At 72.9% G+C, this 86,345-nt stretch carries 83 protein-coding genes, 2 tRNA genes, 1 other RNA gene and 3 pseudogenes (1 of these 89 cut by a window edge); 38 read left to right on the top strand and 51 right to left on the bottom strand.

Annotated elements, in window-relative coordinates:
- A pseudogene (locus tag ACWEMJ_RS05905) lies at positions 1-94 on the bottom strand (DNA-binding response regulator); the annotation flags it as partial.
- Between the two features lie 32 nt (positions 95-126).
- Between ACWEMJ_RS05905 and ACWEMJ_RS05900 the strand changes: the two are divergent.
- On the top strand, positions 127-645 hold the full coding sequence (locus ACWEMJ_RS05900) for an isochorismatase family protein (protein ID WP_452135718.1): 519 nt from the start codon (positions 127-129) through the stop codon (positions 643-645).
- 167 nt (positions 646-812) lie between these two features.
- Here ACWEMJ_RS05900 and ACWEMJ_RS05895 read toward each other — a convergent pair whose 3' ends face one another.
- The gene (locus tag ACWEMJ_RS05895; RefSeq protein ID WP_452135717.1) at positions 813-1,067 is read right to left on the bottom strand and encodes an LPXTG cell wall anchor domain-containing protein; all 255 of its coding nucleotides are present in this window, start codon (positions 1,065-1,067) and stop codon (positions 813-815) included.
- 42 nt (positions 1,068-1,109) lie between these two features.
- Between ACWEMJ_RS05895 and ACWEMJ_RS05890 the strand changes: the two genes are divergently transcribed.
- Entirely contained in the window at positions 1,110-3,185 is a 2,076-nt protein-coding gene (locus ACWEMJ_RS05890; RefSeq protein WP_452135716.1) for a solute carrier family 23 protein, read from the top strand.
- 87 nt (positions 3,186-3,272) lie between these two features.
- Here the strand turns inward: ACWEMJ_RS05890 and ACWEMJ_RS05885 are convergent, their stop codons facing one another.
- Positions 3,273-3,794 (bottom strand): hypothetical protein, encoded by a 522-nt coding sequence (locus tag ACWEMJ_RS05885; protein WP_452135715.1) that lies wholly within the window; start codon positions 3,792-3,794, stop codon positions 3,273-3,275.
- 309 nt (positions 3,795-4,103) lie between these two features.
- Here ACWEMJ_RS05885 and acs point away from each other — a divergent pair, with 309 nt between their 5' ends.
- From acs to ACWEMJ_RS05865, 4 genes are all read left to right on the top strand, one after another.
- Complete coding sequence (acs, locus tag ACWEMJ_RS05880) at positions 4,104-6,059, top strand: acetate--CoA ligase (RefSeq protein ID WP_452135714.1); 1,956 nt, start codon at positions 4,104-4,106, stop codon at positions 6,057-6,059.
- 229 nt (positions 6,060-6,288) lie between these two features.
- A complete protein-coding gene (gene nhaA / locus ACWEMJ_RS05875; RefSeq protein ID WP_452135713.1) occupies positions 6,289-7,578 on the top strand; it encodes a Na+/H+ antiporter NhaA in 1,290 nt (429 codons plus the stop codon).
- Between the two features lie 142 nt (positions 7,579-7,720).
- Positions 7,721-8,197 (top strand): phage holin family protein, encoded by a 477-nt coding sequence (locus tag ACWEMJ_RS05870; RefSeq protein ID WP_452135712.1) that lies wholly within the window; start codon positions 7,721-7,723, stop codon positions 8,195-8,197.
- Positions 8,198-8,275: 78 nt separating this feature from the next.
- Complete coding sequence (locus ACWEMJ_RS05865; RefSeq protein WP_452135711.1) at positions 8,276-9,244, top strand: alpha/beta fold hydrolase; 969 nt, start codon at positions 8,276-8,278, stop codon at positions 9,242-9,244.
- 369 nt (positions 9,245-9,613) lie between these two features.
- Here the strand turns inward: ACWEMJ_RS05865 and ACWEMJ_RS05860 are convergent, their stop codons facing one another.
- A complete protein-coding gene (locus ACWEMJ_RS05860; protein WP_452135710.1) occupies positions 9,614-10,315 on the bottom strand; it encodes a metal-dependent hydrolase in 702 nt (233 codons plus the stop codon).
- A 122-nt stretch (positions 10,316-10,437) separates the two neighbouring features.
- On the bottom strand, positions 10,438-11,622 hold the full coding sequence (locus ACWEMJ_RS05855) for a MarP family serine protease (RefSeq protein ID WP_452135709.1): 1,185 nt from the start codon (positions 11,620-11,622) through the stop codon (positions 10,438-10,440).
- A 145-nt stretch (positions 11,623-11,767) separates the two neighbouring features.
- Between ACWEMJ_RS05855 and ACWEMJ_RS05850 the strand changes: the two genes are divergently transcribed.
- Positions 11,768-12,574 (top strand): DUF4389 domain-containing protein, encoded by an 807-nt coding sequence (locus ACWEMJ_RS05850; RefSeq protein ID WP_452135708.1) that lies wholly within the window; start codon positions 11,768-11,770, stop codon positions 12,572-12,574.
- A 4-nt stretch (positions 12,575-12,578) separates the two neighbouring features.
- Here ACWEMJ_RS05850 and ACWEMJ_RS05845 read toward each other — a convergent pair whose 3' ends face one another.
- The 4 genes from ACWEMJ_RS05845 to ACWEMJ_RS05830 form a co-directional block, all read right to left on the bottom strand.
- Positions 12,579-13,274, bottom strand: a complete 696-nt coding sequence (locus tag ACWEMJ_RS05845) for an NUDIX hydrolase (RefSeq protein ID WP_452135707.1) — start codon at positions 13,272-13,274, stop codon at positions 12,579-12,581.
- Positions 13,271-14,146, bottom strand: a complete 876-nt coding sequence (nth, locus tag ACWEMJ_RS05840; RefSeq protein ID WP_452135706.1) for an endonuclease III — start codon at positions 14,144-14,146, stop codon at positions 13,271-13,273. The genes ACWEMJ_RS05845 and nth overlap by 4 nt, the downstream gene beginning before the upstream one ends.
- A gap of 112 nt (positions 14,147-14,258) precedes the next feature.
- Positions 14,259-15,686, bottom strand: coding sequence for an MFS transporter (locus tag ACWEMJ_RS05835; protein WP_452135705.1), 1,428 nt, complete (start codon positions 15,684-15,686; stop codon positions 14,259-14,261).
- Between the two features lie 89 nt (positions 15,687-15,775).
- On the bottom strand, positions 15,776-16,759 hold the full coding sequence (locus tag ACWEMJ_RS05830; RefSeq protein ID WP_452135704.1) for a hypothetical protein: 984 nt from the start codon (positions 16,757-16,759) through the stop codon (positions 15,776-15,778).
- A gap of 650 nt (positions 16,760-17,409) precedes the next feature.
- On the opposite strand from ACWEMJ_RS05830, the gene ACWEMJ_RS05825 reads away from it, so the two are divergent.
- The 3 genes from ACWEMJ_RS05825 to ACWEMJ_RS05815 all read left to right on the top strand — a co-directional run bounded on the left by ACWEMJ_RS05825 (position 17,410) and on the right by ACWEMJ_RS05815 (position 20,583).
- Complete coding sequence (locus ACWEMJ_RS05825) at positions 17,410-17,682, top strand: heavy-metal-associated domain-containing protein (RefSeq protein WP_452135703.1); 273 nt, start codon at positions 17,410-17,412, stop codon at positions 17,680-17,682.
- A gap of 58 nt (positions 17,683-17,740) precedes the next feature.
- Positions 17,741-19,993 carry a heavy metal translocating P-type ATPase gene (locus tag ACWEMJ_RS05820; RefSeq protein ID WP_452135702.1) on the top strand — a complete coding sequence of 751 codons (2,253 nt, stop codon included), beginning with the start codon at positions 17,741-17,743 and terminating at the stop codon, positions 19,991-19,993.
- Positions 19,994-20,139: 146 nt separating this feature from the next.
- A complete protein-coding gene (locus tag ACWEMJ_RS05815) occupies positions 20,140-20,583 on the top strand; it encodes an iron chaperone (RefSeq protein WP_452135701.1) in 444 nt (147 codons plus the stop codon).
- A gap of 13 nt (positions 20,584-20,596) precedes the next feature.
- On the opposite strand, the gene ACWEMJ_RS05810 is transcribed toward ACWEMJ_RS05815, so the two are convergent.
- The gene (locus ACWEMJ_RS05810; RefSeq protein ID WP_452135700.1) at positions 20,597-21,499 is read right to left on the bottom strand and encodes a hypothetical protein; all 903 of its coding nucleotides are present in this window, start codon (positions 21,497-21,499) and stop codon (positions 20,597-20,599) included.
- 146 nt (positions 21,500-21,645) lie between these two features.
- On the opposite strand from ACWEMJ_RS05810, the gene ACWEMJ_RS05805 reads away from it, so the two are divergent.
- The 3 genes from ACWEMJ_RS05805 (at position 21,646) to serS (ending at position 24,050) form a co-directional block, all read left to right on the top strand.
- Complete coding sequence (locus tag ACWEMJ_RS05805) at positions 21,646-21,849, top strand: DUF4287 domain-containing protein (RefSeq protein ID WP_452135699.1); 204 nt, start codon at positions 21,646-21,648, stop codon at positions 21,847-21,849.
- Positions 21,850-21,872: 23 nt separating this feature from the next.
- Entirely contained in the window at positions 21,873-22,667 is a 795-nt protein-coding gene (locus tag ACWEMJ_RS05800; protein ID WP_452135698.1) for an alpha/beta fold hydrolase, read from the top strand.
- An 87-nt stretch (positions 22,668-22,754) separates the two neighbouring features.
- A complete protein-coding gene (gene serS, locus ACWEMJ_RS05795) occupies positions 22,755-24,050 on the top strand; it encodes a serine--tRNA ligase (protein WP_452135697.1) in 1,296 nt (431 codons plus the stop codon).
- 66 nt (positions 24,051-24,116) lie between these two features.
- On the opposite strand, the gene ACWEMJ_RS05790 is transcribed toward serS, so the two are convergent.
- Positions 24,117-25,205: a sensor histidine kinase gene (locus ACWEMJ_RS05790; RefSeq protein WP_452135696.1), complete on the bottom strand. Its 1,089-nt coding sequence runs from the start codon at positions 25,203-25,205 to the stop codon at positions 24,117-24,119.
- Complete coding sequence (locus tag ACWEMJ_RS05785; protein WP_452135695.1) at positions 25,202-25,861, bottom strand: response regulator; 660 nt, start codon at positions 25,859-25,861, stop codon at positions 25,202-25,204. Before ACWEMJ_RS05785 ends, ACWEMJ_RS05790 begins: the two co-directional genes overlap by 4 nt.
- 69 nt (positions 25,862-25,930) lie before the next feature.
- Here ACWEMJ_RS05785 and ACWEMJ_RS05780 point away from each other — a divergent pair, with 69 nt between their 5' ends.
- Together ACWEMJ_RS05780 and ACWEMJ_RS05775 are read left to right on the top strand one after the other, a co-directional pair.
- Positions 25,931-27,253 (top strand): diacylglycerol/lipid kinase family protein, encoded by a 1,323-nt coding sequence (locus tag ACWEMJ_RS05780; RefSeq protein WP_452135694.1) that lies wholly within the window; start codon positions 25,931-25,933, stop codon positions 27,251-27,253.
- Positions 27,250-27,837 (top strand): phosphatase PAP2 family protein, encoded by a 588-nt coding sequence (locus ACWEMJ_RS05775; RefSeq protein ID WP_452135693.1) that lies wholly within the window; start codon positions 27,250-27,252, stop codon positions 27,835-27,837. The genes ACWEMJ_RS05780 and ACWEMJ_RS05775 overlap by 4 nt, the downstream gene beginning before the upstream one ends.
- Here the strand turns inward: ACWEMJ_RS05775 and ACWEMJ_RS05770 are convergent.
- The 9 genes from ACWEMJ_RS05770 to ACWEMJ_RS05730 all read right to left on the bottom strand — a co-directional run bounded on the left by ACWEMJ_RS05770 (position 27,825) and on the right by ACWEMJ_RS05730 (position 37,950).
- On the bottom strand, positions 27,825-28,499 hold the full coding sequence (locus ACWEMJ_RS05770; RefSeq protein WP_452135692.1) for a response regulator: 675 nt from the start codon (positions 28,497-28,499) through the stop codon (positions 27,825-27,827). The two genes, ACWEMJ_RS05775 and ACWEMJ_RS05770, sit on opposite strands and share 13 nt — an antisense overlap.
- Positions 28,496-31,111: an ATP-binding protein gene (locus ACWEMJ_RS05765; RefSeq protein ID WP_452135691.1), complete on the bottom strand. Its 2,616-nt coding sequence runs from the start codon at positions 31,109-31,111 to the stop codon at positions 28,496-28,498. Before ACWEMJ_RS05765 ends, ACWEMJ_RS05770 begins: the two co-directional genes overlap by 4 nt.
- A gap of 98 nt (positions 31,112-31,209) precedes the next feature.
- Positions 31,210-31,827 carry a K(+)-transporting ATPase subunit C gene (kdpC, locus tag ACWEMJ_RS05760; RefSeq protein ID WP_452135690.1) on the bottom strand — a complete coding sequence of 206 codons (618 nt, stop codon included), beginning with the start codon at positions 31,825-31,827 and terminating at the stop codon, positions 31,210-31,212.
- A gap of 19 nt (positions 31,828-31,846) precedes the next feature.
- A complete protein-coding gene (gene kdpB, locus ACWEMJ_RS05755; RefSeq protein ID WP_452135689.1) occupies positions 31,847-33,946 on the bottom strand; it encodes a potassium-transporting ATPase subunit KdpB in 2,100 nt (699 codons plus the stop codon).
- The gene (gene kdpA, locus ACWEMJ_RS05750; RefSeq protein ID WP_452135688.1) at positions 33,946-35,607 is read right to left on the bottom strand and encodes a potassium-transporting ATPase subunit KdpA; all 1,662 of its coding nucleotides are present in this window, start codon (positions 35,605-35,607) and stop codon (positions 33,946-33,948) included. The genes kdpB and kdpA overlap by 1 nt, the downstream gene beginning before the upstream one ends.
- Before the next feature lies 1 nt (position 35,608).
- Positions 35,609-35,698 (bottom strand): K(+)-transporting ATPase subunit F, encoded by a 90-nt coding sequence (gene kdpF / locus ACWEMJ_RS05745; protein ID WP_043915087.1) that lies wholly within the window; start codon positions 35,696-35,698, stop codon positions 35,609-35,611.
- A 438-nt stretch (positions 35,699-36,136) separates the two neighbouring features.
- Entirely contained in the window at positions 36,137-36,979 is an 843-nt protein-coding gene (locus tag ACWEMJ_RS05740) for an NAD-dependent protein deacetylase (RefSeq protein ID WP_452135687.1), read from the bottom strand.
- Between the two features lie 112 nt (positions 36,980-37,091).
- Positions 37,092-37,418, bottom strand: a complete 327-nt coding sequence (locus tag ACWEMJ_RS05735; protein WP_452135686.1) for a hypothetical protein — start codon at positions 37,416-37,418, stop codon at positions 37,092-37,094.
- Entirely contained in the window at positions 37,411-37,950 is a 540-nt protein-coding gene (locus ACWEMJ_RS05730; RefSeq protein ID WP_452135685.1) for a universal stress protein, read from the bottom strand. Before ACWEMJ_RS05730 ends, ACWEMJ_RS05735 begins: the two co-directional genes overlap by 8 nt.
- 767 nt (positions 37,951-38,717) lie before the next feature.
- Here ACWEMJ_RS05730 and ACWEMJ_RS05725 point away from each other — a divergent pair.
- A complete protein-coding gene (locus tag ACWEMJ_RS05725) occupies positions 38,718-39,908 on the top strand; it encodes an amidohydrolase (protein WP_452135684.1) in 1,191 nt (396 codons plus the stop codon).
- A 54-nt stretch (positions 39,909-39,962) separates the two neighbouring features.
- Here the strand turns inward: ACWEMJ_RS05725 and ACWEMJ_RS05720 are convergent, their stop codons facing one another.
- Positions 39,963-41,429 (bottom strand): APC family permease, encoded by a 1,467-nt coding sequence (locus tag ACWEMJ_RS05720; protein ID WP_452135683.1) that lies wholly within the window; start codon positions 41,427-41,429, stop codon positions 39,963-39,965.
- 52 nt (positions 41,430-41,481) lie between these two features.
- The gene (locus tag ACWEMJ_RS05715) at positions 41,482-42,696 is read right to left on the bottom strand and encodes an amidohydrolase family protein (RefSeq protein ID WP_452135682.1); all 1,215 of its coding nucleotides are present in this window, start codon (positions 42,694-42,696) and stop codon (positions 41,482-41,484) included.
- Between the two features lie 178 nt (positions 42,697-42,874).
- On the opposite strand from ACWEMJ_RS05715, the gene ACWEMJ_RS05710 reads away from it, so the two are divergent.
- Positions 42,875-43,531: a GntR family transcriptional regulator gene (locus ACWEMJ_RS05710; RefSeq protein WP_452135681.1), complete on the top strand. Its 657-nt coding sequence runs from the start codon at positions 42,875-42,877 to the stop codon at positions 43,529-43,531.
- A 181-nt stretch (positions 43,532-43,712) separates the two neighbouring features.
- A complete protein-coding gene (locus ACWEMJ_RS05705; RefSeq protein ID WP_014136744.1) occupies positions 43,713-44,387 on the top strand; it encodes a Crp/Fnr family transcriptional regulator in 675 nt (224 codons plus the stop codon).
- Between the two features lie 213 nt (positions 44,388-44,600).
- Here the strand turns inward: ACWEMJ_RS05705 and ACWEMJ_RS05700 are convergent, their stop codons facing one another.
- The 5 genes from ACWEMJ_RS05700 to ACWEMJ_RS05680 form a co-directional block, all read right to left on the bottom strand.
- Entirely contained in the window at positions 44,601-45,422 is an 822-nt protein-coding gene (locus tag ACWEMJ_RS05700; protein ID WP_452135680.1) for an MBL fold metallo-hydrolase, read from the bottom strand.
- Positions 45,419-45,613, bottom strand: coding sequence for a hypothetical protein (locus ACWEMJ_RS05695; protein ID WP_452135679.1), 195 nt, complete (start codon positions 45,611-45,613; stop codon positions 45,419-45,421). The genes ACWEMJ_RS05700 and ACWEMJ_RS05695 overlap by 4 nt, the downstream gene beginning before the upstream one ends.
- Positions 45,614-45,708: 95 nt before the next feature.
- Positions 45,709-46,551 (bottom strand): NUDIX hydrolase, encoded by an 843-nt coding sequence (locus tag ACWEMJ_RS05690; protein ID WP_452135678.1) that lies wholly within the window; start codon positions 46,549-46,551, stop codon positions 45,709-45,711.
- A gap of 97 nt (positions 46,552-46,648) precedes the next feature.
- On the bottom strand, positions 46,649-47,113 hold the full coding sequence (locus ACWEMJ_RS05685) for a RidA family protein (RefSeq protein WP_452135677.1): 465 nt from the start codon (positions 47,111-47,113) through the stop codon (positions 46,649-46,651).
- Between the two features lie 2 nt (positions 47,114-47,115).
- Entirely contained in the window at positions 47,116-47,271 is a 156-nt protein-coding gene (locus ACWEMJ_RS05680; protein ID WP_014136749.1) for a DUF4177 domain-containing protein, read from the bottom strand.
- Between the two features lie 278 nt (positions 47,272-47,549).
- Between ACWEMJ_RS05680 and ACWEMJ_RS05675 the strand changes: the two genes are divergently transcribed.
- Both ACWEMJ_RS05675 and ACWEMJ_RS05670 read left to right on the top strand, forming a co-directional pair.
- A complete protein-coding gene (locus ACWEMJ_RS05675) occupies positions 47,550-48,560 on the top strand; it encodes an ArsA-related P-loop ATPase (protein WP_452135723.1) in 1,011 nt (336 codons plus the stop codon).
- Positions 48,557-49,702 (top strand): ArsA family ATPase, encoded by a 1,146-nt coding sequence (locus tag ACWEMJ_RS05670; protein ID WP_452135676.1) that lies wholly within the window; start codon positions 48,557-48,559, stop codon positions 49,700-49,702. Before ACWEMJ_RS05675 ends, ACWEMJ_RS05670 begins: the two co-directional genes overlap by 4 nt.
- A 37-nt stretch (positions 49,703-49,739) precedes the next feature.
- Here ACWEMJ_RS05670 and ACWEMJ_RS05665 read toward each other — a convergent pair whose 3' ends face one another.
- A complete protein-coding gene (locus ACWEMJ_RS05665; RefSeq protein ID WP_035864045.1) occupies positions 49,740-50,063 on the bottom strand; it encodes a WhiB family transcriptional regulator in 324 nt (107 codons plus the stop codon).
- Between the two features lie 400 nt (positions 50,064-50,463).
- Here ACWEMJ_RS05665 and ACWEMJ_RS05660 point away from each other — a divergent pair, with 400 nt between their 5' ends.
- Positions 50,464-52,716 (top strand): transglycosylase domain-containing protein, encoded by a 2,253-nt coding sequence (locus tag ACWEMJ_RS05660; protein WP_452135675.1) that lies wholly within the window; start codon positions 50,464-50,466, stop codon positions 52,714-52,716.
- Between the two features lie 76 nt (positions 52,717-52,792).
- Here ACWEMJ_RS05660 and ACWEMJ_RS05655 read toward each other — a convergent pair whose 3' ends face one another.
- On the bottom strand, positions 52,793-53,248 hold the full coding sequence (locus ACWEMJ_RS05655) for a GatB/YqeY domain-containing protein (protein ID WP_452135674.1): 456 nt from the start codon (positions 53,246-53,248) through the stop codon (positions 52,793-52,795).
- A gap of 164 nt (positions 53,249-53,412) precedes the next feature.
- Between ACWEMJ_RS05655 and ACWEMJ_RS05650 the strand changes: the two genes are divergently transcribed.
- Both ACWEMJ_RS05650 and ACWEMJ_RS05645 read left to right on the top strand, forming a co-directional pair.
- Positions 53,413-54,357, top strand: a complete 945-nt coding sequence (locus ACWEMJ_RS05650) for a metallophosphoesterase (RefSeq protein WP_452135673.1) — start codon at positions 53,413-53,415, stop codon at positions 54,355-54,357.
- A gap of 88 nt (positions 54,358-54,445) precedes the next feature.
- Positions 54,446-54,519: transfer RNA gene (locus ACWEMJ_RS05645), tRNA-Pro, on the top strand.
- Positions 54,520-54,639: 120 nt separating this feature from the next.
- Here ACWEMJ_RS05645 and ACWEMJ_RS05640 read toward each other — a convergent pair.
- Positions 54,640-55,971: a hypothetical protein gene (locus ACWEMJ_RS05640; protein ID WP_452135672.1), complete on the bottom strand. Its 1,332-nt coding sequence runs from the start codon at positions 55,969-55,971 to the stop codon at positions 54,640-54,642.
- Positions 55,972-56,130: 159 nt separating this feature from the next.
- On the opposite strand from ACWEMJ_RS05640, the gene ACWEMJ_RS05635 reads away from it, so the two are divergent.
- Positions 56,131-57,063 carry a YDG/SRA domain-containing protein gene (locus ACWEMJ_RS05635; RefSeq protein ID WP_452135671.1) on the top strand — a complete coding sequence of 311 codons (933 nt, stop codon included), beginning with the start codon at positions 56,131-56,133 and terminating at the stop codon, positions 57,061-57,063.
- Between the two features lie 164 nt (positions 57,064-57,227).
- Entirely contained in the window at positions 57,228-58,343 is a 1,116-nt protein-coding gene (locus tag ACWEMJ_RS05630; protein ID WP_452135670.1) for a M24 family metallopeptidase, read from the top strand.
- A gap of 18 nt (positions 58,344-58,361) precedes the next feature.
- Here the strand turns inward: ACWEMJ_RS05630 and ACWEMJ_RS05625 are convergent, their stop codons facing one another.
- A complete protein-coding gene (locus ACWEMJ_RS05625; protein WP_452135669.1) occupies positions 58,362-59,234 on the bottom strand; it encodes a LysR family transcriptional regulator in 873 nt (290 codons plus the stop codon).
- 98 nt (positions 59,235-59,332) lie between these two features.
- Here ACWEMJ_RS05625 and ACWEMJ_RS05620 point away from each other — a divergent pair, with 98 nt between their 5' ends.
- Positions 59,333-59,701, top strand: a complete 369-nt coding sequence (locus ACWEMJ_RS05620) for a YybH family protein (protein ID WP_452135668.1) — start codon at positions 59,333-59,335, stop codon at positions 59,699-59,701.
- 4 nt (positions 59,702-59,705) lie between these two features.
- Here ACWEMJ_RS05620 and ACWEMJ_RS05615 read toward each other — a convergent pair whose 3' ends face one another.
- The gene (locus ACWEMJ_RS05615; protein WP_452135667.1) at positions 59,706-60,233 is read right to left on the bottom strand and encodes a GNAT family N-acetyltransferase; all 528 of its coding nucleotides are present in this window, start codon (positions 60,231-60,233) and stop codon (positions 59,706-59,708) included.
- Between the two features lie 67 nt (positions 60,234-60,300).
- Between ACWEMJ_RS05615 and ACWEMJ_RS05610 the strand changes: the two genes are divergently transcribed.
- Complete coding sequence (locus ACWEMJ_RS05610) at positions 60,301-61,083, top strand: SURF1 family protein (protein ID WP_452135666.1); 783 nt, start codon at positions 60,301-60,303, stop codon at positions 61,081-61,083.
- Positions 61,084-61,098: 15 nt separating this feature from the next.
- On the opposite strand, the gene ACWEMJ_RS05605 is transcribed toward ACWEMJ_RS05610, so the two are convergent.
- Both ACWEMJ_RS05605 and ACWEMJ_RS05600 read right to left on the bottom strand, forming a co-directional pair.
- Positions 61,099-61,665 (bottom strand): hypothetical protein, encoded by a 567-nt coding sequence (locus ACWEMJ_RS05605; protein ID WP_452135665.1) that lies wholly within the window; start codon positions 61,663-61,665, stop codon positions 61,099-61,101.
- Between the two features lie 31 nt (positions 61,666-61,696).
- Entirely contained in the window at positions 61,697-63,520 is a 1,824-nt protein-coding gene (locus ACWEMJ_RS05600; RefSeq protein ID WP_452135664.1) for a prolyl oligopeptidase family serine peptidase, read from the bottom strand.
- A gap of 139 nt (positions 63,521-63,659) precedes the next feature.
- On the opposite strand from ACWEMJ_RS05600, the gene ACWEMJ_RS05595 reads away from it, so the two are divergent.
- On the top strand, positions 63,660-64,256 hold the full coding sequence (locus ACWEMJ_RS05595; RefSeq protein ID WP_452135663.1) for a DUF6197 family protein: 597 nt from the start codon (positions 63,660-63,662) through the stop codon (positions 64,254-64,256).
- Between the two features lie 31 nt (positions 64,257-64,287).
- On the opposite strand, the gene ACWEMJ_RS05590 is transcribed toward ACWEMJ_RS05595, so the two are convergent.
- The 8 genes from ACWEMJ_RS05590 to ffs all read right to left on the bottom strand — a co-directional run bounded on the left by ACWEMJ_RS05590 (position 64,288) and on the right by ffs (position 72,005).
- Complete coding sequence (locus tag ACWEMJ_RS05590) at positions 64,288-65,331, bottom strand: hypothetical protein (protein ID WP_452135662.1); 1,044 nt, start codon at positions 65,329-65,331, stop codon at positions 64,288-64,290.
- Complete coding sequence (locus ACWEMJ_RS05585) at positions 65,324-65,851, bottom strand: SigE family RNA polymerase sigma factor (protein WP_452135722.1); 528 nt, start codon at positions 65,849-65,851, stop codon at positions 65,324-65,326. The genes ACWEMJ_RS05590 and ACWEMJ_RS05585 overlap by 8 nt, the downstream gene beginning before the upstream one ends.
- 257 nt (positions 65,852-66,108) lie before the next feature.
- The gene (locus ACWEMJ_RS05580; protein ID WP_452135661.1) at positions 66,109-67,389 is read right to left on the bottom strand and encodes an aspartate kinase; all 1,281 of its coding nucleotides are present in this window, start codon (positions 67,387-67,389) and stop codon (positions 66,109-66,111) included.
- 238 nt (positions 67,390-67,627) lie between these two features.
- Positions 67,628-68,344 (bottom strand): DUF5063 domain-containing protein, encoded by a 717-nt coding sequence (locus tag ACWEMJ_RS05575; RefSeq protein WP_452135660.1) that lies wholly within the window; start codon positions 68,342-68,344, stop codon positions 67,628-67,630.
- Positions 68,337-68,936, bottom strand: a complete 600-nt coding sequence (recR, locus tag ACWEMJ_RS05570) for a recombination mediator RecR (RefSeq protein ID WP_402509930.1) — start codon at positions 68,934-68,936, stop codon at positions 68,337-68,339. Before recR ends, ACWEMJ_RS05575 begins: the two co-directional genes overlap by 8 nt.
- A gap of 187 nt (positions 68,937-69,123) precedes the next feature.
- Entirely contained in the window at positions 69,124-69,438 is a 315-nt protein-coding gene (locus ACWEMJ_RS05565) for a YbaB/EbfC family nucleoid-associated protein (RefSeq protein ID WP_452135721.1), read from the bottom strand.
- 184 nt (positions 69,439-69,622) lie between these two features.
- The gene (locus tag ACWEMJ_RS05560) at positions 69,623-71,845 is read right to left on the bottom strand and encodes a DNA polymerase III subunit gamma and tau (protein WP_452135659.1); all 2,223 of its coding nucleotides are present in this window, start codon (positions 71,843-71,845) and stop codon (positions 69,623-69,625) included.
- 63 nt (positions 71,846-71,908) lie between these two features.
- An RNA gene (gene ffs / locus ACWEMJ_RS05555) (signal recognition particle sRNA small type) lies at positions 71,909-72,005 on the bottom strand.
- Positions 72,006-72,134: 129 nt separating this feature from the next.
- Between ffs and ACWEMJ_RS05550 the strand changes: the two genes are divergently transcribed.
- From ACWEMJ_RS05550 to ACWEMJ_RS05520, 7 genes are all read left to right on the top strand, one after another.
- Positions 72,135-72,219 (top strand) — tRNA-Ser (locus ACWEMJ_RS05550).
- 299 nt (positions 72,220-72,518) lie between these two features.
- On the top strand, positions 72,519-73,214 hold the full coding sequence (locus ACWEMJ_RS05545; RefSeq protein WP_452135658.1) for a transposase: 696 nt from the start codon (positions 72,519-72,521) through the stop codon (positions 73,212-73,214).
- Between the two features lie 249 nt (positions 73,215-73,463).
- Positions 73,464-75,014 (top strand): hypothetical protein, encoded by a 1,551-nt coding sequence (locus ACWEMJ_RS05540; RefSeq protein WP_452135657.1) that lies wholly within the window; start codon positions 73,464-73,466, stop codon positions 75,012-75,014.
- Positions 75,015-75,168: 154 nt separating this feature from the next.
- Entirely contained in the window at positions 75,169-75,447 is a 279-nt protein-coding gene (locus tag ACWEMJ_RS05535) for a type II toxin-antitoxin system Phd/YefM family antitoxin (protein ID WP_452135656.1), read from the top strand.
- Complete coding sequence (locus tag ACWEMJ_RS05530; protein WP_452135655.1) at positions 75,444-75,710, top strand: Txe/YoeB family addiction module toxin; 267 nt, start codon at positions 75,444-75,446, stop codon at positions 75,708-75,710. The genes ACWEMJ_RS05535 and ACWEMJ_RS05530 overlap by 4 nt, the downstream gene beginning before the upstream one ends.
- Positions 75,682-76,077: a ribbon-helix-helix domain-containing protein gene (locus ACWEMJ_RS05525; RefSeq protein ID WP_452135654.1), complete on the top strand. Its 396-nt coding sequence runs from the start codon at positions 75,682-75,684 to the stop codon at positions 76,075-76,077. The genes ACWEMJ_RS05530 and ACWEMJ_RS05525 overlap by 29 nt, the downstream gene beginning before the upstream one ends.
- A 160-nt stretch (positions 76,078-76,237) precedes the next feature.
- Positions 76,238-76,624, top strand: a complete 387-nt coding sequence (locus tag ACWEMJ_RS05520; protein ID WP_452135653.1) for a hypothetical protein — start codon at positions 76,238-76,240, stop codon at positions 76,622-76,624.
- Between the two features lie 70 nt (positions 76,625-76,694).
- Here ACWEMJ_RS05520 and ACWEMJ_RS05515 read toward each other — a convergent pair whose 3' ends face one another.
- From ACWEMJ_RS05515 to ACWEMJ_RS05495, 5 genes and pseudogenes are all read right to left on the bottom strand, one after another.
- On the bottom strand, positions 76,695-77,387 hold the full coding sequence (locus ACWEMJ_RS05515; protein ID WP_452135652.1) for a hypothetical protein: 693 nt from the start codon (positions 77,385-77,387) through the stop codon (positions 76,695-76,697).
- A gap of 253 nt (positions 77,388-77,640) precedes the next feature.
- Positions 77,641-78,873 carry a serine hydrolase domain-containing protein gene (locus ACWEMJ_RS05510; protein WP_452135651.1) on the bottom strand — a complete coding sequence of 411 codons (1,233 nt, stop codon included), beginning with the start codon at positions 78,871-78,873 and terminating at the stop codon, positions 77,641-77,643.
- 2 nt (positions 78,874-78,875) lie between these two features.
- Positions 78,876-79,649, bottom strand: a pseudogene (locus tag ACWEMJ_RS05505) (sensor histidine kinase); the annotation flags it as partial.
- A complete protein-coding gene (locus ACWEMJ_RS05500; protein WP_452135650.1) occupies positions 79,642-80,337 on the bottom strand; it encodes a response regulator transcription factor in 696 nt (231 codons plus the stop codon). The gene ACWEMJ_RS05500 and the pseudogene ACWEMJ_RS05505, both read right to left, overlap by 8 nt.
- A gap of 64 nt (positions 80,338-80,401) precedes the next feature.
- Positions 80,402-81,178, bottom strand: a complete 777-nt coding sequence (locus tag ACWEMJ_RS05495; protein ID WP_452135649.1) for an SDR family oxidoreductase — start codon at positions 81,176-81,178, stop codon at positions 80,402-80,404.
- A 179-nt stretch (positions 81,179-81,357) separates the two neighbouring features.
- Here ACWEMJ_RS05495 and ACWEMJ_RS05490 point away from each other — a divergent pair, with 179 nt between their 5' ends.
- Entirely contained in the window at positions 81,358-82,221 is an 864-nt protein-coding gene (locus ACWEMJ_RS05490; RefSeq protein WP_452135648.1) for a helix-turn-helix domain-containing protein, read from the top strand.
- A 187-nt stretch (positions 82,222-82,408) separates the two neighbouring features.
- Here ACWEMJ_RS05490 and ACWEMJ_RS05485 read toward each other — a convergent pair.
- Both ACWEMJ_RS05485 and ACWEMJ_RS05480 read right to left on the bottom strand, forming a co-directional pair.
- A pseudogene (locus ACWEMJ_RS05485) lies at positions 82,409-82,661 on the bottom strand (type II toxin-antitoxin system prevent-host-death family antitoxin).
- Between the two features lie 125 nt (positions 82,662-82,786).
- Entirely contained in the window at positions 82,787-83,251 is a 465-nt protein-coding gene (locus ACWEMJ_RS05480) for an SRPBCC family protein (RefSeq protein ID WP_452135647.1), read from the bottom strand.
- 405 nt (positions 83,252-83,656) lie between these two features.
- Here ACWEMJ_RS05480 and ACWEMJ_RS05475 point away from each other — a divergent pair, with 405 nt between their 5' ends.
- Complete coding sequence (locus tag ACWEMJ_RS05475; protein ID WP_452135646.1) at positions 83,657-84,730, top strand: hypothetical protein; 1,074 nt, start codon at positions 83,657-83,659, stop codon at positions 84,728-84,730.
- A 37-nt stretch (positions 84,731-84,767) separates the two neighbouring features.
- On the opposite strand, the gene ACWEMJ_RS05470 is transcribed toward ACWEMJ_RS05475, so the two are convergent.
- On the bottom strand, positions 84,768-85,673 hold the full coding sequence (locus ACWEMJ_RS05470; protein ID WP_452135645.1) for an AraC family transcriptional regulator: 906 nt from the start codon (positions 85,671-85,673) through the stop codon (positions 84,768-84,770).
- A gap of 101 nt (positions 85,674-85,774) precedes the next feature.
- Here ACWEMJ_RS05470 and ACWEMJ_RS05465 point away from each other — a divergent pair, with 101 nt between their 5' ends.
- Positions 85,775-86,345 carry the 5' portion of an MBL fold metallo-hydrolase gene (locus tag ACWEMJ_RS05465; protein WP_452135644.1) on the top strand. It continues 341 nt past the right edge of the window, so the window shows 571 of its 912 coding nt (coding positions 1-571); the start codon lies at positions 85,775-85,777; its stop codon lies beyond the right edge, outside the window.

The raw sequence follows: 86,345 nt of genomic DNA, 5'->3' as shown, positions 1-86,345 counted from the left end.
CGAAGGTGGTGACCACGACCACCTGCAGCGGGTCCGGGACACCCGGCCCGGCCAGGGCGCGGGTGACGTCGATGCCGTCCAGGCCGGGCATCCGGTCAACTGGCCGTCACTCGCTAGAGTCACCCCGTGACTGCTCAAGGACAACTCGCCCTCGTACTCGTCGACCTCCAGACCCGGATCGTCGATCTGGACCTCAGGCCCCGCACCGGCCGGGACGTGGTGACGACCGCCCGCACCCTCGCCGAGGCCTTCCGCGCCGCCGGCGCCCCCGTCGTCGTGGTGCAGGTGCACCGCCCCGGCGTCGACGAACAGCCCCCGGGCAGCGAACTGGTCGACGGCGTGCTGGCCGAGGGCGACCTGCTGTTCACCAAGCGGGCCATCGGCGCCTTCCACAGCGGCGAGTTCGACGCCCTGCTGCGCGAGCGCGGCATCGACACCCTGGTGATGGCGGGCCTGGCCACCAACCTCGGCGTCGAGTCCACCGCCCGCGCCGCCGTCGACCACGGCTACACGGTGCACTTCGTCGAGGACGCGATGTCCGCCCTGTCGGCCGACGAGCACGACCACGCCTTCCGCCACACCTTCCCCCGCTTCGGCTCCGTCACCACCGCCGCCGAGGCCGCCGAGCTGGCCCGCAAGGCCTGACACGCCGACGGCGGCGGGCGCGGACCGCTCCGCACCCGCCGCCGCCCGCTCCGTAACGGCACCGACCGTGACGAGGCGTCAGGTCGAAGGGACCGCCCCCGAGACCCGAAGGCCCCGGAAGCGGTCCCCTTTCACCTTTCATCGAACGGACGGCGAAGCCGCGGGCACTACCCGGTGAACCGGTCCGCCTCCGCCCTGCGCCGCGCCCGGTGCAGCAGCACACCGCCCAGCGTCAGCAGCCCGCCGCCGGCCAGACCGGCCACCGCGAGCACCTCCGGCGAGCCCGTGTCCGGCAGCCGCCCCGACCCGCCCTTGCCGTGCGGCGGCTCGGACGGACCACCCTGGTGGGGCGGCTTCCCGCAGCCGTCCTTCTCCGGGCACTGCGACACCGCGACGCACAGCTCGACCGGCCCGCTCTCCACCAGCTCCCCCTGCAGGTCAGCGGGCCCTCCGCCGCGCTCACCGTGGTCACCGCGGGGGCGATCGCCCAGTTCGGCTGGCAGCTCGCCTGCCTGGTGACGGTCGCCGCCGGTCTGCTGCAACTGCTGCTCGGCTCGCTGCGGGTGGCCCGCGCAGCGCTCGCGGTCTCGCCGGCCGTGGTGCACGGCCTGCTGGCCGGCGTCGGCCTCACCATCGCGGTCGCCCAACTGCACGTCATCCTCGGCGGCTCGCCGGGGAGTTCGGCCCTGGCCGACCTGCGCTCACTGCCCGCCGAGCTGGCCGGCCCGCACCTGCCCGCGCTGGTGGTCGGGCTGCTCGCGCTCGCCGTGCTCTACGGCTGGCCGAAGCTCGGCCGCCTCCCCGGCCCGGCGGGCCGGCTCGGGTCCCGGCTGGCCCGGCTGCCCGCCGCGCTGGTCGCGGTGGCCGCCGCCACCGCCCTCTCGCTGGCCGCCGGCCTGCGCCTGGCCCGGGTCGAACTCCCGGTCTGGGAGCACCACCAGTTCTTCTCCCCACCCTCGCCGGGCGTGCTGGCCGACCACTGGCCGGCCCTGCTCGGCCTGGTGCTCACGGTCGCCGCGGTGGCCGGCGTCGAGTCCCTGCTGTCCTCCGTCGCCATCGACCGGATGACCCGCCGCTCCGGCGACCTGGACCGCGAGTTGCGCGCCCAGGGCGTCTCCAACCTGCTCTCCGGGCTGCTCGGCGGCCTGCCGGTGGCCGGCGGCGCGGTGCGCTCCACCGCCAATGTGCAGGCCGGCGCGGCCACCCGGATGTCGGCGGTGCTGCACGGCTGCTGGGTGCTGGTGGCGGCGCTGGCGCTGACGGCCGGGCTGCGCCGGATCCCGCTGGCCGCCCTCGCCGCGCTGGTGCTGGTGGTCGGCGTGCAGATGGTGAGCTTCGCGCACATCCGCCGGGTGCACCGGCACCGCGAGTTCCCGGTCTACCTGGCCACCGTGCTCGGCGTGCTGCTGCTCGGCGTCCCGCTCGGGGTGGTCCTCGGCGGCTCGTTCGCCGTCCTGCTCGCGCTCTACCGGCTGACGCGGGCCCACGTGGAGGTGACGGTCGAGCCGGACGGCTCCCGCACCGTCCGCACCCACGGCCCGCTGACGTTCGTGGCCGTGCCCAAGTTGAGCCGGGCGTTCGCCCGGATTCCGGCCGGCGCCCGGGTGACGGTCCGGCACGACGGCTCCTTCCTGGACCACGCCGCGTTCGAGGCGCTGCACGCCTGGCGCACCGACCATCAGGCCACCGGCGCCCAGGTCTCGATGCTGACGGATCGCCAGGCGCAGGAGGTGCTCGACCCCGACGGCACCGTCCTGGTCGACGACGCCCCCGGGCCGCACCGCTGCAGCGCCTGGACGCCCTGGGTCGGCCACCACTGCATCGAACGGAGCGAGGACGACGATCCGCACGTCCGCCTGCTGCTCGGCCTGCGCGGCTTCCAGCAGCACACCGCCCCGCTGGTCCGCCAGGAGCTGGCCCGGCTGGCGCGTGACGGGCAGGCCCCCTCGCAGCTCTTCCTCACCTGCGCGGACTCCCGGATGGTCACCAGCATGATCACCAGCTCCGGCCCGGGCGACCTCTTCACCGTCCGCAACGTCGGCAACCTGGTGCCCGCCCCGTACGAGCCGGGCGCGGCGGACGATTCGGTGGCCGCGGCGGTCCAGTACGCGGTGGAGGTGCTGGAGGTCGCCTCGATCACGGTCTGCGGGCATTCCGGCTGCGGCGCGATGAAGGCCCTGCTGGACGGGGTGACGGAGCAGGCCGGGCCGCCCACGGCGCTGGCCCGGTGGCTGCGCAACGGGCGCGGCTCGCTGGCCCGACTGCGGCGCGCCCCGGCCGAGTTCGAGGGCCGCGCGGCGGCGGACGTGGTCGAGCAGCTGTGCATCACCAATGTGGTGCAGCAGTTGGAGCAGCTGATGGCCAATCCGGCCGTCGAGCGCCGGGTGGCGGCCGGGTCGCTGCGCCTGGTCGGCATGTACTTCGACCTCGCCACCGCCCAGGCCTATGTGATGGACGGTCGGTCCGGCCGCTTCGCCCCGGTGCACCCGGAGGCCGAGCACGAACCGGATCCGGGGGCGGAAGCCGAGCTGGCCGCGTAGCGGCGTCCACTTCGCCGACCGCCGACTGCCGGTCGTGAAGAAGGATCAGGGGCGCGTGGAGTATTCTCCAGCGCCCCTGCTTGTGCGTCAGCCGCCGGTCCGGCGGTGGAGCAGGTTGGCCAGGTCCGCCGGGGTGACGTACCCGGGCCAGCGGTGGTCGTCGAACAGGTGCACACCGGCGTCCTGGTAGCACTGGTCGACGAGTTGCGAGCAGATCATGTGCTTGGTGGAGGCGACGTACTTCCGCAGCAGCGGGCCTGCCGGGAGTCGCAGGCGGGCGGCGCCGAGGGCGAGGTAGTCGGCGAAGGAGTAGGGGGTGCCCAGGTAGGAGTGGGCGGCGGTGGTGATGGCGGTGCGCTGGTCGTCGGTGAGCGGTATGCGGCCGGTGGACCAGAGCACGGGGCGTCCGTCGTAGTTGCCGAGCGGGTTGAGTGCGGCGCCGCCGGGTTGGGCCTCGACCACGAGGCCGTCGTCGACGAGGACGAAGGCGTGTTCGTAGTCGGAGAACCCGTCGCCGTTGAGGAATTGGCCGATCCGGATCAGGCGACCGGTGCGGCCGTCCATGCGGACGACCGCGAAGTCGCCGGGCCGGGGTGAGGTGTCGGTCATGCGGAACCCCCGTCACTGTCGCGTACGGTGATGGGTTGCGTACCGTCAGTGGAGTACCGGGGGCGGGGGTCGTCAAGGTGCTGGGCGGGATTGATCGGACCCGGGGGCGGGAAGGCGTCGGGAGGACCGGGCGAGCGGCATCGGAGGCGTCCACCAGGGGCGCGGCCTGCTGCCGATCAAAGGTCTACACCAATTTTCCGGAGCCTCTTGTCAACACGGCTCTTGGCCTGGTGAGCTGTGCGCTGGGACACACGGGACCATCCCTCCGCACGGGGTTCCCGGTATTTGAGACTCGATGAGGAGTGCGCGTTGAGCAACGAGAGCCTGGCCAACCTGCTCAAGGAGGAGCGGCGCTTCGCCCCGCCCGCGGAGCTCGCCGCCTCCGCCAACGTCACCGCCGACGCCTATGCCCAGGCCTCCGAGGACCGGCTGGCCTTCTGGGCCGAGCAGGCCCGCCGGCTGAGCTGGGCGGTCGAGCCCACCGAGACCCTGGACTGGTCGAACCCGCCGTTCGCCAAGTGGTTCGCGGACGGCAAGCTCAACGTGGCGTACAACTGCGTCGACCGGCACGTCGAGGCCGGCAACGGCGACCGGGTCGCGATCCACTTCGAGGGCGAGCCGGGCGACAGCCGGGCCATCACCTACGCGCAGCTGAAGGACGAGGTCTCCCGGGCCGCGAACGCCCTGCTGGAGCTGGGCGTGGCCAAGGGCGACCGGGTGGCCGTCTACCTGCCGATGATCCCCGAGGCGGTGGTCTCGATGCTCGCCTGCGCCCGCATCGGCGCCGCCCACTCGGTGGTCTTCGGCGGCTTCTCGGCCGACGCGGTGGCCTCCCGCATCCAGGACGCGGACGCCAAGGTGGTCATCACCGCCGACGGCGGCTACCGCCGCGGCAAGCCGTCCGCGCTGAAGCCGGCCATCGACGAGGCGCTGACCAAGGTCGACGGCGTGGAGAAGGTCCTGGTCGTGCGCCGCACCGGCGAGGAGGTGTCCTGGACCGAGGGCCGCGACGTCTGGTGGCACGAGCTGGTCGACGGCCAGTCCGCCGAGCACACCCCCGAGGCGCACGACGCCGAGCAGCCGCTGTTCATCCTGTACACCTCGGGCACCACCGGTAAGCCCAAGGGCATCCTGCACACCTCGGGCGGCTACCTGACCCAGGCCTCCTACACCCACCACGCGGTGTTCGACCTGAAGCCGGAGACCGACGTCTACTGGTGCACCGCCGACATCGGCTGGGTCACCGGCCACTCGTACATCGTCTACGGCCCGCTCGCCAACGGCGCCACCCAGGTGATCTACGAGGGCACCCCGGACACCCCGCACCAGGGCCGGTTCTGGGAGATCGTGCAGAAGTACGGCGTCACCATCCTCTACACGGCGCCCACCGCGATCCGCACCTTCATGAAGTGGGGCGACGACATCCCGGCCCGCTACGACCTGTCGAGCCTGCGGGTGCTGGGCTCGGTCGGCGAGCCGATCAACCCGGAGGCGTGGGTCTGGTACCGGGAGCACATCGGCGCGGGCAAGACCCCGATCGTCGACACCTGGTGGCAGACCGAGACCGGCGCGATGATGATCAGCCCGCTGCCGGGCGTCACCGAGACCAAGCCGGGCTCGGCCCAGCGCGCCCTGCCGGGCATCGCCGCCACCGTGGTGGACGACGAGGCCCGCGAGGTGCCCAACGGCTCCGGCGGCTACCTGGTGCTGACCGAGCCGTGGCCGTCCATGCTGCGCACCATCTGGGGCGACGACCAGCGCTACATCGACACCTACTGGTCGCGCTTCGAGGGCCGCTACTTCGCCGGCGACGGTGCGAAGAAGGACGAGGACGGCGACATCTGGCTGCTCGGCCGGGTGGACGACGTGATGCTGGTGTCCGGCCACAACATCTCGACCACCGAGGTCGAGTCGGCGCTGGTCGGCCACCCGGCGGTCGCCGAGTCCGCGGTGGTCGGCGCGACCGACGCCACCACCGGCCAGGCGATCGTGGCGTTCGTGATCCTGCGCGGCTCGGCCACCGACAGCACCGACCTGATCGCGGAGCTGCGCGACCACGTCGGCAGGACGCTCGGCCCGATCGCCAAGCCGAAGCAGATCAAGGTGGTCTCCGAGCTGCCGAAGACCCGCTCCGGCAAGATCATGCGCCGCCTGCTGCGCGACATCGCCGAGGGCCGCGAGGTGGGCGACACCACCACGCTGGCCGACTCCACCGTGATGAACCTGATCCAGTCCCAGCTGCCGGCCGGCAACTCCGAGGGCTGATCTCCACTCAGACAACGGGCCGGGCCCGCTCCGTGAGACACCGGAGCGGGCCCGGCCCGTTGCCGTTCCCTACGGGACGAATGATCATAAAAAGCGACAGAACGATTTACCTCCCGCCGCACCCCGTAGGATGTCAAGGAACCATCAAGGTTCTGAGGCGCGCCGGGAAGTCTGGTCGGCACTGCACCACCCGTGTGTCCGCATGCCGCCCGCCTCAGGAGGTCTCCCCGTGGCCAGCCCGTCCAACGAGCGCCGCCAGTTCCTCGGTCTGCTCTCGCTGCCCGAACGCCGCTTCCTCGCCGACGCCCTGCGCACCGAGACGGTCGGCGGGGTGCTGCTGCTGGGCGCCGCGGTGGTCGCGCTGCTCTGGGCGAACCTCTGGCCGCACGCCTACGAGTCGGTCCGCGAGCTGACCTTCGGCCCGTCCGCGCCGCTGCACCTGGACCTGCCGCTGGAGGCCTGGGCACAGGACGGACTGCTGACGATCTTCTTCTTCGTCGCGGGCATCGAGCTGAAACGCGAGTTCGTGGCCGGGGAGCTGCGCACGCCGAGTGCGGCGGTGCTGCCGGTGGTGGCGGCGGTGTGCGGGGTGGCGCTCCCGGCGGTGCTGTTCACCGTCGTGAACGTGGTCGGCGACGGGCACCCGGCGGGCTGGGCGATCCCGACCGCCACCGACATCGCGTTCGCGCTGGGTGTGCTGGCCGTGGTGGGCAGCCATCTGCCGTCCGCGCTGCGGGCGTTCCTGCTCACCCTGGCGGTGGTGGACGACCTGATCGCTATCCTGATCATCGCGGTCTTCTACTCGTCCGGGATCACCTTCTGGGCGCTGGGCGGGGCGCTGGCCGGGCTGGTGCTGTTCTGGTTCCTGCACCGGCGCGGGCTGGGCCGGTGGTGGCTGCTGGTGCCGCTGGGCGTGGTGATCTGGGCGCTGATGCACGAGAGCGGCGTGCACGCGACGGTGGCGGGCGTGGCGATGGGCCTGATCCTGCGCTGCCACCGCGAGGAGGGCGAGGAGCAGTCCCCCGGCGAGCGGGTCGAGCACCTGGTGCGTCCGGTGTCGGCGGGGTTCGCGGTGCCGATGTTCGCGCTGTTCGCGGCGGGGGTGCCGGTGTCCGGGAAGGTACTGGGCGAGGTGTTCACCGAGGCCGCGCCGCTGGGCATCGTGATCGGCCTGCTGGTCGGCAAGTCGGTGGGCATCTTCGGCGGCACCTGGCTGGCGGCCCGCTACACCCGGGCCACCCTGAATCCGCAGCTGACCTGGTCCGACATGTTCGCGCTGGCCACCCTGGCGGGCATCGGCTTCACGGTGTCGCTGCTGATCAGCGACCTGGCGTTCGTGGACGACCCGCACCTGGCCGAGCTGTGCAAGGAGGCCGTGCTGGTCGGGTCGCTGACCTGCGCGGTGATCGGCACCCTGCTGCTCAAGCGCCGCAACCGGTACTACCGACAGCTGTGCGAGGAGGAGGAGCGCGACTCGGACGGCGACGGCATCCCCGATGTGTACCAACAGCGGCGGTGACACGCCGCCCGCCGGGGACCCCGGAGTGGTGCCCGACTCGCCAGTAGGGGCATGATGCTGAGCTGACAGCCGTGCGTGACGCACCCTCACCACGCCCCACCGCCGCGCACGCCGAACCCAGCCCGCGAAATGGAGACCGCCGATGGCCGCAGGAGCCACCAACCAGAACGGCGCCGGCCGCGTCCCGCACGAGGGCGAGCGCACCGTCGGCGAGCTGTTCGCCGCCGCGTCCGCCGAGCTGTCCAGCCTGGTGCACGACGAGATCGCGCTGGCCAAGGCCGAGATCAAGGCGGACGTGGTGAAGGGCGGCATCGGCACCGCGGCGGGCGTGGTGGCCGGTGTGGTGGCGCTGGCGTCGATCCCGATGTTCTCCTTCGCCTTCGCCTGGGGCCTGCAGGCGCTGGGCATCACCACCGGCTGGTCGTTCGCCATCGTCGGCGGCGCGTACGTGCTGATCGCGCTGCTGCTGGCGTTCCTGATGATCCGTTCCTTCAAGAAGGTCCGGAAGCCGGAGCGCACCATCGCCGGCGCGCAGGCCACCGCGCAGGTGCTGAAGAACGCCAAGCCGCGGCCGGCCACCCAGGAGGAGATCGACCGGGCGCTGGGCCGGATCCAGTAGTCGGCGGCCGGTAACGGTTTGCGCCCGGGTGTGAGTGCCGGGCAGGTACGGAGGACGCGGGTATGACAGGCTGCGGGTATGTCGTTGGACCAGAAGCCCGTGGATGAGCCGTCCCCCGTTCCCGTCCGGCCGGCTGCCGGGGAGCCGTGGAGCGTCCGCTCGGCCGGGCCGTGGACGCACCGCGATCTGGCCGCGAACGGCGCGCGTTTCCACATCGCCGAGCTCGGCGAAGGTCCGCTGGTGCTGCTGGTGCACGGCTGGCCCGAGTACTGGTGGGCGTGGCGGCACCAGCTGACGGCGCTCGCCGAGGCGGGCTTCCGGGCGGTGGCGCTGGACCTGCGCGGCATGGGCGGGTCGGACCGCACCCCGCGCGGCTACGATCCCGGCAACCTGGCCCTGGACGTCACCGGCGTGATCCGTTCGCTGGGCGAGCGCCAGGCGCACCTGGTGGGGCACGCCACCGGCGGCACGCTGGCCTGGGTGGCCGCGGTGATGCGGCCCTCGGTGATCCGCAGTCTGACGGTGGTTTCGGCCGCGCACCCGCGGCACCTGCGGCGGGCGCTGCTCACCGACCGGCGGCAGATCGCCGCGTTCGAGCACGTGCTGGGATTCCAGCGGCCGTGGATCCCGGAGCGCCGGCTGGTCGCGGACGACGGGGCGCTGGTCGGGGACTACCTGCGGGAGTGGACCGGGCCGAACATGCTGTCCGCGGAGGCCGTGACGGCCTACCGCAAGGCGATCCAGGTGCCGAGCACCGCGCACTGCTCGATCGAGCCGTACCGCTGGCTGATGCGGTCGATGGCCCGGCCGGACGGCATCCAGTTCGCGCGCCGGATGAAGAAGCAGATCACCGCGCCGGTGCTGCACGTGCAGGGCGCCTCCGATCCGGTGCTGCTGTCGCGCACCGCGCTGGGGGCGGGCGAGTTCGTCTCCGCGCCGTACCGGTGGCGGTTGCTTCCGGGGGTGGGGCACTTCCCGCACGAGGAGGTGCCGGAGGAGTTCACGGCGGAGCTGATCGGGTGGGTCCGGCAGCACAAGGACGGCTGACGCCCCGGGGTCAACGGCGGTGCGCTGCACAGGACTTGACGGCGTTCATATGACAAGCGCATAAGCCAGCCGCATGGTGCGAGGGCGGTTACTCCGGGCGGCCCCAGGGAATCCCTCCGGTATGACCTGGATGCCCGATCGAGAAGCCCAGCCGCGCCGACGCCGCCGTGGCAGCAGCAGCTCGCAACAGCACGCCCCGCAGCCGGAGTGGCCCTACCAGCCCACCGAGCGGGCGGGCTACCGGCTCGGCATTCCGAAGATCATCGGGCGACGGGCGCGATGGGTGGGGGCGAGGCTCCGGCGGGAGAGCTGAAGGAACGCACGGCCAGGGGCAGCTGGGGACACCCCCACCCCTGGCCGTGCGCCTCCTCAGCCGAGGACGTCGGGCGAGATCGCCGTGGACCACAGGAGCAGGCCGAAGGTGGCCACGGACATCACCGGGACCAGGACCTTGGTCTCGATGTCGTTGCCGGTGCGCTTGATCAGGACGATCTCGTAGCGTTCCTTGTGCGGCCACAGCAGTGGGGAGCCCTGCTTGGTGAGGCAGTCGCCGAGCAGGTGGGCCAGGGTGCCGAGGGCGACGGCGTAGGGCAGCCAGCCGGGGGCGTTGGGGAGCCAGGTGAGCATGCCGAAGGTGCCGAGCGCGGCCAGGCCGACCACGATGATCCAGGGGGCGTGGCCGTGGCCCGGCGGGTGCAGGCGCAGCGCCTTGATCGCCATGGCGAGCAGGAAGAACGTCAGGCCGATGGTGAACCAACGGCCCACGAAGGTGATGCCGGCCCAGCTGCCGCCGCCCATCAGGGCCACGAACAGCAGCGAGTGGGTGGCGTGGCGGTGGCCGCCGGAGATCCAGGCGACGAAGCGGCAGAGGAGCTTGGAGATCGGGCCGAGGAAGTTGGCTATCGTCCCGTCGTGGTGGTCGAGGTCCGGCAGCAGGGCCGCGCCGGCGCACAGCACGGTGCCCATCAGGACGTCGGCCGGCGTCAGGTGCATCCCCAGCAGCGGTGGGACGAACGGCGCGGTGGCCGCGAACAGCAGGGCGCCGCTGACCGCGTGCGAGTGACCCATCATGACGTGCGTCGAACCTCCCGTCGGGCTCCGCCGGGCGGCCCGGCTGGGCCGTTCGGACGAGCTCGGCCGACGCTACCAGGGCGCGCCGACGGGTCGTCAGGGGTCGTGCGGCGGGCGGCGGCTCAGAGCGCGCAGCCCTCGGTGTCGACCCTGCCGGCCGCGGTGGCGCCCTGGAGGACGTCGTCCTTCACCTCGGCGGCGGTCAGCACGTAGCCGGTGTCGGCGCTGTCCAGGGACTTGGCGAACACCACGCCGTAGACCTGGCCGTCGGGGGTGAGCAGCGGGCCGCCGCTGTTGCCCTGGCGGACCAGCGAGCGGACCGAGTAGACGTCGCGGACCACCTGGCCGCGGTGGTAGATGTCGGGGCCGTTGGCCTGGATGCGGCCGCGGATGCGGGCCGGCTGGACGTTGAAGGAGCCGTTCTCGGGGAAGCCCGCGACGATCGCCGAGTCGTTGGTCCGCGCGTCGCCGGCGAAGGTCAGCGGCGGGGCGTTCAGCCGGGGGACGTCCAGCACGGCGATGTCGCGCTGCCAGTCGTAGCGGACCACGGTGGCGTCGTAGAGCTGGCCGATGCCGCCGATCTGCACGGTCGGCTCGTCGACGCCGCCGACCACGTGCGCGTTGGTCATCACGCGGTGCGGGGCGAACACGAAGCCGGAGCCCTCCAGGGTCTTGCCGCAGGACGGGGCGGTGCCCAGCACCTTCACCAGGGAGCCCTTGGCCTTCTGCACGCCCGCGCTGCCGGCCAGTGCCGGGTCGGGGGGCTCGACCTCGGTGATCGGTTCCTGGTCGAACGGGTTGAACACCTGCGGGAAGCCGTTGCGGGCGAGTTCCTTGCTGAAGTCGGAGAACCAGTTCGGGGCGTCGGCCGGCAGCGCCGACTGCACCGAGCCGAGCACCTTGGAGGTGCGGACCTGCTTGGAGACCGTGGGCAGCGAGGTGCCCGCCAGCGCCGAGCCGATCAGCCAGGCCACCAGCAGCATGGACAGCACGTTCACCAGCGAGCCGCCGATCGCGTCCAGGACCTTGACCTTGCCGCGGCCGATCCGTCCGCGCAGCTTCCAGCCGAAGTGGGTGGTGACGGCCTGGCCGACGGCGGCGAGCACGATCACCACCACGACCGCGACCACCGAGGCGGTGGTGCCCGGGGAGAGGTGGCGCAGCACCAGCGGCAGCAGTTGGACGGCGATCAGGCCGCCGCCGAGGAAGCCGAGCACCGACAGCACGCCGACCACGAAGCCCTGCCGATAGCCGGAGACGGCGAAGCCCAGTGCGGCGGCGATCAGCAGCAGATCCAGGACGTTCACCCGGATACCCTCCCACGAGCCACCGGGCGGGGGACAACGGCCGCCCGGTGTCGCCCGATCGGGTCAGCCCGGCGGGCACCCCGCCCGGAATGGTTGGGACTGTCTGACCATCCGGACAGCGGACCGGGAATCAGGGAGTCGTGCGATGGAACAGCCCAGGTGGGACGTGCCGGTCGTGGACCGGACCGAATTCCGGCCCGCCCTCGACCTCCCGCCGTCCGCCCGCCAGAACCGGTTCACCGTGCTGCTGCGCCTGCTGCTGCTGATCCCGCAGTTCGTCGTGCTGTGGCTGCTGTCGATCGTGGCGTTCGTGGTCGCGGTGATCGGCTGGTTCGGCGCGCTGTTCACCGGGCGGCTCCCCCGGTTCGCCGCGGACTGGCTCGCCGGGTACGTGGCGTACGACACCAGGGTCTACGCCTCGATGCTGCTGGTGGTCGACCGCTACCCGCCGTTCCGCTTCGAGGCACCCGACCACCCGGTGCGGATCGAGCTGCGGCCCGGCGAGCGGCTGAACCGGCTGGCGGTGTTCTTCCGGCTGCTGCTGGTCGTCCCCGCCGCGATCGTCCAGGGGCTGCTGCAGGCCGGCTGGTGGACGGTGTCGGTCGTCCACTGGCTGGTCGTGCTGGTGATGGGACGGATGCCGCAGGCGCTGTTCGAGGCCACCGCCGCCGTGCTGCGCTACCGGATGCGGTTCCAGGCGTACCTGCTGATGCTCACCTCCACCTACCCGAAGGACGTGTTCGGCGACCCGCCGAACTCCGAGCCGCAGCGCTCCGCGACCCGGCCGCTGGTGCTGACCGGGGCCGCGAAGACGCTGCTGGTGATCTACCTGGTGCTGGGGCTGCTGTCCTCGGCGGCGGGCTCGGCGAGCGACCAGTGGCACTCGGAGGACGACAACGTCTACACCGGGGACGTGGTCTCCACGCTCGCCCCGCTGCGGGTCGGGGCCTGAGGGCTCAGGAGCGGGGGCGCAGCGCCAGGGCGGCGGCCTCCTCGGAGAGTTCGACCGTGCGCCCGCCGTCCCAGGGCCGCTCCAGGCCGCTGAAGTGCAGCACCCGGTCGATCACCCCCGCCGTGAAGCCCCACACCAGCCGCCCGGCCACCTGGAACGCCGGGCCGGTGAAGCCGGACGGGTGGCGCAGCCGGGCCCGGTTCGCCGGGTCGGTGAGCTCGCTGAGCGGCACCCGGAACACCGCGCCGGTCTCCGCCGGGTCCACCACGGCGACCGGCGATTCGCGCCGCCACCAGCCGAGCACCGGCGTCACCACGAAGCCGCTGACCGGGATGTACAGCGCGGGCAGCCGGGCGAACAGCTGAACGCCGGACGGGTCGAGACCGGTCTCCTCGGTGGCCTCGCGCAGGGCCGCCGCCAGCGGGCCGGAGCCGGCCGGGTCGCCGTCCTCCGGGTCCAGCGCGCCGCCGGGGAAGGACGGCTGGCCGGCGTGCGAGCGCAGGCTGCGGGCCCGTTCGATCATCAGCAGGTCGGGGCCGGACGGGCCCTCGCCGAACAGCATCAGCACGGCGGAGGGGCGGCCGCCCTCGGCGGGCGGCAGGAAGCGGCTGAGCTGTTCCGGCACGGCCCGCTCGGCGGCGTCGCGCACCGGCAGCAGCCAGTCGGGCAGGCCGTCCCTGAGCACCGCGGGTGTCGTCATGCCTGGGCCTCCACGTCCTTCTGGGCCGCGCGCACCGCGGCGGGGGCGGTGTCGGGCAGGGGGTGTCCGGCGGCGACCTCGGCGCGGGCGGCGGCTTCGCCCGGGAAGTCGGCCGGGGGGCGCAGGCGCTGGCCGGGCTGGCCGGCGAGCTCGTACTTGAGCAGCTTGCGGGCCCGCTCGGGGTCGGTCTCGCCGGTGCCGTAGGACGGGCAGAGCGGGGCGATCGGGCAGGCGCCGCAGGCGGGTTTGCGGGCGTGGCAGACCCGGCGGCCGTGGAAGACCACCCGGTGGGAGAGCATCGTCCACTCGGACTTCGGGAAGATCGCGCAGACCTCGGCCTCGACCTGCTCCGGGTCCTCGGAGGTGGTCCAGCCGAAGCGGCGGGCGAGGCGTCCGAAGTGGGTGTCGACAGTGACTCCCGCACCGCCGAACGCATTGCCGATTACGACATTGGCGGTCTTCCGGCCGACGCCGGGGAGGGTGACCAGGTCCTCCAGTTTGCGCGGCACCTCGCCGTCGTAGCGGTCGCGCAGCGCGATCGACAGGCCGATCAGCGACTTCGCCTTGGCCCGGAAGAAGCCGGTGGGCCGGACGATCTCCTCCAGCTCCTCGGGGACGGCCGCCGCGAGGTCCTCCGGCGTCGGGTACTTCGCGAACAGCGCCGGGGTGGTCTGATTGACCCTCAGGTCGGTGGTCTGCGCCGACAGGACGGTGGCCACCAGCAGCTGGAACGGCCCGTCGAAGTCCAACTCGGGGTGCGCGTAGGGGTACAGCTGCGCCAGTTCACGGTTGATCCTCCGGGCCCGGCGCACCATCCCCAGGTGCGTCTCGGGCTTCTTCCGCCCGGTCTTCGTGACCTTGCTCTCTGCCATGCACGAAGGCTACGCCGATCCGTCCGGCCGACGGTCCCGTTCGGATCGGCGCGGACGGCGAAGCGCCCGGCACTCCACGGGGAGCGCCGGGCGGTCGGTGGGGGTCGGCGGGTCAGGCGGCGGCCTCCACGGACTCGGCGGCGGGGGCCGGGGTGCGGAGGGTGAGCAGCGAGGCCAGGGCGCCGAGCAGGGCCAGGGCGGCGGCCCCGACGAAGGCGGCGGAGAAGCCGTTGGTGAGGGCGACCGGGTCGCCCAGCTCACGGGCGCCGTTGGCGGCGGCGACGGCGGTCATCGCGGCCAGGCCGAGGGCCGAGCCCACCTGGTACGAGGTGTTGACGATGCCGGAGGCGAGGCCGCCCTCGGCGGGGTTCGGGACGGCGAGCGCGGTGCCCAGCGACGGGATGAAGGCGAGCGCCATGCCGATCGCGGCGAGCAGCGAGGCCGGCAGGACGTCGACCGCGAAGCTGCCGTTCGGGCGGGCCAGCGACAGCCAGTACATGCCGGCGGCGAGCGCGGCCAGGCCGGTGACGATCAGCGGCTTCGGGCCGAAGCGGGCGATCAGGCGGGGTGCCAGGACGATCATCATCACCATGATCGCGGCGGTCATCGGCAGCAGCGCCGCACCGGAGGCGAAGGCCTTCAGGCCGAGCACCTGCTGCAGGTACAGGTTGAGGAAGAACCACATCGGGATCCAGGCCGCCGCCATCAGCAGCTGCGCCAGGTTGGCGCCGGCCAGGTTGGGGCTGCGCCAGATGCCCAGGCGCATCAGCGGCTCGCTGCGGCGGGACTGGATGCCGACGAACGCGGCGATCAGCAGCAGGCCGGCGGCCAGCACCAGCCAGGTCTGCGCGGAGCCCCAGCCGATCTCGGGGGCACGGACGATGGCGAACACGGTGACCGCGAGGCCGGCGGTGACGGTGATCGCGCCCAGCCAGTCGATCGAACCGCGACGGGCGGCGGCGGCGGGCATCACGGACGGGCTCATCGCGAGCACCAGCAGCGCGACCGGCAGGTTGATCCAGAACACCCACTCCCAGCTGGCGTACTGGGTGATCAGACCGCCGAGGAACACGCCGGCGGTGCCGCCGGCCGGGGCGGCCGCGCCGTACAGGGCGAACGCCTTGGGCAGTTCGGTGGGACGGCCGCCGAACAGGGTCATCAGCAGGGTCAGCGCGGCGGGGGCGATCAATGCCGAGCCGGCGCCTTGAGCGGCGCGGCCGACCAGTTCGACCCAGGCGGTGCCGGCCAGGCCGGCCACCAGCGAACCGGCGGCGAGGACCGTCCAGCCGGCGGCGAAGACGCGCTTCGCGCCGAGCAGGTCGGAGAGGCGGCCGCCGAGCAGCAGCAGGCCGCCGAAGGCGATCACGTAGGCGTTGAACACCCAGGACAGGTTCTCCTGCGAGAACCCGAGCTCGGTCTGCATCTTCGGCAGGGCCACGCCGATGATCGAGGTGTCCATGATGACCATGAACTGGGCGAGGGCGATTAAGGCGAGCGCCGTCCAGCGGCGTGGTGCGGGGGGTGCGGTGAGGTCGGACATGGCGGGGGCTCCTTTGGGGCGATACCCGTACCCGGAAGGGGTATGGGCGGGGTGCGGGTGTGCGCGGGTCTCTTGGGTGGGGAGGTCGATCAGTGCTGGTGGGCGGGCTCGGCGGCGCTCGGGGTGGTGCTCGGGGTCGGGGTGCCGGTTTCGGCGGGGGCGTCGGTCGGGCCGGAGGTGAGGGTGAAGGCGGCGGTGTGGACGGTGCCGGCGTGCTGGAAGTCGAGGAACAGGCGGTACTCGCCGGTGCTGGGTGCGGTGGCCGTGAAGTCGACCTCCGGGCCGGGCTTGGTGACGCCGTCGCCCGGCTCGCCGTTCGGGTGGACGTGCAGGTAGCCGAGGTCGCCGGCGCGCAGCACCACCAGGTGGCCGTAGGCGGCGAGGTACGGGTCGAGGTCGTCGACCGGGCGGCCGTCCTTCGAAACCGTGAAGGCCAGGCGGCCCGAACGGCCGGCCGTCAGATCGCCGGTGAGGGTCACGGTGTAGCCGTCGACGGTCACCGAGCGGCCGGTCTGCGGGAGGGCGGCGGGCTGGTAGTCGCCGGTGGCGAGGAGGTCCGCGCCGAGGGTCAGGCCCTCGGTCTCGCCGGCCGGGGTGAAGTCGGCGAACACCCGGTAGTCGCCGGCCCGCGCGATGTCGGTCGGGACGGTCCAGGTACCGTCGGCCGCGCGGACCGGGTGCACGTGCTGGAACGATCCCAGGTCGCGGCTGGCGACGATCAGGTGCAGTTCCTTCTCGTGCGCCGTCTTGTACGCGGTGAGCGGCTTACCGTCCGGCGCGAGGACGCGGAAGCTCAGTTGGGTGGGGCCGGTGGCCGGGACGATCGTGCGGTCGAGGCTCAGGGTGTAGCCGCGGTCGGAGACCTGGAGGCCGCCGACGGAGTGGTCCGGCTGGGCGCTGTTGTTGTTGGCGGTGGCGGTGGCGGTGGCGGTGGCGCCGTGCGAGGCGTGGGACGAGGTGTGGGGCGCGGCCGGGGACGGGGTGCCGCCGACGGCGTGGCCGACTCCGAAGGCGGCGCCGAACGCGACGGCGAGGCCGGAGGCGAAGACGGCGACTTTGAGTGCGGTGTTCATTGGCGGACTCCCTTGCGGGTTGGCGGCGCACCTTGCGACACCACGGAGTAGATACCCCCCAGGGGTATGTGTCAAGCGTGCTGGGAGCGGGAGTTGGGCGCGGTTGGAGGGGCGGGCGCGGGGAAACGCGAGGTCAGGGGCGGCGAGGGGTGGGCGGAAAATTTTCCGGACCGGAGGGCGGCCCTCCGGGCGGGGGCGGGAGGCGGGGGCTCGGGGCCGGCTTTTAGCTGGTGCGCGGCCCTTTGCGCGGGGGCGCGGCCGCGTGCAGGTCATTGGGGCGGCGCGATGTTGAGGGCCTTCGCCTTCCGCCGCGCGCAGTTCCCCGCGCCCCCGGTTTCGCGCCCGCCTGCACTTTTGAGGGTGCGACCGCCTGCGCGGGGGCGCGGCCACGTGCAGGTCATTGAGGGCGGCGCGATGTTGAGGGCCTTCGCCTTCCGCCTCGCGCAGTTCCCCGCGCCCCTGACTTCGCGCCCACTCGGGTTTCGCGCCCGGCGCCCGGTCGCTGGGGTCCTGGTGGCTCACCTCGGGGTTTGCGGGTGGGGTGGATTTTTGTTCGGGGATGCTTGCGGTGGATACCCCCCGGGGGTATAAATGTTGTCAGCGGGAGGGATACCCCCCTCCCGGTATCGCGAACTTCAACGGAGGATCCCATGTCCTGCTGCTCCAGCGACGGCACCTGCTCCACCACCGCCACCATCGAGGCGCCGGCCGCCGTGACCACGGTGTTCGCGGTGGCGGGGATGACGTGCGGGCACTGCGAGAAGACCGTCGGCAAGGCGATCGGGGCGCTGGAGGGCGTCCAGGCCGTGCGGGTGGATGTGCAGACCGGGCTGGTCACCGTTGGTTCGGTGGCCGAGCTCGACGACGAGACGGTGCGGGCCGCCGTTGACGAGGCCGGCTACGAGCTGACCGGCCGCGCCTGAGAAGTGAAGGAGCCCGGCCTCGGAGGCCGGGTCGGTCGAGACCCACGAGGAGCCCCTGATGACCACCCAGGCAGCACCCGCCTCCACCGAGGTGGAACTCCGCATCGGCGGCATGACCTGTGCCTCTTGCGCCGCGCGGATCGAGAAGAAGCTCAACCGCATGGACGGCGTGCAGGCCAGCGTCAACTACGCCACCGAGAAGGCCAAGGTGGTCATCGACGGGCCCGTGGACGTCTCCGACCTGATCGCGACGGTCGAGGCCACCGGCTACACCGCCGCGCTGCCGGAGCCGCCGGCCCAGGAGCAGGGCGGGCCGGTCGAGGAGAAGGCCGACGAGCTGGCGCCGCTGCGGCAGCGGCTGATCACCTCGCTGGCGCTGGCCGTGCCGGTGATCGCGATGGCGATGGTGCCGGCGCTGCAGTTCGACAACTGGCAGTGGCTGTCGCTGACGCTGGCCGCGCCGGTGGTGACGTACGCGGCGTGGCCGTTCCACCGGGCCGCGTGGACCAACGCGAAGCACGGTGCGGCGACCATGGACACCCTGGTCTCGCTGGGCACCGGCGCCGCGTTCCTGTGGTCGCTGTGGGCGCTGTTCTTCGGCGACGCGGGCATGCCGGGCATGCGGCACGGCTTCGAGTTCACCATCGCCCGTTCCGACGGCGCGTCGAACATCTACCTGGAGGCGGCGGCCGGCGTCACCGCGTTCATCCTGGCGGGCCGGTACTTCGAGGCCCGGTCGAAGCGGACGGCGGGTGCGGCGCTGAAGGCGCTGCTGGAGCTGGGTGCGAAGGACGTGACGGTCCTGCGGGACGGCCGCGAGGTGCGGCTGCCGATCGCCCAACTGGCCGTCGGGGACCGGTTCGTGGTCCGTCCCGGCGAGAAGATCGCCACTGACGGCACGGTGGTCGAGGGCAGCTCCGCGGTGGACGCGTCGATGCTGACCGGCGAGTCGGTGCCGGTGGAGGTCGGCCCGGGCGACGCGGTGACCGGCGCGACCGTGAACGCCGGCGGCCGGCTGGTGATCGAGGCCACCCGCATCGGCGCGGACACCCAGCTGGCGCGGATGGCGAAGCTGGTCGAGGACGCGCAGAACGGCAAGGCCGCCGCGCAGCGGCTGGCGGACCGGATCTCCGGCGTGTTCGTGCCGGTCGTGATCACCCTGGCGCTGGCCACCCTGGGCTACTGGCTGGGCACCGGCGAGGGCTGGACCGCCGCGTTCACCGCCGCCGTCGCGGTGCTGATCATCGCCTGCCCCTGCGCCCTGGGCCTGGCCACGCCGACCGCGCTGCTGGTCGGCACCGGTCGCGGCGCCCAGCTGGGCATCCTGATCAAGGGCCCCGAGGTGCTGGAGAACACCCGCAAGGTCGACACCATCGTGCTGGACAAGACCGGCACCGTCACCACCGGCCGGATGACCCTGGTCGGCGTGCACACCGTCGAGGGCACCAGCGAGGACGAGGCGCTGCGGCTGGCCGGCGCGCTGGAGCACGCCTCCGAGCACCCGATCGCCCAGGCCGTGGCGACCGCCGCGCAGGAGCGGTTCGGCGAGCTGGAGCCGGTCGATGGTTTCGAGAACGTCCCCGGCCTGGGGGTGCAGGGCGTGGTCGACGGCCACGCGGTGGTCGCCGGACGCGAGGCGCTGCTCGCCGACTGGTCGCAGCACCTGCCGGACGAACTGCTGGTCGCCAAGGCCGAGGCCGAGCGGGCCGGCCGGACCGCGATCGCGGTGGGCTGGGACGGCGCGGCGCGGGCCGTGCTGGAGGTCGCCGACGCGGTGAAGCCGACCAGCAAGGAGGCGATCGCCGAGCTGCGGGCGCTGGGCCTGCGCCCGGTGCTGCTGACCGGTGACAACCGGCTGGTGGCGGAGTCGGTGGCGGCCGAGGTGGGCATCCCCGCCGAGGACGTGATCGCCGAGGTGCTGCCGGAGGACAAGGTCGCCACCGTGCAGCGGCTGCAGGCCGAGGGCCGGACGGTGGCGATGGTCGGCGACGGCGTCAACGACGCGGCGGCGCTCGCCCAGGCCGACCTGGGCCTGGCGATCGGCACCGGTACCGACGCGGCCATCGAGGCCGCCGACCTGACCCTGGTGCGCGGCGACCTGCGCTCGGCGGCGGACGCGATCCGGCTGTCCCGGCGGACCCTGGCCACCATCAAGGGCAACCTGTTCTGGGCCTTCGCCTACAACGTGGCCGCCCTGCCGCTGGCCGCGACCGGCCTGCTCAACCCGATGATCGCCGGTGGCGCGATGGCGTTCTCCTCGGTCTTCGTGGTCGGCAACAGCCTGCGGCTGCGGACCTTCAAGGCCCGCTGAGCATCGAGAAGAAGTCCGGTCCGGGGAGGTCTCCCGGGCCGGACTTCGGCGTCTGCGGGGACCGATCAGTTTCCGAGAAGCCGTGGCGGCGGCCGCGTTCCTACGATGAAGGACGTCACCAGGGAACAGGAACGGGAGAGTCGGTCATGGCGGAGAAGCACGAGGGTTTCACGGCGGACGAGCGCGCGGCGATGAAGGAGCGCGCCAAGGAGCTGAAGGCGGAGTCCAAGCGGGCGTCGGCCGCCGCGAAGGCCGCCGAGGCGGAGCGGGACCTGCTGGAGAAGATCGCCGAGATGCCGGACCAGGACCGGGTGCTGGCGGAGCGCTTCCACCGGATCGTCACCGAGGTCGCGCCGGAGCTGGCCCCGAAGACCTGGTACGGGATGCCCGCGTACAACAACAAGGACGGCAAGCCGGTGTGCTTCTTCCAGAGCGCCGCCAAGTTCAAGTCCCGGTACGCGACCATCGGGTTCAGCGACCACGCCCGGCTCGACGACGGCGACATGTGGCCGGTGTACTACGCGGTCGCCGACCTGGGCGAGGCCGAGGCGGCGCGCATCACCGAGCTGGTGAAGCGCGCCGCCGGCTGAAGCGGGCCCGCGCTCAGGAGTAGGCGCGCAGGGTGAGCAGGGCGGCCAGGGTGACGCCCGGGCGGGCCTCGTGCTCGGTGGACTCCGACCAGCGGGCCCAGTTGATCGGCCAGCCGCCGTCGGGGAGTTGGGCGGAGACCAGGTGCACCAGGCCGCGTTCGACCTCGGTGTCGGAGAACCAGGCGCGGGCCAGGCTGTCCGGGCGGGGCGCGAAGTCGTGCGGCAGGTGGTACTCGCGGGGCGCGTACCCGGGGGCGAGCCGCACCTGCTCCGGGTGGGCCGGGTCCAGCAGCACCAGGCGCTGCTCGCGGACCAGCTCGCCGAGGCGGGCGGCCTGTTCGGTCGCCCAGGCGCGGTCCGGCGAGGCGTCCAGGACGCCGACGGCGGCGAACACCTCGTACGGGTGGGTGCTGCCGATCGCCTCGACGGCGCGGCGGCAGAACTCCTCCGCGCCCTTCACCCAGTCGTGCCGGACGCCGTGGCGCAGCAGCGGGGCGACGATCTGGCCGGTGGGGAGCAGTTCGGCCGGCGGGTCGTCGACGACCGGCACGAACGGCGGGTGCGGGTAGCGGCGCAGGCTGGGCAGGACGGCCGGAACGCCGCCGTCCGGGGTGGTCAAGGCGCTTGCCCAGTCGCAGAGTTGCTGTCCGCGCGGGCCGTTCAGCGCGTCGGCCTCGGCGAGGACGCGGGCGGCGGCGCCGGCGCCCAGCGGTTGCGCGGCGGGGCCGCGGACGTCGGGTTCCAGGCCGTACGCCCAGCCGCCGTCGGGGGTGCGGTAGGCGTCCAGGGCGGCGAGGACGCCCGCCGGGTCGGGGGCGTCGAAGAGGTGGGTGAAGCGCCGTTGCTCCAGGACCCGGCCCGAGGTCCACAGGTAGTCGGCGGCGCGCTCGATCGTGCTGTCGTCGATCCATGCCATGACCCGACCGTAGGCGGCTGCGGCGGGTCGCGTCCGGTGTTCGTGGAGTGGCGCGAAAAGAGTTTCGCGGGGAGCGATGAGTTCCGCCGGGGCGGGTCGTCCATACCTGTGACGGCAACGACGAAGTGATTGCGGAGGAGCTCGGGATGAGCGTCAAGGGACCGGCCAGCTACTTCCCCTCGATCGAGCAGAAGTACGGGCGCCCGATCGCCGACTGGCAGGAACTGATCCGCAGCTCGCCGCTGGCCAAGCACATGGAGCTGGTCGCCTGGCTGAAGAGCGAGCACGGGCTGGGCCACGGCCACGCCAACGCGCTGGTCGCCCACACGCTCGCCGCCGCCACCCGCTGAACACCCCTCAAGGAGCAGAGAAGATGACCGAGTTCGTGACCTCCGCCGACGGCACCCGGATCGCCTACCGGGCGGTGGGCGAGGGCCCCGCCGTGGTGCTGGTGGACGGGGCGATCTGCCACCGCGCGTTCGGCCCGTCCGCCGGGATCGCCGACCGACTGGCCGACGGACACCGGGTGTTCAGCTACGACCGGCGCGGCCGCGGGGAGAGCGGCTCGGGCGAGGGGTACGCGGCGGAGCGGGAGATCGAGGACCTGGCGGCGCTGGTCGCGGCGGCGGGCGGCTCGGCGACACTGGTCGGCCTGTCCTCCGGCGGCGCGCTCGCCCTGCGGGCGGCCGGTGCGGGCATCGGCGTGGAGCGGGTCGCGGTGTACGAGCCGCCGTTCAGCACCACCGAGGAGCAGCGGGCCCGTTTCAAGGAGTACCGGGACGGCGTGGCGCGGGACGTCGCGGCCGGCGACCGGGGTGCGGCGGTGGTCCGCTTCATGGCCTTCGTCGGGATGCCCGAGCCGATGATCGACGGGATGCGGCAGTCGCCCGTCTGGCCGGTCTTCGAGTCGGTCGCGCCGACGCTGGCCAACGACACGGAGGTGCTGGACGGTGCGGCGGGCGCGCCGGTGCCGGTCGAGCGGCTGGCCGGGCTGACCGTGCCGGTGCTGGTGCTGGACGGCGGCGAGAGCCCGGAGCCGCTGCGGGACGCGGCCCGGGCGACGGCCGCCGCCGCGCACGCCGAGTACCGCACCCTGGACGGCCAGACCCACGAGGTGGCGCCGGAGGTGCTGGCTCCGGTGCTCGCGGAGTTCGTCGCCAAGGGCTGACGGGGCGGCGACAAAGCCGCTGCACCGCCATCGGGCCCCTGCTACCGTCGGGACACTTCACCTGGCTGTCCCGAGGAGCAGACCCCGATGCATGATGCCCGCGCCCTGATCGACCTGGGGGACGAAGCCGTTCGACGGCTCGCACGTCGCGGCTACGAGCTGGACCTGTCCGCGCTGCAGTCCCTGCAGTCCCGGCGCAACGCGGGCATCCAGAGCGGCGACGAGCTGCGGGCGCGGTCGAAGCAGGTCGCGCAGGAGGTGCAGCGGACGGCGAAGGCCGGCGGGGACGTCTCCGAGCTGAAGGAGACCGCCCGTTCGCTGAAGGAGCAGATCCAGCAGAACGAGGCCGAACTGGAGTCGGTGCAGCAGGAGTTGACCGACCTGCTGCTGACTGTCCCGAACCTGCCGGCCGACGAGGCGCCGGACGGCTTCTCGGACGCGGACGCCACCGAGGTGCGCCGGGTCGGCGAGCCGCGGTCGTTCGACTTCACCCCGAAGGACCACGTCGACCTGGGCGAGGCCATGGGCATCATGGACTTCGGCCGGGCCACCAAGCTGTCGGGTTCGCGGTTCAGCGTGCTGCGCGGCGCCGGCGCGGCGCTGGAGCGGGCGATCGCCGCGCTGCTGCTGGAGCTGCACACGCGCCGGCACGGCTACGTCGAGCACGCGGTGCCGTACCTGGTGAACCGGCGCACCATGACCGGCACCGGGCAGCTGCCGAAGTTCGAGGAGGACCTGTTCCGGACGGGCGTCGCCGACCGGGACCTGTTCCTGATCCCGACCGCCGAGGTACCGCTGACCAACCTGTACGCGGACGAGATCGTCCCGCCGGCGGAGCTGCCGCTGGCGCTCACCGCGCACACGCCGTGCTTCCGTTCGGAGGCCGGCTCCTACGGGCGGGACACCCGCGGGCTGATCCGGCTGCACCAGTTCTCGAAGGTGGAGATGGTGCGGATCTGCGCCCCCGAGCAGTCGCGGGAGCAGATGCTGCTGATGGTGTCGCACGCCGAGGCCTGCCTGCAGGAGCTGGAACTCTCCTACCGGGTGGTCACGTTGGCGGCCGGCGACACCGGTTTCTCCTCGCAGCTGACGTACGACCTGGAGGTGTGGCTGCCCAGCCAGGACACCTACCGGGAGATCTCCTCGGTGTCGGACTTCGGCACCTTCCAGGGCCGCCGGGCGGGCATCCGCACCCGGGACGAGAACGGGAAGCCGACGCCGGCCGCCACCGTGAACGGTTCGGGCCTGCCGCTGGGCCGCACCATCGCGGCGGTGCTGGAGCAGCACCAGCAGGCGGACGGTTCGGTGCTGCTGCCGAAGGCGCTGCACCGGTACCTCGGCTTCACCCGGATCGCGGCCGACGGGACGCCGGTCGAGGAGTAGAACCGACGTCCGCCGAAGGCGAGTCGACGGCGCGCGGCCCGAGCAGGGCGCGCGCCGTCGGCGTGTTCAGGCGCCGGTGGGCAGGGTCGCCGCGACCTGCCAGCCGGTGCCGTGCGGGCCGGCGGTGAGTTCGCCGCCGAGGTCGGCGACCCGGGTGCGCAGGGCGGTCAGGCCGGTGCCGCCGCCGGGGCGGGCGCGGGGGTGGGCGGGGCCGCTGTCGGTGACGGTGACGGTCAGGCCGGTGTCGGGGCGGTGGGCGAGGGCGACGGTGATGCCGTCGGCGGCGGGGGCGTGGCGGCGGATGTTGGTGAGGGCTTCCAGTGCGACCCGGTAGGCGGCGTCCTCGACGGCGGCGGGCAGCTCGGGCAGGTCGGCGGCGCCGTGCAGGGCGGGGCGGTCGGGGAAGTGGTCGAGCAGGGCGGGGAGTTCGGCCAGGGTGTGGCGGCGCGGGGCGGCGCCGTCGGGGGCGCGCAGGGCGTCCAGGGTGTGGTCCATGGAGGCGAGGGCGCGCTGCCCGGCGGCTTCGAGGCGGGCCAGCAGTCGGGCGTTCTCGTCCTCGTCGTAGCCGGAGAGCTGGGCGGCCTGCACCTCCAGCAGGATGCCGGTGAGCTCGTGGGCGACGTAGTCGTGCAGGTCGCGGGCGACGGCGAGGCGCTGCTCGTGGCGGGCGTCGCGGACGGCGCGGGCCCGGCGGTCGTCCTGGTCGCGCAGGTAGAGGGCAGCGCCGAGGGAGGCGCCGACGGGGACGACGGCGAGCACCAGGCCGGCCACCGAGGCGTCCAGCGGCACGGGTTGGCGCAGTGCGAAGCGCAGCGGCAGGGCGAGCGCGGCGGCGGTGGTGAGCGCGCCGGCGCCCCAGGCGGCGCGGGCCGGCAGCCGCCGTACCGTGCGCACCACCAGGACCAGCAGGGTGGCGAACTCGACGGGCATCCAGACCAGGGCGAGGCCGTGGTCGCCGAGGTAGCCGGCGTCCACGGCGAGGGAGAGCAGCGCGGCGGCGACGGGGGCGAGGACGGGCGGCAGGCGCAGCGCGGTGAGGGCGAGGACGAGGGCGGCGGTGACGGCGGGGAGCCAGCCCGAGCCGGAGGCGAGCGCGGCGGGCAGCAGCAGAGCTGCGGCCGCGACGGCGGTCAGGGTGCGGCGGGCGGCGGTCATCCGGGCAGGTCGGTGAGGTAGCCGAGTTCGAAGGCGCGCATGGCGACGCCGACCCGGTTGCGGACGCCGAGTTTGCGCTGGATGTGCGCGACGTGGGTCTTCACGGTGCCGGGCGAGATGAACAGCGCGGCGGCGATGTCGGCGTTGGTGCGGCCGGCGGCCACCTCGCGGGTGATCTCCTGTTCGCGGGCGGTGAGCGGTTCGAGGAGCGGCGCGGCCTCGGGGCGGCGGCCGGTGACGTGCTGGAGCAGGCGGACGGTGACGGAGGGGCTGATCAGGCTGTCGCCGGCCTGCGCGGCGCGGACGGCCTCGATCAGCAGGGCCGGTCCGGAGCGTTTGAGCAGGAAGCCGGAGGCGCCGCCGCGCAGCGCCGGGTACACGTACTCGTCGAGGTCGAAGGTGGTCACCACGACGACCTTGACCTGCGGGTCGGCGCCGGGTCCGCAGAGTTGCCGGACGACTTCCAGGCCGTCCATCCGGGGCATCCGGACGTCGACCAGGGCGACGTCGGGCCGCAGGGTGCGGGCGGCTTCGACGGTGGCGACGCCGTCGGCGGCCTCTCCGACCACCTGGAGGTCGGGTTGGGTTTCGAGGATGCGGCGCAGGCCGCGTCGCACCATCTCCTGGTCGTCGGCGAGCAGTACCCGGATGGTCACCCGGCGGATTCTGTCACAGTGCGCTTGTCGTACCGGGCACGGCTGTTGACGTCGCGTTACGGTCGGGGGATGGCTGAGGTGGTGCGGGCGAAGTGGCTGGCGCGGGGGGCGATCGGGTGCGGTGCGGCGGCGGTGGGGGTGCTGGCCGCCGGCGCGGGGTTGCGCGGGGCGCTGGTGGTGGCGGTCGGGCTCGGCGCGTTGGCGCTGATGGCGGTCGGGCTGTGGTGGGCGCTGTCGCGGCGCGGGCCGGTGCGCTGGCTGGGGGTGCTGATGGCGGTGGCGGCGCCGGTGGGCGCGGTGGCGTCGTACATCGGCGCGGGGACGTGGCCGTGGGTGCTGGCCGCGGTGGCGCTGTGGACGGCGGGCCTGTCGCTGGGGCGGACGGCGCTGCGGGCCGCCCGGGGGCCGCGGTCGATGCGGGAGCGGGAGGCGGCGCGGCCGCGCCGGCCGGTGCTGATCATGAATCCGAAGTCCGGCGGCGGGAAGGTGGAGAAGTTCCGACTGGCGGACCGGGCCCGGGAGTTGGGCGCGCGGGTGATCCTGCTGGACCCGTCGGCGGAGCAGGACGTGGCGGAGCTCGCGGAGCGGGCGGTGGCGGACGGCGCGGACCTGCTGGGGGTGGCGGGCGGTGACGGCACGCAGGCGCTGGTGGCGCAGGTCGCGGCCCGGCACGGGCTGCCGTTCCTGGTGGTGGCGGCGGGCACCCGCAACCACTTCGCGCTGGACCTGGGCCTGGACCGGGACGATCCGGCGCGCGGCCTGGACGCGTTGACGGACGGCGTGGAGCTGCGGGTGGACCTGGGCGAGGTGGCGGGACGGGCGTTCGTCAACAACGTGTCGTTCGGGACGTACGCGGAGATCGTGCGGAACCCGGAGTACCGGGAGGCGAAGGCTTCGACGGTGCTGGCGATGCTGCCGGACCTGCTGGTGGGGTATGCGGGGGCGGAGTTGACGGCCGAGGTGGGCGGGGAGGCGGTGGAGCGGCCGCAGGCGGTGCTGGTCAGCAACAACCCGTACGACGCGGGCGACCTGCTGGATCCGGGCCGTCGTTCGCGGCTGGACCTGGGCCGGCTGGGGGTGCTGGGGGTGAAGGTGGACGGCGCGGCGCAGGCGGCGGAGCTGGCGTTGCGGGGTACGAGTGCGGAGGCGGTGCGGACGGTGTTGGGACGTGAGGTGCTGGTGACGGCGGAGGCGGCGAGGATTCCGGTGGCGGTGGACGGCGAGGCGCTGGAGCTGGAGGTGCCGGTGCGGTGCGTGATCCGGCCGGGGGCGCTGCGGGTGCGGGTGCCCCGGCACCGTCCGGGGACGGTGCAGTCGGCGCCGCCGCTGTCGTGGCGGCGGCTGTCGCGGCTGGCGGCGGGCCGCGTCGAGGCGAACGGTGGTGCGCGATGAGGACGTGGCGGCAGTGGGTGTCGATCGGGCACCGGGTGGTGACGGACCTGTCGGCGGTGGACCTGGCGGTGTACGCGGCGGTCGCGGCGACGCCGACGCCGACCCTGGACGAGGGCCTGCGGCGGCTGTCGACGGCGGCGAACCACTCGAAGCTGTCGGTGGCGGTGGCCTGCGGCCTGGCGCTGGTGCCGGGGGCGCCGCGCCGGGCGGCGCTGGTCGGGCTGGGGTCGGTGGCGGTGGCGTCGGCGACGGCGAACCTGGCGGGCAAGTCGCTGGCGCGGCGGCCCCGGCCGGACCGGGTGGCGGGCAAGGTGCCGCAGGCCCGGCACGTGCCGATGCCGGAGTCGGCGTCGTTCCCGTCCGGGCACACCGCGTCGGCGTTCGCGTTCGCCACCGGGGTGTCCTCGCAACTGCCTTGGGCGGCGGCCCCGTTGGGGCTGCTGGCGGCGTCGGTGGGCTATTCGCGGGTGCACACGGGCGTGCACTACCCGGGCGACGTGGTGGCAGGCGCGCTGCTGGGCGCGGTCGCGGGCAGTGTGGTGGCGGGCGCGGGCCGCCGCCTGGCGGCCGGTCAGGGCAGGTAGCGGTAGCCGAGGCCGGGTTCGGTGATCAGGTGCCGAGGCCGGTGCGGGTCGCGTTCGAGTTTGCGGCGCAGGGCGGCGAAGTGGACCCGCAGGTAGTTGCTGTGGTGGTCGTGGCCGGGGCCCCAGACGGCGGTGAGGAGCTGCGCGCGGGTGACCAGCCGGCCGGGGGCGGCGAGCAGCACCGACAGCAGTCTCCACTCGGTGGGGGTGAGCCGGACGGGGCCGGACGGCCCGGTGGCGCGGGCGCCGGCCGGGTCGAGGGTGTGGTCGCCGATCCGGGCGAGCGGCGGGGCGGCGGCGGGGGCCGGGCGGCGCAGCACGGCGCGCAGCCGGGCGAACAGCTCGTCCATCACGAAGGGTTTGGTGAGGTAGTCGTCGGCGCCGTCGTCGAGGGCGCGGATGCGGTCGGCGGGGTCGGTGCGGCCGGACAGCACGATGATCGGCGCGGAGCTGTGGCGGCGCAGGGCGCGCAGCACGTCCATGCCGTCCTGGTCGGGCAGGCCGAGGTCGAGCAGGACGGCGTCGGGCGGGGTGCGCTCGGCGAGCCGGAGGGCCTGGCGGGCGGTGTCGGCGGTGAGGGCGGCGTACTGGCGGGCGAGCAGGTTGAGGCGCAGGGTGCGCAGCAGGCGGGGTTCGTCGTCGACGGCGAGGACGCTGGTCATCGGGTTCCCTCGGGGCGGGCTTCGGTGGCGGCGGAGGCGGCTTCGGCGGCGGGCGCGGCGTCGGCGGCGGGCGCGGCGTCGGCGGCGGGCGCGGCTTCGGCGGCGGGCAGGGTGAGCAGCATGGTGGTGCCGCCGCCGGGGGTGTCCTCGACGTCGAGGCTGCCGCCCATGGCTTCGGCGAGGCCGCGGGAGAGGGCGAGGCCGAGTCCGAGGCCGGTGGTGTTGTCGGTGTCGCCGAGGCGCTGGAACGGCAGGAAGACCCGGTCGCGGTCCTCGGGCGGGATGCCGGGGCCGCGGTCGACGATCCGGACCTCCACCCGGTCGGCGTGCCCGGAGGCGCTGACCAGGACGGGTGCGCCGGGCGCGTTGTGCCGCAGCGCGTTGGTGACGACGTTGGCGAGGACGCGTTCCAGCAGCGGCGGGTCGGCGAGCACGGGCGGGGCGGTGTCCAGGTCGAGGGGCTGGACGGGCGCGTCGGGGTCGGCCAGCGAGTCGAGGGCGCGCGGCAGGATCTCGTCCAGGTGGGTGGCCTGCAGGTGCAGGGTGAGGGCGCCGGCCTGGAGGCGGCTGAGGTCGAGCAGGTTGTCGACCAGCCGGGTGAGTTCGACCAGGGATTCGTCGGCGAGGGCGAGCAGTTCGGCCCGGTCGTCGGCGGAGAACTCGACGTCGGGGCTGCGCAGCGAGCCGACCGAGGCGAGCGCGGTGGCGAGCGGGGTGCGCAGGTCGTGGCTGACGGCGGCGAGCAGCGCGGTGCGCATCTTGTCGGCGGCCTTGATCGGTTCGATCTCGGCGGCGACGGTGGCGAGCCGGTCGCGTTCCAGGGCGGCGGCCAGGTGGGCGGCGAACGCGGCCAGCACCCGGCGGTCGGCGGCCGGCAGCCGGCGTCCGGTGAGGACCAGCAACGCGTCGGCGCCGACCGGCAGTTCGGTGGTCTCGGGGTGTTCCCCGGCGGCGGCGGGGGCGTCGGTGCGGGCGAGCACCTCGCCGCTGACCGGGTCGAGCAGCGCGGCGGTGTCCAGTCCGAAGGAGGTGCGGGTGCGTTCCAGCAGGGCGGGCACGGCGTCGGCGCCGCGCAGCACGGAGCCGGCCAGGGTGGAGAGCGTCTCGGCCTCGGCGGTGGCGCGGGCGGCGCGGGCGGTCTGCCGGGTGGCGTGGTCGACGACGGTGGACACGCACAGGGCGACGGCGGCGAACACGGCGAGCGCGATGAAGTTGTTGGCCTCGTAGACGGTGAAGGTGTGCACCGGCGGGATGAAGTAGTAGTTCAGCAGCAGCGAGGCGGCCAGGGAGGCGAGCAGCGCGGAGGTCGCGCCGCCGAACAACGCGACGGCGACGACGCCGAGTTGGAAGATCAGCGCGTCGGTGGTGAGGTTCAGCGCGTGGTGCGCCTGGGAGAGCATGCCGGTCAGTGCCCAGGGGACGGCGAGTCCGGCGGCGTAGCCGGCCAGGGTGCGGCGGCGGGAGTGCCGGCGGCCCAGTGAGGGGAGCCGGCCGCGGCCGGTGAAGGCGTGGGTGACCATGTGGACGTCGATGTCCTCGGACCGGTCGACGGTGGTCTCGCCGATGCCGGGCCCGGTCAGGAAGCGGTTGGTGCGGCCGCGCCGGCTGGTGCCGAGGACGAGCTGGGTGGCGTCGCGGGCCCGGGCGAAGGTCAGCAGGGTCTCGGGGATGTCGTCGCCGACCACCACGTGGTAGCTGCCGCCGAGGGATTCGACCAGGCTGCGCTGTTCGGCGAGCCGGCCCGGCGAGGCGCCGGCCAGGCCGTCGCTGCGGGTGACGTGCACGGCGAGCAGTTCGCCGCCGGCGGTGCGGTCGCAGATCCGGGCGGCGCGGCGGATCAGGGTGGGGCCCTCGGGTCCGCCGGTGAGGGCGACGACCACGCGTTCGCGGGTCTCCCACACCCGGTCGATGTTGTGCACGGCCCGGTAGTCGCGCAGCCCTTCGTCGACCCGGCCGGCCAGCCAGAGCAGGGCGAGTTCGCGCAGCGCGGTGAGATTGCCGACCCGGAAGTAGTTGGCGAGCGCGGCGTCGACCTTCTCGGCCCGGTAGACGTTGCCGTGGGCGAGGCGGCGGCGCAGCGCCTGCGGGGCCATGTCGACCAGTTCGATCTGGTCGGCGCGGCGCACCACCTCGTCGGGGACGGTCTCGCGCTGCGGCACGCCGGTGATCTTCTGCACCACGTCGTTGAGCGACTCCAGGTGCTGGATGTTGACGGTGGTGACCACGTCGATGCCGGCGGCGAGGAGTTCCTCGACGTCCTGCCAGCGCTTGGCGTGCCGGCCGCCGGGGATGTTGGTGTGGGCGAGTTCGTCGACCAGGGCGAGTTCGGGGCGGCGGCGCAGCAGACCGTCCAGGTCGAGTTCGGCGAACTCGGTGTCGCGGTAGCGCCGTTGGACGCGCGGGAGCTGTTCGAGGCCGTCGAGCAGGCGGGCGGTGCGCGGCCGGTCGTGGGTCTCCAGGAAGCCGACGACCACGTCGGTGCCGCGTTCCTGGCGGCGGTGCGCCTCGTCCAGCATGCGGTAGGTCTTGCCGACGCCGGGGGCCGCGCCGAGGTAGACCCGTAGCCGGCCCCGCCGGTGGCCGGGGGGCTGTGCTCCGAGGTCGACTGGCATGGCGGCTCGTCTCGCGGTCGTGGGCGGGCAGGGATCGGGGACGCGGCCGGCCGACCCGGGCGGGGGAGCGCCCGGGTCGGCCGTGTCCTGGCGGGTCGTCACTTCAGGTCGGCGACCGCACGGTTGAGCAGTACCACGTTGACGCCGGGCTGGCCGAGGAAGCCCAGCGACCGTCCGTCGGTGTGCTCGGCGATCAGCCTGTCGAGCTGTTCGGTGGGCACCCCGCGGGCCTCGGCGACCCGCCGCACCTGCTCCTTGGCGTAGGCGACGGAGATCTGCGGGTCGAGTCCGGAGCCGGAGGCGGTCAGCGCGTCCGGCGGGACGCTCGCCGGGTCGACGCCGTCGAACGCGGCGACGGCGGCGCGGCGTTCCTCGACGGCCTTCAGCAGGTCCTCGCTGTTCGGGCCGAGGTTGGTGGCGCCGGAGGCCTTCGGGTCGTAGCCGCCGGCGGACGGGCGGGGCTGGAACCACTTCGGGTCGGGCCGGGGCTGCTCGTCGGGGTCGTCGGGGTTCTGCTTGGGCAGGTCGAAGCTCTGGCCGAGCAGGCTGGAGCCGATCTCCTTGCCGTCCGCCTCGACGACCGAGCCGTTGGCGGCGGCGGGGAAGGCGAGTTGGGCGACGCCGGTGACCAGCAGCGGGTAGGCGATGCCGAGGATCACGGTCATCACCAGCAGCATCCGCAGCGCGGTGAGGTGGGTGCGCAGGAAGGTGGGCATGTCTCGTTCTCCTCTCTTGTCAGTTCAGGCCGGGGACGAACTGCACGACCAGGTCGATCAGCTTGATGCCGACGAACGGCACCACCAGGCCGCCCAGGCCGTACACCCCGATGTTCCTGGTCAGCAGTGAACTGGCGTCGGACGGGCGGTACTTGACGCCGCGCAGGGCCAGCGGGATGAGGCCGATGATGACCAGGGCGTTGAAGACGATCGCCGAGGTGATCGCGGACTGCGGGCTGTGCAGGCCCATGATGTTCAGGTGGCTCAGGCCCGGGTACACGCCGGCGAACATCGCCGGGATGATCGCGAAGTACTTGGCCACGTCGTTGGCGATCGAGAAGGTCGTCAACGCGCCCCGGGTGATGAGCAGTTGCTTGCCGATCTCGACGATCTCGATCAGCTTGGTGGGGTTGGAGTCCAGGTCCACCATGTTGCCGGCCTCCTTGGCCGCCATGGTGCCGGTGTTCATCGCCACGCCGACGTCGGCCTGGGCGAGCGCCGGGGCGTCGTTGGTGCCGTCGCCGGTCATCGCGACCAGCTTGCCGCCCGCCTGCTCCTGCTTGATCAGGGCCATCTTGTCCTCGGGCGTGGCCTCGGCGAGGAAGTCGTCGACGCCCGCCTCCTGGGCGATGGCCCGGGCGGTCAGCGGGTTGTCGCCGGTGATCATCACGGTCTTGATGCCCATCCGGCGGAGCTCCTCGAAGCGCTCCCGCATGCCCTCCTTCACCACGTCCTTGAGGTGGATCACGCCGAGTACCCGGGGCGGCCAGCCGGCCTCGCGGTCGGCGACCACCAGCGGGGTGCCGCCGGCGGCGGAGATCCCGTCGACCAGCTGCGCCACCTCCGGGCCGACCGAACCGCCGTGCCCGGTCACCCAGTTGGAGACCGAGGCGGCCGCGCCCTTGCGGACCTCGCGGCCGTCCACGTCGACGCCCGACATCCGGGTCTGCGCGGTGAACGGCACCCACTCGGCGTGCGCCAACTCGCCCTGGGCGCGGGCCCGCAGGCCGTACGCCGTCTTGGCGAGCACCACGATCGAACGGCCCTCGGGGGTCTCGTCGGCCAGCGAGGACAGCTGCGCGGCGTCCGCCAGCTCCTCGACGGTGACGCCCTCGGCGGGCTGGAACTCGGCGGCCTGCCGGTTGCCGAGCGTGATGGTGCCGGTCTTGTCGAGCAGCAGGGTGTTGACGTCGCCGGCTGCCTCCACGGCCCGGCCGGACATCGCCAGCACGTTGCGCTGCACCAGCCGGTCCATGCCGGCGATGCCGATCGCGGAGAGCAGCGCGCCGATGGTGGTCGGGATCAGCGCCACGATCAGCGCCACCAGCACCACGGTGGGCTGCGGGGCGCCCGCGTAGGTCGCCATCGGCTGGAGGGTGACCACGGCGATCAGGAACACGATGGTCAGCGAGGCCAGCAGGATGTTCAGCGCGATCTCGTTCGGCGTCTTCTGCCGGGCCGCGCCCTCCACCAGGGCGATCATCCGGTCGATGAAGGTCTTGCCCGGCTCCGAGCTGATCCGCACCACGATCCGGTCCGACAGCACCTTGGTGCCGCCGGTGACGGCCGACCGGTCGCCGCCGGACTCGCGGATCACCGGCGCGGACTCGCCGGTGATCGCCGACTCGTCCACGCTGGCGATGCCCTCGACGACGTCGCCGTCACCGGGGATGACCTGCCCGACCTCGACCACCACGTGGTCGCCGAGCCGCAGCGCGGTGCCCGCCACCTGCTCCTCGTCCTTCGACGCGGGCCAGTCGACCAGCCGTCGGGCCGTCGTGTCGGACTTGGTGCGGCGCAGCGTGTCGGCCTGCGCCTTGCCGCGGCCCTCGGCGACGGCCTCGGCCAGGTTGGCGAACACCGTGGTCAGCCACAGCCAGACGGTGATCGCCCAGGCGAACACCGACGGGTCGGCGATCGCGGCGACGGTGGTGACCACCGAGCCGACCTCGACCACGAACATCACCGGGTTCTTCACCATCACCCGGGGGTCGAGCTTCTTCACCGCGTCGGGCAGCGAGGCGAGCAGCAGCTTCGGGTCGAGCAGGCCGCTCGTCGCCCGGTGCGGGGCGGGTCCGACGGGTCCGGCGGGTCCGGCGGGTTCAAGGGTGGTGGACATCAGTGGAGACCTTCTGCGATCGGCCCGAGGGCCAGGGCCGGGAAGTAGGTGAGGCCGACGACGATCAGCACCACCCCGGAGAGCAGTCCGACGAACAGCGGCTTGTGGGTGGGCAGCGTGCCCGCGCTCGCCGGGACGGGCTGCTGCCGGGCCAGCGATCCGGCCAGCGCCAGCACGAACACCATCGGCAGGAACCGTCCGAACACCATGGCCAGGCCCAGCGCGGTGTCGTACCAGTCGGTGTTCACCGTGATGCCGGCGAACGCCGAGCCGTTGTTGTTCGCGGCCGAGGTGAACGCGTACAGCACCTCGGAGAAGCCGTGCCCCCCGGAGTTGAGCATCCCGGCGCGCTCGCCGGGCAGCGCGATCGCGGTGCCGACGCCGATCAGCACGACGGCCGGCGTGGTGAGGATGTACAGCGAGGCGAACTTCATCTCCCGGCCGCCGAGCTTCTTGCCCAGGTACTCGGGGGTCCGGCCGACCATCAGGCCGGCGACGAACACCGCGACGATCGCCAGGATCAGCATCCCGTACAGGCCGGAGCCGACACCGCCGGGCGCGATCTCGCCGAGCATCATGTCGAAGATCGTCAGCCCGCCGCCGAACGGCGAGTACGAGTCGTGGAAGGAGTTCACCGCGCCCGTCGAGGTGAGCGTGGTGGACGCCGCGAACAGGCTGGACCCGGCGATGCCGAGCCGCTGCTCCTTGCCCTCCATCGCCGCACCGGCCGCCTGCAGCGCGGAGCCGCCGTGCTGGTGCTCGAAGTAGGTGATCAGCGACGCCGACGCCACCCAGAACAGGCCCATCACCGCGACGATCGCGTAGCCCTGGCGGTGGTCGCCGACCATCCGGCCGAAGGTGCGCGGCAGCGAGAACGCGATCACCAGCAGCAGGAACACCTCCACCAGGTTGGTGAAGCCGGTCGGGTTCTCGAACGGGTGCGCCGAGTTGGCGTTGAAGAAGCCGCCACCGTTGGTGCCGAGCAGCTTGATGACCTCCTGCGAGGCCACCGGCCCGCCGGGTATCGACTGCTGACCGCCCGTCAGCGTGCCGACCTCGTGGAAGCCGTGGAAGTTCTGCACCACGCCGTTCGCGGCCAGCACCAGCGCGAACACGATCGCGACGGGCAGCAGCAGCCGCAGCGAGATCCGGGTCAGGTCCACCCAGAAGTTGCCGACCCGGTCGGTGCGGTTGCGGGTGAACCCGCGGATCAGCGCCGCGACCACGGCGATGCCGACGGCCGCGGAGACGAAGTTCTGCACCGCCAGACCGACCATCTGCACCAGGTGGCCCATCGCGGACTCGCCGCTGTACGACTGCCAGTTGGTGTTCGTGGTGAACGAGATCGCGGTGTTCCACGCCTGGTGCGCCGCCATCTCGGGCACCCCCAGGCTCAGCAGCAGGTGCGTCTGCAGCCGGATCAGCCCGTACAGGAACAGCACCGACAGCGTGGAGAACGCCAGCACCGACCGCAGGTACACCGGCCAGCGCTGGTCGGCGTCGCCGTCGACGCCGACCAGCCGGTACAGGGCCTTCTCGGCTCTCAGATGCCGCGCGGAGGTGAGCAGCCGCGCGATGTAGTCACCGAGCGGCCGGTAGCACAGGGCGAGCGCTCCGACCAGGGCGACAGCCTGGAGCCAGCCCGCAAGAGTGGCACTCATGTCAGAACTTCTCCGGGTGGATCAGCGCGAGTACGAGGTAGCCGACCAGCGCGGCGGCGACGATGAGACCGACGATGTTCTCCGCGGTCACAGCTTCTCCACCCCCCGCGCGATCAGGGCGATGACGGCGAACACGGCGACCGTGACACCGACATAGATCAGATCCGACATGGCATCCACCAAGGTGGCTCGGGACAACGGCCTGCGTATCTCGCCGGCTCCCCGAGCCAACCAGCGCCGCCATCCGCCCCGCCGCATCCTGACGCCCCCCATACGGGCGCTCCCCCGCCCTTGACGCCTCCTTGACGCCCGGCACCCGTACGCTCCCCGCAGAGGAGAGGAGTCGCCCATGAGCCCGGCCGCGTCCGCCGAGACGGAGATCGTCCCCCGGCCCCTCGCACCTACCGCCGGTCGAACCGCCTCGCCAACCACGCGGCCACCGTCGAGGAGCGCCGCCGCCACGCCGTCACGGTCGCGGAGCTGTACCGGACCGCGTTCGCAGCGGTGAACGGACAGGCATGAGCCGCGGCTACGCGCCGAGGTGGGTGGCGAGGGCGGTCAGGGTTTCGCCGAGGGGGCGGTCGAGGCGGAGGGTGGCGAGGTCGTCGGCGCGGGTGGTGCCCCGGGTGACGATGGCGACCGGCTTGCCGGCCTTCGCGGTGTGGCGGACGAAGCGCAGGCCGGACATGACGGCCAGCGAGGAGCCGAGGACCAGCAGGGCGCGGGCCTCGTCGACCAGGCGGTAGCAGAGTTCGACGCGGTCCTTGGGGACGCTCTCGCCGAAGAACACCACGTCGGGTTTGAGGATGCCGCCGCAGCGGGCGCAGTCGGCGACGGTGAAGGACGCCACCAGGTCGTCGGGCAGTTCGACGTCGCCGTCCGGGTTGATCCGCGAACCGGCGTCCCGGAAGGCCGGGTTGAGGGCGGCGAGGCGTTCGTCGAGTTCGGCGCGCGGGGTGACGGCGGCGCAGCCGAGGCAGATCACCCGGTCGAGGCCGCCGTGCAGTTCGACGGCATCGGCGGTGCCCGCGGCGCGGTGCAGGCCGTCCACGTTCTGGGTGATGACGGCGGAGAGCGGGCCGGCGGCGCGCAGCCGGGCCACCGCGAGGTGGCCGGCGTTCGGGCGGGCGCCCGCGATCACGGCGCGTCCGGCGTGGCTGCGCGCCCAGTAGCGGCGGCGGGCCGGCTCCCCCGCCAGGAACTCCTGGTACGTCATCGGCGCCCGGTGCCGCCGCACCCCGTCCGGCCCCCGGTAGTCGGGGATGCCGGACTCGGTGGACAGCCCGGCCCCGCTCAGCACCGCCACGCCGCCCCCGGCCACCAGCCGGGCGAGCGCGGGCAGGCCGTCCTCGTACGCAGTCATACCGTCCATTGTGGAACGGCCGGCGCCGGAACGGCAGACGGTCCGGACGGTGCCCCCACGCACCGCCCGGACCGTTCCGGTTCGCGGCGTCCGGGCCCCCACGGCCCGACGCCGCCGTCTCTCAGTTGTGCGCCCAGGGGCGCCGCCGGGGCAGGGCGGCGAGCAGCGCCGCCGCGGTGAAGAGCACCAGGTGCCCGGGCCCGTCCCAGCCCAGCTGGGCGTGGCGGTGCTCCGCGAAGCCGTTGTGGAACAGCCAGAACGCCAGGCCGACGAGCGGTGCGGCGGCCGGCCGGGAGCGGGCGCCGAGGGCGGCGCAGCCGGCGGCGAAGACCGTCAGGGCGAACCAGCCGGCGCGGAGCTCGCCGAGCGGGGCGAGCACCAGCGCGGTGGCCGCGGCCAGCAGCAGCGCCGTCGCGCCGGACAGCGCGACCGGCAGGCGCTCACGCACCGCCGGACACCGCCACCAGCTGCCGCAGTTCCGCGTCCAGGGCCCGGGCGGCGAACAGTCGGCCGTTCAACTCGTTCAGGGCGTGGGCGAGTTCGGAACGCGGCACGACCAGCACCGGGCAGCTCGCCCGGCGCACGCACGCGGCCGGGACGGAGCCGCGCAGACCGCGGTGCAGCCAGGAGCCGGACGGGCCGAGCACCAGCAGGTCGCCGGGCCGGTCGGCGGCGGCCAGCAGGGCGGGGACGGTCCGGCCCCGGACCAGGCGGGCGGTGAACGGAACGCCCGGGTCGGTGCCGCCGAACGCCTCCGCCATCGCCTCGGCCAGCGTGGTCTCGGCGAGCTCGCGCACCGCCGACAGCAGCGGCGGGCACGGGGAGCGGCGGTGCCCGAACTCCCCGTTCGGCGGCTCCCAGGCGTGCAGGGCCAGCACCTCGCCGCCCCGCCGCCGGGCCTCGGCCACCGCGCGGTGCACGGCCGCCAGGCTGCCGAGCGATCCGCTGACCCCGACCACGATGCGCGGCCGCTGCTCCATCACGTCCTCCGTCCAGGAACCCCCGGACCCCGACGGGGCCCGCACGCCCCAGCAGATCGCGCCCGCGCCCCACCCTCCGCCGCCTTGACGCCTCCCTGACGCGCACCCCCGCTTTCCCAACGCCACCCTGACGCCGAGGCGGCATTCGCCGGGACGGAAGGAGCGAGGAGACGTGGTCGCGGAACGCCACGAAACCGGCCCGGCGGTCGGCTCGAACGGCCCGGGCCGCGCTGCTCCCGACACCCGCCCGCGCCGACCCGCCCCGCTGCCGCTGGACGCCGCTTTCGCGCGGCAGCCCGCCGACACCGGGTACGCCCACCATTGCCACCGGCCCGCCCGCCCCTGGCCGGTCGAGACGGTCGACAATCCCGCCGACCCCTGGCGTCCGCGGCGACCGGAAGGAGCGCGAAGACGCGGGCAGGGAACGCGACCGCAACTCGCACAACGACGGCTCGACGCACGGCCCGGGCCGCGCTGCTCCCGACACCCGCCCGCAGCCCCGCCGACAGCGCGCCCGCCTCCGCCGTACCGCCGCCGTCGCCGGACGGACCGGCCGCGCGCCGGTGCACCCCACGGTGGCCCACCGGCCTGCTGCCGCTCGGTACTCCGCACCACCGCCGACCACTCCCCCGCCGTCCCACCACCCGCCGCAACAGGCAGCCCGAACTCGCCAACTCGCTTATCCACAAGCCGAGTTGACTGCACCGGCAAAACCGGATCGACTGCTCCCCGAAGACCCTTCTCAGCACCTCCCCGGGAGCAACGCCATGCACGCCACCCTGTTCCGCCAGGTCCGCCCGTTCGGCGGCCCGGTCACCGATCTGGCCGCCGTGGACGGCGTCCTGGTGGCCGAGCTGCCGGAGGACGCCCGTCCGGTGGTGGTCGAGGGCGGTGGCAGGATCGCGCTGCCGACGCTGGTGGACGCGCACATCCATCCGGACAAGACCGCGTGGGGCGAGCCCTGGTACAGCCGTCGCCCGGCGGGCAGCCTGCCGGAGTACGTGGCGGGGGACGTCGAGCTGTTCCGGCAGCAGCGCAGTCCGATCGGCGAGCGCGCCCACCGCCTGCTGGCCCACGCGGTGACGCGCGGCACCCGCGCCGTCCGCGCGCACGTCGACGTTGCGCCCGCGTACGGCCTGGCCGGGGTGGAGGGCCTGCGGGAGGCCGCCGAGCGGCTCGCCGGGAAGCTCGACGTGCAGTCGGTGGCGTTCCCGCAGCACGGCGTGGTGCGCACGCCGGGCGCGGCCGAGCTGCTCACCGAGGCGGCCCGCGCGCAGCTGGTGGACGCGGTCGGCGGCATCGACCCGGCCGGGTTCGACGGCGGCAGCCCGGACGGCCGCGAGCAGCTCGACCTGCTGTTCGCGCTGGCCGAGCGGTACGGGGTGCTGCTGGACGTCCACCTGCACGACCGGGGCGCGGCCGGCCTCGGCCCGCTGCGCGAGATCGCGGCCCGCACCGTCGCGGCGGGCCTGCAGGGCCGGGTGACGGTCAGCCACGTGTTCTGCCTGCCGGAGCTGCCCGCCGGTGAACTCGACGCCGCCGCCGAGCTGTTGGCGTCCGCCGGGATCGCACTGACCACCGTCGCCCCGTCGGCGCACCAGGTGCTGCCGTTCCGCGTGCTGCGGGCGCACGGCGTGCGGGTGGGCCTCGGTTCGGACGGGGTGCGGGACTCCTGGAGCCCGTTCGGCAACGCCGACATGCTGCACCGGGCGCACCTGCTGGGCTGGACCACCGACGCCCGCACCGACCGGGAGCTGACCGACTGCCTGGAGCTGGCCGCGCACGGCGGCGCCGAGCTGCTCGGCCTGCCGAAGGCCGACCTGAGCGCCGGCTCGCCCGCCGACTTCCTGCTGGTGGACGGCGAGTGCCCGCCGCAGGTGCTGGTCGACCTGCCGGAGCGCGAGCTGGTGGTGAAGGCCGGCCGGGTGGTCGCCGAGCGCGGCACGCTGCTGGGCTGACGCACGCCGGAGCGGCGGCGGGCCGTCCTGGTCCACCGCCGTCCGCCGCCCCGCTCAGTCGCGTTCGACATCGACCTCGGTGAGCCGGGCGAACCGCTCGGGGTCGGTACGCCGGATCCGCCGGGCGACCAGCCAGCCCGCCGCGCCGACCAGCGGCATCGGCACCAGCAGCAGCCAGTTCACCAGGCCTGAACGCCCGGTCAGCAGATCGAAGTTGAACACCGCGAGCACGGTGAGCACGGCCAGTCCGGCGGCCGCCAGCAGCGGTGCCCAGACCACCCGGAACGCGGAGAGCCCGCGCCGGTCGCGACGGAAGAACGCGAACACCGCGACCGCCGCCAGCGCCTGCATCGCCATGATGCCGAGCACCCCGACGCTGTTCGACCAGAGCAGCACCACCAGGTACGGATCGACGGCGAGCACCGCGCCCAGCCCCACCACCAGCGCGTTGAACACCGACTGCGCCAGCACGGCCGTCCCGGGCGAGCCGGTGCGTCCCGACACCCGGCCCAGTCGGCGCGGCAGCAGCCCCTCCCGGCCCAGCGCGTACAGGTAGCGCGCGGCCGCGTTGTGGAAGGCCAGCGCGGAGGCGAACGCCGAGACGATGATCAGCACGTGCATGGTGTCGGACAGCCACAGTCCGACGAACCGCTCGGCGGCCCGGAACGTCAGGTCGGGCCCGCCGTCCGCGCGGGCCTGCGCGACGGCCTGGTCGGTGCCGTACGCGCCCATCACGATCCAGGTGCCCAGCGCGTAGAACACCGCCAGGAAGCCGATCGCGATGAACGTCGCCCGGGGCACGGTGCGGGCCGGGTCACGGGCCTCCTCGGCGTAGATCGCGGTCGCCTCGAAGCCGGTGAAAGCACCTATCACCAGCACGAACATGCCCGCCACTCCGGCCTGGGTGAGCAGCGAGGGGTCGAAGGACACCGGGTCGAGCGCGGCCGTCCCCCGGTCGGCCAGCACCCCGCCCTCCATCAGCAGCAGCGACAGCACCTCCAGCACCAGGGCCACCCCGAGCACCTTCGCCGACAGCGTGACCTTCAGCCAGCCGAGCACGCCCACCACCAGCACGCACACCCCGGACAGCAGCCACCACGGCACGTGCGCGCCGGTCCGCTGCTCGATGTGCCCGGCCGCGAAGTAGCCGAACGCGGCGGCCACGCCCGGCGTGATCAGGTTGTAGCTGACCACCGCCACGTAGGCAGTGACCACCCCGAGGGTGCGCCCCAGCCCGCGCGCCACGTACGCGTAGAACGCGCCCGCGTTGCGCACGTACCGGCTCATCGCGGTGAACCCGGCGGCGAACAGCACCAGCAGCGCCCCGGAGATCAGGTACGCGGCCGGCGCGGACGCCCCGCCGACGCCGATCGCGAACGGCGCGATCCCGGCCAGCACGGTCAGCGGCGCGGCCGCGGCGACCACGAAGAACACCAGGTCGGTGGTGCCGATCAGGCCCTTGGCGAGCTGCCCGGAGGACTCGGTGGGCGGTCTTCCGGTGGGGGTGGCAACGGTGGTCATGGGTGTGGGGGTCCTTCCGAACACGGGGTGGTACGGGGGGAGTTCGGGCCGGTCAGGGGGTGAGCCGGTCGAGCACGAGGTGGCCGCGGTGCAGCACCAGCAGCCGTTCGGGGTGCGCCGCGACGGCCTCCGGCACCGAGTGGGCGGCCACCGCCACCAGGTCCGCGCGCGCCCCGACGGCGATCCCGTACTCGGCCAGCCCGAGCGCCCGGGCGGCGTGCGCGGTCGCCAGGTCGGCGGCCAGCCGCAGGTCCTGATCGGTCATCAGGTCGCCCTGCAGGCCGATGACGGTGGCCCGCTCCAGCATGTCGCCGGTGCCGTACGGCCACCACGCGTCGCGAATGTTGTCGGAGCCGGCGAACACCAGCACCCCGCGCTCGTGCAGGCGCTTCACCGGCGGCATCGACCGGGCCGGGCCGTTGGTCATCACGGCCACCCCGGCGTCCGCCAACTCCGCGGCGACGGAGTCGAGTTCACGCGGCTCCAGCTGCCCGAGGCAGTACGCGTGGCTGACCGCGACCCGCCCGCCCAGGCCCAGCGCGGCCGTCCGCCCGGCGATCGCCCGCAGCTGCGCCGCGCCGGGCGCGCCGCCGTCGTGCAGGTGGATGTCGATGCCCGCGCCGTGCCGCTCCGCCAGGCCGAAGACCACGTCCAGCTGGCCGTCCACGTCGTCGTCGAACCCGAACGGGTCGAGGCCGCCGATCAGTTCGGCGCCCTCCCTCAGCGCCGCGTCGAGCAGCTCGGCCACCCCGGGCTCGGCGACCACGCCGCTCTGCGGGAACGCCACCAGCTGCACGTCGATCAGCTCGCGGACCCGCTCGCGGGCCTCCAGCACGGCGTACAGGTGGTCGAGGCCGACGTCCGGATCGACGTCCACGTGCGAGCGGACGTGGCCGGTGCCGAGCGCCGCCATCCGGCGGGCCAGCGCCTCCGCCCGGTCCGCCACCGGCAGCAGCTCGGCCACCTCGCGGCGCTGCTGCCGCTCGGAGGCGATCTGGGCGCGCAGGTCGGCGGTCTCCCGGTGCGGCTGCCAGGGCGCGCCGAGGAAGGTCTTGTCCAGGTGGGCGTGGCCGTCCACCAGCGCGGGCAGCAGCAGCGCGCCGTTCAGCCGGCGCTCGCCGGGGCCGGCGGCGGGCAGCTCCCGGCCGGGCGGCACGGGCGTGATCGCCGCGATCAGGCCCCGGTCGATCCGCAGGTCGGCGCGGGTGCCGTCGGGCAGCGTCGCGCCCAGCAGCAGCATCGGACCTGGTGTCGGTCGGGTCGCCACGGGGGCCTCCTCGGCATCGGCGGAACGGGGACGCGGGGCGGCGCCGAGCGCCGTTCGGACCCGCTGGGCGGCCAAGCTATCTGGTATACCGAATACCGAACAAGGGGGTGGCGGGCAGAGATCTGGAATGATCTGATCGTCAGACCGCTCCGTCCGCCCGCTTCCGCCTGGAGCCCCGATGCCCGACAACCTCGGCGACGCCCACCAGTCACTGGCGGACCTCGTCTACCTCCGGTTGCGCGAGCGGATCATCGAGGGCGAGCACCCCGCCGGCCAGCGCCTGGTGGAACGCGAACTCGCCGACGGCCTCGGGGTGTCCCGCATCCCCGTCCGGGAGGCCATGCAGCGCCTGGAACGCGAGGGCTTCCTCACCGTGCAGGCCCGCCGCGGCGCCGTCGTCGCCGACTTCGGCCCGGCCGACGCCGAACACTTCTTCGCCGTCCGCGAATCGCTGGAGGCACTCGCCGCCGGCCTGGCCGCCCAGCACGCCACCGCCGCCGGCGTCCGCAGCCTGGAACGCCTGCTCGCCCGCACCCGCAAGGCCGCCGACGCCGGCCGGGTGCGCGAGACCGCCGACCTGAACGCCGACTTCCACCGCCAGATCGTCGACCTCTCCGGCAACCCGCTGCTGCGCGACATGATGGCCCCGCTCGACGGCCGCCTGCGCCGCCTGTTCCGCCTCACCTCGGACGCCGAGACCAGCGCCCCGATGTGCACCGAGCACCAGCAGCTGCTGGACGCCATCAAGGCGCACGACCCGGACGCCGCCGCCGCCCTGGCCCGCCGGCACGTCGCCGGCACCCGCGCGTTCGCCCTCCGGGTCCTCGCCCGCTGACCCGCGGGTCCGCCCGTCCGGCGACACGCCGCCGCACGGCCGCCGCCGCGGGCGTCGCCCCGAGTGCGCGAATGGGCGCGTAGGCCGCACCCGAGCATGCCCCCTCCTCATATGATCGGAGCGACATGCGTCATCCTTGGTGGTGAATAGCACTGCCCATGACACCAGCAGGAGGAAGCTCGTGGACGACGTTCTGCGGCGCGCCGCGCTGTTCGCGGCACTCGACGACGACCAGGCTGCCGAGCTCCGCGCTTCCATGACCGAGGTGACGCTCGCCCGTGGTGAGTCGCTGTTCCACGAGGGCGACCCGGGCGACCGGCTCTACGTCGTCGTCGAGGGCAAGGTCAAGCTGCACCGCGCCTCGCCGGACGGCCGCGAGAACATGCTCGCCGTGCTCGGCCCCTCCGAGATGATCGGCGAACTCTCCCTGTTCGACCCGGGCCCGCGCACCGCCACCGCCACCGCCCTCACCGAGGTCAAGCTCCTCGGCCTCGGCCACGGCGACCTGCTGCCGCTGCTGCACGCCCGCCCCGAGGTCTCCATCGCCCTGCTGCGCGCCATCGCCCGCCGCCTGCGCCGCACCAACGACGTGATGTCCGACCTGGTCTTCTCGGACGTCCCCGGCCGCGTCGCCAAGGCCCTCCTCGACCTGTCGCGCCGCTTCGGCGTCCAGTCCGACGAAGGCATCCACGTCGCCCACGACCTCACCCAGGAAGAGCTGGCCCAGCTGGTCGGCGCCTCCCGCGAGACGGTCAACAAGGCCCTGGCGGACTTCGCCGGCCGCGGCTGGCTGAAGCTGGAGGCCCGCGCGGTCGTGCTGCTGGACGTCGAACGGCTCTCCCGCCGCTCACGCTGAGAGGGCGCGAAAACAGGGGCGCGGGGAACTGCGCGAAGGGGAACGCACCACGTCCGCAAGATCGCGACGCAGGACAGTGACCTGCACTTGATCGCGACCTTGCGGACGTGGTGTGCGCTTGTCGCGCAGTTCTCCCCCAGCCCTAGCGGGCCGGGAGGTACCCCCACGCGCCCCTGGTCGTGCGCTCCCTGGTTCTCGCGCCCGCCTGCCTGCTCAGATGAGCCCGTGCTCCTCCAAGTACCTGAGCTGCGCCCGCACCGAGAGCTCCGCCGCAGGCCACAGCGCCCGGTCCACGTCCGCGTAGACCCGGGCGACGACCTCCGCGGCCGTGCGGCAGCCGGCCTCGACGGCGGTTTCGACCTGGGCGAGGCGGCCGGCCCGGTGGGCGAGGTAGTAGTCGACGGCGCCGAGCGCGTCCGCGAGGACGGGCCCGTGGCCGGGGAGGACGGTGCGGACGCCGCTCTCGGCGGCCATCGCGTGCAGGCGGCGCAGCGAGGCGAGGTAGTCGCCGAGGCGCCCGTCGGGGTGGGCGACCATCGTGGTGCCGCGGCCGAGGACGGTGTCGCCGGTGAGGATCGCGCCGTCGGCGGGCAGGTGGAAGGTCAGCGAGTCCGAGGTGTGCCCGGGGGTGGCGACGACCCGCAGGTCGAGGCCGCCGATCTCCAGCCACTGGCCGCCGTGGAGTCCTTCGTCGCCGAGCCGCAGGGCCGGGTCGAGGGCGCGGACGGCGGTGCCGGTGAGTTCGGCGAACCTGGCGGCGCCCTCGGCGTGGTCGGCGTGGCCGTGGGTGAGCAGGGTGAGGGCGATCCGCTTGCCCTGCTGTTCGGCGGTGCTGACGACCCGTCGCAGGTGGGTCTCGTCGAGCGGGCCGGGGTCGATCACGACGGCGAGGTCGGAGCCGGGTTCGGACAGCAGCCAGGTGTTGGTGCCGTCCAGCGTCATCGGGGACGGGTTGGGCGCGAGCACGCACTGGGCGCGCGGGGTGGCGACCCCGCCGATGCGATCGGCGGGGTCGCCCGGAAGCAGACCGCTCACGCGGCGTCCGCCTCGGCCCGACCGAGTCGTCGCAGCGGCAGCGGCCGCACCAGCGCCCGGGAGGGCAGCTCGCGGACGAGCAGGCGGGTGGCGGCGGCTGCGGGCGTCGGTGCGTCGCAGGCGGCGGCGCGCGGGGTGACGGTGCGGGCGGGCATGGCCGAGGTCCGGCGAGCCACGTCGTTGTGGGTCATCGGAGGTCTCCTTCCGGGGATGCGCGGGTCGGTGCTGTCGCGGCGAGAAGCCACTGGTCGGCGCGGCGAGTGCCGAGCTTTCCGGGGGAACTTTCTCACGCCGGGAACACGCCGTCGACAGTCAGTTCGTCATACCCGGGCCAGCGCACCGTCATGCGGTCCCCGGCCAGCTCGGCCCGGCCCAGCACCGGGGTGACCTTGCGGTCCGCGGCGGCGGCCAGCGCCTCGACGGAGCTGCGCACCGGCGCGAGTTCGCGCAGCACGGTGACGGTCGGCGGCATCATCCCGAACCGGCCGTCGTGGAAGCCGGCCACCGCGTCGGCGGGCGTCATCCAGGCGACCCGGTCGGCCTCGCCGACGGTGTCCGCGGCGGCCTGCCCGGCAGGGAGCGCGGCGACGAAGAACCAGGTGTCGAAGCGGCGTTCCTCGAACTCGGGGGTGACCCAGCGCGCCCAGGCGGCCAGCAGGTCGCTGCGCAGCACCAGCCGGTGCCGGGTCAGGAACTCGGCGAGGGACAGCTCGTGGGACTCCAGCGCGGCCCGCTCGGCGGCCCAGTCACCGGGTTCGACCAGCGTCCGGTCGTCGGGGCCGGCCAGCAGGACGCCGGCCTCCTCGAAGGTCTCGCGGACGGCGGCGCAGACCACCGCGCACGCGGTGGGCTCGTCCACGCCCAGGCGTTCGGCCCACTCCTCGGTGGTCGGGCCGGCCCACGGCGGGCGCACCTCGCGGTCGCGCGGGTCGACGCCGCCGCCGGGGTAGGCGTACATGCCGCCGGCGAAGGCCATGGTGGTGCGTCGGCGCAGCAGGTACGCCTCGGGGCCGGTGGCGCCGTCGCGCAGCAGCACCACGGTGGCGGCGGCCCTGGGGGCGGCGGGGACGAGCTCCCCGGCGGCCAGGGCGCGGATTCGGGCGGGCCAGGACGGCGGCATCTCGGGCATGTTCACGGATGTTAACCGCCGTCGCCCGGGCCGGACAGGCCCGCACGCGAGCGGGCCCGCCACCGCGGCGCGGCGACGGGCCCGAGGGGCGCCGCGATCAGTCGCGGACGCGGACCATCAGCTCGACCTCGACCGGCGCGTCCAGCGGCAGCACGGCCACGCCGACGGCGCTGCGGGCGTGCACGCCCTGCTCGCCGAAGACCTCGCCCAGCAGCTCGCTGGTGCCGTTGACCACGCCGGGCTGGCCGGTGAAGTCGGGGGCGGAGGCGACGAAGCCGACCACCTTGACGACCTGCTCGACCTTGTCCAGGTCGCCGATCACGGACTTGATCGCGGCCAGCGCGTTCAGCGCGCAGGTCCGGGCCAGGTCCTTGGCGTCCTCGGCGGTGACCTCGGCGCCGACCTTGCCGGTCAGCGGCAGCTTGCCGCCGACCATCGGCAGCTGGCCGGAGGTCATCACGTAGTGGCCGGTGCGCAGCGCGGGGACGTACGCGGCGACCGGGGCCGCCACCTCGGGCAGGGTCAGCCCGAGCTCGGCGAGCTTCTGCTCTACCTGGCCCATGACTACTCCTTCTCGCGCTTCAGGTACGCGACCAGCTGCTCCGGGTTCGGCCCCGGAACGACCTGGACGAGCTCCCAGCCGTCCTGGCCCCAGGTGTCGAGGATCTGCTTGGTGGCGTGCACGAGCAGCGGCACGGTGACGTATTCCCACTTGGTCATGGGGTGACTCTAGCCGCCCCGGCCGGTGTGAGGTGGGACACAAAGGGGCCGTCAATCCCGGGGGCGGCCGGGATGCTCCCGTCATCCGGAGCGCGCGCTCGTTACCCTCGCGGTGAGGGATGCCCTCGGAAGGACTCGCCCCGACGGGGCGTTCGGCAGGCGGCGACGGACGGAGAACGGGCGTGGCGGGCAGCAGCGGTACGGCGGGGCCGACCGGGCAGGCGTCGCCGCGGGAGCCGGACCGGTCGCCCCGGGAGCCCGACTGGGACGGCGTCAGGCTGCACGTGGTCAGCGGCAAGGGCGGCACCGGCAAGACCACGCTGGCCGCGGCGCTGGCGCTGGCGCTGGCCGCCGAGGGCCGCCGCACCCTGCTGATCGAGGTGGAGGGCCGGCAGGGCATCGCCGAGCTGTTCCGGATCGCCGCGCTGCCGTACGAGGAGCGCCGGGTGGCCACCGTGACGCCCGCCCAGCTGGGGCTGCCCGGCAAGGGCCACGGCGAGGTGCACGCGCTGGCCATCGACACCGAGCAGGCGCTGCTCGAGTACCTGGAGATGTTCTACAAGCTGGGCCGGGCCGGTAAGGCCCTGCAGAAGGTCGGCTTCGTCGACTTCGCCACCACCGTCGCCCCCGGCGTGCGCGACGTGCTGCTCACCGGCAAGGCCTGCGAGGCCGCCCGTCGCAAGGGCCCGGACGGCCGGCGCGCCTACGACGCGGTGGTGATGGACGCCCCGCCGACCGGCCGCCTCACCCGCTTCCTGAACGTGAACTCCGAGGTGGCGGGCCTGGCCAGGTTCGGCCCGATCCACACCCAGGCGCAGGCCGTGATGCGGGTGCTGCGCTCCCCCGAGACGGCCGTGCACTTCACCACCCTGCTGGAGGAGATGCCGGTGCAGGAGACGGTGGACGGGATCGCCGACCTGCGCGAGGCCGGCCTGCCGGTCGGCGGCGTGCTGGTGAACATGGTGCGCCCGCCGATACTGGACGCGGCGGCGGTCGAGGCCGCCCGCGGCGACCACCGCGAGGAGGTGGCGCTGGCCCTCGGCGAGGCCGGCCTCGGCGGGCGCTCACGCAAGCCGGAGACCGTGCGGGCCGCCGTGGAGCCGCTGCTCGACCCGCTGCTGGAGCAGGCCAGGGAGCACGCCGAACGGGTCGAACTGGAACGCACCCAGCGCATCGACCTCCAGCAACTCCGGCTTCCCACCTACGAGTTGCCACTGCTCGGCGAGGGCGTGGACCTGGCCGGACTGTACCGGCTGGCAGGCGAGCTGAAGCGGCAGGGAGCGGCATGACCGGGCTGGACATCGACACCCTGATCGACGACCGGGAGACCCGCATCGTGGTCTGCTGCGGCTCCGGCGGGGTCGGCAAGACCACCACCGCCGCGGCGATCGGCCTGCGCGCCGCCGAACGCGGCCGCCGCGTCGTGGTGCTGACCATCGACCCGGCCCGCCGGCTCGCCCAGTCGATGGGCCTGACCGAGCTCGACAACACCCCGCGGGTGGTCAAGGGCACCCGGGGCGAGGGCGAACTCCAGGCGATGATGCTGGACATGAAGCGGACCTTCGACGAGGTCGTGCTCGCCCACGCCGACCCCGAGCGGGCCCGGACCATCATGGAGAACCCGTTCTACCAGTCGCTGTCGGCCGGTTTCGCGGGCACCCAGGAGTACATGGCCATGGAGAAGCTCGGCCAGCTCCGCGCCGAGGACCGCTGGGACCTGATCGTCGTCGACACCCCGCCGTCCCGCTCCGCGCTGGACTTCCTGGACGCCCCCAGCCGCCTCGGGTCCTTCCTCGACGGCCGGGTGATCCGGCTGCTCACCGCCCCCGCCAAGGTCGGCGGCCGCTCCGCGATGAAGTTCCTCAACGTCGGCATGGGCCTGATCACCGGCACCCTCGGCAAGATCTTCGGAGCCCAACTGCTCACCGACGTCCAGACGTTCGTCTCCGCGATGGACTCCATGTTCGGCGGCTTCCGGGAACGCGCCGACCGCACCTACCAGCTGCTGAAGGCCGAAGGCACCGCGTTCCTGGTGGTCGCCGCGCCCGAGCGCGACGCACTGCGCGAGGCCGCGTACTTCGTCGACCGGCTGGCCGCCGACGCCATGCCGCTGGCCGGCCTGGTGCTCAACCGGGTGCACACCACCGGCGCCCCGCACCTCACCTCGGAACGCGCGCTGGCCGCCGCCGAGGCCCTGGAGGAGAACGGAACAGCCGCCTCCAGCGTCGAGGCCGAGACGCTGGCCGCCGGGCTGCTGCGCCTGCACGCCGAACGCGTGCAGGTCATGGCCAGGGAGCGGCGCACCCGCGACCGCTTCGCCTCGGTCTACCCGGACGTGCCGATCGTCGAAGTACCCGCGCTGCCCGGAGACGTCCACGACCTGGACGGGCTGCGGGCCATCGGCAACCGCCTCGGCTCCCCCACCGAGTGAGCCGACGGCCCACCGCACCACTCCTCCTGACGGAGCGTCAGCCCGCCTGGGCGTAGTCCCGCAGGACCACCCCGGTGGCCAGCGACTCCTCGTACTCGGTGCGCGCGGTCTCCAGCAGCCTGCGCCAGGACCCCACGGTCGGGCGCCGGCGCAGCAGCGCCCGACGCTCGCGCTCCGTCATTCCGCCCCACACGCCGAACTCGACACGGTTGTCGAGTGCGTCCGCGAGGCACTCGGTGCGCACCGGGCACCCGCTGCACACCGCCTTGGCGCGGTTCTGCGCCGCCCCCTGCACGAACAGTTCATCCGGATCGCTCGTGCGGCACGCGGCCTGCGCGCTCCAGTCGTCCACCCAGCCCATCCCGGCGCCGTCCTCTCCCGATTCGGGGCTCCCCCACGGCGGCAACGGCATATTCACCGTTGCCAGTTGAGGACGTTACGGAAGAACGACACAACGCAACAGCCCCTGTCGGCCCAATCTCGAATGACCCGATCGGACTATGGGTGTCCGGGAGCTCACTCGTTGGAGTGATTGCAGGTCGGGGGCCTTGCCGGGCCCGAATGGGGCGTTTTCGTCACGGTGCGCGACAGCCGCCCGCCGTGCAGCTGCCAAATTTCGGTGCACAATGCCCCGAATCGGACAAAGCTCATCACTCACAAGAGTGATGATGATGAACGCAGCGAAGCTGTCGCAGTTCTGTGACAAGCGTAGGCGAACACCTGCCCCCCTGTACGGGATTCGGCGACGTAGGGTTCTCCCCATGGCAGCTTCGCGATCCACGGGTACCGCACTGGACAAGGCAGGGCTCGGCGTCAAGTTCCTGGGCAGCGCCGTGCTGGCCGGCATCCTGGTCGCCGGAATGGCGCTGCCGGCCGTCGGCGCGTTCGGCCTGACCGCCAAGGACACCGCCGAATCGTTCGACAACATCCCGGACGACTTCAAGACGCCGACGCTCTCCCAGGTGTCGATGATCTACGACGCCAAGGGCGGCCTGATCGCCAAGGTCTACGACCGCGACCGCACCATCCTCACCAAGGAGGAGATGGCGCCGATCATGCGCCAGGCGCAGGTCGACATCGAGGACAACCGCTTCTACGAGCACGGCGCCGTCGACCTCAAGGGCGTGCTGCGCGCGGCCACCAAGAACGCCGAGTCCGGCACCACCGCCCAGGGCGCCTCCACGCTCACCCAGCAGTACGTGAAGAACGTCTTCGTCGAGCAGGCCGGCGACGACCAGCAGGCCTTCCTGGAAGCCACCAAGAAGAGCATGGGTCGCAAGATCCAGGAGCTGAAGTACGCCATCAAGCTGGAGGAGGACCTGAGCAAGGATCAGATCCTCACCAACTACCTGAACATCACGTTCTACGGCCACCAGGCGTACGGCATCGAGTCCGCCTCCAAGCGCTACTTCAACAAGAGCGCCAAGGACCTCAACATCCCCGAGGCCGCGATGCTCGCCGGCCTGGTGCAGAACCCCTCGTCGTACGACCCGATCGCCCACCCGCAGGCCGCGCTGAACCGCCGCAACACGGTGATCAACAAGCTGCTGGAGTACAAGCACATCTCGCCGGACGAGGCGAAGGCCGCGCTCGCCACCGACCTCGGCATCAAGTACACCGAGCCGCAGAACGGCTGCATCACCGCGCAGAACGGCATGGGCTTCTTCTGCGACTACGTGCGCCACGTGATCAAGCAGGACCCGGCGTTCGGGAAGACCGCCGCCGACCGGCAGAAGCTCTGGTCGCAGGGCGGCCTGAAGATCAACACCACCATCGACCCGGACAAGCAGCAGGCCATGTACAACGCGGTCACCAAGAAGGTCTACGTGACCGACAAGGTCTCCGCCGCCGGCACCATGGTCAAGCCCGGCACCGGCGAGATCCTCGCGATGGCCCAGACCCGCCCGTACGGCCTGGACGAGTCGAAGAAGCAGACCGTCCTCAACCTGAACGTCGGCTCGTCGATGGGCGGCGGCAGCGGCTTCTCCCCCGGCTCGACCTTCAAGCCGATCCTGGCCGCGGCCGCCCTGGAGAACGGGGTGCCGATCACCCAGGAGCTGTCCTCGCCGCCGAAGATGGACTACCCCCGGGTCTCCACCTGCGAGGGCACCTGGGTCAACAACACCCGGCCCATCGCCACCGTGTCGAACGAGTCCGACCAGGAAATCGGCCCGTACAGCATGCAGATCGCCATGCAGAAGTCGGTCAACACCTACTTCGTGCAGCTGGAGCAGCAGACCGGCCTCTGCCCGATGAAGCAGATGGCCGACAAGCTCGGCGTCGGCACCCTGGCCAACGGCAAGTCGCTGCAGGAGGTCCCCTCCATGGTGCTCGGCACCCAGGAGGTCAGCCCGCTCCAGATGGCCGCCGTCTACGCGTCCTTCGCCGCCCGCGGCATGTACTGCGCCCCGATCGCGCTGACCTCCGTGGTCACCAGCGACAACAAGAAGCTGGACGTGCCGAAGGCCAACTGCAACCAGGCGATGTCCCAGACCACCGCGGACGGCGTCAACTCGCTGCTGCTCGGCGTGACCGAGAAGGGCACCGGCTCCTCCCTCGGCCTCGACGACGGCCGCCCGATCGCCGGCAAGACCGGCACCACCGACGAGCGGTTCGCCGCCTGGTTCACCGGCTACACCCCCGACCTCGCCACCTCGGTCTGGCTCGGCGGCGTCGGCGGCAACGTCTCGATGAAGAACATCACCATCGGCGGCAGGCCCTTCACCGCGGTCTACGGCGCCGACGGCCCCGGCCCGATCTGGCGCATGGCCATGAACGACGCCCTGGACGGCACGCCGGTCAGCCACTTCAAGCTCACCAACATCACCCCGCAGACGCCCACCACCCCGCCCGCCACCGACAACCCCGACCCGTCCGGCGACGGCGCCCAGGGCAACCCCACCGGCGGGGGCAACGGGAACGGCGGCGGGAACGGCGGCAACCCCGGCTGGCCCACCGGCGGGTTCTCCTTCCCGCCCACCAGCGGCAACACCGGCAAGCCCGGCCACCGCTGACCGGCACGTAGGAAGCCGCCCGTCCGGAGTTCGACTCCGGGCGGGCGGCTTCGTGTCGTACGCCTGCTGCTCGCCGTCAGCCGGCCAGCGCCGCCTTCACCGCAGCGGCCACCCGGCCGCCCTCCGCCTTGCCCTCGACCCGCGGCCGCACCAGCTTCATCACGGCGCCCATGCCCTGCGGGCCGCTCGCCCCCGACTCCGCCACCGCGGCGGCCACGATCCCGGCCAGCTCCTCGTCGGTGAGCTGCTTCGGCAGGTACCCGTCCAGCAGCTCGCCCTCGGCCCGCTCCCGCGCCGCCTGCTCCGCCCGACCGGCGCCCTCGAAGGCCTCCGCGGCCTCCCGCCGCTTCTTCGCCTCCTTGCCGATCACCTGAAGCACCTCGGCGTCGGACAGCTCGCGCTTCTCCTTGCCCGCCACCTCGGCGCTGGTCACCGCAGCCAGCGTCAACCGGAGAGTGGACGAGCGCAGCTCGTCCCGTGCCTTGATGGCAGCCGTGAGGTCCTCGTGCAGCTGCTCCTTGAGCGTCGTCATGCCGCCGATTCTGACACCTGTACGGCCCCGACGCCGCTCCTTTACCCGCCGCCACCTGCCGATTCCGCCCGCCGGCACCCGCCGCCCCTCGCTGACGGCCCGTCACCGCCCGCCGAGCCCCGGGCGCTTGTCCGTCTTTTCGAACGGTCTGCGACCATGGACCGATGCGACCGCTGTACTCCGTCCCGCTCGGTGTCGCCGCCACCGGTGCCGCCTGTCTCGTCTACGCCGCCGGGTACGAGGTCCGCTCGTTCCGCCTGCGCCGCGTCGAGGTTCCGATCCTTCCCGCCGGCGCGCGGCCGATCCGGATCCTCCAGGTGTCCGACATCCACATGGTCACCGGGCAGGCCAAGAAGCAGCGCTGGCTGCAGAGCCTCGCCGGGCTCCGTCCCGACCTCGTCGTCAACACCGGCGACAACCTCTCCGACCCGCTCGGCGTCCCCGCCACGCTGGACGCCCTCGGGCCGCTGATGGACTTCCCCGGCGTCTACGTCTTCGGCTCCAACGACTACTACGGCCCCGCCCGCAAGTCGCCCACCCGCTACCTCAAGGCCCTGCGCAGCGGCGTCCACGGCCTCAACAACCCCGACGGCACCGGGCGCCGCGGCATCACCGGCGCCGTCCACAACCCCTGGCAGAAGCTCCGCGACGGCTTCGACCGGGCCGGCTGGCTCGACCTCAACAACGCCCGCGGCCGCCTCACCGTCGCCGGCCTCGACATCGAGTTCACCGGCCTCGACGACCCGCACATCCGCCTCGACGACTACACCGCCGTCGCCGGCGGCCCCTCCCCCGACGCCGACCTCTCCCTCGCCGTCGTCCACGCCCCCTACCTCCGCGTCCTCGACGCCTTCACCGCCGACCGCTACCCCCTGATCCTCGCCGGCCACACCCACGGCGGCCAGCTCTGCATCCCCTTCTACGGCGCCCTCGTCACCAACTGCGACCTCGACACCGACCGCGTCAAAGGCCTCTCCACCCACACCGCCGCCGGCCACCGCTCCCACCTCCACGTCTCCGCCGGCTGCGGCACCAACCGCTACACCCCCCTCCGCTTCGCCTGCCCCCCCGAAGCCACCCTCCTCACCCTCACCCCCACCCCTCACTGACCAGCCCCTAAACCGGATTTCGTCTCTGGCCCCACCTCCTGTAGAGTTCTACTCGTTGCGCCGGACACGGAAGGCAACAAAGCAGGACCGGGGTATAGCGCAGCTTGGTAGCGCGCTTCGTTCGGGACGAAGAGGCCGTGGGTTCAAATCCCGCTACCCCGACTTCGTAAGTGCAGGTGAGGGCCCTGCCGGAGAAATCCGGTAGGGCCCTTCCTCGTTGTGCGGATCCCCCTGCGTGACTACGTCGATGTAGCCATGCAGGGGGACCGCAGAACGAGCTGGCTACGCCTCGGTGGAGTGCGGCCAGTGATCACCGGCGGCCTGGAAGATTCGGTCTTCGTGGTCGGGCCAGGCGAGGGTGATGCCGACCCGTGCGCACAGTCCGACCCATCGGAGGTCGGTGGGTTCGCGTTCCACCCACAGGATGGGGCGAACAGCGGGTGCGCGGTGCTGGAGTTGGTCGTGGTAGTCGAGGAGTTGACCGAGGCCGGCGCGCAGTTGGCGAATCTCGTTGGTGTCGGTCAGGGACTTGACCTCGCACACAGTGAGGTTGCCGTCCGGGTCCCGCCAGGCGAGGTCGAAGTCCGGGTCTGCCAGGGTGGGTGACAGCACGACCATGCCGCGGTTGGTGGCTTCTTTGGCGAGGTTGTTCTGGAGCCGGCGGTGTGTTTGCAGGTTGCGGCGGTTCAGGTCGGGGTTCTGTTCGGCCGGGGCCGCTATGGCAGGGATGACGTGCTCGTCCGCCGGACGGTAGTCGACGCCCACCTCGACGTCGGACCGCTGGACGGTCGCACCGACCCGAATCATGTGGAACCTGATGACGTCCCGAAGTTCGCTCGTGCCGGTGCCGGGTGCCCGACCGGGGGAGTAGGGCTTGGCCGAGTCGAGGGTGAACTCGCCGACATAGCGGACCACCTCTCTGGAACCCTCGAACAGGCGCAGCCGCTTGCCCGTCCGGAGGTGGTCACGAATCGCCTTGTTGCCCTTGTCGAAGACCTGGTCTCCGTGCTGGCCTGCCCCGGTGTAGTGGAACGTGCCGTCCTCGTCCCACTCGTCGAAGTAGCCGTGCTGCCGGCCCGCCTTGGGGTCGGTGAAGATGAGCACGTTGGGACTCCGGCGCGACGGGCTGATGCCGCCCTGGCCGCTGCCGCCGTAACGGCTGTGCAGCTCGGTCCTACGGATCTGGTCGCCCGGGCGAAGGTGCCACTCCAGGTCCTTACCTCGCGACTCCACCAGCACATCCGCGATCGCCGCCCGCTGGATGTCGTCCAGGCGGTGAGGCCCGGCCGCCAGCGACCCGCCCATCACCGGCAGGCCGATCAGCGCATGCGCGAACCGGTCCTTGGGGACAGGACGGTCGAGCCACTCGTCCACGGTCAGCGGGACGCACCAACCCGGTGATGCGTCCGCAGGTCCGGGCGCCGCGGGGCCGGTGAGGTGTCCGTGTGCGATCACGCCGCCGTCCGGCCCGAGGCGGAAGAGGAAGAACGGGTCGCCTGCCGTCAGCTGGTCCTGGCTGCGATCGAGGTTCCAGGACTTGAGCTCTTGGCCGTCCCGGTGGAACGGCAGGAGGTCGAGGTCGTCCGGGTGATAGGTCAGGATCCAGGCGTTCACTAGGCCCCCGTGGCAGTTGATGAAGCGTCCGTGCGTCTACCGACCGAACCTACGCCATGCCACTGACAGCCCTGCGACTTCCTGCGCAGGGGCAAGCCACGGGCCAACGTGGCCAACCTTCCTGGAAGGGTTGATGGTTGGAGCCGGAACAATGGCGGGATGACATATGAAGATGTGACCTTCATGTACGGACCGGTGCCGGGAGTCGAGGTCGGCAAGGTCTATGCCAACCGTCGTGCGCTGTTCGACGCCGGCGTCCACCGTCAGCTCCAGGCGGGCATCGCCGGAACGAAGGTTCACGGCGCACAGTCGATCGTGATCTCCGGTGGCTACGAGGACGACGAGGACCACGGTGACGTGGTCATCTACACCGGCCAGGGTGGGCGCGACCCCAACACGGGGCAGCAGGTCGCAGCGCAACAGCTCACCCGCGGCAACGCTGCGCTGGTCACCAGCGTGAGCACCGGAGTTCCCGTTCGCGTGATACGCAGCCTGGCGGACCATCAGCGGAAGTCGGTGGTGGCGGGCTACCGCTACGACGGCCTGTTCCGAGTGGAGGAGTACTGGTCCGACCTGGGGCGCTCCGGCCACCTGGTGTGGCGCTACCGGCTCGTGCAGGCGACAACGGCCGAAGTCCCGCCGATCCACCAGCCGCCCCTGCCGGCCCCTCCGGTCGGGCGCAAGACGCTGACCCGGGTGGAGACCAAGATCCAACGGATCGTACGCAGCACCTCGGTGGCGGACTTCGTCAAACGTGCGCACGACTTCACTTGCCAGGTGTGCGGCACTCGCTTGCCGACGCCCACTGGCGCCTACGCAGAAGCCGCGCACATTCGGGGCCTCGGCCGACCGCACAACGGCCCCGATGTCGCCTCCAACGTGCTCTGCCTCTGCCCGAACCACCACACCCTCTTCGACTTCGGGATGCTCTGGATCAACGACGATCTGACCGTCACCGAGCAGGCCACCGGCGCCTCGCTGGGCCGGCTGTCCGTGGTGGCGGCGCACGAGATCGACCGGGACCACCTGGCCTACCACCGCTCGCACCACTCCCGGAACTGGGTCCACGAACCCGACGGAAGCTCCCTGTGAGACCCGCCGCGTTCCCGGGGGCGGAGCGAAGCGGTTCCGTCGGGTGGGGGATTGTCGTGCGGTGGGGTGGGGTGGGGAAGATTCTGGTGGGTGTGGCGGAGTCGTGTGCCCGGTGAGTGTGAGGTGCGGCCGGTGGTCGCTGAGCCCCGAGGGAGGGGATGTTGATGGCTGAGGCGTTTGCCACGGCGGACTTTCAGGCCCGGATGGCCCGTGCGGCCACGGCTGCTGCGGATGCGGGGTTGGCGGGGCTGGTCGTGACGCCCGGTCCGGATCTGACGTATTTGACGGGGTACCTGCCGGTGAACACGGAGCGGTTGACGGCGCTGGTGGTGGCGCCGGGGGCGGAGCCGGTGCTGTTGGTGCCGAGGTTGGAGCGTCCGGACGCGGAGCGGGCGGCGGGTGCGGAGGCGGTCCGGATGGCGGACTGGATCGACGGCGAGGACCCGTACGCGGTGCTGGCCCCGAACATGGACGCGGCGGGCCGGTACGGGATCTCGGACAACGCGTGGGCGATGCACCTGCTGGGCCTGCAGGGGGCGCTGCCGGCCACCTCGTACGCCTCGTTGACGTCGGTGCTGCCGATGCTGCGGGCGGTGAAGGAGCCGGACGAGCTGGCCCGGTTGGCGGCGGCGGGTGCGGCGGCGGACCTGACGTACGGGGCGATCCTGGGGGTGCCGTTCGCGGGTCGCACCGAGCGGGAGGTGGCGGCCGATCTGGCGTCGCTGCTGATCGAGCACGGGCACAGCCAGGTGGACTTCACGGTGGTGGGCTCGGGCCCGAACGGGGCGAATCCGCATCACGAGGCCGGGGACCGGGTGATCCGGCCCGGCGACACGGTGGTGCTGGACTTCGGCGGGTTGAAGGACGGCTACGGCTCGGACACCACCCGTACGGTGTACGTCGGCACCGAGCCGCCCGCCGAGGTGCGGGAGGTGCACGACCTGGTGCGGCGGGCCCAGCAGGCCGCGTTCGACGCGGTGGCGCCGGGGGTGAGCTGCCAGGAGATCGACCGGGTGGCCCGGGCGGTGATCACCGGGGGCGGGTACGGCGAGTACTTCATCCACCGCACCGGTCACGGCATCGGCCTGACCACGCACGAGCCGCCGTACATGATCGAGGGCGAGACCCGGCCGCTGGTGCCGGGGATGTGCTTCTCGATCGAGCCGGGCGTCTACCTGCCGGGCCGGTTCGGCGTCCGGATCGAGGACATCGTGACGGTGACGGAGACCGGCGGCCTGCGGTTCAACGGGACGCCGCACGAGCTGGCGTACGTGAACTGACCGTCCCGCGCCGGGCGTTCAGCGGTCGAACGCCCGGCGCAGGTCGGCGAGCAGGGCCCGCAGTGCCGGGGCGGGGCCGGGGCGGGAGACCAGGGCGAGCAGGCCGGGGGTGGTGAGGCCGGCGACGGGGACCGGCCGCAGGGCGGGGAAGGCCTCGGCCATGGAGCGGCTGAGCACGGCGACGCCGAGGCCGCGGGCGGCGAGGTCGGCGATCGCGGAGGCGGCGGAGGCCTGCAGGGCGATCCGCGCGGTGAGTCCGGCGGCGGCGCAGTCGCGGTCGAGGGCGGCGCGGACGCCGGTGCCGGACGGCAGGCAGATCAGCGGGTGGGCGAGCAGTTCGGCGAGGGTGGTGCCGGGTCCGTCCAGGGGGTGGCCGGGCGGGACGGCGGCGACCAGGGGTTCGTCGATCAGGGTGTGCGCGTCGAGGCCGTCGGGGGTGGCGCCGGCGCAGCCGATCAGGGCGAGGTCGAGGGCGCCGGTGCGGACGGCTTCGGCGAGGTGGGCGGAGTCGCCCTCCAGCAGGGCGAGTTCGACGCCGGGGTGGGCGCGGTGGAAGGCGGCGAGGCCGTCGAACAGCGGGGTGAGGGTGCAGCCGGCCACCATGCCGAGGGTGAGGCTGCCGCGAATCAGGTCGCTGACCTCGCCGACGGCCTGGCCGACCGCGCGGGCCGCGGCGACGGCCTGCCGGGCGTGTTCGAGGGCGGCCTTTCCGGCCGTGGTGAGGGTGACGGTGCGGGCGGAGCGGTCGAAGAGTTCGGCGCCGAGTTCGCGTTCCAGCTGCCGGATCTGGGCGCTGACCCCGGACTGGCTGATGTGCACCCGCTCGGCGGCGCGGGTGAAGTTGCGCTCCTCGGCGACGGCGAGGAAGTACTCCAGCTGCCTCAGTTCCATGAGTGCAGATTCTAGTTCGGAGCAGAACCAGCTGTTGGACTTCTGATCACATCGGCGGGAGGCTTGGAGCACCAAGGAGCGACCACGCGGAGGCGGCGATGAGCGAGTACGAGAAGGCGATGCGCCCGGAGGACCTGACCCGGCTGTTCGTGGAGCGCTCGAACGCGGGTGACGCGGCCGGGGTCGCCGCGCTGTACGAGGAGCACGCGGTGCTGGCGTACCCGCCGGGGCGGTTCACCGTCGGCCGGGAGGCGATCCGGGAGCTGTGGGCGCAGGTGCTGGCGCACCGTCCGCGGTTCACCCCGGAGGCTCCGCTGCCGACGCTGGCGGCGGACGGCATCGCGCTGACCTCCACGCCGCCGAAGGACGGCACGGGGGCCCGCGCCCAGGTGGTGCGGCAGCAGCCGGACGGCAGTTGGCTGCGGCTGCTGGACCAGCCCGAGTTCCGGCGTCCGACGGCCGGGTGAGGCGTCAGCCGGCGAGCTGCTTGTAGTAGTAGGTGGTGTCGGCGAGCACGCCGTCGGGGGTCGCGGCGTGGCCGGGGACGGTGCCGAAGGCGGTCCAGCCGGCGCTGCGGTAGAGGTGTTCGGCGGCGCTGCCGGTCTGGGTGTCGAGCAGCAGCAGGGTGGCGCCGGCGTCGCGGGCGGCCTGTTCGGCGGTGGCCAGCAGTCGGCGGCCCAGGCCGGCGCCGCGGGCGTCGCGGTGCACCAGCAGCTTGGACACCTCGGCGCGGTGCCGTCCGTTCGGCCGCGTCTCGCGGACCAGGGCGACGGTGCCCAGCAGGCGGCCGTCGGGGCCGGTGGCCGTCCACAGCAGGCGGGTGCCGTCGGCGACGGACGGGTGCAGGGTGCGCCACCAGGCGGCCGCTTCCGGGTAGGTGGTGCCGGCCAGGAAGCCGACCGAGGCGCCGTCGTCCACGGCGTCCAGCAGCAGGTCGGCGAGGGCGTCGCAGTGGGCGTGGAGGCCGTCGGCGGTGAGCGGGCGGATCAGTGCGGTCACCGCCCCACCGTACGGGGGGGCGCACCCGGCGGTCGGGGGCGGTGTCAGGAATGGTTACCGTGGTGGGGTGTACCGGTTCCTGTTCAGCCCGCGGTGGCTCGTCGGCACGGTTGTCGCGGTGGCGGCGATCGGGGTCTGTCTGATGCTGGGTTCCTGGCAGTTGGGCCGGTTCGAGAGCCGGGTCTCCACCCACCAGGACATCGACCGGGCGAGTGCCGCGGCGGCCGGGGCGCAGGCCCGGCCGCTGTCCGAGGTGCTGCCCGACGCCGCCGCGAAGGTCGGCACCGACACGCTGGGCCGGGCGGTGACCGTCACCGGCTCGTTCGACGTGGAGCACCAGCTGCTGGTGCCGAACCGCACGGTGGACGGCCGCTCCGGCTACTACGTGCTGACGCCGCTGCTGGTCGACGGCGGCCGGGCGGTGCCGGTGGTGCGGGGCTGGGCGGCGGGTTCGCCGGGCGAGGCCCCGGCGGTGCCGTCCGGGCAGGTGAGCGTGACGGGCCGGCTGCAGGCGCCGGAGAACAGCGGCAGCGGCGGCGCGGTGGCGGGCGGTCTGCCGGCCGGGCAGCTGGGCACGATCAGCCCGGCGACGCTGGTGAACGTGCTGCCGTACCCGCTGTACGACGGCTGGGTGGCGGCCGACGACGTCCCGGCGGGCCTGACCCCGGTGCCGACGGTGCAGCCGCAGGGCGGGGACGGGCTGAGCCTGCGGGCGTTCCAGAACCTGGGCTACACCCTGGAGTGGTTCGTCTTCGCCGGGTTCGTGGTCTTCATGTGGTTCCGGCTGGTGCGCCGCGAGGCGGAGGCCGTCCAGGACCGGGCCCTCGGACTGGACCCGGCCCTCGACTGACCCGCGAACGCCCGGTCAGCGCTTCCCAGTACGCGAGGCACTCGGCGACGCGGAAACCCCGGGCGACGGCGAGGCCGAGGCGCTGCCGGACGGCGAGCCGCTCGGGCAGGGCGACGGCGGGGCCGCGGAGCTCGGCGAGGCGCTGCCCGCCGAGGCCGAGGCCGAGCCCGACGGCGAGCCGGGCCCGGTGGCGGGCAGCGCGTTCGGGCTGGGGCAGTTGCCGAAGTCGCCGAAGCCGGAACCCGGCGTGGGCGACGGGTTGCCGCACTCGTCCACGTAGTCGTCGCTGCGGCTGGAGCCCGGCCGGTGGTGGTAGTGGTGGACGACCACCCGGGAGCCGCCGCCCGAGTGGGACGTGGTGCCGGAGCTCTTGCTGCCGCCGCCGGACTTGGACCCGCTGGAGCCCTTGGAGCTGCGGCCGCCGCTCTTGCTCTTGGCGAGCACCCGCAGGTCGACGCCGGTGTCGGCCTTGGCGGGGGCGGCGGCCTCCACGCAGTCGTACTTCTCGTTCGACGAGCAGCCGGCCGCGGTCAGCACGATCGCGCCGACCGCGGCGGCGGCCAGCGCGGCGCGTCCACCCATCCGTTGTCCCCCCACCGGCCGGGGGCACCGGTCACCGGACGGTGCCGGGGGCCAGGTGTCGCCGGACGAAGTCGATCTCCAAGCGAAGCTGCTTGATCCGCTCGTCGACGACCAGCGAACCGTGCCCGGCATCGTAGCGGTACACCTCGTGGACCTTGCCGAGCTCCTCCAGCCGCCGCACGTAGTTGTCGATCTGCCGGATCGGGCAGCGCGGGTCGTTGACGCCGGCGCTGATGTACACCGGGGCCTTGACCTGCTCGACGTAGCTCAGCGGCGAGGAGGCGTGCCAGCGCTCGGGGACCTCCTCGGGGGTGCCGCCGAACAGCGTGCGGTCCAGCGACTTCAGCGCCTCCATCTCGTCCGCGTAGGCGGTGAGGTAGTCGGCGACGGGGACGGCGGCCAGGCCGAGCGTCCACCGGTCGGGCTGGGTGCCGAGGCCGAGCAGGGTCAGGTAGCCGCCCCAGGAGCCGCCGGAGAGCACCAGCCGGTCCGGGTCGGCCAGGCCGGAGGAGACCGCCCAGTCGCGGACCGCGCCGATGTCCTCCAGCTCGATCAGGCCGACGCGTTCGGTGAGCGCGTCCGTCCAGGCCTGGCCGTAGCCGGTGGAGCCGCGGTAGTTGACCCGGACCACCGCGAAGCCGTGGTCGAGCCAGGCGGCGGGGCCGGCCGCGAAGGAGTCGCTGTCGTGGTGGGTGGGGCCGCCGTGCACCTCGAACACCGTCGGGTGCGGGCCCTCGCCGGCGGGCCGCTGCACCAGGGCGTGCACCCGGCCGCCGGGGCCGTCCACCCAGACGTCCTCGACGGGCACCGAGCCGGGCGGGACCGGGCCGGGCGCGCGCAGCACCACGGTGCCGGCGGTGGAGCGCACCGCGGACGGCTCGGCGGCCGACGACCACAGGAACTCGACGGTGCCGTCGGGGCGGGCGGTGGCCCCGGCGACGGTGCCGCGCGGGGTGTCCAGCCGGGTCAGCTCGCCGGTGTCCAGCCGGTACGAGAACAGCTCGGAGCGGGCCTCGTACTCGTGCTCGATCAGCAGCGAGCGGGCGTCGGGCCGCCACTGCGCGGACAGGTCGCCGGGGAACGGGCGGCCCTGCTCGTCGCGGAGGGTCAGCTCGGTCTCGGCGCCGGTGGCGACGTCCCACAGCATCGGCTCCCAGCGGCCGGAGCGCTGGTGGGCGACCAGCAGCCGGGTGTCGCCGGCGGCGGGCGCGAAGCCGAGGCAGGAGACGCCGCGCGGCTCGGCGCGGCCGGTGACCTCGTCGAGTTCGGCGACGGTGGCGCCGTCGGACAGCCGCAGCACCCGGATCGCCCCGTGCATGGCGTCGCCGTGCTCGGTGTGGTCGACGGCCAGCAGCGAGCTGTCGTGGGACAGGTCGCCGACGCCGCCGTACTCGGCGTGGTGGTAGACCACCTCGGGCTCGTCCGCGCCGGGCCGGCGCAGGTAGAGGGTGGTGCCCTCGTCGTCGGTGGAGGTGCCGACCACCACGGTGCCGTCGCGGCCGAGCGCCAGGCCCGCCTCGTAGGCGGCGGGGACGCCGGGCACGGCCTCCTGGTCGGGGCCGCCGGCGAACGGCTGGCGGCGCCAGACGCCGAACTCGTCGCCGTCGGTGTCGTCGAACCACCAGATCCACTCGCCGTCGGGGCTGAGCTCGGCGTCCGTGGTGCCGTTGGGGCGGTCGGTGACCCGGCGGTGCTCGTCGGCGACGCGGTCCCACGCGTACACCTCGAAGGTGCCGGTCGCGTTGGACACGTACAGTGCCCGCTCCGGCGCCTCGTCCGCCCACTCGGGCAGCGAGACCCGCGCTGCCCGGAACCGCTGCTCCCACGCCGGAACGATGTTCGTCTGCTCGTTCATACCCTCATCCAACCCGATTCCGGGTGGTGAGCGGAACGGTGCGGGCGAGGACGGGAAGCCGGGCGGCTGCGGTGCGGCACCTGACTGTCGATCATCAGAAGGGTTACAAATACGACATAACGACCGGAGGAGTTGTGCCATGCCCGCATCCGCGCCGCCGTTCGACCAGCTCGACCGGCTCGACCTGCCCGTCCTCGCCCAGCACCTGGGCCTGGTCGAGGAGATCGAGCAGTACCTGGCCGGACTTCCCGCCCCCGACCGGCAGCCACTGCTGCCGCTGCGGCCCCCGCCCGCGCTGCCCCCGGTGGAGCCCGGCTGCGACGGCGGGGCGTACGGCTCCGTCCGGCAGCCGTGGAACTTCGGCCATCCGCTGCCGCACCGCACCCTGCTGGACCGGATGGCCCGCCGCCCGGCCCGCCCGGTGCCGGTCACCGTCGCCGGGCACCTGCGGCTGACCTCGCGCTACCTCGCCGAGGCCGGCTGGATCCAGGGCGCGATGTGGGACGCGGCCGGCCGGGTCTGCCTGCTCGGCGCGCAGACCGCCGTCCTCGCGCACGGCTACGGCACCGCGTACACGGTGCGCCGGGCCCGCGTCCAGATCATGGAGGTGCTGCACGCCACCGGCCGCCCGACCACCTCGCCCGACCTGTGGAACGACCGGCCCGGGCGGCGGCAGGCCGAGGTGCACGCCCTGCTGCGGCGCGCCGAGGCCCGCGCCGAGTCGCTCGGCATCTGAGCCCGACGCCCGGACCGGCCCCGGCCGGACGTCAGGCGCCGGCGCTCGGCGAGGGGGCCGGGGTGGCGCCGACGGGGGACGGTTCGGGAGCCGAGTGGTAGACGGTGCCGCCGCAGCCGGCGGGGAGGACGGTGCTGGCAGCGGGGCCGGTGGCCGGGTCGGGGGTGTAGCCGAGCGCGAAGGTGGCGGGCGCGGACGGGCCGGGGGTGCCGCCGGGGGTGGGCCCGCCGGAGGGGCTGGGGTCGGCGGTCAGCGGCGCGGGGCTGGCCCCGGCCGGGCCGTCGGCGCCGGGCAGCCCGGCGCTGCCGGGAGCGGGGGCGGGCTGCGACCCGGTGGGGGCAGGCGAGGCGGTGTCGCAGCGGGCGGGCACCCAGGCGAACCGGACCAGGTAGGAGGCACCGGGTGCGAGCGACACCTCGCGGGGCAGCCCGGACGGGTCGGGCAGCTCGCCGGCCGGGTCGCCGGCGGTGTGGGCGAGCACCCGGACGCCGGTGGCGCCGGCCCCGAGGTCGAGGGCGCCCGGGTCGGTGACCCGGCACGCGTAGGAGGCGGTGTTGGTGAGCCGGAACCAGCCGTAGATCCGGCCGTCGGCGGGGGCGCCGGCGGCCTGCTGCGCGTCCGCCCGGCCGAGGTCGGCGCGGGTGCACAGCGGGAGGGCGGCGGGCGACGCCCCGGGGCTGTGGTCGGCGCTCGGTACGGCGGAGGTCTCGGGCCCGGTGGCGCCGGAGCCGGCCGCGCTCGCGGTGGGCGCGCCGTGCGGGTGGCCGGGGGCGGCCACCGAGTTGGCCGGGGCGGCGGCGTGGTCGCCGACCGCGGCCTGGCCGCCGGTCGGGTCGCCGGACAGGTGGAACGGCTGCGCGACGTGCACCAGGGGCAGCACGGCGACGGCTCCCGCCAGCACCGCGGCGCCGCTCCAGGCCCGCCGCCTGGCCGCCCGGCGGCGGGGTACGGCGGTGCGCAGCCGGGGCAGCGCGCCGGGCTCCGGTTGGACGCCGGCGACGGCGCGGTGCAGCAGGTCGCGGAGCTGCTCCTCGGTCAATTCGCCGGGCGGGTGCGGTCGGTGCCGGTCAGTCATCGCCGCTCTCCAGCCGCACCCGCAGGGCGGCCAGTCCGCGCGACCCGTAGGCCTTGACCGAGCCGACGGAGATGCCGAGCACCTCCGCCGCCTGCGCCTCCGTCAGGTCGGCGTAGTAGCGCAGCACCAGCACCTCCCGCTGACGGCGTTGCAACCCCCGTAGCGCGGCCTTCAGTTCATCGCGCTCCAACGCATCGTATGCTCCCTCTTCTGCACTGGCCATGTCAGGCATGGGCTTGGGCAGCAGGCGCAGGCCGAGCAGCCGGCGGCGCAGCGTGGAGCGGGACAGGTTGACCACGGTCTGCCGCAGGTACGCCAGGGTCTTCTCGGGGTCGCGGACCCGGCGCCGGGCGGCGTGCACCCGGATGAACGCCTCCTGCACGACGTCCTCGCAGGAGGAGAGGTCGTCCAGCAGCAGGGCGGCGAGCCGCAGCAGCGAACGGTAGTGGGCCCGGTAGGTATCGGTGAGCTGGTCGACGCTGGCCCCGGTCGTGTCCGCTGCCGCCGCAGCAGAGCCCATCCGACTACCGGCCCGCCGGGCCGCCCCGGGCAGGGTGATCGTCACCACCGCCCCTGTCACGTTCGTCACGCTGGTTGGACACCCGATCCCCTGTCCTGGTTGCCCCGCGCCGGGGGAGTTCTTCCGCAGAGGGGGAATCCCCCTCCGGAACACCACGCTCCGAAGGGGGATTCTGGCAGACCCGGCGGACGGCCAGGGTCCGCTTCACCCGTCCCGCACACAACCTCTGCGCCGTGCGCGATCGCGGGTCGGTGGCCTCAGCGGCCGGTGCCGCCGTAGACGATCGCCTCGTCGCCGGTGCCGTCGAGCCCGAAGGCGGTGTGCACGGCGCGGACCGCCTCCGGCACGTCCTCGGCGCGGGTGACCACCGAGATGCGGATCTCCGAGGTGGAGATCAGTTCGATGTTCACGCCGGCCTCGGAGAGCGCCTCGAAGAACGTCGCGGTGACGCCGGGGTTGGAGCGCATGCCGGCGCCGACCAGCGAGATCTTGCCGATCGCGTCGTCGAAGCGCAGCGACTCGTAGCCGATGCCCTCCTTGACCCGGGTCAGCGCGTCGATGGCCTTCTGGCCCTCGTTGGTGGGCAGCGTGAAGGAGATGTCGGTGAGGCCGGTCGAGGCGGCGGAGACGTTCTGCACCACCATGTCGATGTTGACCTCGGCGTCCGCGATGGCGCGGAAGATCCGGGCCGCCTCGCCCGGCTTGTCCGGCACGCCGACGACGGTGACCTTGGCCTCCGACGTGTCGTGGGCGACTCCGGAGATGATGGCCTGCTCCATCTCGCCCCCTTCGGGCTGGTTCGGGTTGGTGCCGCTGACGATAGTCCCCGGCAGGCCGGAGAACGAGGAGCGGACGTGAATCGGGATGTTGTAGCGCCGGGCGTACTCGACACAGCGGTCGAGCAGCACCTTGGAGCCGGACGAGGCCAGCTCCAGCATGTCCTCGAAGGCGATCCAGTCGATCTTGCGGGCCTTCTTGACCACCCGCGGGTCGGCGGTGAACACGCCGTCCACGTCGGTGTAGATCTCGCACACCTCGGCGCCCAGCGCGGCCGCCAGCGCCACCGCGGTGGTGTCCGAGCCGCCGCGACCCAGCGTGGTGATGTCCTTGGAGACCTGCGAGACGCCCTGGAAGCCGGCCACGATCGCGACGTTGCCCTCGTCCAGGGCGTTGCGGATCCGGCCCGGCGTCACGTCGATGATCCGCGCCTTGTTGTGCGTCGCGTCGGTGATCACGCCGGCCTGGCTGCCGGTGAACGACTGGGCGTCGAAGCCCAGCGTTTTGATCGCCATCGCCAGCAGCGCCATGGAGATGCGCTCTCCGGCGGTCAGCAGCATGTCGAACTCACGGCCGGACGGAATAGGCGTCACCTGTTCCGCGAGTTCGATGAGCTCGTCCGTGGTGTCACCCATCGCGGAGACCACGACGACGACCTCATGGCCGGCCTTCCGGGTGTCCACGATTCGGCGGGCGACGCGCTTGATGCCTTCGGCATCCGCGACGGATGAGCCGCCGTACTTCTGCACGACAAGGCCCACGGGGGCTCCTCGACTTGGGGTGTTGGGTCCCCGTCAGTCTAACGAGCAGGGATGTTCCGGCCGCGGTATTCCACATGGTGAGATGTGAATATCGGAATCTGATCACCGGGGACCGGCAGGTCTGCGGGGCCCGACCGCCCCGCCCGAAGAATCGCCGCCGCCGCACCGCGCCCGCTACCGGAATCTTCGCCTCCGGCCCGCGGATGACGGATGCGTCACACTTCCCGCCCGGGGGCGCCTACAGGCCGAGCTCGGCCGCCATCAGGTCGCCCGCCTGCTGCTCCAGCTGCTCGTCCGTCAGCCCGTCGTCGTCGGTGTCCGCGCCGTCCGGCACCGCGCCCAGCGGCGAGTCCAGCCGCACGTGCGCGATCAGCGACTGCAGCGCCCGCAGCACCGCCGTGCAGGTCGAACCCCAGTTGGACAGGTACGAGAACTGCCACCACCACAGCGCCTCCGACACCCGGCCCTCGCGGTAGTGCGTCAGGCCGTGGCTCAGCTCGCTGACCACCCCCGCCAGGTCGTCGGAGATCCGGAACGCGCTGGGCTTCTCCGGCGGGCCGTACGGGTCGAACACCTCGTGGTAGACGTCGATCGGCGCGAGCAGCTCGGCGAGCCGCTCGCGCAGCTCCACGCCGTCCGGCTCCGGGCCGGCGTCCGGCTCGAAGCGGTCCTCGGGCAGCACGTCCTCGATCGCGCCCAGCCGGCCGCCGGCCAGCAGCAGCTGCGACACCTCCAGCAGCAGCAGCGAGATCGCGCTGCCCGGCTCGTCGCCCTTGGCGACCTCGGTGACGGCCAGCACGAAGCTCTCCACCGAGTCCGCGATCTGCACCGCGAAGTCGTCGGGGGCGTCGGTCGGGTGGGCCTCGGCGGCCCGGGGGGTGTCGGCCGCCCACGGGGTGTCGTCGGTCCGGAGCGGGGTGTCGGTCGGGTGCGGGGTGTCGGTTCGGTCAGACATCGAGCAGTCGTCTCCCTTCGAACGCCCGGCCGAGGGTGACCTCGTCGGCGTACTCCAAGTCCCCGCCGACGGGCAGGCCGCTCGCCAGCCGGGTGACCTTGAGGCCCATCGGCTTGCACAGCCGGGCCAGGTAGGTCGCGGTCGCCTCCCCCTCCAGGTTGGGGTCGGTGGCCAGGATCAGCTCGGTGACCGTGCCGTCCGCGAGCCTGGTCATCAGCTCACGGATGCGCAGGTCGTCCGGGCCGACCCCCTCGATCGGGCTGATCGCCCCGCCCAGCACGTGGTAGCGGCCGCGGAACTCGCGCGTCCGCTCGATCGCCACCACGTCCTTGGGCTCCTCCACCACGCAGATCACCGCGAGGTCGCGGCGCGGGTCCAGGCACACCCGGCACTGCTCGGACTCCGCGACGTTGCCGCAGACCACGCAGAACCGGACCTTCTCCTTCACCTGCTGCAGCGCGAACGCCAGCCGCCGCACGTCCACCGGATCGGACTGCAGGATGTGGAAGGCGATCCGCTGGGCGCTCTTCGGACCGACTCCGGGCAGCCTGCCCAGCTCGTCGATCAGGTCCTGCACCACGCCCTCGTACACCGCCACGCCTTCCTTCGACCGGGGTTCGCACTCCGGTGCCATCATCCAACGATTCGGGCGCCGGACACACCGCCCGACGCCCTACTGGCTCATAAATCACACAACTCACGGTCAGCAAGCGCTCAGGTACGCGGTCGGACGCACCTGGACGCGCTGCCGGGCGACGGCCTGCTGTGCTGCCCGGTCCTCAGAACGGGAGGCCGGGGATGCCGGCGCCGCCCAGGCCCTGGGCCAGCGGGCCCATCCGCTCCGCCTGGAGCTTCTGGGCCGCCGCGTTGGCGTCCCGCACCGCGGCCAGCACCAGGTCGCCCAGGGTCTCGGTGTCCTCCGGGTCGACCGCGGCCGGAGAGATCGTCACCGACGTCAGCTCGCCGGCGCCGGTCACCGTGACCTGCACCAGGCCGCCGCCCGCGGAGCCGCGGACCTCGGTCTCGGCGAGCTCCTTCTGAGCCCGGCCGAGCTCCTCCTGCATCTTCTGCGCCTGCTTCAGCAACTGCTGCATGTTCGGCTGGCCACCAGGGAACACGGCACTCTCCTCGATCCGTCGGCACTCACGTCGCACCCATGTCGACGCTCACACGGCCGACGCGAACCACCGCAGGCACCCGCGCCGGCACCTGCCCCCGAGCCTACGCGGCCGTCCGCCGACACCACGCCGGTTCGGGAAGGCCGCCGGGCGCGCGAGCTCAGCTCGGACGGTGGTGGATCTCCTCCAGCACCGTCGCACCCAGCTCGCGAATGATCAGGTCCTGCGCGGAGAACGCCTCCTCCGTCAGGTCCGGATCGTCCTCCTCCGGGATGTCGTCCTCCGGCGCGACCGCCGGCGGCGCCTGCACCCGCGGGGCGGCCGGGGCCTGCGCCGGCGGGGCGGGCGGCATCGGCGCGGACGGCTGCGACGGGGCGTGCTGGGCGTGCTGGGCCTGCTGCGGCGGGGTCGGCGGCTGCTGGACCGGCGGGGCCGACGGGCCCGGGGCGTGCTGGGCGGGCGCCGGGGGCTGCGGGGCGCGGGGCGCGGCGGCGGCCTGGGTGCCCCAGGTGCCGCCCGCCAGTGCGGCCGGGGGTGCGTAGGCGGCACTGGCCTGGGACGGCGAGGAGGTGCCGCCCGACGGGTCGACGATGCACTCCACCCGCCAGTCCACGCCCAGCGCGTCCGTCAGCGCCTGGCGCAGCACCTCGTCGCTGTGGCTGCCGACGAAGCTGTCCCGGGCGCCCGCGTTCACGAACGACACCTGGAGGGTGCTGCCGTCGAAGCCCGCGACCTGGCCGTTCTGGCTGAGCAGGATCCAGGTGAAACGGCGGCGGTTCTTCACCGCCTCCAGGATCTGCGGCCACATCTGGCGGATCTGCGCCGCGCCCTGCTGCGCGGCCGCGGAGGGCTGGCCGGCGGCGGGCTGCGGGGCGACGGGCTGGGGGGCCTGCTGCTGCGGAGCCGGGGCGGGGGCCGGAGGCTGGACGGGTTGCGGGGCGGTGGGCTGGGGGGCGGCCTGCTGCGGCGGGGCCGGCGGCGGGGTCTGGTCGGCCGGGGGGAAGCTGCGCGGGATCGGCCAGGTGCCCGGGGCCGGGCCGGACGGCGCGGGGGCCGGGGCGGGCTGGGGGGCGACGGGCTGGGGGGCCAGCTGCTGCGGGGCCTGCGGCTGGACGGGCTGCGGGGCCGGGGCCTCCACGGGTGCGGGCTGCGCGGCGGGCTGCACGAACTGCCCGGGCGGTGCGGGCTGGAAGGCGGCCGGTGCCGGCGCGGCGAACCCGCCGGTGGTGGCGCGGCGCTCCAGCTTGTCCAGCCGGGCCTGCGTCGACAGCTCGTCCCCGTACGCGCCGGGCAGCATCACGCGGGCACAGATCAGCTCCAGCTGCAGCCGGGGTGCCGCGTTGCCGCGCATCTCGGTCAGGCCGGTGTTGACCAGGTCGGCGGCGCGGCTCAGCTCGGCCCGGCCGAAGCGGTCGGCCTGCGCCTGCATCACCGCGACCCGGTCGGCCGGGGCGTCGATCAGGCCCTTCTCCCCCGCGTCCGGCACGGTGGCCAGGATCACCAGGTCGCGCAGCCGCTCCAGCAGGTCCGTGACGAAGCGCCGCGGGTCGTGCCCGCCCTCGACCACCCGGTCGACCACCTGGAACACCGTCGCACCGTCCTGCGCCGCGAAGGCGTCCACCACCTCGTCCAGCAGGGAGGAGTCGGTGTACCCGAGCAGCGCGGTGGCCATCTGGTACGTCACACCGGCGTCGCCGGCACCCGCCAGCAGCTGGTCCATCACCGACATCGAGTCACGCACCGAGCCGGCGCCGGCCCGCACCACCAGCGGGAACACCGAGTCCTCGACCTGGATGCCCTCGCGCCCGCAGACCTGCGCCAGGTAGTCGCGCAGCGTGCCGGGCGGTACCAGCCGGAACGGGTAGTGGTGGGTGCGGGAGCGGATCGTCCCGATCACCTTCTCCGGCTCGGTGGTGGCGAAGATGAACTTCAGGTGCTCCGGCGGTTCCTCCACCACCTTCAGCAGCGCGTTGAAGCCGGCCGAGGTCACCATGTGCGCCTCGTCCAGGATGAAGATCTTGTAGCGGCTGTGCACCGGCGCGAAGAACGCCCGCTCCCGCAGCTCACGCGCATCGTCCACACCACCGTGCGACGCCGCGTCGATCTCGATCACGTCGATCGAACCCGGACCGCCGGTCGCCAGGTCACGGCAGGACTGGCACTCCCCGCACGGCTCCGGGGTCGGGCCCTGCTCACAGTTCAGGCAGCGGGCCAGGATGCGGGCACTGGTCGTCTTTCCACAGCCGCGCGGCCCGCTGAACAGGTACGCGTGATTGACCCGGTTGTTACGCAGGGCCTGCTGGAGCGGGACGGTCACGTGCTCCTGCCCGATGACCTCCGCGAAGGTCTCGGGGCGGTAGCGGCGGTACAGGGCTAGGGACACGCCACCGACGATATCGGGACCAAGCGACAAACGTGGCCGCCCGCCCGCCAGCACCCCCACAAACGCAAGGACCCCTCGCGCACCCGCCAGAGCCCTCCTACCCTTGCTGCCTTCCGGCCCTGGGGGGGTTCAGAGAGATGACGCCACACGAGGGGCTGCCCCAAGAGTAGCGGATCCCGACCCCCACTCCCCCCACCCGCCCCCAATCTCCGATCCGCAGGCCACCCCCGCCACCCACCTGCGAGACCGTGGTCGCAACCACCCCTCAACATGTACTAAGCTCTCCCACGGAGGATTCGCCTAGAGGCCTAGGGCGCACGCTTGGAAAGCGTGTTGGGGGCAACCCCTCACGAGTTCGAATCTCGTATCCTCCGCCTCCGCCCGCCAGGGCAAACGAAAGGCCCCGACCGCTCAGCGGTCGGGGCCTTCGTCGTGCCGCGGTCTCAGTTGGCGCTTTGGGCCACGTCGACCCGTCCCAACCAGCCCTCTCGGCTCCAAATCGGGACCACCTCGCCGAGCTCCAATCCTCAGAGACCGGCTATGTCCGGGTAGCGACAGCGGATGGCATCGAGTCCTGACGCCTTCCGGCCAGAGCGGTCCGGCACGAGGTGCTCGATCGGCTTGAGGCCCAGAGCAGCAAAGCAGCTGGAGGTTGCAGACTACTGGCGGCCTGGTGGCACGACGACGGGACAGTCGAAAGCCTCCACGGCGCGCTGCGCGGCCAGGTCCGCGAAGCCGAGGCCGCAACGCCGAGCCGAGCGCCGGACTGATCAACTCGCACTCCGTCCGCACCGCCGACACCGTCCCCGCCACGACAAGGGGGTTCGATGCGGGCAAGAAGGTCAAGGGTCGCAAGCGGTTCCTCGTGACCGACACCCTCGGCCTGCTCCTGGCCGTCCACGTTGTCGCAGCGAACATCCAGGACCGCGATGGTGGGAAGCGGCCACTGCTGTGGACCCGGCTCGACCACCCGGGCGTCAAGAAGGTCTGGGCCGGCCAGGGATTCGCCGGCCGGCTGGCGGACTGGGCCACCCAGATCCTCGGCCGCGAGCTGGAGATCGTCCGCAAGGACTCTGACCAGCGTGGCTTCCAACTGCAGCCGACGCGGTGGGCAATCGAGCGCACGTTGTCGTGGATCACCGCCAACCGATGTCTGGCCCAGGACTACGAGACGAACCCGGCCCACTCGGAATCGATGATCCGTTGGGCGGTGATCGGCATCATGGTCCGCCGACTCACCCGCCGTGGACCAGCAACCCGGCCTGGGCCGGGCTCACGAAGCCAGCAGCGAAGCTACGGGGTGGGCAGCGGGGGCATGGACCCACGTACAGCGACACGCCTCCACCAAGGGCCAACAGGGAGCCGTTGAGCAGCGAGGCTCGGAGATCGCCGCTTCTGACGACTGGGGCAGGAGCACCCGAGAAGGACGCAGCGCTGCACGCCCGCTGGAGAGGCTGAGCCAGAACCTCCGATCACTCTCCGGAGTCGAGGCAGTCATGACTTGGAACGGGAGGATTTGCCCAACAGCTGCTCGAATATGGTTACTTGCCACACCCTGGCGGCGCGGCGGGCGAGTAGGGTGTCACGGTCCGCAGTCAGTAAGGGGAAGGTGACCGGAATGCCGAGGGCTGGGGAGTGGGGCGCGCTGTTCGAGGGCATCGAGGAGGTGGCCGCGCGGCCCGGGATGGCATGGGCGTGGATCTCCGGGCTCTGCTGGCATCCCGCGCTGGACGTCCGGGTGCGGCTGGCTGCCGTCGAGCCGACCCTGGTGGGGTATTCCGACCAAACGCACCCGCCGGAGGTCGTCGACGCCGCCGTCGCCCAATCCGACTGGAGGATCCGCCGGGCATGGGCGGAGCACCAGCGAGGGATGAGCGTCGCGCAGTGGGTGCGGCTGATCGGCGACGAGCCTGCCGGCCGGCGCCGGGACACCCTGCTGTACCGGGCCTCCTGCCATGCACCGCGCCCCACCGCGGAGGATTTCGCGGGCTGGGCCGCCGACCCGGACCCGAAGGTACGACTGCGGGCCCTGTACTTCCGCGGCCTGCCCGAACCAGTAGCCGCGACCCTGGCCGTCGACCCCGACCCCGAGGTGCGCGCGCTGCTGTGCGAACGAGGCTGGGAACGGCTGGACGCGCACTCGCGTGCCGTGCTGGCGGCCGATCCCGACCCGGAGGTGCAGGCGGCCGCCGGGAGCCACGCCGGGCACGAACTCCCGATGTCCCGTGCGGAGTTCGACGCTCTGGACCAGGGGGAGCAGTGGAACGCGGCGAGCGTCCGGCACTTCGAGGAGGACTGCCTGCGACACCTGCTCGACCACCCCGACAAGGAGGTCCGCCTCCACCTGGCCGAGAACGAGCGGCTCGCCCCGGACACGCTCGCCGTCCTGGCCCGAGACCCCGAGCCGACCGTCCGGTCCCGGGTCTCGGTCCGCCCCGACGCCGCCGAGGAGTTGCGCGCCGAGATCGAGCCCGGCCTGCCCGCCCGCATGCCGAGTTGGTGGATGCACTGGGTGGAGGACCAGCACGGCGATCCCGTGGCGATGCGCCGGCTCGCCGCCTCTGCGAGCACGCGCGTCCGGGAGGCCGTCGCCGGGGCCCGGACACTGCCGCCCGACGTCCTGGACCTGCTCTCCCGCGACCCGGCGACCTCGGTGCGGTATGCCCTCGTCCACCACAACGAGGCACCGCCCGCCGAACTGCTGCTGGAAGCCGCCCTGAACTGGGCCGATCCCTGGCCCGTGCTGCGCCACCCCGGCTTCCCCCGCGAGGCGCTGAACGGCCTCGCCGACCATCCTGACCCGAAACGGCGCCGGCTCGCCCTGTACGCCGCCGACTGCACACCCGAGACCGTCGAACGTCTCGCCGCCGACCCGGACCCGATGGTGCACGCCCCCGCCGCGGCAGACCCGCGTCTGTCCCCCGCCACCGCACTGCACCTGCTCGCCACCACCGAGGCGGACTACCGGGCCACCCAGGAAACCCCCGGCCTACCCGTACCCGCCACCTACGGGCTCCGCACCGCCGTGATCCACAACCCGCAACTGCCGGTCCCCACCCTCACCACCCTGCTCCGCGACCAGGGCTCGGCCCAGAACGCGGCCGCCAACCCCGCGATCCCGACCGCCGTCGCACACCGCCTGATCGACCTGGCCACCCGCCACGGCTGAGCCACAGCGGTTCCGCCCGACACTCGGCCCGCGCGGGCATGCCAGGATGAACGCCCGCCAGGGCAAACGAAAGGCCCCGACCGCTCCTTAGGTTCAAGGGGTCGTCGCCGTGTCCTCCTCGCCCGCCCGACCAATGTACGTTATTCTGTACGCCATGAAGACGATGAGTGCCACCGAGCTTCGCGGCAACCTCGCCGCTGCGCTGGACGCCGTCGAGAGTGACGCCGAAGAACTCGTCATCACACGCGCCGGCCACGAGCCGCTGGTTGTTGTCTCGCTGGCCGAGTACGCCTCACTCCGCGAGACCGACTACCTGCTGCGGTCTCCAGCCAACGCCGACCACCTTCGCCGTTCCCTGCAGGAGTACCGGGAAGGCCGTACGGCGACCCGCGAACTGATCGACCCCGAGGACGTCACCGAGCAGAGCGCGTGAAAGTCCAGTTCACCGAACAGGGCTGGGCCGACTACCTGTCCTGGCAGACGGACGATCGCCGCCTCCTCAAACGCATCAATCTACTGATCGACGACATCCGCCGAAACGGCAACGAGGGCATCGGCAAACCCGAACCACTGCGACATGAGCTCGCTGGGGCTTGGTCCCGCCGAATCGACCAGGAGCACCGCCTGGTCTACATCCTTGACGAGCAGGCCGAAACCCTGTGCGTCATTGCCTGTCGGTACCACTACGGCAGGTAGGGCCCGTCCAGGGGAAACACACCGGTCTGGGGGCAACCCCTCACGAGTTCGAATCTCGTATCCTTCGTCGTTTCCCGGGAAGCCGAGCCACCCCAAGAAGAAGGTCACCGTCACGCTCCCCGAGGAACTGCTGGACGAGATCCGCGCGGACAGTGCCGACCGTGGCCTCTCCGCCTACGTCGCCGACGCCCTCCGGGCCAAGCGTGACCGCGACCGCCTGCAGGAGCTGGTCGTCTGGCTGGAGGACGAACACGGGCCGGTCAGCGGTGACGAACGGGCTGCCGCCTATGCGGAACTGGACGACGTCGACGCGGAGCACGACCGGTGCCGCGCGGCCCGCGACGAGGACAGCGGGGCGGCCGCGTGACGAAGCGCGCCGAGGAGGGCAGGCGGCTGCGCGTCTTCGTGTTGGACAGCGAGGCACTGTCGCTCGCGGTTCGCGGCGATCGAATGATGATCGCCCGCCTCGACCTCGCCGCCCGCGGCGAGGCGGAGATCGTCGATCGGGCTCGACAGGAGGACCGACAATGCAGCCGAGAAGTGCCGCTGCTGCGGGGAGAGACTTCCCGTACACAAGCCGCACCACCTGCTACATCGAGATCTCGGAAGACGGCACCGTCTCCCACGGCATCATCCACGACCAGGATCGCACCGGACTGGCCGAGCACGAACACCTGGTCCGCTGGAAGCTCTCGCCCTACGAGACGAAGCCCAACGCCAGCTACGTCGACATCGAGCTCGAACTGGACTGTGGCTGCACCATCGAAGACCTGCGGACCTTCGCCGACCAGATGCGAACCCAGCGGGGGTGGGACATCGCCACCTCGTGCGGCTGGGGCAGGAGTAGCCGACCAGGGCATAACACCACCTACTCCCTGCGCGCCCGCCGGAAGAGCCTGAGTAGCCCGGGATGAACCCCGGAGGGCGGAACCTGGTCCCGGTCCCGGTCCCATTCACCTCCGTTCAACCAGGTTCAGCCGCCGGCTACCACTCCTGCGGGGCGCGCGGCGCGCGGACCGCTCCCTTGAGCATGCCCATCGAGCGCTCGTGCTCGTCTCCCACCTTGTCCCTGACCCGGACCTTCACGCCGAGTTCCTCGATCACGTCCATCGCCTTGGACGTGAACCACCCGAGCAGTGGTCCGTTGTCTCCTGACACCGGATACCCCTTTCCCAGGAGGGTGAGCCTGTAGTCGGTTCCCGGTTGCAGGCCGGCACGCATCAGTTCCTCGTCCGCCTCACCCGCTGTCATCCACTGGCCTGCGGCGGACGGCTCCTGGCCCTTGAACAGCACGGTGTAGCGGGCCTCACGGACGACCGCTCCGCTGTCGGCTCCGTTGATCATCCGCGAGGCCCACACCAGCTCGTCCTCGACCGGTGACAGACCGGCGATCACCCGCCCTTTGAATCCGATCATCGGACGAACGGTTGTCGCGTACTGCGCCCGAGCGAGTAGTGCTCCGCCTGTCGCCAGCAGTGCCGCCGTGGCGCTCTGGAAGTCCAGCAGCTGAACCGGCCCCCGGTTCGGAGGCGTCGCCGAGGCCGCCAGATTCTCCTGGAAGACCGTGTAGACGAAGAGCGCACCCGCCACGAAGGCCAAGAACACCAGCAGGCGCCAGAAAACCCAGTTCCGCCGAACCACTCGCTGGTCCGTTTCGACTTCCGGATGCTGCGACACCCCGCCCCCTCACCCCAGGAGCACAGGATGGGGCACCACCTACATGCCGTCAACAACCTTGTCAGTCAAGGTAGTTGCGGAAGCGGCAACGTCGCAGAAGAGATCTCGGAGGCTGCTCTTGGCCGGCAGCGGCAGACCCGGGGCACATGAACGACCAGTGCGGCGCGCCTGGCTGTGGCAGTCGACTTCCGTCCGCGGCCCGGGCCTGGACGCAGACCGCACGTTGGCGTGGCCTGCGGCAAGGGCGGCCGGTTCAGCCGCCGCCGTTGGTGGGTGGGGTGCCGGTGATGGCTTGGGTCTCGTGGGTGGTGATGTCCTGGAGGGGGAGGCCGTCGCTGTTGGCGAGGATGACGGCGGTCCAGCCGGTGTAGGGGTAGAGGGTCCAGTTGGCGCTGATGCCGGGGTTGGCGCCGGCGCGGCCGAGGAGCCATTGGCCGTTGAGGACGCGGGTGGGCATGCCGTAGGCCCCGAAGGACGTGGGGCTGTGGAGGATTTTGGCGCTGGTGAGCAGTTCGGCCCAGGGGCGGTCCAGTAGGGTGCCGTCGCTCAGCGCGCGGGCGAAGCGGACCAGGTCCGGGGCGGTGGCGAAGCCGCCGTCGCCGGGGGCGTCGATGAAGGCGCGGCCCGGGTTCCTTCCGAGCATGTCCGGGTGGGGGCTGGCCTGGTCCAGGTTGCGGACCGCGTCCACCTGGCTCCCGTCGGCCAGCGTCATGTAGGGGTGGGCGAGGCGCTCGTCGGTGAGCCACTGCTGCCGGGTGCGGAATCCCGAGCCGGTCATGCCGCAGCGCTCGAAGATGTTCTCCTGCACGTAGTCCCAGTATGTCCGGCCGGTCACGGCCTCCACGATCGCCGCGGGGATGCCGACGTCGGCGCCGGAGTGGCCGGCGCGAGTGCCGGGGGGAGCCACCGACTCGGACTGCCGGACCCACTGCTCGTAGTAGTCGTGCACCTCCTCCCGGCTCTGGAAGACGCGTTGCAGGTCCTCGTCCGGGGTGCGCAGCCCCGAGGTTCCGGTGAGCAGGTGGTGGATGGTGACCTGCTCGGCGACGTCCTCGGCGTAGCCCTTGAGGTGGGCGCCCACCGGGTCGGACAGGCGCAGTGCGCCGCGCTGTGCCAACTGCAGGACGGCCACCGCGCCGAAGGGCTTGCCCGCCGAGCTGAGGCTGAACGCGGTGCCTTCGTGGTTGCGGATCCCCTTCTCCCGGTCGGCCATGCCGTAGCTGCGGAAGAGCACCGTCCGGCCCCGGTGCGACAGCAGCGCCACGCCGGAGAATCTCCCCTCGGCGGCCAGCTGCGCCAGGTACTGGTCGTAGGCCCCGCCGGGACGGGTGGCCGGTGGAATCTCGGAGTCGGTCGGGGCCGGGTCGACGTCGCCGGGCCGGGCGCCCGCCGCCGGCGCGCCGGCCGCCAGTACGCCGAGGGCCGCCAGCCCTCCCCACCCGAGCAACTGCCGCCGATCGACACCGCCGACGGAATCCACATCCATTGGACGAGGTTGGTCACCATCCGCAGGATGAGCGCCGGGGAGCCGAGGGTCTGCGCCTTCTCGCCGGTGACGTCGAGCGTGATCCGGCGTTTCTCGGCGAGGGGCAGCAACGTTTCGGCGGCTTCCTCGGCGATGAGGGAGAGGTCGACGGGCTCGCGGGTGAAGCTCTTGCGGTCGGCGCGGCTGAGCAGCAGCAGGGCCTCGGTGAGGTCGATCGCCCGTGAGTTGACGGTGCGGAGGCGTTCGATGAGCTCGTTCCGGTCCCGGCTGGGGTCGTCGCGGGCGAGGTCGAGGAGTGTCTTCGAGATCGCCAGCGGGGTGCGCAGTTCGTGGGAGGCGTTCGCGGCGAATCGTTGCTGTTCGGCCGCGTTGGCTTCGAGCCGTTCGAGCATGTGGTCGAACACGTCGGCCAGTTCGCGGAATTCGTCCTGCGGACCTCGCAGGCGGACCCGGTGGGAGAGCGATCCGTTCGCGGCGGTCCGTGCCGCGTCCGCGATCCGCGTCAGTGGTGCGAGCATCCGGCCTGCGAGGATCCATCCGCCCAGCAGGCCGAACGCCAGCAGGAGGGCCAGGGCGGCGGCCGCGGCGGGGGCGAACGTCCGCACCAGGAGGTAGCGGTTGGGTGCGACCCCGAGCAGGCCCTGGGGGTTGTCGGGCACGTGGCGCAGCAGGAACGCCCAGACCACCGCCAGCAGGAGGGCCCCGGCGAGGAGGAGGAATCCGGCGTAGCTGATGGTGAGTTTCCAGCGGGCGCTGAGCCCCCGGCGCCTAGGCACGGGTGCGGTCGGGGTGTGCGGTGCCCGGGCCGGTGTCGATCCGGTAGCCGACGCCGGGCACCGTGGCGATGAGCCAGGGTTCGCCGAGTCGCTTGCGCAGGCCCGAGACGGTGATGCGGACGGCGTTGGTGAACGGGTCGGCGTTGGCGTCCCAGGCCCGCTCCAGGAGCTCTTCGGCGCTGACGACACCGCCGTCGGCGGCGACGAGGACTTCGAGCACGGCGAACTGTTTCCGGGTGAGCGCGACGTGGCGTCCGTCGCGGAAGACCTCCCGGCGGAAGGGGTCCAGCCGCAGGCCGGCGAGTTCGCTGACCGGGGGCCGGGCGTGCCCGCGTCTGCGGTCCAGCGCCCGCAGCCGCATGACGAGCTCCCGGAGCTCGAACGGTTTGGTGAGGTAGTCGTCGGCGCCGAGTTCGAACCCGGACGCCTTGTCGTCGATCCGGTCGGCGGCGGTGAGCATGAGGATCGGGATGCCGCTGCCGGAGGCGACGATGCGTCGGGCGATCTCGTCGCCGGTGGGGCCGGGAACGTCGCGGTCGAGGACCGCGAGGTCGTAGGAGTGGACGCCGAGCAGCTCCAGCGCGGCGTTGCCGTCGCCGGCGATGTCGGCGGCGATCGCTTCCAGGCGGAGACCGTCCCGGACGGCTTCGGCCAGGTAGGGCTCGTCCTCCACGATCAGCACACGCATGCCCCGAGCCTAGGCAGCACGGCGTATCGCCGACGTATGCTTCCGCCCCAGCACTGACGTCAAGTCAGGCGGCTTGGCCGGTGGGCATGATGGTGACCTGCTGGAGGTTCACCCGCGCCGGCAGTGCGGCCAGGAAGCCGATGGTCTCGGCGACGTCCCGCGCGGTGAGCCACTCCATGGTCTCCTTCGAGCCGGCGAGCCAGGCCCGCGCGCCCTCGTCGGTGACGTGGCTCTGCAGCTCGGTGCCGACGATGCCCGGCTCGATCGCGGCCACCCGCACGTTCTTCGGGCCGAGCTCCGCACGCAGGTGGCGGGAGAAGTGCGTGACGTACGCCTTCGTGGCGGAGTAGACGGCGAAGTTGGGGAAGATGTTCTGCGCCGCGATCGACGAGGTGTTGATCAGGTCGGCCACGCCGCGCTCCCCCGCGGCCCGCACCAGCTGCGGGACGAACGCGCCGGTGACGTTCATCAGGCCGGCGATGTTCAGGTCGATCTGCTGCTGCCACTGGTCGGTGGCCAACTCCTCGACGGGGGCGGGCAGCATGACGCCGGCGTTGTTGAACAGCAGGTCCGCGCCGCCCAGTTCGGCCAGGACCCGGTCGGCGGCCACGTGGACGGCCGCCCTGTCGGTCACGTCGACGGCGATGGCGGTGGCGCTGCCGCCGTTCTTCCCGATCCGGGCGACCAGTTCCCGGAGCCGCTCGGCCCGGCGGGCCAGCACGACGACGCGGGCCCCCAGTTCGGCCAGCCGCTCGGCGGAGGCCTCGCCGATGCCGCTGGAGGCTCCGGTGACGACGGCGACGCGGCCCTGGAGCGGCTTGGCGGTGTTCTGCTCAGACATGGTGTGGGTGCCTTCCGGACGAGGACGAAGCGGATGTGGTGTCGGGTGCTCCCCGGCACTCCTCAAGCACACCAGCCCGCCGCGCCCGCCGGGACGCCACAACTGGCCTTGTCCAGGCAGGTACTGGCAGGGCCACCCTGGGGCGTCCCGGCGCGGCACCGACGCTCCACACTGGGACCATGGAGCGCAGCAGAGAGATCGCCGACTTCCTCCGGAGCCGTCGCGCCGCGATCGGGCCGGACCAGGCCGGGCTTCCCGCCGACGGGCGGGTCCGCCGCGTTCCGGGTCTGCGCCGGGACGAAGTCGCGCGGCTGGCGGGGGTCAGCACCGAGTACTACACCCGCCTGGAACAGGGACGCGCCCACAACCCGTCCGCCGAGGTCGTCGCGGCCCTGGCCCAGGCCCTGCGGCTCGACGCGTCCGAACGCGAGCACCTCACCGATCTGCTGCTGCCCGACCCGCAGGCCGCACGCCGCTCCCCGAACCGGGCCCAGCGGGTCCGGCCCGGCCTGTACCTGATGCTGGAGACGCTGAGCCGGGTGCCGGCGTTCATCCTCGGCCGCCGCACCGACGTGCTGGCCGCCAACCACCTCGCCAGGGCCGTCCTCACCGACTTCGACGCCTTGCCGGCCACCCGGCGCAACCTCGCCCGGTACTACTTCCTGGACCCGCGGGCCCGCGAAAGCGTCGGTGACTGGGAGAGGATCGCCGCGGAGACGGTGGCCGTCCTGCGACTGGAGGCCGGCCGCCACCCGGGCGACCGCCGACTCGCCGACCTGGTCGGCGAACTCACCCTGGCCTGCCCCGAGTTCTCGACCTGGTGGAACGACCACAAGGTGCTGCGCCGCACGCACGGCGCCAAGCGCTACTTCCACCGGCTCGCGGGCGAACTCCACTTCTCCTACGAGTCGTTCCAGGTCCCCGGCGACACCGAGCAGACGCTGTGCGTCTACAACGTGGAACCCGGCTCCGACACCGCCCGGGCACTCCGACTCCTGACCGACTGGACGACGCCCGAACTCGCCGCCCCACCAACCGGCTGAGAGCGCAGCCTCCCGGCCGGAGATTGGCTACAGGCTGCGGTGGACATCGCGGCAGTTGCCGGCGGCCAGGACCCCCGCACCACCAGTCGGCCGCCTTCAACCCGTGTACACGACCCGGCAGTCCCCGATCCGCAGCCGCCGGCGTGCGCTGGGCGTGCGGGGTGAACCGGGTGACATGGCCCATGGCTCAGGCGTGGTAGTCGCGGAGCATGGCGGCCATCTCTTCGAGCGACACGGATCCGCCGAGCCCCTCGGTCTCCGCCTCGTCGGTCAGCCGGTTGAGCCAGGCATCTTCGGCCTGCTCCGCCACCCTGCGCAGGCGCTGGTACTCGCGGATGTCGATCACCACGGCCGCCTGCTTGCCGCGCCGCGTGATGATCGTGGGGGTCCCTGCGCGCGCGATCGAGGACGTCCGCCAGATGGCTGCGGACCTCGGCCATGGACTCGATAACCGGCTCACGCATGCCACGAATGTAGTAGGCGTACATCTGTTGCAGCTCTGGTCGCGGCGGACGAACGGTGGGAAATCGAATCCGAGGCCCTCCGACGGAGCGGCTGAGCGCTGTCAGGCGGGCGGGGTGGCGGCCAGGCGGTGGGCCAGGGCTCGGGCGCGGGCGGTCTGTACGGCGGTGGCCTGCTTGGCGGCGTAGCGGAGCAGGCCGAAGGGTGCGTGCAGGTGGAGGGTGTCGACCACGTGGGAGCCGTTGGTGCCTCGGGGGGTGATGGCGAAGCGGTAGTCCATGCGTACGCCGCCGGGGCTGACGACGTTGCCGCTGACCGTCGCGCCGGCCGGGCCGGCGTCCTCGGTGTGCAGGCTGACCCGGATGAGGTTGTCGTGGTGGAGCAGGCCGAGGAAGTGGAAGCGTTCGACGGCGCAGTAGTGCGTCACGCCGTCCTCGCGCCGGATGTCCCGGACGTCCACGAGGAGTGGGGAGAGGCCGATGTAGTTCTCGGGCTCCGCGAGGTGGGCGAGTACGGCGGCGGGTGGCGCCGCGATGTCGTAGCTGCGGCTGAGTTCAGTGCTGGGCACGTCCGGCTCCCCCTTTGCGAGGCGGCTTCGGCTGGTGCCGTGGCCGCAAGCGACCGGTGGATGGTCGCACGGTCCGGCCGTCGGCGTCAGCCGTTCGCCGGGGTCGGGGACGGTGGGGGACGGCGAGGCGGGAGGGGCGGGAGGGCGTCCTCGGTGGGTGCCGACGGCTGACGCGGCACGGTCTCGACGAGGCGCGCCCGAGGTGTTGCGTACATGTTCAAGGGGCGCTTAGCGTGAGGGCGGGACGGACTGTTCGCGTCGGGAGGGTTTTTGATGCTGCGTCGGTTGAGGGTGGCGGTTCGGGCTGTGGTGGTGGCCGGGCTGGTGGTGGGGAGCGGGTTCGTCGGGGGCGGGGCTGCGGGGGCTGCGGCGGGGCCGGTGGGGGTGCCGGTGGGGGACTTCACGGTGACCGCGGACTACCACAGGTACGACGGGGTGAACTCGGCGCTGGTGGGGACGTTGGGGACGTCGGCGGTGCACACGGTGATGGAGAACGCGAACCACGACCGGCAGGGGTTGGCGTCCTCGTTCTCGGTGGCGGGGCTGTCGACGGGGTTCCGGTTCGACGACGGGGACGACGCGGACTGCCAGAGCTTTCCGCAGGGGATCACGACGAGCCGGGACGCCGTGGGGACGGCGAACAGCGGGAACTACGACGGGCACCAGCTGGTGGTGGTGAGCTGGTACACGACCGACGGCTGCGGCGGCGACCAGCAGCGCAGCCGGATCACGCTGGTGGACTGGGACGCGACCTACCCGAACACGTACCGCAAGGTGCTGCTGGTGGAGCCGACGGGGACGGCGGCGGCGCCGGACTTCAAGGACATTCCGATCCACGCGGGCGGGGTCTCCTGGTACGGGGACTACCTGTATGTCGCGGACACCGGGAGCGGCATGCGGGTGTTCGACATGCGGAAGATCCTCAACACCAGCACGGGCGGCACGGCCGACCAGATCGGGCGCCAGGCCAACGGGGCGTACTACGCGCACAACTACGCGTACGTGCTGCCGCAGGTCGGGACGGTGGCCGCGCACACGGCCGATCCGAACAAGCCGCTGGTGTGGTCGTCGATCTCGCTGGACCGGGTCAGCCGGTCGATCGTGATGACGGAGTACACCTGCGAGTCGGGCTGCACCAAGTACCCCAACCGGCCGCCGAGGGCGGTGCGGTTCCCGTTCGCGGCGGGGGCGACCACGTTCGCGGCGACGACGACGGCCACCGAGGCGATGCAGCTGCCCTGGTACAAGCTCAACGGGGTGGCGTCGCACAACGGCCGGTGGTGGTTCAACTCCTCGGGGCAGAAGCAGCTCTACTACTGGACGCTGGCGGCGGGGCCGTCCACGTACGCCTGGGTGGGTGGCGGTGAGAGCCTGTCGTACTGGGAGGACGCGACCAACCCGGACCTGCTGTGGTCGTTGCAGGAGACCACCGGCAACCGGAACGTCTTCGCGGTCACGCAGAGCACGTACAGCGGTTGAGGCGGTCAGCGGTTGAGCCGGTCGGCACCCGGGCCGGTCAGCGGCTGCGGTAGCGGCCCGGGGTGGTGCCGAACTCGCGCTGGAAGGCGTGCGAGAGGGCGTAGGGCGTGCCGTAGCCGACCTGGCGGGCGACGGCGGCCAGCGGGTCGGGGGTGTCGCGGAGTCGCGCGGCGGCCAGGACGAGGCGCCACCAGGTGAGGTAGGCCATGGGCGGGCGGCCGACCAGGGCGGTGAACCGGCGGGCCAGGGTGGCCCGGGAGACGCCGACCAGGGCCGCCAGCCGGTCGTTGGTCCAGGCGGCGGCCGGGTCCGCGTGCAGGGCGCGGACGGCGGCCGCCGTCACGGTGTCGGCGAGGACGGACGGCCAGGCGCCGGTGGCGTCGTCGGCGAGGCGGGCGCGGACCATGTAGACCAGGAGCAGGTCGAGCAGGCTCGGCACGGCGATGCCGGTGCCGGGCCGGCAGCCGTCCAGTTCGCGGCCCAACAGGTCGATGGCGGCGCGCAGTTCGGGATGGCGGCCGACCCGGTGCGGGAGGTGCACGACGTCCGGGAGTTCGGCGAGCAGGGGGTGCGCGCGGCTGCGGTCGAGGCGGTACTTGCCGCACAGCAGCTCCGTCCGGCCGGGGCCGTTCGCGGGCGGCCCGGCCGGCTCCGTCCGGGTGAACTCCTCGAAGGGGACGGCGTGTTGCGCGTCGGCCGGATCGGTCTCGGCGTCGGTCAGGACGTGGCCCGCGCCGTGCGGCAGCAGGACGGCGTCGCCGGCGGCGAGGGTCAGCACGGTGCCGTCGGCGCAGACCAGCCGGCAGCCGCCCGCCAGCACCACGTGGAAGCCCGCGCCGTCGTAGCGGGCCAGCCGGGCGGCCCAACTGCCGCTGACGCTCACACGGTTGGAGGAGGGGCGTCCGATCCGGACGGTCGCTATCGCGTCGCTGACCACGTCCATGGCGGGAGTGTACCGATGCGCTCGGCAGTGAGACTCTCGCGTATGCGATTGAGGCAGAAGGGCATTGAGCGGCTCACCAACTGCCGCGTAGCGTCTGGGGCATGAACAGCGACCGCAAGCAGAGCGTGATGCTCGGGGATGTCGAAGTCATCCGCGTCGTCGAGTGGCAGGGCCCGTTCATGCCGGGCCGGCAGCTGGTGCCGGACGGCGGGGCCGAGCTGTGGGAGGAGAACGCCGACTGGCTGGCGCCGGCCCACTGGCAGCCGGAGAGCGGGCTGGCGGTGGCCGTGCTGCAGACCTGGGTGCTGCGCAGCGGCGGCCGAACGGTCCTGGTGGACACGGGAGTCGGCAACGACCGGGAGCGGCCGGAGACTCCGATGTTCCACCGGCGGCGGGGCGACTTCCTCGGCCCGCTGATCGCGGCGGGCGTCCGCCCGGAGGAGGTGGACGTGGTGGTCAACACCCATCTCCACGCGGACCACGTCGGCTGGAACACCACCGAGGCGGACGGCGAGTGGGTGCCGACCTTCCCGAACGCGCAGTACCTGCTGAACGCCGCCGACGCCTTCCACTACGGGCCCGAGAACGACTACGCGGGTGGGCAGTTGGAGGCCCGGCTGATCCACGAGGACAGCATCGCCCCGATCGAGCGGGCCGGTCGACTGGTGCGCT

This window comes from Kitasatospora sp. NPDC004531 (genome assembly GCF_053602195.1).
This window is presented reverse-complemented; position numbering and strand designations above follow the sequence as displayed.

Excerpts from the sequence above, each read along its gene's own strand:
- ACWEMJ_RS05885 (WP_452135715.1), bottom strand. The coding sequence starts at position 3,794 with ATGACCGACACCTCACCCCGGCCCGGCGACTTCGCGGTCGTCCGCATG.
- ACWEMJ_RS05870 (WP_452135712.1), top strand. The coding sequence starts at position 7,721 with ATGGCCGCAGGAGCCACCAACCAGAACGGCGCCGGCCGCGTCCCGCAC.
- ACWEMJ_RS05865 (WP_452135711.1), top strand. The coding sequence starts at position 8,276 with ATGTCGTTGGACCAGAAGCCCGTGGATGAGCCGTCCCCCGTTCCCGTC.
- ACWEMJ_RS05860 (WP_452135710.1), bottom strand. The coding sequence starts at position 10,315 with ATGATGGGTCACTCGCACGCGGTCAGCGGCGCCCTGCTGTTCGCGGCC.
- ACWEMJ_RS05850 (WP_452135708.1), top strand. The coding sequence starts at position 11,768 with ATGGAACAGCCCAGGTGGGACGTGCCGGTCGTGGACCGGACCGAATTC.
- ACWEMJ_RS05845 (WP_452135707.1), bottom strand. The coding sequence starts at position 13,274 with ATGACGACACCCGCGGTGCTCAGGGACGGCCTGCCCGACTGGCTGCTG.
- nth (WP_452135706.1), bottom strand. The coding sequence starts at position 14,146 with ATGGCAGAGAGCAAGGTCACGAAGACCGGGCGGAAGAAGCCCGAGACG.
- ACWEMJ_RS05835 (WP_452135705.1), bottom strand. The coding sequence starts at position 15,686 with ATGTCCGACCTCACCGCACCCCCCGCACCACGCCGCTGGACGGCGCTC.
- ACWEMJ_RS05830 (WP_452135704.1), bottom strand. The coding sequence starts at position 16,759 with ATGAACACCGCACTCAAAGTCGCCGTCTTCGCCTCCGGCCTCGCCGTC.
- ACWEMJ_RS05825 (WP_452135703.1), top strand. The coding sequence starts at position 17,410 with ATGTCCTGCTGCTCCAGCGACGGCACCTGCTCCACCACCGCCACCATC.
- ACWEMJ_RS05820 (WP_452135702.1), top strand. The coding sequence starts at position 17,741 with ATGACCACCCAGGCAGCACCCGCCTCCACCGAGGTGGAACTCCGCATC.
- ACWEMJ_RS05815 (WP_452135701.1), top strand. The coding sequence starts at position 20,140 with ATGGCGGAGAAGCACGAGGGTTTCACGGCGGACGAGCGCGCGGCGATG.
- ACWEMJ_RS05810 (WP_452135700.1), bottom strand. The coding sequence starts at position 21,499 with ATGGCATGGATCGACGACAGCACGATCGAGCGCGCCGCCGACTACCTG.
- ACWEMJ_RS05805 (WP_452135699.1), top strand. The coding sequence starts at position 21,646 with ATGAGCGTCAAGGGACCGGCCAGCTACTTCCCCTCGATCGAGCAGAAG.
- ACWEMJ_RS05800 (WP_452135698.1), top strand. The coding sequence starts at position 21,873 with ATGACCGAGTTCGTGACCTCCGCCGACGGCACCCGGATCGCCTACCGG.
- serS (WP_452135697.1), top strand. The coding sequence starts at position 22,755 with ATGCATGATGCCCGCGCCCTGATCGACCTGGGGGACGAAGCCGTTCGA.
- ACWEMJ_RS05790 (WP_452135696.1), bottom strand. The coding sequence starts at position 25,205 with ATGACCGCCGCCCGCCGCACCCTGACCGCCGTCGCGGCCGCAGCTCTG.
- ACWEMJ_RS05780 (WP_452135694.1), top strand. The coding sequence starts at position 25,931 with ATGGCTGAGGTGGTGCGGGCGAAGTGGCTGGCGCGGGGGGCGATCGGG.
- ACWEMJ_RS05775 (WP_452135693.1), top strand. The coding sequence starts at position 27,250 with ATGAGGACGTGGCGGCAGTGGGTGTCGATCGGGCACCGGGTGGTGACG.
- ACWEMJ_RS05770 (WP_452135692.1), bottom strand. The coding sequence starts at position 28,499 with ATGACCAGCGTCCTCGCCGTCGACGACGAACCCCGCCTGCTGCGCACC.
- ACWEMJ_RS05765 (WP_452135691.1), bottom strand. The coding sequence starts at position 31,111 with ATGCCAGTCGACCTCGGAGCACAGCCCCCCGGCCACCGGCGGGGCCGG.
- kdpC (WP_452135690.1), bottom strand. The coding sequence starts at position 31,827 with ATGCCCACCTTCCTGCGCACCCACCTCACCGCGCTGCGGATGCTGCTG.
- kdpB (WP_452135689.1), bottom strand. The coding sequence starts at position 33,946 with ATGTCCACCACCCTTGAACCCGCCGGACCCGCCGGACCCGTCGGACCC.
- kdpA (WP_452135688.1), bottom strand. The coding sequence starts at position 35,607 with ATGAGTGCCACTCTTGCGGGCTGGCTCCAGGCTGTCGCCCTGGTCGGA.
- ACWEMJ_RS05740 (WP_452135687.1), bottom strand. The coding sequence starts at position 36,979 with ATGGACGGTATGACTGCGTACGAGGACGGCCTGCCCGCGCTCGCCCGG.
- ACWEMJ_RS05730 (WP_452135685.1), bottom strand. The coding sequence starts at position 37,950 with ATGGAGCAGCGGCCGCGCATCGTGGTCGGGGTCAGCGGATCGCTCGGC.
- ACWEMJ_RS05725 (WP_452135684.1), top strand. The coding sequence starts at position 38,718 with ATGCACGCCACCCTGTTCCGCCAGGTCCGCCCGTTCGGCGGCCCGGTC.
- ACWEMJ_RS05720 (WP_452135683.1), bottom strand. The coding sequence starts at position 41,429 with ATGACCACCGTTGCCACCCCCACCGGAAGACCGCCCACCGAGTCCTCC.
- ACWEMJ_RS05710 (WP_452135681.1), top strand. The coding sequence starts at position 42,875 with ATGCCCGACAACCTCGGCGACGCCCACCAGTCACTGGCGGACCTCGTC.
- ACWEMJ_RS05695 (WP_452135679.1), bottom strand. The coding sequence starts at position 45,613 with ATGACCCACAACGACGTGGCTCGCCGGACCTCGGCCATGCCCGCCCGC.
- ACWEMJ_RS05690 (WP_452135678.1), bottom strand. The coding sequence starts at position 46,551 with ATGCCCGAGATGCCGCCGTCCTGGCCCGCCCGAATCCGCGCCCTGGCC.
- ACWEMJ_RS05685 (WP_452135677.1), bottom strand. The coding sequence starts at position 47,113 with ATGGGCCAGGTAGAGCAGAAGCTCGCCGAGCTCGGGCTGACCCTGCCC.
- ACWEMJ_RS05680 (WP_014136749.1), bottom strand. The coding sequence starts at position 47,271 with ATGACCAAGTGGGAATACGTCACCGTGCCGCTGCTCGTGCACGCCACC.
- ACWEMJ_RS05670 (WP_452135676.1), top strand. The coding sequence starts at position 48,557 with ATGACCGGGCTGGACATCGACACCCTGATCGACGACCGGGAGACCCGC.
- ACWEMJ_RS05665 (WP_035864045.1), bottom strand. The coding sequence starts at position 50,063 with ATGGGCTGGGTGGACGACTGGAGCGCGCAGGCCGCGTGCCGCACGAGC.
- ACWEMJ_RS05660 (WP_452135675.1), top strand. The coding sequence starts at position 50,464 with ATGGCAGCTTCGCGATCCACGGGTACCGCACTGGACAAGGCAGGGCTC.
- ACWEMJ_RS05655 (WP_452135674.1), bottom strand. The coding sequence starts at position 53,248 with ATGACGACGCTCAAGGAGCAGCTGCACGAGGACCTCACGGCTGCCATC.
- ACWEMJ_RS05650 (WP_452135673.1), top strand. The coding sequence starts at position 53,413 with ATGCGACCGCTGTACTCCGTCCCGCTCGGTGTCGCCGCCACCGGTGCC.
- ACWEMJ_RS05635 (WP_452135671.1), top strand. The coding sequence starts at position 56,131 with ATGACATATGAAGATGTGACCTTCATGTACGGACCGGTGCCGGGAGTC.
- ACWEMJ_RS05630 (WP_452135670.1), top strand. The coding sequence starts at position 57,228 with ATGGCTGAGGCGTTTGCCACGGCGGACTTTCAGGCCCGGATGGCCCGT.
- ACWEMJ_RS05625 (WP_452135669.1), bottom strand. The coding sequence starts at position 59,234 with ATGGAACTGAGGCAGCTGGAGTACTTCCTCGCCGTCGCCGAGGAGCGC.
- ACWEMJ_RS05620 (WP_452135668.1), top strand. The coding sequence starts at position 59,333 with ATGAGCGAGTACGAGAAGGCGATGCGCCCGGAGGACCTGACCCGGCTG.
- ACWEMJ_RS05605 (WP_452135665.1), bottom strand. The coding sequence starts at position 61,665 with ATGGGTGGACGCGCCGCGCTGGCCGCCGCCGCGGTCGGCGCGATCGTG.
- ACWEMJ_RS05600 (WP_452135664.1), bottom strand. The coding sequence starts at position 63,520 with ATGAACGAGCAGACGAACATCGTTCCGGCGTGGGAGCAGCGGTTCCGG.
- ACWEMJ_RS05595 (WP_452135663.1), top strand. The coding sequence starts at position 63,660 with ATGCCCGCATCCGCGCCGCCGTTCGACCAGCTCGACCGGCTCGACCTG.
- ACWEMJ_RS05590 (WP_452135662.1), bottom strand. The coding sequence starts at position 65,331 with ATGACTGACCGGCACCGACCGCACCCGCCCGGCGAATTGACCGAGGAG.
- ACWEMJ_RS05585 (WP_452135722.1), bottom strand. The coding sequence starts at position 65,851 with ATGGGCTCTGCTGCGGCGGCAGCGGACACGACCGGGGCCAGCGTCGAC.
- ACWEMJ_RS05575 (WP_452135660.1), bottom strand. The coding sequence starts at position 68,344 with ATGTCTGACCGAACCGACACCCCGCACCCGACCGACACCCCGCTCCGG.
- ACWEMJ_RS05565 (WP_452135721.1), bottom strand. The coding sequence starts at position 69,438 with ATGCAGCAGTTGCTGAAGCAGGCGCAGAAGATGCAGGAGGAGCTCGGC.
- ACWEMJ_RS05540 (WP_452135657.1), top strand. The coding sequence starts at position 73,464 with ATGCCGAGGGCTGGGGAGTGGGGCGCGCTGTTCGAGGGCATCGAGGAG.
- ACWEMJ_RS05535 (WP_452135656.1), top strand. The coding sequence starts at position 75,169 with ATGAAGACGATGAGTGCCACCGAGCTTCGCGGCAACCTCGCCGCTGCG.
- ACWEMJ_RS05520 (WP_452135653.1), top strand. The coding sequence starts at position 76,238 with ATGCAGCCGAGAAGTGCCGCTGCTGCGGGGAGAGACTTCCCGTACACA.
- ACWEMJ_RS05510 (WP_452135651.1), bottom strand. The coding sequence starts at position 78,873 with ATGGATGTGGATTCCGTCGGCGGTGTCGATCGGCGGCAGTTGCTCGGG.
- ACWEMJ_RS05500 (WP_452135650.1), bottom strand. The coding sequence starts at position 80,337 with ATGCGTGTGCTGATCGTGGAGGACGAGCCCTACCTGGCCGAAGCCGTC.
- ACWEMJ_RS05495 (WP_452135649.1), bottom strand. The coding sequence starts at position 81,178 with ATGTCTGAGCAGAACACCGCCAAGCCGCTCCAGGGCCGCGTCGCCGTC.
- ACWEMJ_RS05490 (WP_452135648.1), top strand. The coding sequence starts at position 81,358 with ATGGAGCGCAGCAGAGAGATCGCCGACTTCCTCCGGAGCCGTCGCGCC.
- ACWEMJ_RS05470 (WP_452135645.1), bottom strand. The coding sequence starts at position 85,673 with ATGGACGTGGTCAGCGACGCGATAGCGACCGTCCGGATCGGACGCCCC.